Origin of the sequence: Pseudarthrobacter cremeus, assembly GCF_051857465.1 — a bacterium.
Classification (GTDB): Bacteria; Actinomycetota; Actinomycetes; order Actinomycetales; family Micrococcaceae; genus Arthrobacter.
Window position 1 is genome coordinate 1 of record NZ_JBPZHC010000003.1, and the last position, 112290, is coordinate 112290.

The 112290-nt window shown below is 65.4% G+C and carries 102 protein-coding genes and 2 pseudogenes (1 of these 104 only partly in view); 49 read left to right on the forward strand and 55 right to left on the reverse strand.

From position 1 onward, the window contains the following. Nucleotides 1–208 precede the first annotated feature (208 nt). Nucleotides 209–1146 (forward strand): annotated as a pseudogene (locus ACS5PJ_RS06605) (GTP 3',8-cyclase MoaA). A gap of 40 nt (nt 1147–1186) precedes the next feature. Here ACS5PJ_RS06605 and ACS5PJ_RS06610 read toward each other — a convergent pair. Then, nucleotides 1187–2761: a PucR family transcriptional regulator gene (locus ACS5PJ_RS06610; RefSeq protein WP_439434131.1), complete on the reverse strand. Its 1575-nt coding sequence runs from the start codon at nt 2759–2761 to the stop codon at nt 1187–1189. Between the two features lie 108 nt (nt 2762–2869). Between ACS5PJ_RS06610 and ACS5PJ_RS06615 the strand changes: the two genes are divergently transcribed. From ACS5PJ_RS06615 to ACS5PJ_RS06630, 4 genes are all read left to right on the forward strand, one after another. After that, the gene (locus ACS5PJ_RS06615; protein ID WP_439434132.1) at nt 2870–4399 is read left to right on the forward strand and encodes a purine-cytosine permease family protein; all 1530 of its coding nucleotides are present in this window, start codon (nt 2870–2872) and stop codon (nt 4397–4399) included. Nucleotides 4400–4430: 31 nt separating this feature from the next. After that, a complete protein-coding gene (locus ACS5PJ_RS06620) occupies nt 4431–5390 on the forward strand; it encodes a polysaccharide deacetylase family protein (protein ID WP_439434133.1) in 960 nt (319 codons plus the stop codon). A gap of 103 nt (nt 5391–5493) precedes the next feature. Next, nucleotides 5494–7074 carry a succinic semialdehyde dehydrogenase gene (locus ACS5PJ_RS06625; protein WP_439434134.1) on the forward strand — a complete coding sequence of 527 codons (1581 nt, stop codon included), beginning with the start codon at nt 5494–5496 and terminating at the stop codon, nt 7072–7074. Between the two features lie 64 nt (nt 7075–7138). Then, nucleotides 7139–7981: an SDR family oxidoreductase gene (locus ACS5PJ_RS06630; RefSeq protein ID WP_439434135.1), complete on the forward strand. Its 843-nt coding sequence runs from the start codon at nt 7139–7141 to the stop codon at nt 7979–7981. Between the two features lie 6 nt (nt 7982–7987). On the opposite strand, the gene ACS5PJ_RS06635 is transcribed toward ACS5PJ_RS06630, so the two are convergent. Together ACS5PJ_RS06635 and ACS5PJ_RS06640 are read right to left on the reverse strand one after the other, a co-directional pair. Then, complete coding sequence (locus ACS5PJ_RS06635) at nt 7988–8617, reverse strand: cation efflux transmembrane domain-containing protein (protein ID WP_439434136.1); 630 nt, start codon at nt 8615–8617, stop codon at nt 7988–7990. Further along, nucleotides 8614–9636 carry a ribokinase gene (locus ACS5PJ_RS06640; protein WP_439434137.1) on the reverse strand — a complete coding sequence of 341 codons (1023 nt, stop codon included), beginning with the start codon at nt 9634–9636 and terminating at the stop codon, nt 8614–8616. The genes ACS5PJ_RS06635 and ACS5PJ_RS06640 overlap by 4 nt, the downstream gene beginning before the upstream one ends. Before the next feature lie 118 nt (nt 9637–9754). On the opposite strand from ACS5PJ_RS06640, the gene ACS5PJ_RS06645 reads away from it, so the two are divergent. From ACS5PJ_RS06645 to ACS5PJ_RS06655, 3 genes are all read left to right on the forward strand, one after another. Next, nucleotides 9755–10864 carry a GTP pyrophosphokinase gene (locus ACS5PJ_RS06645; RefSeq protein ID WP_439434138.1) on the forward strand — a complete coding sequence of 370 codons (1110 nt, stop codon included), beginning with the start codon at nt 9755–9757 and terminating at the stop codon, nt 10862–10864. Between the two features lie 182 nt (nt 10865–11046). Next, nucleotides 11047–12336, forward strand: a complete 1290-nt coding sequence (locus tag ACS5PJ_RS06650) for a glycosyltransferase family 87 protein (protein WP_439434482.1) — start codon at nt 11047–11049, stop codon at nt 12334–12336. 61 nt (nt 12337–12397) lie between these two features. After that, nucleotides 12398–13624 (forward strand): glycosyltransferase 87 family protein, encoded by a 1227-nt coding sequence (locus ACS5PJ_RS06655; RefSeq protein ID WP_439434139.1) that lies wholly within the window; start codon nt 12398–12400, stop codon nt 13622–13624. A 3-nt stretch (nt 13625–13627) separates the two neighbouring features. Here ACS5PJ_RS06655 and ACS5PJ_RS06660 read toward each other — a convergent pair whose 3' ends face one another. After that, nucleotides 13628–13930, reverse strand: coding sequence for a DUF4193 domain-containing protein (locus ACS5PJ_RS06660; protein WP_354149032.1), 303 nt, complete (start codon nt 13928–13930; stop codon nt 13628–13630). Between the two features lie 178 nt (nt 13931–14108). On the opposite strand from ACS5PJ_RS06660, the gene ACS5PJ_RS06665 reads away from it, so the two are divergent. After that, a complete protein-coding gene (locus ACS5PJ_RS06665; RefSeq protein WP_439434140.1) occupies nt 14109–14858 on the forward strand; it encodes an SDR family NAD(P)-dependent oxidoreductase in 750 nt (249 codons plus the stop codon). An 18-nt stretch (nt 14859–14876) separates the two neighbouring features. Here ACS5PJ_RS06665 and ACS5PJ_RS06670 read toward each other — a convergent pair whose 3' ends face one another. The 8 genes from ACS5PJ_RS06670 to ACS5PJ_RS06705 form a co-directional block, all read right to left on the reverse strand. Continuing rightward, nucleotides 14877–15860, reverse strand: coding sequence for a cyclase family protein (locus ACS5PJ_RS06670; protein WP_439434141.1), 984 nt, complete (start codon nt 15858–15860; stop codon nt 14877–14879). Then, complete coding sequence (locus tag ACS5PJ_RS06675; protein ID WP_439434142.1) at nt 15857–16111, reverse strand: hypothetical protein; 255 nt, start codon at nt 16109–16111, stop codon at nt 15857–15859. The genes ACS5PJ_RS06670 and ACS5PJ_RS06675 overlap by 4 nt, the downstream gene beginning before the upstream one ends. 13 nt (nt 16112–16124) lie before the next feature. Beyond that, entirely contained in the window at nt 16125–17462 is a 1338-nt protein-coding gene (locus ACS5PJ_RS06680; RefSeq protein ID WP_439434143.1) for a TRAP transporter large permease subunit, read from the reverse strand. A gap of 79 nt (nt 17463–17541) precedes the next feature. Further along, a complete protein-coding gene (locus ACS5PJ_RS06685) occupies nt 17542–18321 on the reverse strand; it encodes an NAD(P)-dependent oxidoreductase (RefSeq protein WP_439434144.1) in 780 nt (259 codons plus the stop codon). 19 nt (nt 18322–18340) lie between these two features. Continuing rightward, nucleotides 18341–18970: an RraA family protein gene (locus ACS5PJ_RS06690; protein ID WP_439434145.1), complete on the reverse strand. Its 630-nt coding sequence runs from the start codon at nt 18968–18970 to the stop codon at nt 18341–18343. 36 nt (nt 18971–19006) lie between these two features. After that, nucleotides 19007–20014 (reverse strand): tripartite tricarboxylate transporter substrate binding protein, encoded by a 1008-nt coding sequence (locus ACS5PJ_RS06695; protein WP_439434146.1) that lies wholly within the window; start codon nt 20012–20014, stop codon nt 19007–19009. A 52-nt stretch (nt 20015–20066) separates the two neighbouring features. Beyond that, nucleotides 20067–21569 carry a tripartite tricarboxylate transporter permease gene (locus ACS5PJ_RS06700; RefSeq protein ID WP_439434147.1) on the reverse strand — a complete coding sequence of 501 codons (1503 nt, stop codon included), beginning with the start codon at nt 21567–21569 and terminating at the stop codon, nt 20067–20069. 2 nt (nt 21570–21571) lie between these two features. Next, nucleotides 21572–22075, reverse strand: coding sequence for a tripartite tricarboxylate transporter TctB family protein (locus ACS5PJ_RS06705; protein WP_439434148.1), 504 nt, complete (start codon nt 22073–22075; stop codon nt 21572–21574). Between the two features lie 119 nt (nt 22076–22194). Here ACS5PJ_RS06705 and ACS5PJ_RS06710 point away from each other — a divergent pair, with 119 nt between their 5' ends. Continuing rightward, nucleotides 22195–22998, forward strand: a complete 804-nt coding sequence (locus ACS5PJ_RS06710; RefSeq protein WP_439434149.1) for an IclR family transcriptional regulator — start codon at nt 22195–22197, stop codon at nt 22996–22998. Between the two features lie 33 nt (nt 22999–23031). Here ACS5PJ_RS06710 and mptB read toward each other — a convergent pair whose 3' ends face one another. Beyond that, the gene (gene mptB / locus ACS5PJ_RS06715; protein WP_439434150.1) at nt 23032–24660 is read right to left on the reverse strand and encodes a polyprenol phosphomannose-dependent alpha 1,6 mannosyltransferase MptB; all 1629 of its coding nucleotides are present in this window, start codon (nt 24658–24660) and stop codon (nt 23032–23034) included. A 213-nt stretch (nt 24661–24873) separates the two neighbouring features. On the opposite strand from mptB, the gene ACS5PJ_RS06720 reads away from it, so the two are divergent. Then, entirely contained in the window at nt 24874–26409 is a 1536-nt protein-coding gene (locus ACS5PJ_RS06720; protein WP_439434151.1) for a SulP family inorganic anion transporter, read from the forward strand. Between the two features lie 172 nt (nt 26410–26581). Then, nucleotides 26582–28027, forward strand: coding sequence for an aldehyde dehydrogenase family protein (locus ACS5PJ_RS06725; protein WP_439434152.1), 1446 nt, complete (start codon nt 26582–26584; stop codon nt 28025–28027). Between the two features lie 110 nt (nt 28028–28137). Here ACS5PJ_RS06725 and ACS5PJ_RS06730 read toward each other — a convergent pair whose 3' ends face one another. From ACS5PJ_RS06730 to ACS5PJ_RS06740, 3 genes are all read right to left on the reverse strand, one after another. Beyond that, entirely contained in the window at nt 28138–29280 is a 1143-nt protein-coding gene (locus tag ACS5PJ_RS06730) for a GGDEF domain-containing protein (protein WP_439434153.1), read from the reverse strand. Nucleotides 29281–29343: 63 nt separating this feature from the next. Continuing rightward, nucleotides 29344–29997 carry a response regulator gene (locus ACS5PJ_RS06735; RefSeq protein ID WP_439434154.1) on the reverse strand — a complete coding sequence of 218 codons (654 nt, stop codon included), beginning with the start codon at nt 29995–29997 and terminating at the stop codon, nt 29344–29346. Continuing rightward, a complete protein-coding gene (locus ACS5PJ_RS06740; protein WP_439434155.1) occupies nt 29997–31310 on the reverse strand; it encodes a sensor histidine kinase in 1314 nt (437 codons plus the stop codon). The genes ACS5PJ_RS06735 and ACS5PJ_RS06740 overlap by 1 nt, the downstream gene beginning before the upstream one ends. 163 nt (nt 31311–31473) lie before the next feature. Here ACS5PJ_RS06740 and ACS5PJ_RS06745 point away from each other — a divergent pair, with 163 nt between their 5' ends. The 3 genes from ACS5PJ_RS06745 to ACS5PJ_RS06755 are packed head-to-tail and all read left to right on the forward strand — an operon-like array spanning nt 31474 to nt 34584. After that, nucleotides 31474–32655, forward strand: coding sequence for an ABC transporter permease (locus tag ACS5PJ_RS06745; RefSeq protein ID WP_439434156.1), 1182 nt, complete (start codon nt 31474–31476; stop codon nt 32653–32655). 38 nt (nt 32656–32693) lie between these two features. Next, nucleotides 32694–33461 carry an ABC transporter ATP-binding protein gene (locus ACS5PJ_RS06750; RefSeq protein ID WP_439434157.1) on the forward strand — a complete coding sequence of 256 codons (768 nt, stop codon included), beginning with the start codon at nt 32694–32696 and terminating at the stop codon, nt 33459–33461. A gap of 31 nt (nt 33462–33492) precedes the next feature. Further along, nucleotides 33493–34584: an SDR family oxidoreductase gene (locus ACS5PJ_RS06755; protein WP_439434158.1), complete on the forward strand. Its 1092-nt coding sequence runs from the start codon at nt 33493–33495 to the stop codon at nt 34582–34584. Nucleotides 34585–34634: 50 nt separating this feature from the next. On the opposite strand, the gene ACS5PJ_RS06760 is transcribed toward ACS5PJ_RS06755, so the two are convergent. The 3 genes from ACS5PJ_RS06760 to ACS5PJ_RS06770 all read right to left on the reverse strand — a co-directional run bounded on the left by ACS5PJ_RS06760 (nt 34635) and on the right by ACS5PJ_RS06770 (nt 37909). Next, on the reverse strand, nt 34635–36059 hold the full coding sequence (locus ACS5PJ_RS06760) for an MFS transporter (protein WP_439434159.1): 1425 nt from the start codon (nt 36057–36059) through the stop codon (nt 34635–34637). A gap of 93 nt (nt 36060–36152) precedes the next feature. Next, a complete protein-coding gene (locus ACS5PJ_RS06765; protein ID WP_439434160.1) occupies nt 36153–37454 on the reverse strand; it encodes an MFS transporter in 1302 nt (433 codons plus the stop codon). Beyond that, the gene (locus ACS5PJ_RS06770; protein WP_439434161.1) at nt 37451–37909 is read right to left on the reverse strand and encodes a MarR family winged helix-turn-helix transcriptional regulator; all 459 of its coding nucleotides are present in this window, start codon (nt 37907–37909) and stop codon (nt 37451–37453) included. The genes ACS5PJ_RS06765 and ACS5PJ_RS06770 overlap by 4 nt, the downstream gene beginning before the upstream one ends. 173 nt (nt 37910–38082) lie before the next feature. On the opposite strand from ACS5PJ_RS06770, the gene ACS5PJ_RS06775 reads away from it, so the two are divergent. Beyond that, nucleotides 38083–38787 carry an alpha/beta fold hydrolase gene (locus ACS5PJ_RS06775; RefSeq protein WP_439434162.1) on the forward strand — a complete coding sequence of 235 codons (705 nt, stop codon included), beginning with the start codon at nt 38083–38085 and terminating at the stop codon, nt 38785–38787. Between the two features lies 1 nt (nt 38788). Next, nucleotides 38789–39394 (forward strand): hypothetical protein, encoded by a 606-nt coding sequence (locus tag ACS5PJ_RS06780; RefSeq protein ID WP_439434163.1) that lies wholly within the window; start codon nt 38789–38791, stop codon nt 39392–39394. Here ACS5PJ_RS06780 and ACS5PJ_RS06785 read toward each other — a convergent pair. Next, entirely contained in the window at nt 39354–40601 is a 1248-nt protein-coding gene (locus ACS5PJ_RS06785) for a multidrug effflux MFS transporter (RefSeq protein ID WP_439434164.1), read from the reverse strand. The two genes, ACS5PJ_RS06780 and ACS5PJ_RS06785, sit on opposite strands and share 41 nt — an antisense overlap. Nucleotides 40602–40721: 120 nt before the next feature. Here ACS5PJ_RS06785 and ACS5PJ_RS06790 point away from each other — a divergent pair, with 120 nt between their 5' ends. The 3 genes from ACS5PJ_RS06790 (at nt 40722) to ACS5PJ_RS06800 (ending at nt 43198) form a co-directional block, all read left to right on the forward strand. Further along, nucleotides 40722–41636 (forward strand): helix-turn-helix transcriptional regulator, encoded by a 915-nt coding sequence (locus ACS5PJ_RS06790; protein WP_439434165.1) that lies wholly within the window; start codon nt 40722–40724, stop codon nt 41634–41636. A gap of 139 nt (nt 41637–41775) precedes the next feature. Next, nucleotides 41776–41997 (forward strand): hypothetical protein, encoded by a 222-nt coding sequence (locus tag ACS5PJ_RS06795; protein WP_108597682.1) that lies wholly within the window; start codon nt 41776–41778, stop codon nt 41995–41997. Nucleotides 41998–42211: 214 nt separating this feature from the next. Next, nucleotides 42212–43198 carry a trypsin-like serine peptidase gene (locus ACS5PJ_RS06800; RefSeq protein WP_439434166.1) on the forward strand — a complete coding sequence of 329 codons (987 nt, stop codon included), beginning with the start codon at nt 42212–42214 and terminating at the stop codon, nt 43196–43198. A 265-nt stretch (nt 43199–43463) separates the two neighbouring features. On the opposite strand, the gene ACS5PJ_RS06805 is transcribed toward ACS5PJ_RS06800, so the two are convergent. The 8 genes from ACS5PJ_RS06805 to ACS5PJ_RS06840 form a co-directional block, all read right to left on the reverse strand. Beyond that, nucleotides 43464–44984: an aldehyde dehydrogenase family protein gene (locus ACS5PJ_RS06805; RefSeq protein WP_439434167.1), complete on the reverse strand. Its 1521-nt coding sequence runs from the start codon at nt 44982–44984 to the stop codon at nt 43464–43466. Then, complete coding sequence (locus ACS5PJ_RS06810) at nt 44981–45742, reverse strand: HD domain-containing protein (protein WP_439434168.1); 762 nt, start codon at nt 45740–45742, stop codon at nt 44981–44983. The genes ACS5PJ_RS06805 and ACS5PJ_RS06810 overlap by 4 nt, the downstream gene beginning before the upstream one ends. A gap of 39 nt (nt 45743–45781) precedes the next feature. Continuing rightward, the gene (locus ACS5PJ_RS06815) at nt 45782–47113 is read right to left on the reverse strand and encodes an NAD(P)/FAD-dependent oxidoreductase (protein ID WP_439434169.1); all 1332 of its coding nucleotides are present in this window, start codon (nt 47111–47113) and stop codon (nt 45782–45784) included. Between the two features lie 2 nt (nt 47114–47115). Next, nucleotides 47116–47436 carry a 2Fe-2S iron-sulfur cluster-binding protein gene (locus tag ACS5PJ_RS06820; protein WP_439434170.1) on the reverse strand — a complete coding sequence of 107 codons (321 nt, stop codon included), beginning with the start codon at nt 47434–47436 and terminating at the stop codon, nt 47116–47118. Between the two features lie 48 nt (nt 47437–47484). Next, nucleotides 47485–48282: an SDR family NAD(P)-dependent oxidoreductase gene (locus tag ACS5PJ_RS06825; RefSeq protein ID WP_439434171.1), complete on the reverse strand. Its 798-nt coding sequence runs from the start codon at nt 48280–48282 to the stop codon at nt 47485–47487. Then, entirely contained in the window at nt 48275–50143 is a 1869-nt protein-coding gene (locus ACS5PJ_RS06830; RefSeq protein ID WP_439434172.1) for a PEP-utilizing enzyme, read from the reverse strand. The genes ACS5PJ_RS06825 and ACS5PJ_RS06830 overlap by 8 nt, the downstream gene beginning before the upstream one ends. 69 nt (nt 50144–50212) lie before the next feature. After that, complete coding sequence (locus ACS5PJ_RS06835; RefSeq protein ID WP_439434173.1) at nt 50213–51292, reverse strand: PEP/pyruvate-binding domain-containing protein; 1080 nt, start codon at nt 51290–51292, stop codon at nt 50213–50215. Nucleotides 51293–51297: 5 nt separating this feature from the next. Further along, complete coding sequence (locus ACS5PJ_RS06840) at nt 51298–52575, reverse strand: cytochrome P450 (RefSeq protein ID WP_439434174.1); 1278 nt, start codon at nt 52573–52575, stop codon at nt 51298–51300. Nucleotides 52576–52752: 177 nt separating this feature from the next. Here ACS5PJ_RS06840 and ACS5PJ_RS06845 point away from each other — a divergent pair, with 177 nt between their 5' ends. Next, entirely contained in the window at nt 52753–52971 is a 219-nt protein-coding gene (locus ACS5PJ_RS06845) for a three-helix bundle dimerization domain-containing protein (RefSeq protein ID WP_439434175.1), read from the forward strand. A 118-nt stretch (nt 52972–53089) separates the two neighbouring features. Next, a complete protein-coding gene (locus ACS5PJ_RS06850; RefSeq protein ID WP_439434176.1) occupies nt 53090–54604 on the forward strand; it encodes a CYTH and CHAD domain-containing protein in 1515 nt (504 codons plus the stop codon). 90 nt (nt 54605–54694) lie between these two features. Here the strand turns inward: ACS5PJ_RS06850 and ACS5PJ_RS06855 are convergent, their stop codons facing one another. The 6 genes from ACS5PJ_RS06855 to ACS5PJ_RS06880 form a co-directional block, all read right to left on the reverse strand. Then, nucleotides 54695–55489 carry an IclR family transcriptional regulator gene (locus ACS5PJ_RS06855; protein WP_439434177.1) on the reverse strand — a complete coding sequence of 265 codons (795 nt, stop codon included), beginning with the start codon at nt 55487–55489 and terminating at the stop codon, nt 54695–54697. A 60-nt stretch (nt 55490–55549) separates the two neighbouring features. Then, on the reverse strand, nt 55550–56269 hold the full coding sequence (locus ACS5PJ_RS06860) for an HD domain-containing protein (protein ID WP_439434178.1): 720 nt from the start codon (nt 56267–56269) through the stop codon (nt 55550–55552). A 147-nt stretch (nt 56270–56416) separates the two neighbouring features. After that, nucleotides 56417–58177 carry an acetyl/propionyl/methylcrotonyl-CoA carboxylase subunit alpha gene (locus tag ACS5PJ_RS06865; RefSeq protein WP_439434179.1) on the reverse strand — a complete coding sequence of 587 codons (1761 nt, stop codon included), beginning with the start codon at nt 58175–58177 and terminating at the stop codon, nt 56417–56419. Continuing rightward, the gene (locus ACS5PJ_RS06870; protein ID WP_439434180.1) at nt 58177–59889 is read right to left on the reverse strand and encodes a 5-oxoprolinase subunit B/C family protein; all 1713 of its coding nucleotides are present in this window, start codon (nt 59887–59889) and stop codon (nt 58177–58179) included. The genes ACS5PJ_RS06865 and ACS5PJ_RS06870 overlap by 1 nt, the downstream gene beginning before the upstream one ends. A gap of 5 nt (nt 59890–59894) precedes the next feature. Then, on the reverse strand, nt 59895–61247 hold the full coding sequence (locus ACS5PJ_RS06875; protein ID WP_439434181.1) for an MFS transporter: 1353 nt from the start codon (nt 61245–61247) through the stop codon (nt 59895–59897). A 72-nt stretch (nt 61248–61319) separates the two neighbouring features. Continuing rightward, nucleotides 61320–62078, reverse strand: coding sequence for a LamB/YcsF family protein (locus tag ACS5PJ_RS06880; RefSeq protein WP_439434182.1), 759 nt, complete (start codon nt 62076–62078; stop codon nt 61320–61322). Between the two features lie 106 nt (nt 62079–62184). On the opposite strand from ACS5PJ_RS06880, the gene ACS5PJ_RS06885 reads away from it, so the two are divergent. The 3 genes from ACS5PJ_RS06885 to ACS5PJ_RS06895 all read left to right on the forward strand — a co-directional run bounded on the left by ACS5PJ_RS06885 (nt 62185) and on the right by ACS5PJ_RS06895 (nt 64356). Further along, nucleotides 62185–62877, forward strand: a complete 693-nt coding sequence (locus tag ACS5PJ_RS06885; protein ID WP_439434183.1) for a GntR family transcriptional regulator — start codon at nt 62185–62187, stop codon at nt 62875–62877. A 17-nt stretch (nt 62878–62894) separates the two neighbouring features. Then, entirely contained in the window at nt 62895–63230 is a 336-nt protein-coding gene (locus ACS5PJ_RS06890; RefSeq protein WP_439434184.1) for a hypothetical protein, read from the forward strand. A gap of 319 nt (nt 63231–63549) precedes the next feature. Then, nucleotides 63550–64356, forward strand: a complete 807-nt coding sequence (locus ACS5PJ_RS06895) for an IclR family transcriptional regulator (protein ID WP_439434483.1) — start codon at nt 63550–63552, stop codon at nt 64354–64356. 187 nt (nt 64357–64543) lie between these two features. On the opposite strand, the gene ACS5PJ_RS06900 is transcribed toward ACS5PJ_RS06895, so the two are convergent. From ACS5PJ_RS06900 to ACS5PJ_RS06915, 4 genes are all read right to left on the reverse strand, one after another. Then, nucleotides 64544–65980, reverse strand: a complete 1437-nt coding sequence (locus ACS5PJ_RS06900) for an MFS transporter (protein ID WP_439434185.1) — start codon at nt 65978–65980, stop codon at nt 64544–64546. A 909-nt stretch (nt 65981–66889) separates the two neighbouring features. After that, nucleotides 66890–67117 (reverse strand): helix-turn-helix domain-containing protein, encoded by a 228-nt coding sequence (locus ACS5PJ_RS06905; protein ID WP_439434186.1) that lies wholly within the window; start codon nt 67115–67117, stop codon nt 66890–66892. A gap of 58 nt (nt 67118–67175) precedes the next feature. Continuing rightward, on the reverse strand, nt 67176–69761 hold the full coding sequence (locus ACS5PJ_RS06910; RefSeq protein ID WP_439434187.1) for a DEAD/DEAH box helicase: 2586 nt from the start codon (nt 69759–69761) through the stop codon (nt 67176–67178). Beyond that, a complete protein-coding gene (locus ACS5PJ_RS06915; protein WP_439434188.1) occupies nt 69758–70738 on the reverse strand; it encodes a HamA C-terminal domain-containing protein in 981 nt (326 codons plus the stop codon). Before ACS5PJ_RS06915 ends, ACS5PJ_RS06910 begins: the two co-directional genes overlap by 4 nt. 389 nt (nt 70739–71127) lie before the next feature. Between ACS5PJ_RS06915 and ACS5PJ_RS06920 the strand changes: the two genes are divergently transcribed. From ACS5PJ_RS06920 to ACS5PJ_RS06945, 6 genes and pseudogenes are all read left to right on the forward strand, one after another. After that, nucleotides 71128–71475, forward strand: coding sequence for a GNAT family N-acetyltransferase (locus ACS5PJ_RS06920; protein WP_439434189.1), 348 nt, complete (start codon nt 71128–71130; stop codon nt 71473–71475). A gap of 440 nt (nt 71476–71915) precedes the next feature. Continuing rightward, nucleotides 71916–72044 (forward strand): annotated as a pseudogene (locus tag ACS5PJ_RS06925) (recombinase family protein); the annotation flags it as partial. Nucleotides 72045–72251: 207 nt separating this feature from the next. Next, complete coding sequence (locus ACS5PJ_RS06930; RefSeq protein WP_439434190.1) at nt 72252–73028, forward strand: SDR family oxidoreductase; 777 nt, start codon at nt 72252–72254, stop codon at nt 73026–73028. Beyond that, on the forward strand, nt 73029–74087 hold the full coding sequence (locus ACS5PJ_RS06935) for an L-idonate 5-dehydrogenase (protein ID WP_439434191.1): 1059 nt from the start codon (nt 73029–73031) through the stop codon (nt 74085–74087). Nucleotides 74088–74113: 26 nt separating this feature from the next. Continuing rightward, nucleotides 74114–74323 carry a hypothetical protein gene (locus ACS5PJ_RS06940; protein WP_439434192.1) on the forward strand — a complete coding sequence of 70 codons (210 nt, stop codon included), beginning with the start codon at nt 74114–74116 and terminating at the stop codon, nt 74321–74323. Nucleotide 74324: 1 nt separating this feature from the next. Next, a complete protein-coding gene (locus ACS5PJ_RS06945; protein WP_439434193.1) occupies nt 74325–74831 on the forward strand; it encodes a hypothetical protein in 507 nt (168 codons plus the stop codon). Nucleotides 74832–74878: 47 nt separating this feature from the next. Here ACS5PJ_RS06945 and ACS5PJ_RS06950 read toward each other — a convergent pair whose 3' ends face one another. The 9 genes from ACS5PJ_RS06950 to ACS5PJ_RS06990 all read right to left on the reverse strand — a co-directional run bounded on the left by ACS5PJ_RS06950 (nt 74879) and on the right by ACS5PJ_RS06990 (nt 83108). After that, complete coding sequence (locus ACS5PJ_RS06950; protein ID WP_439434194.1) at nt 74879–75487, reverse strand: TetR/AcrR family transcriptional regulator; 609 nt, start codon at nt 75485–75487, stop codon at nt 74879–74881. Nucleotides 75488–75497: 10 nt separating this feature from the next. Further along, the gene (locus ACS5PJ_RS06955) at nt 75498–76112 is read right to left on the reverse strand and encodes a TetR/AcrR family transcriptional regulator (RefSeq protein WP_439434195.1); all 615 of its coding nucleotides are present in this window, start codon (nt 76110–76112) and stop codon (nt 75498–75500) included. A 5-nt stretch (nt 76113–76117) separates the two neighbouring features. Then, nucleotides 76118–77287 carry a pyridoxal phosphate-dependent aminotransferase gene (locus ACS5PJ_RS06960; protein ID WP_439434196.1) on the reverse strand — a complete coding sequence of 390 codons (1170 nt, stop codon included), beginning with the start codon at nt 77285–77287 and terminating at the stop codon, nt 76118–76120. A 78-nt stretch (nt 77288–77365) separates the two neighbouring features. Further along, nucleotides 77366–78169 carry an SDR family oxidoreductase gene (locus ACS5PJ_RS06965; protein WP_439434197.1) on the reverse strand — a complete coding sequence of 268 codons (804 nt, stop codon included), beginning with the start codon at nt 78167–78169 and terminating at the stop codon, nt 77366–77368. 127 nt (nt 78170–78296) lie between these two features. Then, complete coding sequence (locus ACS5PJ_RS06970; RefSeq protein ID WP_439434198.1) at nt 78297–79340, reverse strand: 5-oxoprolinase subunit C family protein; 1044 nt, start codon at nt 79338–79340, stop codon at nt 78297–78299. Then, nucleotides 79324–80124 (reverse strand): carboxyltransferase domain-containing protein, encoded by an 801-nt coding sequence (locus tag ACS5PJ_RS06975; protein WP_439434199.1) that lies wholly within the window; start codon nt 80122–80124, stop codon nt 79324–79326. Before ACS5PJ_RS06975 ends, ACS5PJ_RS06970 begins: the two co-directional genes overlap by 17 nt. Nucleotides 80125–80180: 56 nt before the next feature. Next, nucleotides 80181–80987, reverse strand: a complete 807-nt coding sequence (locus ACS5PJ_RS06980) for a LamB/YcsF family protein (RefSeq protein ID WP_439434200.1) — start codon at nt 80985–80987, stop codon at nt 80181–80183. A 90-nt stretch (nt 80988–81077) separates the two neighbouring features. Continuing rightward, nucleotides 81078–82427 carry an MFS transporter gene (locus ACS5PJ_RS06985; protein ID WP_439434201.1) on the reverse strand — a complete coding sequence of 450 codons (1350 nt, stop codon included), beginning with the start codon at nt 82425–82427 and terminating at the stop codon, nt 81078–81080. Nucleotides 82428–82475: 48 nt separating this feature from the next. Then, nucleotides 82476–83108: an RraA family protein gene (locus ACS5PJ_RS06990; protein ID WP_439434202.1), complete on the reverse strand. Its 633-nt coding sequence runs from the start codon at nt 83106–83108 to the stop codon at nt 82476–82478. A 291-nt stretch (nt 83109–83399) separates the two neighbouring features. On the opposite strand from ACS5PJ_RS06990, the gene ACS5PJ_RS06995 reads away from it, so the two are divergent. The 4 genes from ACS5PJ_RS06995 to ACS5PJ_RS07010 are packed head-to-tail and all read left to right on the forward strand — an operon-like array spanning nt 83400 to nt 88623. Then, nucleotides 83400–84980 (forward strand): ABC transporter substrate-binding protein, encoded by a 1581-nt coding sequence (locus ACS5PJ_RS06995; RefSeq protein ID WP_439434203.1) that lies wholly within the window; start codon nt 83400–83402, stop codon nt 84978–84980. Between the two features lie 16 nt (nt 84981–84996). Beyond that, nucleotides 84997–86046 carry an ABC transporter permease gene (locus ACS5PJ_RS07000; RefSeq protein WP_439434204.1) on the forward strand — a complete coding sequence of 350 codons (1050 nt, stop codon included), beginning with the start codon at nt 84997–84999 and terminating at the stop codon, nt 86044–86046. After that, entirely contained in the window at nt 86039–87805 is a 1767-nt protein-coding gene (locus ACS5PJ_RS07005) for a dipeptide/oligopeptide/nickel ABC transporter permease/ATP-binding protein (RefSeq protein WP_439434205.1), read from the forward strand. Before ACS5PJ_RS07000 ends, ACS5PJ_RS07005 begins: the two co-directional genes overlap by 8 nt. Continuing rightward, nucleotides 87802–88623, forward strand: a complete 822-nt coding sequence (locus ACS5PJ_RS07010; protein ID WP_439434206.1) for an ABC transporter ATP-binding protein — start codon at nt 87802–87804, stop codon at nt 88621–88623. Before ACS5PJ_RS07005 ends, ACS5PJ_RS07010 begins: the two co-directional genes overlap by 4 nt. 112 nt (nt 88624–88735) lie before the next feature. Here the strand turns inward: ACS5PJ_RS07010 and ACS5PJ_RS07015 are convergent, their stop codons facing one another. Then, nucleotides 88736–89269, reverse strand: coding sequence for a gluconokinase (locus tag ACS5PJ_RS07015; protein ID WP_439434207.1), 534 nt, complete (start codon nt 89267–89269; stop codon nt 88736–88738). Nucleotides 89270–89430: 161 nt separating this feature from the next. On the opposite strand from ACS5PJ_RS07015, the gene ACS5PJ_RS07020 reads away from it, so the two are divergent. From ACS5PJ_RS07020 to ACS5PJ_RS07030, 3 genes are all read left to right on the forward strand, one after another. Continuing rightward, nucleotides 89431–90372, forward strand: a complete 942-nt coding sequence (locus tag ACS5PJ_RS07020) for a 2-hydroxyacid dehydrogenase (RefSeq protein WP_439434208.1) — start codon at nt 89431–89433, stop codon at nt 90370–90372. 76 nt (nt 90373–90448) lie between these two features. Then, nucleotides 90449–90649 carry a hypothetical protein gene (locus tag ACS5PJ_RS07025; protein WP_439434209.1) on the forward strand — a complete coding sequence of 67 codons (201 nt, stop codon included), beginning with the start codon at nt 90449–90451 and terminating at the stop codon, nt 90647–90649. Nucleotides 90650–90811: 162 nt separating this feature from the next. Further along, a complete protein-coding gene (locus tag ACS5PJ_RS07030; protein ID WP_439434210.1) occupies nt 90812–92989 on the forward strand; it encodes an amylo-alpha-1,6-glucosidase in 2178 nt (725 codons plus the stop codon). Nucleotides 92990–93468: 479 nt separating this feature from the next. Here the strand turns inward: ACS5PJ_RS07030 and ACS5PJ_RS07035 are convergent, their stop codons facing one another. The 3 genes from ACS5PJ_RS07035 to ACS5PJ_RS07045 form a co-directional block, all read right to left on the reverse strand. Continuing rightward, the gene (locus ACS5PJ_RS07035; RefSeq protein ID WP_419095447.1) at nt 93469–93717 is read right to left on the reverse strand and encodes a helix-turn-helix domain-containing protein; all 249 of its coding nucleotides are present in this window, start codon (nt 93715–93717) and stop codon (nt 93469–93471) included. A gap of 26 nt (nt 93718–93743) precedes the next feature. Then, entirely contained in the window at nt 93744–94013 is a 270-nt protein-coding gene (locus tag ACS5PJ_RS07040) for a hypothetical protein (protein WP_439434211.1), read from the reverse strand. A gap of 392 nt (nt 94014–94405) precedes the next feature. After that, the gene (locus ACS5PJ_RS07045; protein ID WP_275212863.1) at nt 94406–95437 is read right to left on the reverse strand and encodes an Lrp/AsnC family transcriptional regulator; all 1032 of its coding nucleotides are present in this window, start codon (nt 95435–95437) and stop codon (nt 94406–94408) included. A 203-nt stretch (nt 95438–95640) separates the two neighbouring features. Between ACS5PJ_RS07045 and ACS5PJ_RS07050 the strand changes: the two genes are divergently transcribed. Continuing rightward, on the forward strand, nt 95641–97203 hold the full coding sequence (locus ACS5PJ_RS07050; RefSeq protein ID WP_275212864.1) for an AbgT family transporter: 1563 nt from the start codon (nt 95641–95643) through the stop codon (nt 97201–97203). Between the two features lie 71 nt (nt 97204–97274). Beyond that, a complete protein-coding gene (locus ACS5PJ_RS07055; protein ID WP_275212865.1) occupies nt 97275–98573 on the forward strand; it encodes an amidohydrolase family protein in 1299 nt (432 codons plus the stop codon). Nucleotides 98574–98814: 241 nt separating this feature from the next. Here the strand turns inward: ACS5PJ_RS07055 and ACS5PJ_RS07060 are convergent, their stop codons facing one another. Then, nucleotides 98815–99849 carry an Lrp/AsnC family transcriptional regulator gene (locus ACS5PJ_RS07060; RefSeq protein ID WP_439434212.1) on the reverse strand — a complete coding sequence of 345 codons (1035 nt, stop codon included), beginning with the start codon at nt 99847–99849 and terminating at the stop codon, nt 98815–98817. Between the two features lie 147 nt (nt 99850–99996). Between ACS5PJ_RS07060 and ACS5PJ_RS07065 the strand changes: the two genes are divergently transcribed. The 5 genes from ACS5PJ_RS07065 (at nt 99997) to ACS5PJ_RS07085 (ending at nt 106555) form a co-directional block, all read left to right on the forward strand. Further along, complete coding sequence (locus ACS5PJ_RS07065) at nt 99997–101211, forward strand: M20 metallopeptidase family protein (protein WP_439434484.1); 1215 nt, start codon at nt 99997–99999, stop codon at nt 101209–101211. 90 nt (nt 101212–101301) lie between these two features. Beyond that, entirely contained in the window at nt 101302–102612 is a 1311-nt protein-coding gene (locus ACS5PJ_RS07070; protein ID WP_260323357.1) for an MFS transporter, read from the forward strand. A gap of 1178 nt (nt 102613–103790) precedes the next feature. Next, nucleotides 103791–104183, forward strand: coding sequence for a hypothetical protein (locus ACS5PJ_RS07075; protein ID WP_439434213.1), 393 nt, complete (start codon nt 103791–103793; stop codon nt 104181–104183). 3 nt (nt 104184–104186) lie between these two features. Further along, nucleotides 104187–104894, forward strand: coding sequence for an RES domain-containing protein (locus tag ACS5PJ_RS07080; RefSeq protein ID WP_439434214.1), 708 nt, complete (start codon nt 104187–104189; stop codon nt 104892–104894). A gap of 542 nt (nt 104895–105436) precedes the next feature. Beyond that, nucleotides 105437–106555 carry an ISL3 family transposase gene (locus ACS5PJ_RS07085; protein ID WP_439434215.1) on the forward strand — a complete coding sequence of 373 codons (1119 nt, stop codon included), beginning with the start codon at nt 105437–105439 and terminating at the stop codon, nt 106553–106555. 467 nt (nt 106556–107022) lie between these two features. Here the strand turns inward: ACS5PJ_RS07085 and ACS5PJ_RS07090 are convergent, their stop codons facing one another. The 3 genes from ACS5PJ_RS07090 to ACS5PJ_RS07100 form a co-directional block, all read right to left on the reverse strand. Then, nucleotides 107023–107400, reverse strand: coding sequence for an ArsR/SmtB family transcription factor (locus ACS5PJ_RS07090; RefSeq protein WP_439434216.1), 378 nt, complete (start codon nt 107398–107400; stop codon nt 107023–107025). 181 nt (nt 107401–107581) lie between these two features. Then, the gene (locus tag ACS5PJ_RS07095; RefSeq protein WP_439434217.1) at nt 107582–108334 is read right to left on the reverse strand and encodes an SDR family NAD(P)-dependent oxidoreductase; all 753 of its coding nucleotides are present in this window, start codon (nt 108332–108334) and stop codon (nt 107582–107584) included. Beyond that, nucleotides 108331–109227: a fumarylacetoacetate hydrolase family protein gene (locus tag ACS5PJ_RS07100; RefSeq protein ID WP_439434218.1), complete on the reverse strand. Its 897-nt coding sequence runs from the start codon at nt 109225–109227 to the stop codon at nt 108331–108333. Before ACS5PJ_RS07100 ends, ACS5PJ_RS07095 begins: the two co-directional genes overlap by 4 nt. Nucleotides 109228–109363: 136 nt before the next feature. On the opposite strand from ACS5PJ_RS07100, the gene ACS5PJ_RS07105 reads away from it, so the two are divergent. The 4 genes in view from ACS5PJ_RS07105 to ACS5PJ_RS07120 are tightly spaced (at most 1 nt apart) and all read left to right on the forward strand, a layout consistent with a single transcriptional unit that may run on beyond the window. Next, nucleotides 109364–110725: an L-fuconate dehydratase gene (locus ACS5PJ_RS07105; RefSeq protein ID WP_439434219.1), complete on the forward strand. Its 1362-nt coding sequence runs from the start codon at nt 109364–109366 to the stop codon at nt 110723–110725. A 1-nt stretch (nt 110726) separates the two neighbouring features. Further along, nucleotides 110727–111038, forward strand: a complete 312-nt coding sequence (locus tag ACS5PJ_RS07110; protein ID WP_439434220.1) for an L-rhamnose mutarotase — start codon at nt 110727–110729, stop codon at nt 111036–111038. Beyond that, a complete protein-coding gene (locus tag ACS5PJ_RS07115) occupies nt 111035–112057 on the forward strand; it encodes an aldo/keto reductase (RefSeq protein WP_439434221.1) in 1023 nt (340 codons plus the stop codon). The genes ACS5PJ_RS07110 and ACS5PJ_RS07115 overlap by 4 nt, the downstream gene beginning before the upstream one ends. Next, nucleotides 112054–112290, forward strand: the 5' end (the start) of a protein-coding gene (locus ACS5PJ_RS07120) for an amidohydrolase family protein (protein WP_439434222.1). 609 nt of this gene lie beyond the right edge of the window; only the first 237 of its 846 coding nucleotides appear in the window; it begins with the start codon at nt 112054–112056; its stop codon lies off the right edge, out of view. Before ACS5PJ_RS07115 ends, ACS5PJ_RS07120 begins: the two co-directional genes overlap by 4 nt.

Consider the following 112290-nt stretch of genomic DNA (forward strand, 5'->3'; position numbering starts at 1 on the left):
TCCCCACCATCACACCCACCCCAACAAACCAAAACACAAACTAAAACCACCACCACCAACAACCACCGCCCCGGCGGCACACGGCCCCCAGCCCGTGCCACCGGGGCACACCCACACCCCCACCCAGCAGCAGCAAAGGTCACTACATGCCCCATCGCCACGACCACGACGGCGGCTGCACCGGCCGCACCGCATCAGCCGCTAAACCATGACCGTTCAACTGGGCATCCCGGTACTGCGCATGGCCAGAAACAACAATCAGGGGCCCGCACCAGTTTCACTCCCGGCCGGATTGCCTTCGAGGTTGCTGGACCGTTTTGGCCGCCAGGCAACCGACCTGCGGCTGTCAGTCACAGACAAATGCAACCTTCGCTGCACCTACTGCATGCCGGCAGACGGAATGCAGTGGCTACCGAAGGAAGCAGTCATGACGTCAGCTGAGATCCAGAGAATCGTGGGCATCGGTGTCGACGTACTGGGTGTGAGGGAACTCCGGCTCACCGGTGGCGAACCTTTGATCCGGCCGGACCTCGTGGACATCATCGCCGCGGTGCGGGAACGCCACCCCCGGCTGCCCATCTCCATGACCACCAACGGCGTCGGGCTCGAGAAGAAGGCCCGGGCGTTCAAAGAGGCCGGCCTTACCAGGGTCAACGTTTCCCTGGACTCCCTGCACGACAAATGCCGCTTGATGCCGAACGCGGCTGGACTGCGAGCAACATGATCACGGCCGCAGAAATCCACACGCTGCTGTCGACGGACTATGTACTCGAGCGGGACCGCCGCCAGCGGGACGGAGCACCGGCCGAACGCGTTGACGTACGACGACGACATGTGGCTACCGGCGAAGCGTCCGGAATGATTCTGGGAACCGTAGGGATCATCGCTTCCGTGAGTGAACCCTTCTGTTCAGACTGCCGTCGGACCCGCATTACCGCTGAGGGAAAGATCATGAGCTGCCTGTTCTCGCGGGACGAGTTCGACCTCCTGGGACTACTGCGGACCGGCGCGGACGACGACGACCTGGTGCGCCTGTGGAGGGAGGCCATGTGGGCGAAGCCCCGGGCACACGGCATGGACCACACAGGCCTGGGCGCTGAAGATTTTGTTCAGCCGGACCGCAGCATGAGCGCCATCGGCGGATAGGACCAGTCCTCGTACGGCACTACCGCCAACAAATCCAGGTTCACCCCCGGGCCGCGCGGGGCAGCTGCGCAAGCCTCGTCGCGAGGTGCAGCGCGGCCAGCCTGCCTGTTCCGCGGGGGTCGCCGCCGCAGAGTGAGAAGATCCGCTGCAGGCGCTGGTGCATCGACTGGCGCTCCAGATGCAGTTCCCGCGCAGTCTGGGCGGTGTTGCAGCCTGAGTCCAGCCAGACCTTCAGCGTCTCCACCAGCAGGGACCGGCGCTGGTCATCGTAGTCAAGGACCGCACCCAGCTGCTGGCGGACGAAGTCGGTCCGGAGTCCTTCATCCAGGGAGTGGAAGGCGAACCGTTCCACGGCGAAGGCCTCGGCGTCGATGGCCGCGCCGGACTGTCCCTGCCCGGCGCGGCCAGGCCCGCCGTCGGCAGCAAGCTCCAAGGTGAGCCGGGCCTCGGTCAGGGACCACGGTGCGGTGGAGATTCCCGATGCCACCGGCCCCACCGCACTGACAATCCCTTCCGCCGCGGCAATCGACTGCAGCCCGGCCACGATGGCGTTCCGGTCGTCCTGGACGTTGTCCGGGTGCAGGACAACCAGCGCAAGCAACTCGGCATTGTCCGCATAACTGACGCTGTGCTGCCCCACACGGTCCAGCAGGTGTTCCACGTTCGTGCGGATCTGACGGGACCCGGCGGAACGGACAACAACTGCCACAAGGTGGGCGTACACCGCGATGCCCGCGGCCGGTGCGAGCTGCTGGAGCCGCCAGTTCTGGGTTCCGGAATCGACGGCTCGGATCAGTGCCGCACCCGCCATCTCCTTGAGGCCGGGCGGCATCCGCTGCAGCAGGGCCAGCGCCAGGATGTCCACCGAGCGCGATCCCGCGATCCTGGCCAGGTTCACGTCGGCCCCACCGCGGACGAACAGGGTGAGGCGCGCGGAAGGTATGCCCCGAACAGAGACGTCAACATGGATGTCGCGGACGTGATCCTGCCCGGCCCCGGCAGGTGAGCCGTTTGGGGGCTGCCCGGGTTGGGGCTCATCAGCATGATCGGCGGGCAGTGCGCTGGCAAGGGTGACCCCGGCGTTGGACGTCAGGACCACTTCGGAACCGGTCGCGTCCGCGAGCACGGCCAGGACCCGGTCAAGGCTGCCGCCGTGCGCCAACTCCACCGCCATCGCATGGCTGGTCTGGTCCGCCTGCTGCAACTGGCCGGCGGATTCGCTCACCAGCAGTGAGTTGATGGCTTCCATGACACCGACAAAGGGCACCTGCCTGCGAAGCTCCACGAGCGGAAGGCCAGCGGCCTGCGCTGCCGAAACCATCGACGACGGGATGGAGGGCAACGCCGCCCCCGTCTCTATCGCGAGCGCGGCCACCCCGCGTTCCGCCAGCTCCCAGATGTAGCCGGTCCGCCTTTTATCGGTTGCCGAGGCCAGCGCCTGGCCGCCGGTGAGAAGCAGTTCCCCGCCGCCAAGTAACGGGGCGATGTCCAGAACCTCACTGGAGTGGATCCACCGGAGCTGGGTGTCGGCTGCCTCCACCGCCCCCGCGCGGATCACGGGATCGGCAGGGGTGAGGGTGGAATGTTTCAAAACATCCAGCAACCGTATCGACATGACACTCCGTAAGGTGGAAACATAGATTTTAATACACATTGTATATGGTGGTTGTGGCGGGGGCCACATAATCTGGATCTATCCCTTATTTCTCATGGAGGCTCCCCCATGCAAGACAACCTCTCCACCACACAGTCCGGGTCGACAATGACGCCGACCGAAGACTGTGAAGCCTGGCTTCAGCCCATTCCCGAGTCCCAGCGCACGCACAAAGTTTCAGGTCAGTTCTGGATCTGGGCCGGCGCGAACCTTGCACCCATTAACTGGGTCCTCGGTGCACTCGGCATCCATCTCGGCCTCGGCTTTGCCGACACGGTCACCGTTCTGGTTTTGGGGAACCTGATCGGCATGCTGCTGTTCGGCTGCTTCGTTTTGCTCGGCCAGAAGACCGGTGCCACCGGCATGGTCCTTGCCCGCGCCGCCTTCGGACGCCGCGGCAACTACCTCCCGGCAGCCATTCAGGCGCTCCTGGTGATCGGCTGGTGCGCGGTCAACACCTGGATCATCCTGGACCTGGTCATGGCCCTCTTCGGAACACTGGGCTGGGTTGATCCCGAAGCCCACAACTACGCCTGGAAGATCGGTGTGGCCACCGCCATCATGGCCGCACAGGTAGCCATCGCCTGGTTCGGCTACAAGGCCATCGCGGCCTTCGAAAAGTGGACCGTGCCGCCCACCATCATCATCCTGGCCGTGATGTCCGCAGTGGCATGGTTCGGCATGAAGATCGATTGGGGCTACGCCGGCCCTGCCGGTCAGATCCTCGAAGGCTCAGACCGGATCGCGGCCATGAGCGCCGTGATGACCGCCATCGGCATCGGCTGGGGCATCACCTGGTTCACCTACGCCGCCGACTACTCCCGTTTTGTCAGCACCGAAGTTCCCAGGCGCAAGGTCTACCTGGCCTCAGTGCTGGGCCAGTTCATCCCCGTCGTCTGGCTCGGAGTCCTCGGCGCCAGCCTGGCCACCAACAGCGGTGAGATCGACCCCGGAAAACTCATCGTCCAGAACTTCGGAGTCATGGCGCTGCCCGTACTGCTGATGGTGCTGCACGGACCCATCGCCACCAACATCCTGAACATCTACACCTTCTCGGTGGCCACCCAGGCGCTGGATATCACCATCAGCCGCCGCAAACTCAACCTGTTCGTCGGCGTCTTCTCGCTCGCCGCCGTCGTGTTTTTCATCTTCCAGGAAGACTTCGCCGCCGTCCTGGACGCCTGGCTCATCGGGCTCGTGGCCTGGGTGGCAGCCTGGGGCGGAGTCATGCTGGTCCACTACTTCTGGCTCGACAAGCGCTGGCCGGGCAACCCCGAAAGGCTCTTCGACGCAGTGGGCACGAAGCGGCTCCCGGTGGTCAACTGGGCCGGCGTGGTCTCCCTCCTGGTGGGCATCTTCGCCACCTGGCTGTTCATGTACGGACTGGTTCCCGCCATGCAGGGCCCCATCGCCGTAGCCCTGGGCGGCTGGGACCTCTCCTGGCTCGCAGGCGGACTGGCCAGCGCCGCCAGCTACGCCCTCCTGGGCCCGGCGTACCACCGCCGGCACCTGGACTCCGCACTGCCGGCGGCCACCGTTGCCAAGGCGACCGCCGACCTGGGCTTCGCCACCCGGTCCAGCGCACCCGCCGAAATCTGAACCACCGGACCCTGACACGAGGACCCACACCATGACCTTTGACGCATTCGCGGACTCCGCCCACCCCATCACCTGGCCCGAAGGAAAACAGGCAGCCGCTTCCTTCACCTTCGACGTCGACGCCGAATCCTGCACCATCGCGCACGATCCGAAGAGCACGCGCCGGATGTCCCTGATGACCCACCAGTCCTACGGGCCCAAGGTGGCGGTCCCGCGGCTGCTGCAGATCCTGCAGCGCCAGGACATCCGTGCCACGTTCTTCGTCCCCGGCTTCACCGCAGAGTGCTACCCGGACACCGTCCGCCGCATTGTGGACGCCGGGCACGAGGTGGCGCACCACGGCTACCTGCACGAACCGATGCAGGGCATCGACGCCGGGACGGAGGCCCGGTACATCGACCGAGGGCTGGAGGCACTCGCCAAGGCCGCCGGCGTCGAGCCCGTCGGCTACCGGGCACCGTGGTGGGAACTGAACTGGCATTCCCCCGCGCTGCTCGCGGACCGCGGCTTCCTTTACGATTCGAGCCTGCTCGACGGCGACGCACCGTACCGCTTCAGCGTCGCCCCGGGCGACAGCAGGGACATCGTGGAAATCCCGGTCGACTGGGCCCTGGACGACTGGGAGCAGTACGCGTTCTACCCGGGGGTGACCGGCAGCGGCGTCATCGAGAGCCCTGCGAAGGTCCTGGAAATGTGGACCCTTGAGGCCGAGGCCCACCACGCCCAGGGAAGCTGCTTCGTCCTGACCAACCATCCGTTCATCTCGGGGCGGCCCTCCAAGGCAGTGGCACTGGAGAAGCTGATTGAACGGGTCAAGTCCATGGACGGCATGTGGGTGACCACCATGGAGGAGATCGCCGAGCACACCCGGCGCACTGTCCAGGAGGTCCACGAGCACGCCCGGATTGAGGTCCCGTCCTTCCCGGATACGGGTGCCAGGTTCACGCCGTCCACCCTCCGCCAGACAAACCCGACAGCCAGCCTCGGCTGAACAGCAGCAGACCGGAAAACTTCCGCCGGATTCTTTCCGGCGGAAGTTTTTCTGTGCCGGGGCTAGGCTCAGAAGTGTTATTTCCGGATGAGGGGAAAGCACCATGACCAGCAGGACGGAGCCCGGCCCGGCGTCGGCTGTCAAGAGCAATGAGCGCGGCATTCCAGCAGCCGCGGTGCGTCTTTCAGCCCTCGTGTCCGCCGCCCCGGGCCGGCCAACCCAGCCATCGCACGCTCCGTTCGACGGCAGCCTGCTGGGCGGGGTTCCGGTCTGCACAACGGACGACGTCGATGCCGCCGTCGTGAGTGCCCGAACGGCGCAGCGCATGTGGGCCGCCGTTCCACTCAACGAGCGGCGCGCAGTGATCCGGCGGTTCCGGGGCCTGCTCCTGCAGCGGGAGACGGAGGTTCTGGACATGGTCCAGGCCGAAAGCGGAAAGTCACGTCTCAGTGCATTCGAGGAACTCGCCGATGTCGCCCTGACGGCCAGCTACTACGCACGGACTGCAGCGCGGTACCTCCGGCCCGCCCGCCGCAGGGGTGCTGCGCCCCTCCTGACCAGCACGGTGGAGTACCGGCTGCCCAAGGGCGTGGTCGGCATCATCAGCCCCTGGAACTACCCGCTGACCCTCGCCGTTTCGGACGCCCTTCCCGCCCTCCTGGCAGGTAACGCGGTTGTCGTCAAACCGGATTCGCAGACCCCGTTCACGGCGCTGGTCACGCTGGAGCTGTTGCGGGAGGCCGGGCTCCCCCACGACCTCTTCCAGATAGTGACCGGGCCAGGGCCGCTGCTGGGTTCGGCCATCATCGAACGCGTCGACTTCCTCATGTTCACGGGCTCCTCTGCCACGGGAAAGCTGGTGGCCACGCAGTGCGCCGGGCGGCTCATCGGGTTCTCCGCGGAGCTTGGCGGGAAGAATCCCATGCTGGTCCTCGCCGACGCGGACATTGCCAAGGCAGCCCGGGGCGCCGTGCATGCGTGTTTTTCCAACTCCGGCCAGCTGTGCGTCAGCATCGAGCGGATTTACGTCCACCGCGACATCTTCGAGCCGTTCCTGGCCGCCTTCACGGCCGAGACCCGGCGTGTGCGCCTGGGCCCGGGGCGGGATTGGGACATCGGGATGGGGTCCCTGATCAGCACCAAGCAGCTGGAGACGGTCACTGCCCATGTCCAGGACGCGGTTGCCAAGGGGGCGCGGCTCGTCGCCGGCGGCCGCGGGCGGCCGGATCTCGGTCCGTTGTTCTACGAGCCCACCATCCTCACCGGCGTGACCGACGAAATGCTCCTGGCGCGGGAGGAGACCTTCGGGCCTGTGGTTGCGGTCTACCGCGTGGAGGACGACGCCGAAGCCGTGGCCTTGGCCAACGACTCCGAGTACGGGCTCAATGCCAGCGTCTGGTCTGCCCGGCACGGCGCATCGACGGGCCGGCGCCTGCTGGCCGGGACGGTCAATGTCAATGACGGGTACGCCGCCACCTGGGCCTCCCATGATGCCCCGATAGGCGGCATGAAGGAATCCGGAACCGGGCGGCGCCACGGCCGCGAAGGCATCCTCAAATACACGGAGGCGCAGACCGTCTCCCTGCAGCGGCTGCTCCCGGTGGGCCCACCTCCGGGGATGAAGAACGAGAAATATGCCCGGATCATGAAGGCAGCGGTCAAGGTCATGGGCCGGTTCCCCTGAACGGCCTGAGTTCCCGCGGCAACGCCCGTCTTACCCCGCCAAATCGACCACCAGGAGATCTGACATGACCAGAGGCACCAAGCTGTCCGGCACCACCGTACTCATCACCGGCGGCGGGAGCGGACTGGGCCGCCGCATGGCGCTGCTGGCCGCACGCCGCGGTGCCCGCGTGCTGATCTGGGACCTCGCGGCCGACGGCGGCAGGAATGTCCGCGATGAAATCCGCGCCGGGGGCGGGACCGCGGAATCACAGACGGTCAATATTGCGGATCAGGAGGCCGTGAAAGCCGCGGCCGCCGAAGCGGGGCCCGTTGATGTGCTGATCAACAATGCCGGCGTTGTCAGCGGTCACCTCCTTCTTGACGCTGCCGACGAGGACATCGAACGGACCTTCAACGTCAACGTGCTGGCCCTCTACTGGGTGACGCGGGCGTTCCTGCCAGGGATGACCAGCCGGGGCCGCGGCACCGTGGTCACCGTCGCGAGCGCGGCGGGCCTGGTGGGCGTGGCCAGGCAGACCGACTACTCCGCCAGCAAGTTCGCCGCGTTCGGGTTCAACGAGTCGCTGCGCGCGGAACTGCGAAGCGGCGGGAGCGGGGTCAAGACTCTGGTGGTGTGCCCGTACTACATCGATACGGGTATGTTCGACGGCGTACGGACACGCTTCCCGCTCCTGCTGCCCATCCTCAGGGAGGAAGAGGTGGCGGCAAAGATCCTTGACGGGATTGAGGCCGGCCGCGAAAAGCTGGTCCTGCCGCCGCTGGTCAACCTGGTTCCGGCGGCCCGGATCCTTCCTGTCGCAGCCTTCGACCGGCTGATGGATTTCCTGGGCATCAACCGGACCATGGACCACTTCACCGGCCGAGCAGACACGCAGCCGGCCGAAAGCGGACCGAAAGCGGAGTAGGCCCGTTCAGTCGATTTCCTCCCCGGCCAGCGCCTTCGCGGCCAGCCGTTCCTCCTCCGCTGCCTCCCAGACCTCTTTTGCCGCGCGGATGTTGAGGAGGACGATGATGGTGCCCAGCACCAGATCGGGCCATCCGGAGTCTGTCCAGATGGTCAGGACACCCATGGCGATGATGGCCAGATTGATCAGGACGTCATTGCGGGCGGAGAGGAATGCCGCCTTGGACATGGAACTGCCGTGGTGGCGGAACCGGGCCAGGATCAGGGAACATGCCAGGTTCACGATCACCGCACCGCCGGCCGTCACCACCAGCGATAAGGGGTCCGGGGGCTCCGGATTGGTGAACTTGATGACGGCCTGCCAGGCCGCCGCCAACGCCGGTACGAGGATGAAGACGGCCATCGCCTTCCCTGCAAGTGCTTGGCGGTGCAGTGACCAGCCCAGCGCCAGGAAGATCAGCAGGTTGATAGCGGTGTCTTCGAGGAAGTCCACGCTGTCGGCAAAGAGGGAAACCGAGCCGATCGCCAACGCCACCGTGAACTCGACGAAGAAATACGCGAGGTTCAGCCCGGCGACGAGCAGAACCGCGCGTTTGAGCCGCCGGCTCATACCGTGGGCGTCCTGGTCAGTGGTCATCGTGGCCCTTTCTTGAAGAACGTTTGTACATCAGCCGCCTCCGGATACGCCGTCTGTGTCCCTTTGCGTGTGGTGGCGAGGGCCGCCGCCACGGAGGCGAAGGCAGCAGCATGGGCCAGCGCCGCGCCGGCCGCCAGCCGGAAGGCAACAGCTCCGGTGAAGGCGTCACCGGCGCCCGTGGTATCGACGGTGTTCACCTGGGGGGAGGACACCCGGAGCAAACGCCTGTCCCCCGTCGCCAGGGAGTCAAGCACCACCGATCCCCGGGAGCCCAACGTCACCACGGCCTGCCTGATCCCCCGTTCAGCGAACCGCGCCCGCACGCTGTCCCACTCGGCACCGGAGGCATCAGGCCCAGGGAAGGCGCCGTCCCCGAGGAAGAGTGCGGCCTCGTGGGCGTTGACCAGCAGGACGTCGGTCAGTTCCATCAGGGCTGCCGGAACCCCTGCGTAAGGCGAAAGATTCAGCAGCACAGTTGCGCCGGCGTCGTGCCCTGCCTGTGCGGCGGCCAGGACCGTGGCCATGCTGACCTCCAGGCAGAGGCAGACGACGGCGGCGCCGTCCAGGACGTCCGCTGCCGCTGCCACATCCGCAGGCGAAAGGGTGCCATTGGCACCGGCTGAAATGATGATGCTGTTTTCTCCGTGGGCGTCAACAGAGATCAGCGCGACGCCCGTCTCCGTGCCGGCTCTGCGGACGTGCCCGACGTCGACTCCCGCACCGGCGGCGGAGGACAGCAGCAGGTCAGCGTTGGCGTCGTGGCCCACGGCACCGACCAGGCTCACGGCGCCGCCCAGCAGGCTGGCGGCCACTGCCTGGTTGGCGCTCTTGCCGCCGGGACTGAGCGCGAATCCGCTGCCATGGACCGTCTCCCCCGGATGCGGAAGCCGCTCGCAGTAAACAGTCAGGTCCGCATTCAGGGATCCGACCACAACGATGCGCCCGGCACCATCTGTGGCGGCGTGTCCGGCTGAGGGGTGGACGGCCGGGGCGGGGGCGGGGCCGTGTCCGTTGCGCATGAAGTCGACCGTACCGCACCGCGGGCAGGCGGCACGGTCCGCACCTTCCCTGAGGCACCTCCCCTGTCACGCGTCGCGGTCACACGTCACTGTCACACCCCCGCCGTAAGCTGGGAACATGCCGAGTAACTGGGACAGCCTGGACATCAGCCTCCGGGAATCCGTGGAGGAGAACGTTGCCGTCTACGAGCGCGTCCGCCCTGCCCTGAAGCTGGTCACCCGCGACGTCCTGCACATCCTCCGGGGCATGCTGAAGGACACAGAGGTTACGCCGCTGTTCGTCACCGGCCGCACCAAATCCGTGGAGTCGTTCCGGGAGAAGATCTCAAGGATCGAGGAACCGCTGGAGCCCGGCGGCCCGCCGGTGCTGAAGTTCCCGGACCCGTTCCGGACCCTGAACGACATGGTGGGTGTCCGCGTCATCACCAAGCTGCCCACGGAGAACGCCCTGGTGGCAAACATCATTAAACGCCAGCGCCAGGTGTTCGACTGCCGCGGGGACCGGGAAAAGGACATCGGCTCCATCGAGTCCGGCACGTACGGCTACTCCAGCCGCCACCTGATCCTGCGCACCATCCAGAATGAGGCCGTCAAGGAGTACCAGTCGGTCTTCAACCCGGACGTCCAGCCCAACGGCAGCTACTTCTTCGAGTGCCAGATCCGCACGGTCTTCGCGCATGCCTGGAGTGAGATCGAGCACGACATCCGCTTCAAAGCCGAGGACCCCCGCGCCTGGACACCGCACTTCGACCGCCAGTTCACCGCCACCGCGGCCATGCTGGAAACGGTGGAAAGTGCCTTTGCGGACCTGCACGAACGCTACGAGGAAGTCCGCAGCTACTGGGACATGGAAGGCGAGGGCGCCGCGCAGCTCACCCCCAACCGGATCCGCGACGTCTGGCGCACGCTGCTGCCGCACGTGGACCGCAAAGTGGATGACGACTGGGGCTGGGCGGCCGAACTGATGGCGGCCCACGGCCTGAACCAGACGGTGCAGTTGGCCGGCCTGCTCAGCGCCCAGCGGATCACGGAGGTCCGCAAGGCGCTGGACCACCGCTACTCCCCCGGCCCGGACCGCCTGCTGGATGATCTGCTGCTCTGGCAGTACGGCACCAAGCACATCGACCTCACCGCGGAAGCGCCGGGCGTCGTCCCGCACCCGCGGCGTGACAGCCTCCTGCGGCGGCTCAAACAGATCGAGCGGTACCGTCACTCCAAGTCCGCCTAAGGCCGCAGGATTATTCGGCACCGGCGACATTCAACTACCCTTGACCTATAGCGGAGGCGGCTGTACGCGTACCCTTCCGGCTCCCGGTTCCAGCCCAGCGGCAGGATCCGGCACCTGTTCTGCCCCTCTTTGACAAGGATTCCGCCATTTCCACGGACGCATTCTTCGGCACGCTCACCCGGATCCGCAACGTCATCCTCCCGGCGTCCGCACGGTCCTGGCTTAACACGCCGCGGGGGCTGCTGGTGGGCTACATCGCCGTGCACCTGGGGTTCCTGATCTTTGGAGCGCTGCTGTCTTTGCGGGGCGAAGCCTTCAGCGATACCTTCATCTACCGCGAATGGGCGCTGGCCGGTTTCAACGAGGCAAACCTCAGCGGCGGGCCCAGTCCGTGGGTCTACCCCATCCTTGCCCTGATCCCCATGGCCATTGCCGGCCTGGCCGGGCCCGGCCCGTTCTTCTTCCTCTGGGTGCTGATGACCAGCCTGCTCAACGGCTGGGGCCTGCTCAAGCTCACGGATCGCGGCCGAAACCAGGACGCCATTCCCGCCGGCTGGTGGTGGCTGGTCTTCACCCTGCTCCTGGGCTGGCTCGGCTTCGCCCGCGTTGACGGCCTGACAGCTCCGATTGTGCTGGTGGCCCTGGCCTACGGTGTGCAGCGCCCCTTCATCGCCTCCATCCTCCTCAGCATCGGCACCTGGATGAAGGTCTGGCCGGCCGCCGTCATGCTCGCGCTCTTCGCCGTCGTCAAGAACCGGCTGCTGGTGGTCCTCGCCGGAGTGGTCACCTCGGCCGCCGTCGTCGGCCTGGCCGCAGTCCTTGGCACGGTGCCCAGGCTCCTTAACTTCCTCACCCAGCAGGGTGACAGGGGCATGCAGCTCGAGGCCACCTTCACCACCCCGTGGCTGTGGCTTGCCGTGCTGAATATCGGCGATTCCCGGATGTACATGAACACGGACATCAACTCCATGCAGGTGGACGGGCCCGGGACGGCAGTCATGTCCTTCCTGATGCAGCCGCTCCTCATCCTGGCCGCGCTCCTGGTGGCCGGCCTGACGTTCTGGGCGCTGCACAACGGCAAGATCAACGGCAGCAGCCAGCCTGACGGCGGCGTTGACCGCACCGAACTGCTGCTGGCCGGGGCCCTGACGCTTGCCACCGCTTTTGTGGTGTTCAACAAGGTGGGCTCACCGCAGTTCATGGTGTGGCTGGCACCTGCCGTGGCGGTCGGTCTCGCGCACAGCTGGCGCGAATGGCGGGTCCCTGCGGCGATGCTGATCGCCATCGCCGTGGCCACGTTCTTCATCTACCCGCTGTTCTATGACGCCCTGAGCCACAACAACCCGCTGATGGCCGGGGTCCTGACCATCCGGAATGTCCTGCTGGTGGTCCTGTTCCTGTGGTCGGTACGGCGCCTGTATTCACTGGGCAAAAAGACTTCCGTGCCGGTCCCCGCGCTCAAGGAGTCCTGACATTTCCACGAAGTTCTTTGACCGGCTGGTCAGCGTCCGCAGCACCGTCCTGCCCGCACGCATGGTGGACTGGTTCGCCCGTCCGTCCAGTGTCTGGTGGGGCTTCGCGGTGGTCCACCTGTACTTCCTGGGCTGGATGGCGTCCTTCTTCCTCAGCGGCAACACGTTCAGCGACACCGAGCAATACCGCCAGTGGGCCATGGACGGCTACAACCCCGACAGCCTGGACGGCAAGATCAGCCCCTGGGTCTACCCCGTGCTGGCACAGATCCCGATCTTCCTCGCCGGCATCGCAGGTCCTGACCTGTACCTCCTGGCCTGGTTCCTGATCATCACAGCGCTCAACGCCGTCGGCCTCGCGTTCCTGACCCGCGGACCGCGGAAGGTGCGGGGCATTGCCCCGGCCTGGTGGTGGCTGTTTTTCACGGTCTTCATGGGTTACCTCAGCTTCGCGCGCGTGGAGGGCATCACGGCGCCCATCGTACTGATTGCCCTGCTCTACGCCGCCGAACGCCCCGTGGTGGCCGGCGTCCTGCTGAGTATCGCCACGTGGATCAAGGTGGCGCCCGCGGCCGTCCTGGTGCCCATCATCATTGCCAGCCGGAAGCGCCTGCAGGTGCTTGCCTCCGGGGTGGCGGTGACCGCCGTCGTCGCTCTGGGTACCTGGCTGACCGGCGGCCTGCCGCACATCCTGGACTTCCTCACCAACCAGGGCGAGCGGGGCATGCAGCTCGAAGCCACGTTCTCCACGCCGTGGGTGTGGCTGAGCGTGTTCCATATTGCGGGCTCCAAGATGGCGGACAACACGGCAATCAACTCCACCGAGGTCTATGGCCCCGGCGCATCTGTGGCGGCTTTCCTGATGCAGCCGCTGCTGATCCTCGCGGCGGTGGTGGCCGCGGTGCTGCTGATCCGCGCGCTGAACCGCGGCGCCGAGCGGGAGGAACTGTTCCTTGAGGGTGCGCTCATGATGACCACCGCCTTCATTGTGTTCAACAAGGTCGGCTCACCGCAGTTCATCATCTGGCTGGCGCCGGTGATCATCGCGGGCCTGACGCACGACTGGGACCGCTGGAAGGTACCGGCCGCCCTGCTGATGGGCATAGCGGTCACCACCTTTGTGATCTACCCGCTGTTCTACACGCCGCTCATCCACGCGCACCCCGTGATGGCTGCCATCCTGACCACCCGCAATGTGCTCCTGGTGGTGCTGCTGTGGTGGTCGGTGAAGCGCACGGCGGAGCTGGGGCGGAAAACCCGGGTTGCGCCGGAGGCCAAGGCGGCCTGAGCCTCAGCCCTCACACTCGATGCAGTACTTGTGGCCGTTGCTCTCCCTCGCGAGCTGGGACCTGTGCCGGACCAGGAAGCAGGAATAGCAGGTGAACTCGTCGGCGGCCTGGGGAATGACCTGAACGATGAGCTCTTCGTTGACAATCTCTCCACCGGGGGTCATGCCTTCATCGAGCGCATCGGCCTGGTCCAGTTCGCTGACGACGCTGCGGGCATCCGGAGCGTTCGCGGACTGCAATGCCTCCAGGGAACGGTCCTGGGATTCCTTGACGTCGGAACGGACTTCGTCGTAATCGGTTGCCACTTGGGTGATTCTCATTTCTGACGTAATTGATTTTCTTTTCTGACGAGACTGCAACGTACACCACCCCGCCGTTGTTCCCGTACTGGAGAACCGGATTGGTCCGGGTTGCGACGCGGGCGGTGTCGGTGGATTGTCCAGGAAGGCGTGGTGCGAAACTGGCTGGGGAGAAGGAGGAGAGATGGCGCGCGTTTTCATCACAGGCTCCGCCGACGGACTCGGCCGGGCTACCGCACTGACCCTCATCGACGACGGCCATGAGGTCCTTGTGCATGCCCGCAGTACGGCGCGGCTGGCTGCGGTGCAGGATCTTCTTGACCGGGGCGCGTTGGGCGTGGCCGGTGACCTGCAGGACATGGAGCAAACGCGCGACGTCGCAGGCCAGGTTAACCGGCACGGCCCCGTGGACGCGGTGATCCACAACGCCGGCGTGTTTGACGGCCCCCATATCTTCGAGGTCAACGTCGTCGCGCCCTACCTGCTGACCGCCCTCATCAGGCGCCCCCGCCGGCTGATCTACGTCAGCAGCGGCATGCACCGCGGCGGCCGCACCGCCCTGCCCGGCAGGGATCAGGGCAGCACTGGGCAGAGCGGCCAGCCACAACGAACTACTACCTACTCCGACAGCAAGCTCCACGTCACTGCCCTCAGCGCCGCCGTCGCGCGTTTATGGCCTGAGGTTCTCAGCAACGCTGTGGATCCCGGCTGGGTGCCCACCAAAATGGGCGGCCCCGGAGCTCCGGACGACCTGCGGCTCGGCCACCTCACCCAGGAATGGCTCGCCACAAGCGATGACCCGGAGGCGCTCACGAGCGGCGGCTACTGGTACCACCAGCACCGGCGGAACGCGCACCCTGCGGTTCACGAGCGGAAGTTCCAGGACACGCTGCTGGACCACCTGGCCGGTGTGACCGGCGAGCGCCTCGCCTGAGCCGGTTTTCCCGCCGGATCAGGTCAGTGCCGTGGCGTTGGCGGGTGAGCCGGTGCCTCCGGTGATATTCAGCGGTTTGATGGTGACGAAGGCATCCCAGGTGCCGGTGCCCCGCAGGCGGCGCGCCAATGGTCCCAGCCGCCACAGTTCGCCCAGGGGCATGCCCAGTTTGGCGAGGAGCTGCTGGTGCATCATCCCATGGTCGTTGACGGCGCTCTCAATGAAAGGGCTTCCCGGCACCACGGGAAGGCACTCGACGGCGAAGGTATCGGCCGCGATGACGGACAGGCGGTTGTCCCAGGCCCAGGCGATGAATTCCTGCGACTGGGCGACACCTGTGGCGCGGCGATGGTCCCGGGCCTCCTGCTTTTCCGCGGTGGCCAGGGCCAGGAACCACTCGGCCCAGCCGGTGTGAAGCATCAGGATGTCGCCCTGCCGGAGGCTAACGGACTGGGCTTCAATGGCCGCCTTGATCAGGTTGAGGTCCAGCGGTTCACCGGCCCCGTGGTCGATGGGGCTGCCCTGGCCGGTTCGGTAGCCATCGAGGTCGATCAGCACTCCCCGTCCGGCGATGGGACGGTCCGCCCATTCCTGGATGCCCAGGTCCGGCGTGCCTTCCCGGATCCGGTCATCCGGGGTGCCGTCGTAGAAGCCGATGTCGTCGGCCCGGCGGTGCCTGAGCCCGTCGATCTGGCTGGATCCCTGGAGGTAGTAGCCGTCCAGGAAGTCGTCGCGGTGGGCGGGATGGGAGGAGTAGATGGTGTGGCGGGGCGCACTGCGTTTCAGCGACATTCCGGGGTCAAAGGCGTCGGCCGGATAGTCCAGGCCCACGACGTCGCCGGTCCTGATGCAGTTCTTGGCTTCGAGCACCGTCTCCGCGGTGATGAACGACGGCGTCCCGCGGTCCGGTTCGGGGAAGAGTCCCCAGGACGTTCCCGCCAGCACGCCCTCACGTTCAAGCAGCCCGGCGAAGGTCGGGTAGGTTCCCGGTTGCGATGTCAAAGGGTCCTGGCTTCCTGTGGCTGTTCCTGGTCCTGCCGGCGTTTGTAGCTGAGGAGGAAGCCGGCCACTGCGCAGACGGAGGCGGCGATGCACATGGGGATCTTGACGGTTTCGTTGAAGAACGCCAGCCAGCTCCCCTGCCCAAGAATCAGGGCGACGGCCTGCCCCAGCACAAAGACGACGCCGCCCGCGAGGAGGGCTGCCAGGGTCAGGACGAAGAGGACTTCGATGGCTCTTCGGGTCTTATGCATGATTGTGGGTTCCTTAGATCGGCAGGATGCCGAGGATGATCAGGACGCCGATGCCGAGCAGCGGCAGGGCGTAGTGCGTGAGCAGCCGGGCGAAGGTTTTGATGGGGTCCACGTCGGCGATGCCGCAGGCCACATACAGGGGTGCGCCACCGGGCGGGACCGCGGCCTCACAGGAGGAGAAGACCAGGACCGCCACCGCGGCCGTGGTTGCAGGCACTCCAGCGGCCACGAGCGTTGCGACGCCGACAGTGCCGACGGCGGCCATCGTCGCCGTTGCGGAGAGCGGGGCCGCGACGGCGATGACGATCAGGCCGATCAGGATCGCGAGCAGCCACAAAGGAAGGTTCATTCCGTTCAGCAGTGCAGTCATCTGCTTCGGCAGCCCCGTGGCGGCGAGGGCGTTAGCCCCGGCAAAGGCGAAGACCACTGTGACCCCGACGACGCCAAAGCGCGGTGCGGAATTCTGGAGCAGCGCCCACCAGGCGCGTCCCGCTGTCGGGAGCTTCTTCCTGCCCAGCAGTGCCCCTGTGATGATCAGGACCACCGGGATCCAGACGATGACGCTGACCGCCCGGGTGACGTCCGCCCCGGTCCAGCCGGACAGGGCGTCGGCAAGGGCGCCGGTGGTGATGACCAGCGGGATGGCCACCACGACGAACAGCAGCATGGTGGCCCACCCGCGCCCGAACGCTGTCCGGACGGACAACCGGTGGGCAGCGTCCAGCGGGGTCATTCCGCTTTTGCGGACCAGCAGCCACGTCACGATCAGGCGGTGCAGGAAGCACCACAGCCCGCCAAAAAGCAGCGGCAGGACCAAGGCGTTGATGTCCAGCAGCGGCCCGACGGTGGCGGATCCGACGAGGACGAACATCGAGGCGCTGAACGGGAAGGTGATCCCCATTCCCGCGTTGCCTGCGACGAGCGTCGCAGCCGAAGGCTTGTCCAGCCGGGACTTCTCCATCCACGGAATGGTGACTGAACCGACGGTCGCGGCGATGGCGGCCTGGTTGTGGACCACGCCGCCCAGGCCGGCCGATGCCACGGTGGAGACCCAGGCCGGTCCGCCTTTGACACCGCCGATCAGGGAGTTCAGCAGGTCGATCATCCGGTCAAGCACCCCGGTCCGGTCCAGCAGGTACCCCATAAAGACGAAGGCCATAGTGGCGTAGACGATCTCGTCCGTGATGGCCGAATACAGTGCCGTCCAGCCGATCTGGCCCGCTGCGGCGCCGGTGAACGGGAGCACCACCAGGAACCCGAGGATCATTGCCTCCCCGACGCTGCGCTTGATCACTGTGGTCCACAGCAGGATGACCGTCAGGTAGGCCCCGAGCGCCCAGATGCCGATCATGCTGCTGCTCCTGTCGGCGGAATGCCGTTCGTGTGGTTGGTCAAGTGACCCCTGTCCATGATTGTGCCCGACCCCGGGGTCAGCGCAAGGCGGGTGCCGGTTCCCGGGCAATCCGGGTCAGTGCTGTTGCGGATGCGGTGGTCATCTCTGCCGGAACTCCGAGATCGGAAAGGTAGCTCGCGGTGTCCTGCATTTCCTTGGAGCGGCGCAAGGCATGCTTGGCCGTGCCGGTGAGGAACCTGTCGATGACCGCCTGGCCGTCTCCGGCCAGTTGGCTGGCGATCTGTCCACGGATCCACGGCTCGAGCCCCGCGGCCCTGCCTGCCTGGACCGCCTCGACAACCACCGAGGCCATGCCTTTCATCAGGACGCTGCGGAGGAGTTTATGGGCCATGGCTGCCCCGGGCTCCCCCTCGGCGATCTCCACGTCCATACCCAGAGGCGCCAGCAGGCCGGCGACCGCCCGGGCGCCCGGTCCACTCACCATCAGGGGCGTCTTTTCCCCGAGCGCGGAGACCGGTCCAAGGATGGCGACGTCGGCGAAGTGGGCCTTGCTGGGCAGCTGGCCCAGCTCTTGCATCACACCCGGGGAGGATGAGGTGAAGTCTGCGTAGCAGCTTCCTTCCGACAGGACCGGCAGGCACTCCCGGGCTACGCTTCGCGCCGCGGCCGCTCCGGTCAGGACCAGGACGATCTCGGCCCCGGCACAGGCTTCTGCGGCGGTTGCTGCCCGGGTGACACCTGCAGGAGTGGACGGCGCCACGGGATCAAACCCGGCGACCGTATGGCCTGCGGCAACAAGGGCCGCGGCGTAGGTGGCCCCGGCTTCACCCAGGCCAATGATGGTGCACGCTGTCATCTGTTCGCGTCCTTCTTGCTCAGTGACGGGCCGCGACGATGGCGGCCCGGCGGTTGGTTTCATCGGCGAACACTGCTTCGCCGGCGTCGGCTACTGCTTCTGCCTGTTCCCGGGGGATGACCACGACGCCGTCCGGATCACCGATGATGACATCACCCGGGAGGACGGGGACGCCGCCGAAGGAGATCGGCGTGCCCAGGCGGAAGGGCCCGTTCTTGTAGGGGCCGGCGGGAGTGGTGGCGCGGGCGAAGACCGGCATCCCGATCTCAGCGAGGGCTTCGGCGTCGCGGGCTGCCCCGTCGAGGGCGAAGCCGGCGATGCCGAGGTTGATGGCCCGCTCGCCGATCAGTTCCCCCAGGAGGGCGCGGGATTCGTCTCCGGCGCCGGCGACAACAATGACGTCCCCGGGGCGGGCGCACTCCAAGGCCTTGTGGATGCCCTGGTTGTCACCAGGCCTGGTCCAGACCGTGAAAGCCGGCCCGGCAAGCCGGGCTCCTGGCCAGATGGCCTGGATCGCGGAGTGTGCGACGCCAAGCCGGTCCATGGCATCGCCGATGTTGGCGGCAGGGAGCTTCGCGAGCCGTTCGACGACGTCCCTGGTGGGCCGGGGAAAGTCAGCGTCCATGGTGTCGATTGTGGGGGTTGTCATGAGGGTGCCTTTTCGTCGGTGGCGTTGAGGGGAGGGCTAGTCTTTTTTCTGGACCAGCGGGAGGACTTTCTTGAAGTCGTCTTCCTGGCCGGCCCAGAACTGCTCGTAGTCGGCGCCGGAAAGGTAGCTGGTCTGCAGGCCGAGGTCGCTCATCTTCTTCACGACGGCGGCGTCCTCGATGGCCTTCTGGATGGCGGCTTCAAGTTTCTTGGCCACGGCTTCGGGCAGGCCGGCCGGGGCGGAGTAGCCGCGGGCCGTGCCGGCTTCGACCTCGTAGCCTGATTCCTTGAACGTGGGGACGTCAGGCAGCGACGGGGACCGCTCCGAGGTCATGACGCCCAGGACGCGGGCTTTGCCCTGTTTGGCCAGGTCGTTCACGTCGCTGACGTTGGCCACGAGGACGTCCACGTGTTTGCCGAGGAATGCGGTGGTGGCCTGTGAGGCGCCTTCGGAGAAGTGGACCGGGGCGAATTCGGCGCCGGTGGTTTCCTGGATCTGGGCCAGTGCGAAGTGTTCGCCGGTCTGCAGGCCGGTGGTGCTGGCGGTCATGGACTTCGGGTTGGCCTTGGCCGCGTCGAGGAGGTCCTTCAGCGTCTGGTACGGGCTGTCAGGCTGTACGGCGATGACGGCCGGGTCGATGACCTGCCGGCCGAGGGGCTGGAAGCTGCTGCGCGTGTACTTGGCGCCGCGGGCCGGATCCAAGGGTGAGACCACCACCGATGGCGAACCGGTCGCACCGATGGTGTAGCCGTCGGCCTTGGCGCTGGTGAGCTGGGTGTAGCCGATCTGTCCACCTGCACCGGGCTTGTTGATGACCTCGACGTTGGTGCCGAGTTCTTTCTCCAGAATCGGCTGGATGAGCCGGGCGGCAGTGTCCACCGCACCACCTGAGGAAAAGGAAACGACGAGGTCAATGGACTTCCCCTTTTTCGGGAAGTCGCCGGCCGGGGCGGAGTTCGTGGCTCCGGCGTTGGCGCCGCAGCCGGTGAGGGCGATAAGGGTTGCGGCTGCGAGGGCAGCCGCGATACGGGAACGGGTCATCATGGTTCTTCTCCTTTGAAGGGCGTTTGGGTGCAGTAGGGGTGGATGCCGGGCTTTAGGTTTCGGGGTCTTCGTTGAGCGCTTTGGGTTTCCGGAGTTTGAGCAGCGGGCTGAAGACAATCAGGATTCCGATGCCGATCAGGACTGCGGAGATGGGGCGGCCGGTGAAGATGCTGAAGTCTCCCTGTGAGATTTCGAGGGACTCCCGCAGGGAACGCTCCATGAGCGGGCCGAGGACCAGGGTCAGCACCATGGGTGCCAACGGGATCTCCAGGTGCCGCAGGGCCAGGCCGAGAAGTCCGAAGCCGATCATCACGAAGACGTCGAAGACGCTGAAGTTGATGGTGTAGGCGCCGATCACCATGAACAGCAGGATGAGGGCGGTCAGGATCGTGGACGGCACGCGCAGGATGGAGACCCACAGTCCCACCAGCGGGACGTTCAGCAGGAGCAGCAGGAGGTTTCCGATGAAGAGGCTGGCGATGATCGCCCAGGCAATCTCGGAATGTTCGGTGAACAGTGTGGGGCCCGGGGTGAGGCCCTGCTGGAGGAACGCTCCCATCAAAACGGCGATCGTTGGTGAAGCAGGGATGCCGAGCGTAAAGAGCGGAATCAGCGCGGCATTGGCATGGGCGTTGTTGGCTGTTTCCGGGCCGGCCACTCCTTCGATGGCGCCCTTGCCCAGCTGGCTGCGGAAGCGCGAGAATTTCTTTTCCGCACCGTACGCCAGCAGGGATGACACGGATCCGGTCATGCCCGGGATGAGGCCCAGGCCGAAGCCGATGCCGGTGCCGCGTGCCATCGCCGGCGCGCTCCGGCGCCATTCCGTGCCGGTGGGGAGCAGTGACCGCAGGTTCGGGGCGTGCACCGTGGGGGCGGCAGTGTCTTTGCGGTAGGAAAGGAGTTCCGAGAGTCCGAAGACACCCACGATCACCGCGACGAAGCTGACGCCGTCGAGGAGCCGGTCCATGCCGAAGGTGAACCGCGGGGCACCGGCGACGGGGTCGATGCCGACCATGGCGATCAGCAGGCCGAGCGCGCCGGAGATGACTGCCTTGACCATGGACTTGCCGGCGAGCGCGACGAGCAGGGAGATGCCGACGACCATCAGGGCGAAGAATTCGGGCGGCCCCACGAGCAGGCCCAGCTCCCCCAGGGGTTTGGCGGCGGCCACCAGGCCGATGGTTGCGATGGTTCCGCCGACAAAGGATCCGACGGCGGCGATGGTCAGCGCAGCCCCGGCCTTGCCGATTTTCGTCATGGCATAGCCGTCGATCGTGGTGATCGCCGAAGCAGCTTCGCCCGGGGTGTTCAGCAGGACGCTGGTGATGGTTCCGCCGTACGCGGTGCCGTAGAAGATGGCACAGAGCATGATGATCGCGCCGGTTGCATCGAGGTTCAGCGTGAGCGGTATAAGCAGTGCGACGCCGGCGACGGGGCCGATTCCGGGCAGGACACCGATGATGGTGCCCAGGAGGCAGCCGAGGAAGGCGAAGAGCAGGTTCTGCCAGGTCATGGCGGCAGCGAAGCCGCCCATAAGTTCGTTGAGGGTATCCACGTCTAGAGTCCGATCGTGTTCAGCACGGGAAAGGCGGAAACTGGCAGCGACACGTTCAGGCCGTAGTAGAAGGCGTAATAGGCCCCGACGCTTCCGGCGAGGGCCGTGATCAGCGAAGAGACCCACGTTCTGCGGCCGCGCAGTTTCAGGTGGTACAGCAGGAACAGGAACATGCTCAGCTGGAACCCGAGGAGGTCCATCACCGCCGCGAGGATGGTCAGGCTCAGCACGACCGCGATCACCAGCCCCCGGTCAACGCCTTCGGCGGTCTCGCTGGGGCGGCGGAGTTCCTGGCTCAGCCAGAGGACTGACATGGCGGCAAGGACTGCCCCCATGGCAAACGGGAACAAACCCGGGCCGGGGCCCAGGGACGTCCAGAGGCCCAGTTCCACCGAGCTGACCAGGACGTAGACGCCGACGGCGGCAAACGCACCAATGCCCGTCAGCACAGAGGGAGCAACCCGTATCTTGCGCCCGGGTTTCGTCAACAGTGACTCCGTTGTCATCGGTTCCTTCTAACTGTCCGTTGATTCATTTCATACAGTGGAACTATATTGCGTACAGAGAAATAGTGACACCAGACACAGGTACTGTCAAGCGCAAGGGACTTACATAGAATGAAAGGATGACGACGGCGACCTCCACCCACTCGGGCGGCTCTGCGGAAGACGGCCCGAAGGCCTCAAACATGCGGTCCCTCTCCCGGGCCCTGGAAGTATTCGCAGAGCTCCAGCGGGCCGAGCGCCCCCAGCGGCTCAGCGACCTGGCCAGGACGTGCGGCATGAGCCTGCCCACCACGCTGCGGATCCTGCGGGTGCTCCAGGACTTCGGGATGGTCAGCCAGACCGACAAGTCCTACCGGATCGGGCCGGCCGTCCTTCCGGCAGCCCGGAGTTTCCTGGAGAACGATCCCCTTGTTGTGGCCGCCCGTCCCGTCCTGCAGCAGGTGGCATCGCAGACCGGGCTCACGGCATCGCTGTACACACGGCTTGGGTTTGAGCGGATCCTGGTGGCCCGCGTCGACGGCGAGGCCCCCCTGAGGTACGACCTGCCGCTAGGCAAGCGGCTTCCTCTTTCAGCAGGCGCTGCCGGCAAGATCCTGCTCACCTCAGCCTCTGACGACGAACTCCGGCAGGTAGTCGCGGCAGCCATCGCCGCCGGTCAGGAAAAGTCCACGTTCACCCCGGAAATACTGCGCTCCCGGCTGCCCGAGCCCGGCGCCGACTATGCCTACTCCGCCGACGAACGGGCCACGGGGGTCCTTTCGGTGGCCGTCGCCGTGCCGAACAGGACAGGGCGCCCCAGCGAATCCATTTCCCTCACCAGTCCGGTCGAGGCCGCCAGCGAGGCAAGCCTGAAGGCGGGCGTCCCTGAACTGCGGCGGGCGGCCGGCAGGCTCTCCGAGCTGCTCGAAGGCTCCGTTTACTAGCATTCCCCGCCACCAGGCAGCCGCTCTGTCGGGTCAGCGGGTGCGGAGGCCCTGCCACTGGGCCAGTACCCAGCGCCAAACCCGCCGCGCAGAGTCCGAGGGCTTGGCCTCGATCAGCAGCTTCCGCGTGTGGACATCGAGGAACAGCAGGTAGAAGGTGAACAGCAGCGCCGTCACGAACGCCAGCGACGACGCGTCAATGGGCAGCTCCACGAAGGACCAGACGGAGAGCTGGTCCTGCGCACCGAACACCACAAAGAACGTGACGCCGACGTAGAGGCTCCGGATCTGCCAGTCGTTGCGGATGCCTGTGACGGCCAGGAACGGCAGGAACCAGAGGATGTACCAGGGCTGGATGATGGGCGAAAGCATCACGACGGCGGTGAACGCCAATGCCATGCGGCGCACCGCACGCGAATAGTCGCCGCGGAACATCAGCAGCAGGACCAACGCAATGGCCGTCCATTTCATGCCGGTGCGCAGCAGGTCGGCGAACGTTCCGCCGGGCAGCCCCAGCACGTTGCCGAGGAACTCCACCTGCTGCCCCAGGAAGCCTGACGGCGAATAGCCGGTGTAACCCGGCGTCGGGTCCATGATCGCCCAGACCCAGCCCATCCCGAGGTTGTACGGCAGCCCGCTGACGGCCAGCACGCCAAAACTCATTCCCGCCGTCGCGCCCCAAATGAGGAACTTGCGGGTCCAGGAGGCACCCGGCCCGGCCCACATGACCCCGATGAACGGGAGCAGCAGAACGGTGATCGGCTTGATTCCGATGGACGCCGTGACCAGCAGGATGCCCATGAGGTAGCGCTTGGTCGCCGCGAAGTAGACGCCGGCGACGGCGAGGCCAACCATCAGTGCGTCGTTGTGGGCGCTGGCGACGAAGCTGATGAGGAACAGCGGGTTGGCGACCGCGATCCAGAGTGCGCGGGCGCCGTTGATGCCGTGGAGTTCGGCCAGTTTGGGCACGTAGATGATGCAGAGGACCACCCCGCCGCCCGCGAGCAGGCGGAACAGCAGGACGGAGACGTCCGGTTGCGCCCCGGTCAGTTCAACCACGCCGCGGGCAAGCCACAGGAAGTACGGTCCGTAGGGCGTCCGGGCTTCGGCCCAGGCCGGGTCGGCGCCGAGCGAGAACCAGTTGTTGAGGGTGGAAATGCCGGCGGCGTAGGGGTTCTGGCCTTCCAGGACCAGGCGGCCCTGGCCGGTATAGGCGTAGACGTCGCGGGAGAAGATGGGCACGGCCAGCAGGAGGGGCAAGGACCAGGCGGAGATGGCTATCACCACCGAGCGCAGGGACGATCCGCTCCAGTCACCCAGCCTCTGCCCCAGCCGAAGCCAGGAGCGCATCAGGAGCATTGCCCCCACCGTCAGCAGGACCGTGGACAGGGTGACGCCCCAGCCTTCGGTCCGCAGCGCGATGACCACGGGCTGCCGGATCATGGGTGAACCGTTGGCGATCCAGCCTGTTCCGATCGAGCCCACGAACATCATCAGCGCGCCGAGGAACCCCTGCCAGATGGCGATGTAGGCCCGGCGCTTGGCCAGCGAGTGGGTGGAGTCAGGCGCTACTGAGCGCGGGAGTTCCGCCGCGGCCGCCGTCTTTTTGGACGGGCCAGGGGAACTCTCCGAAGTGCTCAGGTGTGAACCGCCTGCCGTCATGTTTATGTGTGGTCCCCTACTTGCGTTACGGCGCCGGCTGGACCAGCTATAGGCCGCCTTCAACCACGCCATTTTAGCAGTTGGCCTGCGGCATGCCCCAGAATGTTAGGGGCAGCCGCGCCCCCTCATTTCCCGGTGTGACGCCGCGCCGCCCATCCCGGACGAAAACCGAAGCAGCCGCCGCGCACTTCGACAGCACGATTGGACCACGCAATGGCCGCACGAACCGTCCCGGACGCCCGGACCGGCACTCCGCAGCAGCTCCAGTCGGTCCGCGCCACCCTCCGCTCTGCCCGCCGGCTCAAGACCGAAGCACTGGCAGGCCTCGTGGTGGCGCTGGCCCTGATTCCGGAGGCCATCGCCTTCTCGGTGATCGCCGGCGTCGATCCCCGGATCGGGCTGTTCGCCTCCTTCACCATGGCGGTGACCATCTCCTTTGTGGGCGGCCGGCCAGCCATGATTTCGGCAGCCACGGGCGCCGTCGCACTCGTGATTGCGCCGCTGATGCGCAGCCACGGCCTCGACTACCTGATCTCTGCGGTGATCCTGGCCGGGGTTTTCCAGATCCTGCTGGCGGTCCTGGGCGTCACCCGGCTCATGCGCTTCATCCCGCGCTCGGTGATGGTGGGCTTCGTCAACGCCCTGGCGCTCCTGGTGTTCATGGCCCAGCTCCCCGAGCTGATCGGCGTGCCGTGGATGGTGTACCCGCTCGTGGCCGTGGGCCTGGTCATTGTGGTGGGACTGCCCAGAATTACGACGGCGGTGCCGTCACCTTTGGTGGCGATCGTGGTGCTCACCCTGTTCGCCGTGCTTGCCGGCGTCGATGTGCCCACCGTCCAGAACAAGGGACAGCTGCCTGAGAGCCTGCCCTCGCTCTTTGTCCCCAGCGTGCCGCTGACCTGGGAAACACTCCAGATCATCGCCCCGTTCTCGCTGTCCATGGCGCTGGTGGGGCTGCTGGAATCGCTGATGACCGCCAAGCTGGTGGACGACATCACGGACACCCGCTCCAACAAAACCCGTGAATCCTGGGGCCAGGGCGTGGCGAACATCGTCACCGGCTTCTTCGGCGGGATGGGCGGCTGCGCCGTGATTGGCCAGACCATGATCAACGTCAAGGGCGCCGGAGCCCGGAGCAGGGTGTCCACGTTCCTGGCCGGCGTTTTCCTGCTGATCCTGGTGGTGGTCCTTGGTGATGTGGTGGGCCTCATCCCCATGGCCGCCCTGGTGGCTGTGATGATCTTCGTTTCAGCCATCACCTTCGACTGGCACTCCATTGCGCCACGGACCCTGCGCCGGATGCCCAGGTCCGAGACCGCCGTTATGTTGATCACCGTCGCCGTGGTGTCGGTGACGCACAACCTGGCCATCGGCGTCGGGGCCGGTGTCCTCGCGGCCATGGCCCTGTTCGCCCGGCGGGTGGCGCATTTCGCCACTGTGGAGCGCACCGTCATCGAACTTAACGGCGAGAACGTGGCCACCTACACCGTGGACGGCGAACTGTTCTTCGCGTCCTCCAATGACCTCTACACGCAGTTCGAGTACGCCCTGGACGCCGGGCCGGACATCAGCCGCGTGGTGGTGGACCTGCACGCCTCGCACCTGTGGGACGCCTCCACGATTGCCGTGCTCGACGCCGTCACGGAAAAGTACCGCCGGCACGGCCGCGAAGTGGAACTGATCGGGCTGAACGCCGCCAGCATCCAGATGCGCGAACGGCTGGCGGGGAAGCTCAACACCGACGGGTAGTTGGGCCCCATCCGACTATCTGCCGGACGGATACTTGATATCAAAAACTCCGCCTTCCTCGAATACACGCGCTGCGTCACAGTAGTCCTAAGACCTGCAGCAAAGAAGCAGCCAGTATTCGAAAAGGAACTTCAACGTGGTGTGCAGGTGCGCGACAACGTGAGGAGACCGCATGAACATCGGGATGCACGGGGCAGAAGCGGGGAACTTCGTCAACGGCGAACTTATCATCCATCCCGAGGGGAGCGTTTCGCGGTCGCCGGCAGACGGATCCGTTCTGGGAGCGTACACGGAGGCAGATGCGGCGCAGGTGCAGGCAGCACTCGCGGCCGCTGGGAGGGCGTTTGATGAGACCGGCTGGGCTGCCGACAGGCATCTCCGGCACAAGGTGCTCAATCAACTCGCCGACCGTATTGAAGCTCGCGGCCCGGACCTGATGAAGATGCTCTCGCGGGAGAACGGAAAACTCGTCGGGGAGGCCCGCGGCGAGGTGGGAGGTGCGCCCGCGACGCTCCGATACTGTGCCGCACTCGCCCTGACCTCATCCGGGCGCGCGGCAGAGGTCCGCGCGGGCGTACACATGTCCTCGGTGCCTGAACCGATCGGTGTCGCAGGGGTTATCGTCCCGTGGAATTCGCCGGTTATCCTCTCGGTCCGTTCATTTGCCCCGGCGCTGGCCGCCGGCTGCACTGCTGTGGTGAAGATGCCCGCCCAGACAGGGCTCGTGAACGGCATCCTCCACGAGATCTATGCGGACACGCCCGGCCTCCCGCCCGGTGTCCTCAGCTCGCTCACCGAATCCGGAGACCTGCTGGCACGAGAGCTTGGCACGTCACCGCTCGTGGCGGCACTCTCATACACCGGAAGCACCCGCGTGGGCCGCGAAATCATGGCGGGCGCTGCGCCCACGCTCAAGCGGATCCTGCTTGAGCTGGGCGGAAAGACACCCATGATCGTCTTTGACGACGCCGATCTCGACACCGCCGTGACCGTTCTGACAAAAGGCGTAACGGTCTTTGCCGGACAGTTTTGCATGACGGGGAGCCGGGTCCTCGCGCAACGCGGCATCAGCGGCAAGCTTCGGGACCGGCTCGCGGCGGCTCTCGAGGCCGTGGTGGTGGGCCCGGGAGACGATCCCGCCAGCGACATGGGCCCGCTGATCGACGCGGCCAGTGCGCGCCGTGTCGACGGCTTCGTACGCAGAGCCATCGACGCCGGTGCCAAGCCGTTGGTCCGAGGCGGAATCGTCGCCGCCGGCAGCGCCTTCTACCGCCCGAGCCTCCTCCAGGTCGACAAGGTGGAGAGCGAGCTCGTCCAAGAGGAGATCTTTGGCCCCGTCGCGACGTTTGAGGTCTTCGATAGCGAGGACGAGGCCGTCGCGTTGGCCAATGGCACGCGCTACGGACTCTCCGCGGCGATCTGGAGCCGGGACGTCGACCGGCCCCTCCGGGTGGCCCGACGCCTCAAGGCCGGAACGGTGTGGACCAACTCCTGGGTGGTGATGGCCGATCAGTTCGAGGAGGGCGGGTTCAAGCAAAGCGGCCTTGGCCGTCTCAGGGGACTGCGAGCCCTCGAGGAGTTCCAGGAGTACAAGACTTATGTCCACACAGTCGGTTAGTGCAGGGGCGAAACTTTCGATTCAGCCTCTGTTCAATGAGCCAGCCACCCGCACCCCATCCGCCCCTTCAGTCGGACACGGTGCTGCCAAAGCCGCCGGGCCGGGCCGCTTCACTCGCTGTGGACAGTCCGGTTCCGGCCCTGCGACTTGGCCATGTAGAGTGCCCGGTCGGCGGAGGCAATGAGGTCCTCCACACCGGAGGTCCCGGCGTCGTACAGGGCCACCCCGTAACTGACAGTGGGCATTTCCAAGCCGTCGGCGGTGGGGACCTGGGCGAGGTGGCGGCTGATCTCGCCGGCTATCATTTCCGCCCTCGATGCGGAGGCGCCTGGGAGCAGGAGGACAAACTCTTCCCCGCCGTACCTGCCCACCAGATCCGTGGACCGGACGGTGTTCAGGCACGCGCCGGCGAATGACTGCAGGGCAACGTCGCCGGCGGCGTGGCCGTGGGTGTCGTTGACCGACTTGAAGTGGTCCAGATCCGCAAGGACCAGCGCGCCGGCCCGCCACGCCACGCCGGGGTCTGCCACCTCTTTCGCCGCCAGCTCAAGAAACGTTTTGCGGTTAAGCAAACCCGTGAGGTCGTCGCGGGTAGCCACCATGCGCAGGGCGCGGGTCTGCTGCTCGCTGGTGAGTCCTGACATGCTGAAGGACACCACCACCAGCAGCACCATGGTGATGATGGTGGTGACTGAAGAGCCGAAGAACAACTCGAATGTGGCGCCGTGCGGCCCATCCGCAAGGAAAGCGATCATGCGGCCCAGGTAAAAGACGGACACCAGTCCGGACGACGCCGCCATGGGGAACCGGACGCGCGCCTCAGCAGGTTCCGCCGGCCATATCTCTCTAGTGGCCAGCCCGAACATCACGCTCATCGAGGCCAGAAACACCGGTCCGCCGGGCCAGGTATTCGTTGCCGGATTATCAAAGATGGCGGCCAGCAAAGTCACAGCCGGCGCTGCAGCGAACATCCATGGCGAGGGCGCCAGCCGTCGCAGTGAACGCGCACTGGCCCAAACGCTCACCGCCCCCGCCACCAGCAGGACATTCCCCAGCGGATTGGCCCACACCTGGTGGGGCGTCCCATCCAGCAGGAAGGCAAGGGCTCCGGTCAGAAAGAGGGCCAGGGCCACGCACCACCAGCCGCTGTACGGGGACCGTGCGGGGCGGTAAGAGAAGAAGTAGAACAGCGTACCGAGCACCAAGGACATCAGGCCGAATGTGACCCTCAAGGTGATTGTTTCCAGAACCATTTCCGACGCTCCCCCATACTGCAGGCCGATGCACCCCTCAGTATGGCACCGCCCTCGGACAATTCAGTGGCCAGGAGTGCGGATGATCCTTCGCTGCGCGGCCAGGGCGATGGCGGAGGTGCGGTTGTCCACGCCGAGCTTGCCGTAGATGTGCACCAGGTGGGTCTTGACGGTGGCCTCGGAGATGAACAGTTTCCGGGCGATGGCGCGGTTGGTCAGTCCGGTGGCGAGCAGTTCGAGCAGCTGCACTTCGCGGGCAGTCAGGGCCGTTTGCGGGCTGCTGATCCGCGACATCAGCAGTGCCGCAACCTTCGGGGCCAGCGCCGTCTCACCGGCAGCGGCGGACAGCACAGCCTGGCGGACCTGTTCCGGCGGCGCGTCCTTGAGCATGTACCCGCTCGCGCCGGCCTCCACCGCCGCCAGGATGTCCGATTCGGTGTCGTATGTGGTCAGGATCAGGACCGGCGGCGGGGAATCCAGCTGCCGGATCGCTGCCGTGGCCGTAACCCCGTCCATCCCGGCGCCCATCTGCAGATCCATCAGCACCACATCCACCCGCTCCCCCAGGGCCCGGAGCCGGGCGAGCTCACGCAGCGCGGCGTCCCCGTCCGGGGCTTCGGCCGCCACGCTGAAGTCGTCAAATTCAGTAAGCATGGCACGCAGCCCGGCCCGGACCACGGGGTGGTCGTCCACCAGCAGAATGCGCAGGCTCCCCATCAGGACCGCTCCCCCGGAGCGGACAACGCATCCCCGGTGAGGGGCAGCCGGACGGCGACGACGGTCCCCTCGCCGGGTGCCGCCTCCACCTCCAGCGAGCCATCCAGCTCGCCCACGCGCGCAGCCAGCGAGCGCAGCCCGAATCCGCTGCCGTCCGGCCGGCCGGCCACGCCGGAACCCGCCGCTCCCGGCGAAAAGCCCGTGCCGTCGTCGTATACGTCAAGGGTGACCTCGTCACCGAGGAACGCCAGGGTGACGACGGCGGTGCTTGCCTTTGCGTGCTGCCTGACGTTGGCGAGGCTGGCCTGGGCGGCCCGCAGCAGGGTGACGCTGTACTGCGGCGGCAGCTCCGCGGGATCGCCCACCAGCTCGAACCGGCAGCGGAGCCCATCGCCCCGGGCAGCCGCCAGGGTTTCGGTTTCCCCGCAGAGCCGCTGCAGGCTTTCGGCGAGCGAGGACTCCTGCAGCTGTGGGGAAGTGAGCCCGCGGACAAAGCTGCGGGCCTCGGCCAGGTTTCCGGATGCCGTCTGCTGCACCAGCGCCAACCGCTCCGCGGCGGTGGCAAGATCGCCGGCGGAAAGGGACTTCTCGGCGGCGCGTGCCACGAGGACGATGCTGGACAGGCCCTGTGCCAGGGTGTCGTGGATTTCGCGGGCCAGGCGCTCCCGCTCGGCCGCCACACCGGCCTCGTGCTGGGTTCTGGCCAGCTCGGCGCGGGTCCGCCGGAGCTCGTCCGCGGCCAGCCGCTGCGACTCGCCTTCCAGGAACAATGCCCGGTATCCGAGGCCGGTGACGACGGCGAACCCGGCACCCAGCAGCGGGCCCAGAACCACGGGCAGGGTGGGCGCCGGCAGCCCGCTGGCCAGCCACTGCGAGGCAATCACGGCCGCTGTCATCACGGTGATGGTGAGCAGGGCAATCCGGCGCGGCAGCACATGCAGGTGCAGGAAGAACAGCGGAAAAGCCAGCCAGGAAAAATCGGAGCTGCCCGCCAGGAGCACGGCCCAGAGTGCCGTCACCAGGGCCAGCCACAGGACAGCGTAGGGGTGCGGGTTGAAGCCGGAACGGCCCGCGGCGTACCGCTTCTCCAGCACGGTGCCGGCGAGATACGCGCCTGCGAGGGCCAGGGCGAGCGCCGACCAAACGTAACGTTGCGCTCCCACTGGAGCGCCGCCGTCGGCCGTGCCGTCCCCCCAGTGCAGGCGCAGGACGGCCACGAGCAGCAACACTGCGAACCCGATATGCAGCGTCACCCGCAGGAACCGCAGGATGGCGGCACCCGACGGCGTGGTCTGTGGGTCCGCGGCAAGCATTTCATCAGCTTATGCGCCTCCGGGGGCGGGCGGATCAACCAAAAGGTTGACCGCAGGCTCAGCCTTTCCTCCCGCCCGGATCAACCAGGTCCCCGATGTGGGCCGGGGCTCCGGAAAGGACAGTGGATAGAGAAGGAATTCCCCCGATCGAAGGAAGTACAACGTGTTTCTCGCAATCCGCGATATCCGGTTCGCCAAAGGACGGTTCGCCCTTATGGGCGGCGTCGTGGCCCTGGTGACGGTACTGCTGGTGCTGCTCTCCGGGCTCACCGCCGGGCTGGGCGACCAGTCCACCTCCGCCATCGGAAAGCTGGGCGCCGTGTCCGGTTCCGGCGCCGGGACCGGCACCGCGTCCCGGCCGGTGGACAGCATCGTGTTCGGCGCGCCGGGCACCAACGAGCCCACAGCGTCCTTCACCGAAAGTGAAGTGACGGCCGCGCAGGTGGACAGCTGGCAGCACGTCGCCGGGGTGGACCGGGCCGAAGCCCTGGGAATCAGCCAGTCCCGCCTCCAGGGCGGCGACGGCGGCACCACCAATGTGGCGGTGTTCGGCGTGGCCGACGGCGGTCAGCTGGCTCCGGCGCCGGTCCAGGCTGGGGCGGTGGTGATCGGATCGACCGTGGCGGCCGATCTGTCGCTCGAGGTCGGGGACACGGCCACAGTGGGCGGCACCGGCCTGACGGTCACCGCCGTCGTGGCTGACCAGTGGTATTCCCACACCGGCGTGGTGTGGACGGCCCTGCCAACGTGGGCCGAGGTGGCGCACCTTGCCCCGGCGGGCAGCACACAGGGCAGCGCGGCGGGCGGCGCACGGCGGACCGCCCCGGGCAACCCACCGGTGGCCACCGTGGTCGCGGTCACGTACAAGGATGGCGCCGTGGTGGATGAGACGGCGGCGAATGCGCTGGCGCGCACGGTCAGCACCAGCCGCACGGGTTCGTTCCAGGCGCTGGGCTCCTACAAGAGCGAGAACGGTTCGCTGATGCTGATGCAGGCGTTCCTCTACGGCATTTCGGCCCTGGTGATTGTTGCTTTCCTGACCGTGTGGACGGTGCAGCGGACCCGCGACATCGCCGTGCTCAAGGCATTGGGTGCTTCCGGCGGCTACGTGCTGCGCGATGCCATCGCCCAGGCCGCCCTGGTGCTGCTGGCGGGCGCGGGCCTGGGCGGGGCAATCGGCCTGCTCGGCGGATTCGCCGCAGCCCAGGCCGCGCCGTTCCTGATCACGCCGGCCACCACCCTGCTTCCGGTGCTGGGGATTGTGGCTCTGGGCCTGGCCGGGGCCGCACTGGCGGTCCGCCGCGTCACCGCCGTCGATCCCCTGATTGCCCTCGGCGGCAACTAACCCTTCTTCCTCCACTTCTTCCCGAAAGGAACTCCCCCATGTCTGTCACCTCACCCCTGGCTGCCTCAACCACCGGCTCAACCCTCACCCACCCGCTGACCCTCAGCAACGTTACCCTCGAATACCCGGACGGGGGCGGCACCGTCAAGGCACTGGACAACGTCAGCCTCAGCGTCGGGGCGGGCCGGATGGTCTCGCTCGTGGGGCCGTCCGGCTCGGGCAAGTCCAGCCTGCTGGCCGTTGCCGCCACCCTGGTCCGCCCCACCCGCGGGGTCGTGATCATTGACGGCACCAGCACGGCCGGCCTCAAGGACAAGGAACTCACCGCGCTGCGCAGGGACACGGTGGGCATCATCTTCCAGCAGCCCAATCTCCTGGCCTCCCTGACCGCCGTCGAGCAGCTGATGATCGGCGACCACCTGCGCGGCAACGCCCTGAAGGCAGCGCGTTCCCGGGCTGCCGGGCTCCTGGACCTCGTGGGCCTGGCGGCCTCAGCGGACAAGCGGCCGCACCAGCTTTCGGGCGGCCAGCGGCAGCGGGTAAACATCGCCCGTGCCCTGATGGGCAGCCCGAAGGTCCTCCTGGTGGATGAGCCGACGGCGGCGCTGGACCATGCGCGGAGCGCCTCGATTGTGGGGCTGCTGCGCCGGGTGACGGACGAATTCCAGGTGGCCACGGTGATGGTCACCCACGACACGGAGTTCGTCCCGCTGACCGACGCCGTCGCGGTGATGCGCGACGGCCTGCTGGCCGCGCCGGTATTGCCGGTTGGAATATCTGCCGGGAGCGGTCGCTTGTCGCTCTAGGGACACGGGCAACAACACCAGGAGGAGCTCCATGACCATCGGCGCAGGTACAACAGCGGGCACAGGGCGAACGGCTCTCGTGGTGGGGGCCACCGGCATCGCCGGATCCGCCCTCGTCGGGAACTTGGCGGCCGAAGGGTGGGCCGTCCTTGCCCTGTCCCGCCGGCCCGGGGCCGAACGCCCCGGCGTTCGGTGGCTGTCCGCTGACCTGACCTCGGCTGCGTCATTGACCAAGGTGCTCGGGCCGGAGAATCCTTCGCATGTCTTCTTCACGGCATGGTCCCGGCAGGAGACGGAAGAGGAGAACATCGCCGTCAATGCCGGCATGCTGCGCGATCTCCTCGCCGCGCTCCGGGGCAAAGACGTGGCCCACGTTGCCCTGATGACCGGCCTCAAGCACTACCTCGGACCCTTCGAGGCGTACGCAGCCGGAAAGATGGCCGATACGCCCTTCCACGAGGAGGAACCGCGCCTGCCGGTACCGAACTTCTACTACGCCCAGGAAGACGAACTCTGGGCCGCTGCCGCGGAGCAAGGCTTCACCTGGTCCGTGCACCGCGCCCACACGGTGATCGGGCACGCGGTGGGCAACGCCATGAACATGGGCCTCACGCTGGCCGCCCAAGCCACCCTCTGTAGGGAGAGCGGGGAGCCGTTCGTCTTCCCCGGCTCCGAAACGCAGTGGAACGGACTGACCGACATGACCGAGGCCGGCCTCCTCGCCGAGCACATGATCTGGGCCTCCACCACACCGCAGGCCGCCAACGAGGCGTTCAATATCGTCAACGGCGACATCTTCCGCTGGCGCTGGATGTGGCCAAAGCTCGCAGCCTACTTCGGCGTGGAGTGGGAGGGCTACAAAGGGCAGCCCCGCCCCCTCGAGGAGTCCATGACCGGGCGGGAGAACCAGTGGAGGGAACTTGCCGGACGCCATAACCTTCGCGAGCCGGACCTGGACCGCGTGGCCTCCTGGTGGCACACGGACAGCGACCTTGGGCGCGGCATCGAGGTCGTGACAGACATGGGCAAGAGCCGGGATGCAGGGTTCACCGGTTACCGGCGGACCCTTGACGCCTTCACCGCGCTCTTCGACCGCTACCGGGCCGAGAACCTCATTCCCTGACCGTGGCGGCGCGCCGGAGGTACGTACCGGAGCGTCCCGCCGCGCGCTGACTACGGTTCCGCTGAAGTGCCGGAAGTCGCCGCCTCCGCCGCCTCTGCAGCGGCCCGCGCATAGGACTCCGAGACCCGGCGGTAGACGGGGGTGAGGAAAGCCAGCAGCGCGGCGATGATCATGATGATTCCGGCCACCAGGAACACGAGGGCGATGCCGCGGGAGGTGCCTTCGCCCAGCAGCGGGGCGAGCTGCGCGGCGCCGCCGACTGACCGGGCGTACGGGATGATCCAGAACTGGGCAATCGGTGCGATGAGGAACGCGGTGACCGGCGCCGCCGCGGATTCGAACGCCATGGCGAATCCGAACACGCGGCCTTGCCGGGGCAAGGGCACCACCTGCTGGATGACCGTCTGCTCGGCAGCCTCCACGAAAGGCACCAGGACCAGATACAACCAGATGCCCGCGACGTACAGCCAGGCCCACTCCCGCAGCGTGAACACCGCCCCCAGTGCCCCCATCGCGATGACCGCGATGAGCATGGTGCGCAACGGGTTGGACCCCAGCCCGAACTTGCCGATCAGTGCGCCGCCGATGATGAACCCTGTGCAGCCGAGCGCAAAAACGGCCCCCCACACCTCCACCGGGAACATCTCCAGGCCATACGGATCCATCAGTGCCATGTAGACGCCGCCGATGAAGTTGTTGAACGTGGAGAACAGGATCAGTGCGAACAGGCCGGAAATGGCCAGCACTGCGGCGAGGGAGCCGCGAAGGTCGAACCCGCCCTGCGCGTCCGTGGCGGCGGCGCGCACCTCTTCGGGCATCCGCAGGGTCAGCAGGTGGGCGAAGGCCAGTGCCGTGAGCACCAACGAGACGACGATCGTCCAGCCCATCCCCAGCAACCCGACGGACAGCCCGGACAGCACTGAGGTGATGATGAACATCAATCCCTGGACCATGCCCACCAGACCATTGGCTTTGTCCCGCCGGTCCGGCTCGATGAGGATGGTGACCGTGGTGGACAGGGCGATGTTGCGCATGTTTTCCACCACCGCCCCGATCAGGATGATCATGGTGAGGAACCAGAACCACGGCTGGGTGAGGTCCAGCATCAGCGCAGCAGGTGTCAGCAGGAACAAGACCCCGGACAGCACGAACATCACCAGGGTGAAACCGGCGGCGAAGCGCATCACGGCCAGCTTGCGGTAGCGGTCCACGAAGGTGCCGAAGCTGATGCTTGAAAGGGCGATCAGCAGCATGTACGCACCACCGATCACTCCGGTGGCGATCACGTTGCGCGTCTCCAGATACACCCAGAAGGTCAGGGCGAACCACAGGTAGCTGGTGGTGATGTTGGCGACGCCGGTGTTTATCAGGATGCCGGCGAACGTGCGGGACCGCTGCGCCGGGCTGCGCACGGAAGTGTCGACGACGGCGGGAGCCTCCGCGGCCTGGGAAGGGACCGGTTGGTGCTCGGTCATGCGCTCCAGTTTACTAAGCACGATGTGGCTCGGACAGGTTTTGGCGGGTAAAGAGGCGTACGACGGCGGGAGGTTCCCGCCGTCGTACGTTCATTAAATGCCCTCAGCCTGGCCGGCACCCTCAGGGCCCTGGATGCGCCGGTTGGGTGCGCGCTTCCGCACGATCACAGTCCGAAGTTGCTGCGGAAAAGTCAGGGCACTCCTCCTGCTGACAATGATTACCGAGATCAGGCCGGTCAGCAGCACCACCGAGCCGCCGGCGGCCACCGACCAGCGCGCGCCGAACTCCGTGCCGATCCACCCCATCAGCGGCGCGCCCAAGGCGGTGCCGCCCTGCAGGACTGCAAGGTAGAGCGCGAGAACCCGGCCCCTGAATTGGGGATCCACCGAGAGCTGGATGCTGATGTTGCAGCTGTTCAGGAAGGTCATGGCGGCCAGCCCTACCGGGATAAGGACGGCGGCATAGAGCCAGAAGAACGGCGATACGCTGGCTATCAGCGTGAACAGTCCCAGGCCCAGGGCCCCGCCGAGCATGAACCGCAGCCGCGGGCCGGACCTGCGTGCAGCAAGAAGTGCTCCAGCCAACGTCCCGACGGCCATGACGGAGCCCAGGAGACCGAATTCGCCCGCGCCCATCCCGAATTCCGCGGTGGACATCAGCGCGTTGATGATGGGGAAATTCATGCCGAAGGCACCGAGGATCCCCACCATGGCGAGGATGAGCACCAGGTCCGGCCGCTGACGGACGTAGCGCAGGCCCTCTGCTACCTGATGCTTGCCGCGGACCGCCGGGTCTGAAGGGGCCAGCTCTGAGGTCCGGATCCGCCACAGGGAAAGGAGGACGGCGGCGAAGCTCGCCGCATTGAGCAGGAACACTGGACCTGTGCCGATCCACGCGATGAGCAGGCCGGCTAGGGCTGGTCCGGTGAGCCGTGCCGTGTTGAACGACGCCGAGTTCAGTGCCACCGCGTTGGCGACGTGTTTCTGACCGACCAGTTCGGAGACGAACGCCTGGCGCGCCGGTCCATCAGTCGCGCTGGCCAGTCCGAGGCAGAGAGCCGCCAGGTACGCCTGCCACAGCTGCGCGGTGCCGGTCAGCACCAGGATTCCCACCAGGAGGCCCACCACGCCCATGGCTGTCTGCGTCCACAGCAGGATCACGCGTTTGCGGTAGCGGTCAGCGAGCACTCCCGCATACGGACCAAGCAGGAGCATGGGGAGGAACTGAAGTCCCGTGGTGATGCCGACGGCGGTGCCTGAATTCTCCGTGAGAACGGTCAGCACAAGCCAGTCCTGGGCGATCCGCTGCATCCAGGTGCCGATGTTGGACACGAGCGCCCCGCCCGCCCACAGCCGGTAGTTGCGGTTTTCGAGTGCCTGGAACATTGCACTCATCTGGCGCTCAGCTCCTGCATGATGTGGGCGGCGCGGCTGAGGGTTCGGCGGTCCTCTTCGCTGAGCCCCGCGACGCGTTGGGCCAACCATGCCGTCCGTTGGCTGCGGGCCTCGGCCAGCACGGCCTCACCGGCGGGAGTGATGCTCACCTTCACCTGACGGCCGTCCTCCGGATGGGGTGACCGTGACGCGAAGCCCTGATCCGTGAGCGCATTGACGATCCGGGTCATCGACGGCGCCTGGACGTGCTCCTGGTCTGCCAGTTCGCGGAGGGTCTGGGATTTGGCGCGGAGGTGGGCGAGGACCGTGTACTGGCCCGGCGTGATGACATCCCCGGTTGCCTCAATGCGGAGCCGGCGGGAGGTGCGCATCACGGCAGTCCGAAGGTCGATGGCCAGGACGTCCGGCTGGAGGCTGAGGCGCAATTCGGGGTTCATCTGGCTGTTCGTGGTCATGATGGCCTTGGGTCTCCGTAGAACATTGTTAGCAGTGCTAATTAGTCTTGCTAACAATTATTGTCCTTCCTGGCCGAGATGACCAGCCCGCCGGTCGTGCGGTCTCCTTGAGCCAAGCCTGAACCGGTCGACCGGCCCTACCCGCTGTCAGCGCCCCGGAGTAGGGTGCCGTCATGGACATCATCCTGGTACCCGGTTTCTGGTTGGACGCCTCGTCGTGGGAGAAGGTAACGCCCGCCCTGGAGGCGGCGGGGCACACGTCCCATCCGCTCACCCTCCCCGGCCTTGAATCGAAAGACGCAAAGCGGGCCGGCATCACGCTCAAGGACCACATCAACGCCGTCGTCAAAGCAGTGGATGCCCTGGAGGGCAAAGTGGTCCTGGTGGGGCACTCCGGTGGCGGTGCGGTCATCCACGGGGTGGCGGACGCACGGCCTGACCGCGTGGCACGGAATATTTACGTGGACAGCGGTCCCCTGGGTGAGGGGGGCGTGATCAATGACCAACTGCCGGCACGCGGCGACGACGTCCCGTTTCCGCCGTGGGACGGCTTCGAGGACGCTGATCTGGTGGATCTCACCGACGACCTCCGCGAAGCTTTCCGTGCCCGCGCCATCCCGGAACCCAAGGGGGTTGCCTACGGCAGACAGCGCCTGCACGATGTCCGCCGGTACGAGGTTCCCGCCACGGTGATCACCTGCCAGTTCCCGTCCTCGCTGCTGCAGGAATGGATTGACGCCGGCCACCCCTTCACCGCCGAACTGGCCCGCATCCGCGACGTCGAATTCGTTGACCTGCCTACCGGCCACTGGCCCCAGTTCACCAAACCGGCCGAGCTTGCCCGGGCCATCCTGGCGGCAGTGGACCGCGCCACCTGACGTGGCCGCAGACGCCTTCCTCCGCCGCTGGTTCGCGTCCGTGACCCTTGCGGAAGCCGCGGGGTTTGCCATCCCCGCCACAGCGCTCGGCATCCTGGCCCTCCTCGCCGCGCCGGCCGGCGTCGTTTATCCCTCCATGGTGCTGGCCGGCGCATGCGAGGGCTGCCTCCTGGGATTCGGCCAGTCTGTCGGATTCGGACCGACGGTTCCCCGGGCGCGCTGGATACTCGCGACGACGGCGGGGGCAGCCGTCGCCTGGTCGATCGGGATGCTCCCCAGCACTCTGGGCGGCATCGATTTCGCCTCGCCCGGAGTGCTCGTCCTTGTCGCCGTGCTTGGGTCCGCCCTGCTGCTGTCGATCCCGACGCTCCAGTGGCTGGTCCTGCGCCGACTCGTCCCACCGAGGCGCACGGCGTTCTGGATCCCGGTCAACGCCGGCGCCTGGGCCCTCGGCCTCCTGTGGACCTTCGCGCCGTCCCCCTTCATTGACGAAGGCACCCCGGTACCGGTCCTGTTCGCCGTCTACCCGCTGGCGGGACTGCTGATGGCGGCCACCGTGGCTGTGCTCACGGGATTTGCGGCCCGGCGTGTGGTTGCCGCCCCCTGACGAGCCCCAGGCAAAGAGCCGCAGCCGCTGCTGCAACGCAGCAGACCGTCCCGAAGGGAACCGCATCGTTGGCGCCGCCGATGCCGACCAGGGGCGCGGCGAGGCCGCCGAAGGCGAACCGGGCCAGCCCAAGCAGCGAGGAGGCCGTGCCGGCGATGTCCGGATATTCCTTCAGCGCAAGCGACGTCGCCGGCGGGCTGGTGACGGCCACGCCGCTGACCATCGTGAACAGGGACAGGACGATGGCGGTCAGGGGCAGGTGCAGGAGTGCGGTCGCGAGCAAACCCAGGGCGCCGGACGCAGTCAGGATCAGGCCCACGGTGAGGGTTCCCTGTTCGGACCACCGCTCCGCCAGATGCCCGGCGATAAAGCCAAAGACCATGAAGCCGAGCGAATTCAGGCCAAACGCGAGCGAGTAGCCCTGCGGGGAGAGTCCGTACATGCCTTGCAGGATGTAGGTGGCTCCGCTTAGGTACGCGAAGATTGCCGAGTAGGTGAAGCCGGTGATCAGCACCGCACCAACGAACACCCGGTCGGCGAGCAGCCGGCGGAAGTCGTTCAGCGTGTGCACGAATCCACCGGCCACCCGCCGGTCAGCGGGCAGGGTCTCCTTGAAAATCACCGCCGAGGCCAGGAGTATGGCCACACCCACGGCGGCAAGGAACAGGAAGACTCCGCGCCAATCCGCCACGGTTGCGAGTTGCCCGCCAATGACGGGGCCGATGATCGCCGCAAGTCCGCCCAGCACAGTCAGGCGCCCGTAGTAGCGAAGCAGCTTGCCGCCCGAGTAGACGTCCCGCCCGGCAGCCTGCGCGATCACAATGCCGACGGCGCCTGCCAGCCCCTGGACGAACCTGGCAATGATAAGGGTTTCGATGGTCGGGCTGACCGCGCAAAGTACAGATGTGAGCGTGTAGGCAAGGACGCCGATGAGCAGCGGTGTCCGTCGGCCCAAGCGGTCCGAAAGCGGCCCGGCTATCACTTGGCCGATGGCCAGGCCGAGCAGACAGGCCGTGATGGTTAACTGGGCCACCGACGTCGTGCTTTGAAAGCCGGCGGTGAGCGCCGGAAGGACAGGCAGGTACAGGTCCATGGAGATCGGACCGAAAATTGTCAGCAGGCCCAGGACGATCGCCAGGGGACGGCCGACGGTCTGCTGCCGGACGGGCGTCGGAGTGTCGACGGCGGTCATAAGGGCTCCGTTCATGGGTCAGGTGTGGTTTCGCTTTCCATGCAACACGGTCCCGACAGTTCCAGCGAGGGCTCTGCTTATCCGGGTTCTGGCAGTACCTCCCTCAGCCCAGGCACTCCGGGGTAGCGTGGATGAGTGGATAACAGGACGGAAATCCGCGAGTTTCTCGCATCGCGACGGGCCAAAATCACTCCGGAAGTGGCGGGGCTGACGCTCTTTGGCGGACGACGGCGGGTCCCCGGCTTGCGCCGCGAAGAGGTCGCCATGCTCGCGGGCGTCAGCGTGGATTACTACACCAAGCTTGAGCGCGGAAACCTGGCCGGCACCTCGGAAAGCGTCCTCGACGCCATCGCCAGGGCATTGAACCTCGATGAGGCCGAGCGGGATCACCTCTACAACCTCACCCGCGCCTCCGGCCCGGCAAGCAAAACCCAGCGGCGTCCCCTCCAGAGCGGGGCCGTCCGCCCTGCCCTGCAGTTCATGCTTGATTCCATTACGGGAGCCCCGGCATTCATAGGCAACCATCACATGGATATCGTGGCGGCGAACCAGCTGGCCTACGCCCTCTACTCGGAGATGTACCGCGGACCGGCACGCCCGGCCAATCATTCCCGCTTCATCTTCCTGGACCCCAAAGCCCGGGAGTTCTATCCCAACTGGGAGCTGGCTGCCGACACCAACGTCGCCATCTTGCGCACGCAGAGCGGGCGGAACCCCTTGGATAAGCGGCTGTCCGACCTCGTGGCCGAGCTGTCGATGCGGAGCGAGGAATTCCGGTCCCGCTGGGCTGCCCACAACGTTAGGCGCCACTATGCAGGCACCAAAGTTTTTCGCCACCCTGTGGTGGGGCAACTCGAGCTCTCTTACGAGGCTATGGAGCTCGCCGAAGACCCCGGATTCACCTTGACGGTCTACCCCGCCATCCCCGGTTCCCCGTCCGATGAACGCCTCCGCCTGCTCGCCAGCTGGGCCGCTACTGAGCGGATCCAGGACATCGCCCGGGCACCCCAAGGACAAGCCGTGCCGGGACGCCAGGAGTCACGTCCCTGAGAAAATTCCTGGAAATCCTGTCCCGCCCGCAAACCCTGGGCTAGCCTTGCCAACAACGGCCCGGGGAAGATCCCGGACCCTGACGACCAGGCAAAGCTGCCGGGTTATGACTGTTGGTTTGTTCGAGCAAAGGATGATCATGGCCGTTTCAATTGAGCTGGGCAAGAAACTCGACAAGAGCTTTGAGAACTTGAGCCTGGAGGAAGTTCTCGACGCTCCGCCGTCGGCCCTGGCCGGCCTCACGGAAAAGCACGCCGAACTTCTCGCTGGACTGGGGATCAAGACGGTCCGCGATCTCGGCAGCAACAAGTACTTTGCACTTGCCGGCGTCCTGGTTGCGCTGTCCAACCACGTGGACTAATCCAGGAAAAATCTTAAAGGGGTCCGGCCGGTGGCAACACCGGCCGGACCTTCCCCGGTTAAGCATCGCTGTTTCGGTCGGCAAATATTCCCGGTGGCAATGATAAACGACTCGCTTTGTATTACTGTTTACAAACTTGTCATAGCCGACTAAATTCTTACCATCCCCTAGCGGATCACATCTAGATCCGCTGCTTGCGCCCGAAGAGGAAACTATGACAATTACCAGGACTCTGGCCACAAGCCTCATGAGCCTCTCAACAGCCGCGTTGCTCGCCCTTTGCTCGGCAGGAGGAGCCACGGCTGCGCCTCCGGCGCCGGAGAACGATGAATCCCGCGGCGTTAGCAGCTCAAAAGTCGCCGACTCCGCGGAAGCGGGATACTGGACGCCGGAGCGAATGCGCGCGGCGATCCCCGGGGATGTCCTGGCGAAGAAGGCACTGGACCGGCAAAAAGCCAACAAGGCAGATGTCGAAGAACGCCAGGCCCCTGCAGCAGAGAGCAAGGTCCAGGGTTCGGCCCCGAAAGTCGAGCAGAAAGCCAACGCCAGCGAAAGTCCCGTGCCGCACATCGGCAAGGTCTTCTTCACCCTGGGCGGAACAAACTACGTCTGCTCGGGAAACTCGGTCGCCTCCACCAACAAAAACACCGTCTCCACCGCCGGTCACTGCCTTAATGAAGGCCCCGGCGCCTTCGCAACACGGTTCACGTTTGTTCCCGCCTACCTCAACGGCACGGCACCCTACGGCCAGTGGACGGCCAAAGCCCTCTACGCCCCCACACAGTGGAGCTCTTCGGGCAACATGCAGTATGACACCGGGTTCGCCGTGGTTTCCCAGCTGAACGGCCGCAACCTCGCCGACGTCGTCGGGGCCTCCGGCGTACAGTTCAACGCGGCCCGCGGCCTCGCCTACAAGGCATTCGGCTATCCCGCAGCGCCGCCGTTCAACGGGGAATCCCTGAAGAGCTGCACCGGCACAGCCACCAACGATCCCTACAACCCCCAGTTCAACTCCCAGGGCATCCCCTGCAACATGACCGGCGGCTCTTCAGGCGGCCCTTGGTTCATCGGCACCAGCTCCAGCGGGTACCAGAACTCGATCAACAGCTACGGCTACGGCAGCAAATCCACCAAAATGTACGGTCCGTACTGGGGTTCCGTGATCCAGCAGGCCTACACCACCGCATCCTCTGCACCGTAGGAAGCGGAACGCGAGCGCTTTACGGCTCGCCCAGCAGTTGAATGAACGACGGCGGCCGGCCATGGGGGGCCGCCGTCGTTCATTTTGCGTCCGGGTCGTCCGGGCCCGGGTCGCGGCGCCCACCCCAACGGACTGAGACCCGCACCGGCCTGAGCGCCGCCCCACCAAAGCAACGCGGGGTCACTCCGCGCCCGATGTGGGCCCCGGATTGGGCGAGAAGTGACCCCGCGTTGCTGTTTCTGGAACGTGCAGTGGGGTCTGCTGGCTAGGCCTTGCGGTGGATGGACTTGTAGCTGAGGTAGGCGTTCAGGCCTTCAATCCCGTATTCCGTGCCGAGGCCGGAGTCGTGCCGGCCGCCGAACGGTGCGGCGTGGTTGGAGGCGAAGAAGTTCAGGCCCACAGAGCCGGTGTCCATCCGGTCCGCCACAGCCAGAGCCGCGTCAGGATCGGAGCCGAACACCAGGCCGCCCAGCCCGAACTCCGTGTTGTTGGCGAGGGCCACAGCCTCATCGACAGTGTCGTATTTGAGGATGGTGATCACCGGCCCGAAGATCTCCTCGCGTGAGATCCGCATGTCCGGCGTGACGTCGGCGAACACCGTGGGCTCCACGAAATAGCCCTGCTCCAGTCCGCCGCCCAGTGAGGCAGCACGGCCGCCGGTGGTTGCCCGGGCCCCCTCGGCCAGCCCCGATTCCACATACTCCAGCACGGTCCGGTACTGGGACTCCGTGGCGCAGGGGCCAAAGACGGTATCGGGCTCCAGGGGATCACCCTGCTTCCCGGCGGCGATGGTGGCCGTGACCATGTCCACCACCTCGTCGTAGCGGCTCGCCGGGGCGAGGATCCGCGTGGAGATGTAGCAGGTCTGGCCGGTGTTGCGCATGGAGGACCGGATCAGCACCTCGGACATGGCGTCCAGATCCGCGTCGGGCAGCACGATCGCACTGGACTTCCCTCCCAGTTCCAGGGTGACCGGGCGCAGCAGCTCACCGCAGGCCGCGGCAATCTTCCGGCCCACCGGCGTCGAACCCGTGAACGCCACCTTGGCGACGCCGGGGTGCTTCACCAGCACATCCCCCAGCCTGCCGGAGCCGGTGACCAGGTTGACCACGCCTGCGGGTACACCGGCCGCAGCGACGGCGTCGATGATCACCCGGATGGACAGCGGCGTGGGCGACGCCGGTTTGATCACCACGGTGCAGCCGGCCAGCAATGCCGGAGCCAGCTTGATGACAACGAGGTTGATGGGGAAGTTCCACGGTGCGATCAGAGCGCAGACACCCAGCGGGTCGCGCCGGACCACGGATTCCCCGCCGCCGCGCGGGAAGGGGCGGACGTCTTCACGTTCCAGATACTCGGCGAGCGTCGCGAAGTAGCGGAAAATACCGGCCGCGTTGGCGGCCGCGCCGCCGGATTCGGACACCGGCGAGCCGTTTTCCCGCGAGTTGGTCAGCGACAGCTCCTCCGCCCGCCTTTCCACTTCCTCGGCAATCCGGATCAGGTAGGCGGCACGCCCAGACGGGGTCAGCCGTGGCCACTCCCCCTGGAACGCCCGCTGGGCGGAGCCGACGGCGGCGTCCACGTCTTCCGGAGTCCCGTCCGGAACAGAGCCCCAGACTTCGCCCGTAGCGGGGTCGGTGACAGGGTTCCGGCCAGTGCCCCGCGAGGGCAGCCAGGCTCCGTCGACAAAGATCGTGTCCACGTGGGTGTGCGGCAGCGAGAGTGCGGTCCGGGCAGTCAGGGCCGGGGCGTCATGGGTGGGGACGTCATGCGTGGCGGAGGTCATCGGATCACCGCCGTCTTCAGCAGGGCGTTGGAACGGCCAAGGTCGGCGGTAGCCATGTCGACGGCCGCCTGGGTGATGAGTTCGGGCACGATTTCGGTGGCGAGCCTGTCGGTGTAGGTGGCCGGGTCCATGGCGAACCACGAGGACGCCAGGGCGATCCCTGCACGGTCGAACCGCCATAGCCTGTCGGCGTCGCGCATCAGGGCGTCCTCCAGGGAACGGGCCACCAGGCGGGTGTCATGGCCGTCGATGATTTCGCAGACGCGCTCCACGAATTCCGTTCCATAGCCCAGGCCGGGCAGCACCCGCCGCGCCACCTCACAGCCCTGCTGCTCGTGCTCATAGCGGATGGCCGCCTTGCGCCAGTCCCCGGAGAAGCCTTCGGAGATGATCCGGGATTCGTCCACGTGGGCCCAGCCGGTGTCGTGCAGCAGGGTGGAGACCCGCACCAGTTCGGCGTCGGCGTCGGGGTAGGCGCGGCAGAGCCGTTCGGCGAAGGCGAGGGAGATGGGCAGGTGGATATCGTTGCCGCGCGTGCGGGTTTCGTGGACAACGGCGCTCCACAGCGCGTCGAGCTCCTCAAGGGCCGCGGGGGTGTTGCAGATGGCGGAGGTGTCCACCGGTCCTGCAGCCGGAACAGGCCGGATGCTGTACTCGGCGGCGAAGGCCTCGGCCAGCGCGTCAGCGCTCGGCGCGTCAGCGGCCGGATCGGCAGCGCCGGTCTGCGCCTCGGCGACCGGAGTCTTGGGGGTGCTCATAATGCTCCTTCGGGTGGGCCAACCTGCATCTGAGTGCAGTCAGCTGTCCGTGGTGATGGTCTTGAGTTGGGTGGCAGGATCCGCTGCGGCGTCTGCCGGGATGTTCTGTCCCTTGGCCAGCGCGTTTTTGACGGCCATGAAGTCCAGCGGCGCATTGACGCAGTCCGCGGCGATGATCCGGCCCTGGCGGTAGTAAAGGACGCTGAACTTCCCGCGTTCCTCATCGCGCCGGAGCACTGTCTGGTCGAAGGCGTTGCAGAGGCCCGCGATCTGCAGCTTGAGGTCGGCCTGGTTGGACCAGAACCACGGGATGCCGGCGTATTCCTCGCGGCGCCCAGTCAGTGAATAGGCGGCCACCTTGGCGTGTTCGATGGCATTGTTGACACTTTCCAGCCGGATCCGCTCCCCCGGTTCGGAGCCGGGGACAGGGTTGGGCATGTTGGCAACGTCCCCCACCGCAACGGTGGTGCCGTCCGAGGCCAGGGCGAAGCGGTCCACCACCACGCCGTTGTCCACGGCGAGCCCCAGCTGTTCGGCGAGCTGGGTGTTGGGGATAACGCCGATGCCGATCAGCACGATCTGCGCGGGCAGCACCGTGCCATCCTGAAGCTCGACGGCGGCGACGGAAGTCTGTTTTTCACCTGCGGCGGCATCCGCGGTAAAACGAGCCGCACTCGTGTTCAGACGAATATCCAAACCGCGGGAGCGGTGCGCCTGCAGGAAGTACTCTGCGGTCTCCTCCCCCACTGCCCGGCCAACCAGTCGCGGACCGAACTCGAGCACGGTGACGTTCTTGCCCATTTTCTGCAGGCTGGAGGCGGCTTCGAGGCCGATGAACCCGCCGCCGATCACCACCACATCCGTGGCATCGCCCACCCGGGCCTTGAGCGCCAGGGCGTCGTCGGCGTTGCGCAGGTACAGCACACCGTCCAAATCCCCGCCCTGGATGTCCAGCTTCCGGGCACGGGCGCCGACCGTGAGGGCCAGCCGCTTGAAGGGGAACTCGCGGCCGGAGGACGCATGCGCCACCCCGGAACCGTCCGCTTCCTTGTCGATCCGGACGATGTATTCGCCCTTGACCAGCTCCACGTTGTGCTCGGCCCAGTACTGGTTGGAGCGGAAGATCAGGGATTCGCTCTGCACCGTGCCCTGCAGGAACTCCTTGGACAGGGCCGGCCGCTGGTACGGGCGGTGGTCCTCGTCGCCGAGCAGCGTGATGTGCTCGTCGAAGCCCAGGGCCCGCAGCGAGACCGCGAGCTGCACCCCGGACTGGCTCGCGCCGATGATGAGGAGGCCGGTGCGGGTGGGGACGGAACCGGTTGTGGCGCTGGTTGTGTCAGTAGCCGGCTGCGCCGCTGTCTGCGTGCCCACGGCTACACCTGGGTTTCCGGGGTGGTGACGAACAGTTCGATCTCATCCGTCAGGCGCAGCTGGCAGGACAGCCGGGAGTTGTCCTGCCGGTCCACTGCGGTGCCGTACAGCATTTCGTCCTCCATGTCCTCCATCGGCGGGAGCTGGGAAACGCAGTCCTCCCGGACGAAGACGTGGCAGGTGGCACAGGACAGCGAGCCGCCGCACTCGGCCACGATCCCGGGGACGCCGTTGCGCACCGCGGTTTCCATGACCGAGTCGCCCACGTTGCCCTGGACGTCGCGTACGGCGCCTTCGGCGTCGGTGAAGTGAACCGTTGGCATTGGTCCTCCTTGTGATTGAAGTTCGTTGGGGTGAAAGGAGCAGGCTGGTCAGATGAACTGCCGGCCGCCGTCCACCACCATGGTCTGGCCGGTGTAGTAGGAGCTGTCCGGTCCGGCGAGGAACAGGGCGGCGCCCACAATGTCCTCGGGCTGGCTGGCCCGCTTGATGGCGCCGCGGTCCACGCCGTAGTTCTCGGCGTTTTCCATCAGCCCGTAGCTGGCCTCGGTGAGGGTGAAGCCGGGGGCGATCGCGTTGACCGTGATCCCCCGGCGGCCCAGTTCCTTGGCCATCACCCGGGTCAGGGCCACCACGCCGCCCTTGGAGGCAACGTAGTGCAGCCACTGCTCGGAGCCGCTGTAGATGGTGGCGCTGGAGAGGTTGATGACGCGGCCTCCCTCGGGCAGGTACGGGCTCGCGGCGCGGGTCACCAGCCAGGGGCCCTTGAGGTTCACGTTCATCACCAGGTCCCACTCGGCCGGATCAATGTCCTCGAACGGGCTGCGGGTCACCCCCGCGTACACCGCGGCGTTGTTAAGGACGACGTCGATGCTCCCGTTGCCGAACTCCGCGCAGCTTTTCGCGAGGTCTTCGGTGGATTCGACGCTGGTGACGTCTGCGGAGAAGGCGGATGCTTCGCCGCCCACTTCGCGGACGAGTTTCGCTGTCTGCTCGGCGCCTTCGAGGTTGATGTCCGCCACGGCCACCCGGTAGCCGCGGCCGGCGAAGCCGAGCGCGAACGCCCGGCCCAGGCCGCCGGCGGCACCGGTGATGAGGACGGTGCGGACAGGCTGCCCGCCCTGGCCTGTTCCGCTATATTCCGCACTGGGCATATTCAGCTCAGACATGGCTGTGGCTGTGGGCGCCCGGTCCGGTGGCAACCAGCTCGTCGTCGGCGTCGAGGATCTGGACGGTGCCCTTCGTCCCGTCCACCCGGAGGCGCTGGCCGGTCTTGATGGTGGTGGACGCGGAACCCGTACCGGTCACGGCGGGCAGTCCGTACTCCCGGCAGACGATGGCGGCGTGGCTCATCATGCCGCCGATGTCCGTGACGGTGGCCTTGATCTTGCCGAAGATCGGTCCCCAGGACGGTGCCGTCACGGTGGCCACCAGGATCTCGCCCTGCTGGACCTCGGAGAGCTGGTCGGCGTCGGTGACCACGCGGGCCAGGCCTTCCACCACACCGGGCGAGGCTGCCATGCCGCGCAGCCCGCCGCCTGCCACCGCTTCGCCGGCACCCAGCCACTGCTGGACCTGCTCGGTGGTGATGCCCCAGAGCATCCGGGTGAACGGTTCGGTGATGGACTCCGGCGGAGTGTTCAGTGCCGGGGCGGGACGGGCGGTCTTCAGCGCGTCCACGATGCCGCGGCGGCGTTCGATCTCCTCCGGCCAGTAGTCCGGGCCGATCGGCTTGGCGCCGACGCCCCAGCCGGTGACCAGGTCAAAGAGTGCGTCGCGGACCTCGTTGCGGCCCAGGTACAGCAGGTCATCCGGTTCGGTCCAGAAGCCCTCGGCGTGCATCATGCGGGAGAGTTCGCGGATCTTGCGCCAGAAGACGCCCATGGTCCAGTGCTCGATGTAGAAGTTGTGGTTCTCCACGTACGGGTAGGCGGTGGCTGCCAGGCCGCGCTTGGCGTCGAAAATGGCCTGGTTGTCGCCTTCGAGCAGGTCGCGGTACTCCTCGATGATGCGGTCGCGTTCCACGATCAGGGCCTCGACGGGGCGCATGATTTCCTGGCCCTCGTCCACGCGGCGGATGTAGTCCGCGATGTAGCCGAGCGGAATTTCCTGGTGCTCGTTCCAGTACTTGTCGTGGCCGTAGAAGCCGTTGCCCACGGTGAAGTTGAACCACGGGTCCTTCGCGCCTTTGTACTGGGCGATCCACCGGTCCCCGCCGGAAGCGGAAGCGATGGCACGCAGGGTGGCATCGACGTCGTCCGTGTTCCCGAAGTGGGACTGCAGCCCGAGCTCGACCGCGAGCTTGGCGAGGCCCTTGAGCTCGTCATCCGGGCGGAAAAGTTCCATGTCCACGCCCTGCACCATGGTGGCGATGGACTGGTCCGGGACGTTGGGGAAGACCTGCTTGCAGAAGTTGAAAAAGTCCAGGTAGGCGATGTAGCCCAGGTTCAGGAACTCGAAGTGGTACTGCCAGTTCTGGTAGGCCAGCTGGATCAGGCGGTCGTAGCTTTCCAGCAGCTTCTCGGAGCCGTCCTTGCCCTTGCCTGAGGTGATGTCCTCGATGGGGACCATGTCCGGGAGCTTGGGGAAGGAGATGGTTTCCATCTCCGAGATGGTGCCCTTGACCTTGACGTGCCACTCCTTGAGCAGCCGCTCCCAGTTCTGGAAGTAGTGGCCCACCCGCTGCTCGAACAGGGGAACACGCGCCGCAATCTGCTCCTCGGGCACCGGGATGGGTGACATGTAGAGGTAGCCCAGGTGGATGCGGAATTCGATGCCGTTGGCGTTGGGGATCATCAGGTGCCGGGCGTTGTATTGGCCCAGGCACTTGACCGCGAATTCGCCGCCGATGGTCTCAAACGGCTTGAAGACGGTGGGCCAGTGCTGGCTGTCGCAGAACCAGAACTTGGCGTCCTCCTGCTCCTTGAGCTTGTCCTGGAAGACCAGATAGTAGGGGTAGATCTTTTCCCAGCCCTCGGCGCCCGCGGGGACCGTGAGCTCGGAGGGTTTGGGGAAGGACTTCAGGGACATGGCGGTCCTTTCATCGGGCTCAGCGGTGAGCCTTGGTGTGTGGAACGGGACTGGCAGGGACTGCGGAAGCTAAACGGACTGCTTGGGTACGATGGCGCTGAAGCCGCTGAAGAAGCCGCCGGAGACAACCGGCAGCGGGGCTGTTTGCGGAGCCGGTTTGGAGGAGTGCACGGTCTCCGGGCGGGACTGGAGCAGGAGCAGGTTTTCGCCGTCCGGCAGGTCGGCGTCAAGCGCCCATTCGATATCCTGCGGGCATTTGTAGTGCTTCTCGGCCCGTTTGGCCATTTGGGCGACGGCGGTGAGTTCGGCATCGGTGAGGCTGCGGCGGCCGCGGCGTTCGTCGTCGACCTCGCGTTCCACCAGGCGCTTGGCGCCGGCGTCCGGGACGAGTTCGGCGTGCTTGTCGCCGAGGTGTTCATTGACGACGGCGAGCGTGACCTTGTCCAGCAGGATGTTGTCCGGCGTGACCTGGCCGGAGACCACCATTTCGCCCACGCCATAGGAGGAGTCGATGGTGATCTTGGAGCGGTCCCCGTTGGTGGGGTCCATGGTGATGGCGACGCCGGAAACCCGGGAGTTGACCATCTTCTGCACCACGACGGCCATGGAGAGGCCCTCGTTGGGGATGTTGTTCTTCAGGCGGTAGATGATGGCCCGGGAAGTGTAGAGCGAGGCCCAGCACTGGCGGATGTGCTCGGTGACCGCTTTGACGCCGTCGAGCCAGAGGTAGGTGTCCTGCTGGCCGGCGAAGGAGGCGTCCGGCAGGTCTTCTGCGGTGGCGCTGGAGCGGACGGCCACCGGGACGGGCGCGTCGAATCGGGCCATCAGCGATTCGTAGGCGGTGATGGTCAGTTCTCGCATGGCCTGCGGGACCGGTCGGGAGCAGATGTCCTCGCGGATGGCGGCGGAGACCTTGTCCACCTGGTTCATGTCCTCCACGTCCAGATCGGCCAGGAGCTGGTGGATGTGCCGGGTGATGCCGGCTTCCTCCATGAACGTATCGAACTGGGCGGTGGTGACCACGAATCCCGGCGGGACGGGCATTCCCGCGGAGGTCATGGTGACCAGGGATGCACCCTTGCCGCCAAGGTTTTCGAGCTTCGGTTCGATGCCGCCGTCGAAGAACTGGATATATTCGTTGCTTTGCATATTTCTCAGGCCTTCCAGCTGACGGGAACGGTCTCGGGGACACGGAAGGAAAGGTTTTCGCGGAAGGCGATGCCTTCCGGGTCCTCGAGCTGCAGCTCCGGAGCGAGCCGGGCAACTTCCTCGAGCGCGATTTTGGCCTGGAGCTTGGCGAGCATGTTGCCCAGGCAGTAGTGGATTCCGAAGCCGAAGGAGAGGTGCTCGCGGGCGTTCGGGCGCGTGATGTCGAAGTCCTCGCCGGCTTCGAATTTGCTTTCGTCGCGGTTTGCGGAACCCATCAGCAGCAGCAGCTGCGAGCCCTCCTCGAGGGGGACCCCGCCCACTTCGGTGTCTTTGAGGGCCTTGCGGCGCCAGCCGACGATCGACCCTGCATAGCGGAGGACCTCGTCGATGGCTGCGGGGATCTTCTTGGGGTCCGCTACCAGCTGCTGCCACTGCTCGGGGCGGGCAAGGAGCTCGCGCAGGGCGTTGGAGATCAGCGTGGTGGTGGTTTCGTGGCCGGCGAAGAGCAGGCTGTAGAGGACGGAGGCGATCTCGTGGTCTGAGATCTCCGCGCCGTCCTGCTGGGCTTTGACGAGGTCTGCGGTGAGGTTGTCGCCGCCCTGCTCGTGGGCTACCCGGACCAGGCGCAGGCATTCCTGCCAGTACTCCACCAGATTGTGGGCGTGCGGGATCTGTTCCTCGTCGCTGAGGTCGCCCCAGGTCATCGCAGCCCGGGAATCGGACCAGCGTTTGAAGGTATCCACCTGGGAGACGTCGGCGCCGATCAGGGTCAGGATGGTGATGGTGGGGACGTCATAGGCGAGGTCCTTGACCAGGTCGCCACGGCACTCTTCCCGTGAGAGCATTTTCTCAAGCAGTTTGACGACGTTTTCCCTGATGAAGGGCTCCAGCGCCTTGTAGCGGCGGGGCGTGAAGGCCTTCTGGACCACGGCGCGGATGCGGGTGTGCTCCGGCGGGCGGCGGGCTGAGAGGCCGGAGTAGGCGGTGAAGCCGCCGTCTTCCATGATCTTCTTCGCGGCGGCCCCGCGTTCGCGGACGGGCGCCTGGGCGTTTTCGCTCGAGAAGGTCTCCCAGTCCTCGAACACGGCCTTGATGTCGTCGTAGCGGGAGACAACGTACAGGCCCACGCGCTCATCAAACATGACGGGCTGCTCGGCCCGGAGTTCGGCGTAGGCGGTGAAGGGGTCCTTCATCTGGAAGGGCTCGTAGCCGTGGTGCCCGGCGGGGGCTTCGGCGCCGTACCCGAAGGGACAGCGGCCGGCCGTATCTGTCGACGATGACATCTGGACTCCTGGTCTCTTGGTTCCGCCCGGCACTCCCTGAGGGTGGCGGGCTTTCTAAGCACCAGTGTGGTCCACATCACCGGCGGGTGGATAGGCCGGCCTTCCACTGAGCGGAAGGGAATCTGCGTGCGGTTGAGCCTTCTTGACGGCGTCGGCGGCCGGACTCACACTGGGCTGATGGATGACGAAACTGAAGAACACCTCGTCAATCGCGTCGTGGAGCGGCTTGCGGTCCGTTACCCAGAGGCGCCCCGGACACTGATCACCGAGATTGTCGGCCAGGAATACCACGGCCTGGACAGCGGACGCATTCGCACCTACGTACCAACCCTGGTGGAGAACGGTGCCCGCACCCGTCTGCACCGGGCACTCAAGGACCCTTCCCCCGACCAGTAATCCCCGGCGGGCCACCAGCTCGAGCAGGACAGGTCCACCAAGCGCGGGTGAATTCCGCGGGCACCTCGGCCTAACAGCTTCTTCTGTCCTGCCGGTTGCCCCGGACGTAGACTTTGCTATGGCCGCGACGGATGCACTTGAGATTGAACGCAAGTTTGACGTCAAGGATTCGGCCCTCCTCCCGCCTCTGCAGGGCCTGCCCGGGGTTCACCGGCTCGATAACCCCGTAGAGCATCGGCTGGAGGCCGAGTACTTCGACACCAAGGACCTTCGCCTGACGTCAGGGCAGATCACACTCCGCCGACGAACAGGCGGTAACGACGCCGGATGGCATCTGAAACTGCCCTCGGCCAAGGACGAGCGGACAGAATTCCGCGAACCGCTCGGAGAGGCTTCGGACGGCGTCCCCGAATCCCTGCTGAGGCTTGTTCAGGTGCACACCAGGGAGCACGCTGTTGGTCCGGTTGCAAAGCTGGAGACCAGACGCATCGAGCGCCGTCTCCTGGATGCTCAAGGTGCCGTTCTTGCCAACGTCAGCGATGACCAGGTGAAGGCCGAGACGCTGGCGCCCAAACGGGCCGTGCGTCACTGGCGTGAGTGGGAGATCGAACTCGTCGAGGGCTCCCGGGAACTGCTCGATGCCGGCCAGAACTGGCTGGCAGCCGCCGGCGTCCAGCCCTCCGCCCATCACTCCAAACTGGCGCGCGCCCTCGGCCTGGATCCGAATGAGTCCCGGGATATCACCCTGGAGCCAAAACCCAAGGGCCCCGCGGGGGATGTCATGCTCGCCTACCTCGGAGAACAGGTCCGCGAGCTCAAGGCACAGGACCCCTTGGTCAGGCTGGACACCCCCGACGCGGTCCATAAAATGCGCGTCGCCACCCGCAGGATGCGCTCGGTGCTGGCGACCTACCGGAAACTGATGGGCGACCCGGACTCCGTGAACGCTCTCCGGGATGAACTGAAATGGCTCGCCGGCGTGCTCGGTGAGGCCCGCGACGCCGAAGTCATGCACGCCCGCCTCAAGGACATAATCGGCGAGGAACCGGGACGGCTCGTCATGGGACCCGTTATCCGCCGCATCGGTATTGAGCTCGGAGCCAACTACCAGAAGGCCCACACCAAGGTCTTGAAGTCGCTGGACAGGCCACGCTATTTCCGCCTCCTCGACGCGCTCGAGTCGCTGCTGGCCTCCCCGGAGCTGGCCCCGCTCGCGTCCAAACCCGCACGGAAAGTGGTCCCCCGGCTGGTCAACCGCGATATCAAGCGCCTGCGCACTGCTGTCCGGGAGGCCAAGAGGCATCCGGCCGGCACCGGCGACGATCCTGCCCTGCACGAAGCGCGGAAAGACGGCAAAAGGCTGCGGTATGCCGCCGAGACCGCCATGCCCATCAGCCCTAAGAAGGCCGGCCGCCTGGCCGAAGCCGCCCATGGCGTGCAGAAAATCCTGGGCGATCACCACGACAGCGTCGTCACCCGCGACCTGCTTCGCCGGCTCGCGGCCAGGGCGTTCAAGCAGGGCGAAAACGGATTCAGCTACGGCCGCCTGCACGCGCTGGAACAAGTCATCGCCGTGGAATCGGAAGCCCGCTTCCACCGCCAATGGAAAAAGTTCCCGTCCGTTTCACTCTAGTAACGGTTCCCGTCATCCCTGATTGCGGATGACGACCGAACGCAGATAAACCAGCAACCACACTTCCGACCGGAGAAACGGGAGCCGCGGTCATTCCTTCCCTGTACGGTGCACCCCGATCAGCGTCTCCAACGGGATCCGCGCGGTGGCCCGCTCGATCTGCGCGGATATGCCCTTCAGGACAGGGAGGTGCCGGGTCATCGTGGCAGCCTGGGAGGTCGGCAGCACCAGGCCGATGGACGCCCCGATCCTGCCCGTGTGGAACACCGGGACGGCGATGGAACACGAGCCCAGCCGGACCTCCTCCAACGTGGTGGCGTAGCCCTGCTCGCGGATCTGGACCAGCTCCTCGGCAAAACGGCGCGGGTCGATGTGGGTGTGGGCGGTGGGCCGTTCGAGGTCGCGGTTGAGGTAGGCGTCGCGGACCCAGTCGTCCTCAAACGCGAGGATCACCTTTCCGACGGCGGTGGCGTGCATCGGCAGGCGGCCTCCAACACGGGAAGCCCGGGGCACCCGCTTGGAACCGTAGACCCGGTCGATGTAGAGGACTTCATGCCCCGCCCGGATGGCCAGGTGCGCGGTCTCGCCGGTCAGCGAGAACAGGTCCTGGATGTATGGACGGGCCGCATCGCGGAGTTGGCGTCCGGTGTTCTGGGCCAGTTCCCAGAGCCGGATGCCCAGCTGGTAGCGGCCGTTCGGCTCGCGTGAGAGGAAGCCCCAGTCGGTCAGTTCGTTCACCAGCCGATGCGTTGTGCTGAGCGGCAAACCAGACGTGGACGCGATATCGCTGAGGCTCAGGGCGCCTCGTGACTTCTCGAAGGCCTCCAGGATGGCCAGCACCTTGGACGTCACGGTGCGTCCGGGTTCGCGGCTGCCGCCGGCCATGGTGCCCTCCTCGTTCCGGACGCTCTGCTTCGGAGCGCCCCGCGGCGCCCGAATCCGAGTCTAGACGGCAGCCCCGCCGTCGCCCCGGCTTCCAGTGAGGAGGTGCTGCCGCTGCGGCCACAGGGTCACCGATTCCAGCGCGGACAGCGCCCGCGCCATGGCCTGCGCCTCGGCGGTGAAAAGGTGGCCATGGACGCGCTGGCTGCACAGCCGCAGGGCCTGTCCCCGGTCGAGCCCGAACCAGTCCATCACGGTGTCGATGCCGTGCGGGCTGAGCCGCCAGGTCTTGTCCGCGTCCTTGACGATGGCGTCCTCGATGGACAGCGCCTCGCGCCGGGAATCGTGCCCGTCGATAATCTCCAGAATGGCTGGAATCTTTGCCGGGTCGTAGCCGCACTTCGCCAGGATTCCGGCGGCGACCCGCGCACCTTCCTTCTCGTGCAGCAGCACCAGGTCCGGTCTGCCGCCGCCGGGCGCGATCGCCGCCAGGACGCCGTCGGCCGGCACCTGGGACCAGCCGATATCGTGCAGCATGATCGCGGGAAGCACGACGGCGGCATCGGCTTCCGGGTGCGCGTCCAGCAGTGCGCTGGCGAGCCCAAGGGCGTAAAGCGTGTGGGCATCGTTGTCCCGGACCTTGAGGTGGGGCTTCGCCAGTTCCCAGATCGCGGCGAGACCGGGCTCGAGCCCGATCACGCCAGCCGGGTCCGGCTCGATCGCTGCAGCCAGTTCCGCGGGGTCCAGGCCCGAGTGGTTGGCGGCAGGCTGCAGCTTTGTCATCCACCCAGCGTGCCCGTGAAGCGGTCCCGTGGCAACGGCACACTCCCACTCAGCGGAAGCACGCCGGGGCGTCGGCAGAAGCAACGCGGGGTCACATCACGCCCGATTCTGTCCCCGGATTGAGCGTAATGTGACCCCGCGTTGCAGTTAACTGATCAGGGCGAGCACGGACCCGGCGTTGACAACCCCGCCGGCCTCCGCACGGACGTCAGTAACCGTCCCGGCACGGTGGGCGGCCACCTGGGTTTCCATCTTCATCGCCTCAAGCACGACGACGGGGTCCCCCGCCGCCACTTCGGCGCCCGGTTCCACGAGCCACTTCACCACTGTCCCGGCCATGTCCGCGCGCAGCTCACCGGGATTGGCGGCACCCACCACAGCGCCGCCGTCGAACTCCCCTTCCAGGGAAACGCCGGACGGAACCCCCGCACCGGAGCGCGCCCAGCCATCCAGCAAGGCAGCAGGAAGCCCGACGGCGAGGCGCCGGCCATCGACGTCAACGGTGATGGTGCGCCGCGCACCGTCCGGAACGGCCGTGCCGAACTCCGGATCGGCTGCGATGGAATCGGCGAAGTCCGTCTCGATCCAGCGCGTGTGGATCCCCAATGCGGTTTCGGAGGTGAAGTCCGGAGCGGCCACCACGGCACGGTGGAACGGCAGGACCGTGGCCACACCGGTGATTTCCATTTCGGCGAGCGCACGCCGGGCGCGGCGGAGCGCCTGCTGCCGATCGGCGCCGGTCACGATCAGCTTGGCCAGAAGCGAATCGAACTGCGGCGCCACGATGGACCCCGAGCGGACGCCGGAGTCCAGCCGGATGCCCGGCCCGGTGGGGCCGCTGAACCTGGCGATAATCCCGGGCGATGGCAGGAAGCCCCGGCCCACATCTTCGGCGTTGAGCCGGAACTCGAACGAGTGGCCGCGCGGTGCGGGATCCGAGGTGAGCCGGAGAGGCTCGCCGGCCGCGATCCGGAACTGCTCCTGGACCAGGTCCACCCCGGTGGTTTCCTCCGTGATGGGGTGCTCCACCTGCAGGCGCGTGTTTACCTCGAGGAATGCGACGGTGCCGTCGGCGGCCACCAGGAACTCCACCGTCCCGGCCCCTGAATAGGAGGCCTCGCGGCACACTGCCTTGGCGGCGTCGTAAATCTGCCGGGTCTGCTCTTCGGTGAGGAACGGCGCGGGCGCCTCCTCCACCAGTTTCTGGTGCCGGCGCTGCAGCGAGCAGTCGCGCGTTCCCACCACCACCACGTTGCCGTGCTGGTCCGCCAGGACCTGCGCCTCCACGTGCCGGGGCCGGTCCAGGTACTGCTCCACAAAGCACTCGCCGCGGCCGAAGGCCACCACTGCTTCGCGGACCGCGGAGTCGAAGGATTCCTCGATCTGGTCCATCTCGCGGACCACTTTGAGTCCGCGTCCGCCGCCGCCGAAGGCCGCCTTGATGGCAATGGGGAGGCCGTGCTCTTCGGCGAAGGCTCGCGCCTCGGCGGCTGATGCCACCGGACCGTCGCTGCCGGCCACCAAGGGGGCACCGGCGCGGACGGCGATCTCGCGGGCGGTGATCTTGTTGCCCAGCTGCCGGATGGCCTCCGGCGTGGGGCCGATCCAGGTCAGGCCGGCGTCGAGGACCGCCTGGGCGAAGTCAGCGTTCTCGGACAGGAAGCCGTAGCCCGGGTGCACCGCGTCGGCGCCGGATTCAGCGGCCACGCGCAGGAGGTTGGGGATGTTCAGGTACGTGTCCGACGGCGCGTTGCCGCCCAGGCTGTACGCCTCACTGGCGGCGCCCACATGCATGGCATCGGCGTCCACGTCCGCGTACACCGCGACTGATTCGAGCCCGGCGTCCTCGCAGGCCCGGGCAATGCGGACAGCGATTTCTCCGCGGTTGGCGATCAGAACCTTACGCATCAGTTGCTCACTTTGTCTGGGAATCTTTTGTCTGGGGAAGAAATATCAGGGGAAGCATTGGCGGGCAGCCCGTAGCCGGGAGCCCAGCGGAACCGGATGGACCCGCCGATGGGAATCTGCGCGGCGAGATCCAGCTGGTGGTCAACCACCACGCCGATCACGGGATAGCCGCCGGTGATGGGGTGGTCGGCCAGGAACAGCACGGGCTGGCCCTCGGGCGGAATCTGGAGTGCACCGGCCATGGTGCCCTCGCTGGCCAGTTCCCCGTCCCGGCTCCGGCGCAGCGGCTCGCCGGCCAGGCGCATGCCCACCCGGTTGGAGCGGGGAGTGACCGCCCAGTCCTGGCTGCACAGCGATTCGAGGGCGGCGGCGTCGACCCAGTCATCGCGCGGTCCGGGGACAATGTCCAGGACCGTCACCCCGTTATCAGGGAAGTCGGGCTGCAGCTCGGGATTGCCCACCACATTGGAGGCGGTGGCCACGCCGGCGCCCAGCAGTTGCCCGGCGGCCAGCGGCGCAGGCCCGATTCCGGACATGGTGTCCGTGGAGCGGCTGCCCAGCACGGCCTCGGCTTCCACGCCGCCGCGGATGGCCAGGTAGCTGCGGAAGCCGCGCTCCGGCGCACCGATGGTCAGGATCTCGCCGTCGAGCAGGGCGAACGCGGTGGCCATGGGCACCTCGCGCACCCGCTCCGGCAGGCCGCCGTCGGCGTCCGCTGAGTCCGGAACGTCCGACGGCGTCACCACAGTGAGTGCCGACGGCGCGCCGGCCACTGCCAGCACCTGGTCGCCCACGGCCTGCACGCGCAGCCCGCCGGCAACGGTTTCGACGACGGCGGCCGAGGGCTGGTTGCCCACGATCCGGTTCGCGCGGCGCACTGAGGAACGGTCCAGGGCACCTGCGGAGGAGACGCCCAGGCCTGCGTGGCCGGAGCGGCCCAGGTCCTGGATCAGGCTCTGGAGTCCCGGCGAGAGGATCCGCAGCCCGGACCGGACGTCAGGGCTCTTTGCCAGCGGGATTTCGGAGCCCGGCGCGGCAACCTCCACGAGCTCCCGCACGGCCCGGAACTGTACCCGGTCGCCGGGCGCGGCCAGGGCCGGCTGCTCCCGGCTGAGGTCCCACATGCGGGCGGCGGTGCGGCCGATCAGCTGCCACCCGCCCGGGGATTTCCGGGGATAGACGGCGGAGTAGTTGCCGGCCAGGGCCACGGAACCGGCGGGCACCGCGGTCCGGGGCGAACTCCGGCGCGGGACTTCCAGCGCCTGGTTCTCCCCCACCATGTAGCCGAAGCCGGGGGCGAAGCCGCCGAAAGCCACTGTCCAGATCTGTCCCGTGTGGGCGGCCACCACTCCCTCGGCCCCCAGGCCGGTGAGCCGCCCCACCTCGGCGAGGTCTTCGCCGTCGTACACGGTCTCAATGGTGACCAGCTTGCCCTCGGCGTGGGACTGGACCGCCAGGTCCATCTCCAGCAGCCGTGCGACCATACGCCGCGCAGATGCCGGCGAGTCCGCCTTGACCATCACGGTTTCGGCGGCGGCCAGGACGTCCACCTGGCCCGGCAGCGGCTGCTCCAGCAGGAGGGCCTGCAGGGCCAGCACATCGTGGAGCCCGGAGAGTTGGGCGAGCACCGCCGTCGTACCCACCGGCTTGACGGACAGCACGCGGACGGCGAGCACCCGGGCCGCAGTGGCGGGATTGCTGACTGTTTCCATGGGAATCAGGCGTGGCTCGCCTGGGCGTTGCCGTTGTGGAGCAGGCGGAGGTCCTCTTCCGGCTGCGGGTCCCGGCCCAGGCGCATGCCCACGATGGTGATGACGGCGGTGAGGGCGATGTAGCCGGCGATCAGGTACCAGCCGCCGGATGCCGCGCCGTAGAGGGCGGTGAAGATCAGCGGGGCCACGGCGCCGCCGATGACGCCGGCCAGCGTGTAGGCCAGTGAGCTGCCGGCGTAGCGGAGGCGGGCCGGGAACTGCTCGGTGATGAACGCGGCCTGCGGGCCGTACATAAAGGCATGGAGGGCCAGTCCGATCACCACACCAATGGTCAGCATCACCACTGACTTGCCCTGGATCATCAGGAAGAACAGCGGAATGTAGAGGGCGGTTGCGGCGGCGGCAATGCCGTAGACCCAGCGGCGGTTGAAGCGGTCAGTCAGGGCGCCGGCGAGCGGGATCAGGAAGAGCTGGAACGCGGAGCCGATGAGGATGGCGGCCAGCACGTTGCCCGTGGTCATGCCCAGTTCCTTGGTGGCGTACACGGCCACGAACACGGTGAACAGTGCGTAGAGGACATCGGGGCAGAGGCGGGAAAGGGCTGCCGAAATCAGGGCCCTGGGCTCGGTGGTGAAGACTTCCTTGATGGGGGCTTTGGGACGGTCACCGTGGGCCTGGATGGCCTTGAAGACCGGGGTTTCCTCGAGCTTGAGCCGGATCAGCAGGCCGAAGACCACCAGGATCGCCGAAGCCAGGAACGCCACACGCCAGCCCCAGGAGAGGAACGCCTCGGTGCTGAGGGATGCGGCCAGGACAGCCAGGACGCCGTTGGCCATGAGGTTGCCGGCAGGCGGGCCGATCTGGGCGGCGGAGGACCAGAAACCGCGCTTGTTGGGGTCGCCGAATTCGCTGGAGAGCAGCACCGCGCCGCCCCATTCGCCGCCGACGCCGATGCCCTGGGCCAGGCGCAGCAGCACCAGGATGACGGGGGCCGCGATGCCGATAGCCGAGTAGTCGGGCAGCGCGCCGATGAGGACGGTGGCGGCGCCGATCAGCATGAGGGTGAAGACCAGGACGTACTTGCGGCCCACCTTGTCGCCCAGCCTGCCAAAGATCACGCCGCCGATGGGGCGGGCCAGGTAGCCCACCGCGAAGGCCGAGAAGGACAGGAGGAGCCCGACGAACTCGTCGTTGGAGGGGAAGAAAATCTTGGGGAAGACGAGGGCAGAGGCCACCGAGTAGATGGCGAAATCGTAGTACTCGAGCGAGGTGCCGGTGAGGCTGGCGACGTACGCCTTAAGGGCGCCGGCGGGCGGCTTCCTTGCCGCCGTCTTGGCTGCCTTGTTGGTGCTGGTCATGTTTCCTCCGAAGGGTGAGGGATGGTGCGGGGGGCCTGGATGCGGCCGTGGAATGGGGCGGGGCGCCTCAGGCTAGACGAACGAGCCGATGCTGACGCCGGCCTCGCCGAGTACGGACTTCACTGCAGTGGCCATGGCTACGGCCCCCGGTGAGTCACCATGCACGCAGATGCTTTCTGCGCGGATCTTCAGAACGGAACCATCAATGGCGCGGACGGCGGATTCGGTGGCCATCCGTAGGACATGTTCCGCCACTTGTTGCGGATCCTCAAGGACTGCTCCCGGGAGGGAGCGCGACACCAGGGTGCCGTCCGGGTTGTAGGCGCGGTCCGCGAAGGCTTCGGACACGGCGCGCAGGCCGGCCCGTTCCGCGAGCCGCAGGACTTCCGAGCCGGGCAGGCCCATGATCGGCAGGCTAGGGTCCACGGATTTCACGGCGTCGACGACGGCCTGCGCCTGGGCGGTGTGCTTGACGATGGCGTTGTAAAGGCCGCCGTGCGGCTTCACGTACCGGACCCGGGCTCCCTCAACGGCGGCGAGGGCCTGCAGCGCACCAATCTGGTACACCACGTCGTCGGCCAGTTCACCGGGGCTGATGTCCAGGAAGCGGCGGCCGAAGCCGGCGAGATCGCGGTAGCCCACATGGGCGCCAATGACGACGCCAGCCTCTGCTGCCTCGCGGCAGGTCCGGCGGATCACGCTGGGATCACCGGCATGGAACCCGCAGGCCACGTTAGCGCTGGACACCGAGGCGAACATCGCGTTGTCATCGCCCAGGGTCCAGCGGCCGAAGGATTCGCCGACGTCGCTGTTGAGGTCGATCGCTGTCATTTGTGATCCCCGTCTCATTGAGTGGTCTTACTAGGATGCACTAAATTTAGCGATTGTTCAACAATCCTTCGATTCAACGATGTGACGATCGTGTAAATTCTCGAGTATGGCCACAACAGATCCCACCGTCCGCCCCGCCGCAGGCCGCCTTCGCGTGGCCGTTCCTTCGGTGGCCGAGCGGGTGGCTTCTGAACTTCGACTGCAGTTGGCCGAAGGGGCCCTGCTTCCGGGGGCGCGGCTCACCGAATCCACCATCGCCGAGGACCTGGGCGTCTCGCGCAACACCGTCCGCGAGGCCTTTGCCGAACTGGCGAGTGAGCGGCTGGTGGTCCGCCACCCCAACCGCGGCGTTTTTGTGGCCAGCCTGGGCGCGGGCGATGTCCATGACGTATATACGGTCCGCCGCGCCATTGAAGTCAGCGCGCTGCGGGGCGGCGGCAGCCCCGAGGACGTCGCCGCCGTCCGGGCCGCCGTCGAGGAAGGCAAACGTGCTGCGGCGGCCGGGGATGAGGAGGCGCTGGGCACAGCCAACCAGCATTTCCACGGCGCCATTGTAGGTCTGGCGCGGAGCCGGCGGCTGAACAGCATGATGGCCCAGATGCTGGCCGAGATGCGCTTGTTTTTCCACAAAGCGACCGTGGATGCGCACTTCTACCAACACTATCTGCGGGACAACGAGGAGATTTGCGAGGCACTGGAAGCCGGCGAACTGGACCGCGCGGCAGACCTCATGCTGGCGTACCTGGACCGCTCCGAGGACAAGATGGCGGATGTGCACGGGGACGCCGGACCCGCCTGAGCCGGTAGGCTAGACCGATGAAACGTCGCCTCGCCGCCCTGTCCGCCGTCCCGCTGTTCCTCCTGCTGACCGCCTGCGGGGAAGTACAGCAGGCCGCAGAAAGCGCCGCCGGCCAGGCCGCTTCCAAGGTGGCCACCGCCGCCGCATCCGAGGTCAAAAAGCAGGTCTGCGCCGTGGTTGAAGACGGCCTGGTCAGCGCCTCTGATAAGGCCGCGCTCAGCGGACTGGTCGACACCGCTAAGACTGCTGGCGTGTCTTCGGAAATCACGACGCCGCTGGGCCAGATCGCCGCGTCCGGCGACAAAGTTCCGGCTGACTCAGTCGATGCGCTGAAGGATGCCTGCGCAGCTTAGCCCGGACCATACAGATCACCCGACGGCGAGGCCTGCCGGGGCTGTCTCACTAGTTTCAGACACCAGGTCACTAGAGTCACCCACCCACCCGAGATCCGTGGGTGGGTGACTTGTTTCAGCTCCGTGTTCCGGCGAACAGACCCGACACTCTCGGAAGAATCGCACCACACCGTGGCGGGGTGTCCTGCATTGCCGCGCCTGGCGCCGATTGAGGGCCTTGCGGCAGTGTCGGTCTAGGATGAACCAAGATGAGCCGGAAGGTTGGCTGGAACCTCCCTCCGGGCCAGCCCACCCTGCATGGACGACGACACGAGGCATGATGGCCGCACGCAATGACCCGGACATGGGCAAGGACCCGGATGCGCAGGCTGGAGGCGTCCAATCGGTGGACCGCGCCCTTCAGATCCTGGAAATCCTGGCCCGCGAAGGCGACGCCGGCGTCAGTGAAATCGCCGAGGAGATGGGCATACACAAGTCCACTGTGTCCAGGCTGGTGGGATCCTTGGTCGGGCGCGAGCTGGTCCGGCAGAACAGCGAACGTGGAAAGTACCAGCTGGGATTTGGCATCCTGCGCCTGGCATCGTCCATCCCGGGCCGGTTGAGCGTTGTTCGGGAAGCCAGGGAGGTCCTTGAGAGCCTCGCAGCGGCATATAAGGAAACGGTCAACCTCGCCGTGCTGCGATCGAATTTTGCCGTCAACGTGGACCAGGCCATGGGACCCTCCACGCTGGCAACGTATGACTGGGTGGGCAGCCTGACACCACTGCATGCCACGTCCAGTGGAAAAGTGCTCCTCGCGGCCCTGACTGCCGACGAAAGGGACGCCATCTTCAAGACGGTCGGCCTGCCTGCCCGCACGCCACGTACGATCACCAACCGTTCGGAGCTGGAGAAGCAGCTGCTGGAGGTCGCCCGCAAGGGCTATGCCGTAGTTCACGAGGAGTTTGAGATCGGGCTGACGGCCGTTGCGGTACCGATCTACAACCACCTGGGACAGGTCATCGCCGCGGTGAGTATTTCAGGCCCCGCCTTCCGGTTCACGCCGGAAGAGCAGCCCGGGCTTATTGACGGCCTCAAGGATGCCGGCCTGGCCATCAGCACAAAGATGGGTTACAGACGCCGGTAGGCCCCGACCCATCCTGCCACACAACCAAACCAACCGTACCGACGCCCAGGATCCCCTCTGCCTGCCCGGCGAAGCAACGCAGCGTTACGCCGCCGGGCGGCGCCGGGTCACCCGAGCGCCGCCGCGGCAGCATGTTTTCGGAGTTGGCCAGCACCTCCGCCCGATTTTGCACCGTGCAGTGCCGGTGTCAGTGGGAGAAGTTTGCTGAGATTTCGGCGAGGGTGCGCCCCTTCGTCTCAGGCGCAAGCCATTGCGAGAGGAGTGCGCCAAGTAATGCGACGGCGGCGGCTACGACCATGCTCGGGCCCAGGCCGATGTTGCTGATCGCCCATGGCAGGGCGAAGGTGCCGAGTGCGGCTCCGATGCGGCTGAAGGCCGCGGCGAAGCCCATGCCGATGCCGCGCAGGTGACCGGGGAATACCTCGGCCGGATAGACCTGGGTCATCGTGGTGTAGCCGGCATTGAAGAAGGAGAAGGCGAGAAACAGTACGAGCACGAGGATTGCTGGTGCGTTCGTCCAGACTCCGATGATCAGCAGGATGCCTGCGCAGAGCCACTGCCCGGGAACGGTGAGGATTCGGCGGCCGAGCTTGTCAATCAGAAGAACGGTGGTGACAACACCCGCGGCCGCAAGTGCGGATAGGCCGACTCCACCGGTCCAGCCGCCGAAGCCGAATTGGTTGAGCACGTCGTCGGCGAAGGTCGCGATCGCGAAGTACGGAGTGACCGCGCAGAACCAAAAACCTGAGGTGAAGAGGGTGGTGCGCCAGTACTGCCTCGAGAACAGCATTCCGAAGGAGGCGCCCTTGATTCTAGTCCTACTTTGCGCGGCTTCGGCCTCCTGGATCATCCTCAGATCCATCTCTCCGGTGATGCTGTCGTGCATCTGTGGCGATTCGACATATCTGCGTGCGATCGCGAGTGCTTCCTCATGCCGCCCCTTCGTAATGAGCCAGCTCGGCGATTCAGGGAGGCCCACGCGGGCGAGGAACAGGACGAATGCGAGTATCGTGCTCGTGCCTATTACGAGGCGCCATGGGGTGCCGGCGTCGTGCAGGAGCGTGCCGACGATGAACGCCATCATGAAACCGACATACCAGGCGATCAGTGTCAGCCCGAGCAATCGCCCGCGGAGCTTTGGAGGGGAGAACTCTGATAGCAATGGCCCACCGATTGAGTACTCGCCGCCGATCGCGACGCCCATGAGGAACCGGATGGCGGCCAGTTGGAGCACGGCCCCGTCCCCGGAGGTTACGAAGAACTGGGCCCCAGAGGCGACCAGGAACAGGCCCATGTCCACGAGAAACATGGGCTTGCGTCCGAATTTGTCAGTAGCCCAGCCGGCCAGCGGGGAACCGACGAAGATCCCAACCAGCGGGCCAGCAGCGATCATGCCCAGAGATAGTGCGTCGAGCTGGAGCTCTGACCGCATGAGTCCGCTGACGGGGCCGATAATTCCGAGGATGTAACCGTCGAGGAACATCCCACCGATGAAGACAGCGACAAGCCGCACCATGAAGCGGCGTTTGAACTTGGAGCTGGTCTCGTTTGATATGGAGGTGTCGACGGTCTGCTTGGGTCTTTCGCTACGTTTATCAGCGCTGACGTCACGTGTGCTTGTCATGAAAGTGTTCCCTTACCGAGTGTTGCGGATGCCTCAGTTTTTGCCTCCACTGACCGGGCCTGGGCTGGCAGGTTCGATCCGTCGAGACAGGTAGTGCAGTTCCCTGGGAGCGAGGTTCAAAGAGTGGCATTGGTACATAAAGCACTCTTCGAAGGTTCAGGGACTGGTCGCGAAACCGCTGGGGCACCGCATCGAGTTGTTCCGAATGGAGCAATGAGTTTCGCACTAAGCAACAGAGTGAGGCACGTCACGGAGATTGTCAAGGACTCCATCCGCTGCCCGCTCCACCCTTGACTTTCGCGCCTGAACGCGCTTCTGCCTTCCCGGCCTACTACAAGGTTTGAACGGGCTTCTCTCAACGCATGAAGTGCCGGATAGTCTCCAGAGTCCACAATCCATGGCCGTCGCATCCCATAGACGTCGAGGACCCTGAGTCCGAGAACTAGGTGCACCCATGGGATGGCCGGATGGAGTTTGCACTGCAGGAAACTTTAACCAGCTTTGCCCTGACGAGCTGAGGTGCGCATGCGTTCCCTTCATGAGCCACACCACCGGACAGTGTTGGGTTCGGGGAAAAACGGCACGAACATTGATGTCGGAAGCAACAGCCCCTTTTGCGGGCGTTTCCCCGGCAATTACGAGAGCCGATAACGGACGTTATGTAAGGCTGTACTCTGCGTATCTCACCAGATGAATCACGCAGCCGCTCCCCTTGGCCTACACAGGACGGCGAGTTGCGGCGCAGGGAGCCGATACTCCGTCCAGCTTTGCCGCTATTTAGTCGGGGCCTCGCTAATTAGTGGGATACCCGATCCCAATCTTCAGGCCGCGTCCCCCGGACAGGCAGCAGGCAATAGAACGAGCGGGCATTAACCTGTGCGACGGGAATTCCTCCACAGGCATTGCCATCTATTTGCTCAACTCAATTAAATCATTCGGTGAGCAGTCGAATATCGCACAGAGTGCGGCGAGTACCCTGAGGTTAAGCCTTTGAGGCGTTCCGGTGACGAGACGATAGACCTGCTCTTTCGAGAGCTTAATGCCATGTGATGCCAGAAGAGGCACAAGTTCGGTGGTTTGAAACATATTCTTCTCAGCCATCAGCTTGCGCAGGTTCCAATTAATGGATACCTCCATCTTGAGTCCTTTCCTTCTTCTCTCGCGGCAGGCAGGTGACATAACGCGGAGACTACGTCTAGCCGGCCTTGCTTCCGAGTGATGTTGCCGCTTCACCTTGCAGTCGCTCGATCAATGCTCGGATCTCCTTCCGCACAAAGGCGGGAAGACTCTCGCTCTCAAAGTCGTAGGTCAAGAGCAAGTCGTGGACAGCGGATTCATTCAAATCTGGTTCGGTAAATAGTTGCCCGATCTGGACCGCCGACGCCCGCGATAACCCGTTGGCAATCAACGACATGTCCGTACGGCGGGTGACACCGAGTTCAAGCATTAGCCTGATATCCTCCATCAGATCTGGTACCTCTGCCCCGCGTCGAATTGCTTCGGATTTCAGAACGTCGGTGTAGCAGGACAAGAACTTCGGAGCTTCGAACCGAGCTACCCTTTCAACTTGGCCGAGGACTTCCCGGATCAACGACGGATAGTCCACTTCTTGTTTACGGTCGCGACGATATTTGGCTTTGTTTTCAATGATCATCCTCAGAGGTCGCCCTGTCATCCAGTTGATCAACAAGTTCGCAATCATGAGCCTGTACTGGCCACTGCCGAAGGGCCCACCAAGATGCTCGTCGATGACTGCCAAGGCATCTTTGAAGGAGTCAAAGGCGTCAACGGCGCGGGGATCGACAAGCTGGATACTGTTGAGATCGACCTCAGCGATGGCTGATCTTAAGCGCTCCATTGAGAGCGGACTTACACCAAAGTGACGCGCCACAACCTCATGATCGACGGCGATGCTTTCTAGCATCGACGCAACCTTCGCATCGAGCTCTTGGGCGGCGCTTGAAGTGGTGGCAAGCCCTGGGATGGTTCCGACTGTTCGTCCGCGGATGGATTCCGCCGCAATAAAGCTCAGGGCTGACTCGGTCTCAGGAGAGTGCTTTGTTGTTTTACCGGTCTTTGGGGCGCCGTCTTCGATGTAATCAAGGAGAGCGCCTGGAGAATCCAGTGCGGATTTGGCAGAAATTGTGATCGGCATGCGTACACGATCAGTGGGGATGTTCTTCCAAGCGTTCACTCTGTCTGTGTCGATACAGAAGATGTTGCCTTCGAACTCTGTGCCCCAACGGCCCGCGCGGCCGGCGAGGTTCCAGAAGTCGGAGATAGTCATGTCATTCGTATTTCCCTTTTTTGGATTGCGAATGAAAATATTCCGACATGGCAGATTTACACCTTCGAGTAAAGTAGAAGTACACGCCAAATACTTGATATTACCCCTCTTGAATTCAGCCTCAATGCGAAGTTTAAGGCTCAGTGGGATATCACCGTAATGGAACGCAACCCCTCTAAGTACATACGAAGCCAACAAGTACTTTTCGTGGACAGTCTCGCGTATGAACTCACTGAGGTCAGCGAGTTCGGTCGACCCATTCTCAACTTGAGATCCGAGAAGATTGTAGATCTCTCGAGCGTACGATTCAGCGTCCGCTGCCCCGTTTGCATAGATTAGGTTACCGCCTTCACCTCCGAGGGCGTGCGCGAGACGTGGCAGTCGTTTTCCCGTCGACGGAACATCGCCCAGCTCCACTACTCCAATGGCCTGCTCCTCGCCTCTGTATCGATTGCGCAAGCTGTACTGACGAGGTTTTCTGGGGACCTGGTTCACATAGATCAGGTTCTGACTGACGGTTACGGACTCACCAACGATGTGACGACCAGGCGCACCGCCGGTCGCAGACTGGACCAAAATCTCCGGATTATCCGAAAGTGGGCTTGCAAAAATGATCTGGGCTGAGGAATTCCTACTTGCACACTCGGAGATCACTTGAGACATCAGAATTCCGCGCGAACTACTTCCGATATTTTGTGCTTCGTCAACAAAAATAAAGTCTGGAATGAACGCAGGATTGCTCGTCAGATGGATATGCAGTCGCTCCTGTGTAAAAACATAGACAGAAGAGGACGGTGCGTTCTCTTGCTTGAGACTCCACGGAAGGGTTTGGATGAGAATGTCAGACTCTAACTCTGCACGCAGACCGGCGCTGACTTCTTCAATTAGTGCGCGAGTGGGAGCAAGATATATTATCTTGGTTTCCGGAATCTGGGCTAGACGCTCTTTAATCCATGCTCGAACAATGAAGGACTTGCCCGCCGATGTCGGTGCCGAGATACTTAGCCACCCAAGGTTCTGTGCTGCATCCCAAAAATCTTTCTGGAATGTGTTCAAGACGAAGGACGCCCCGGCTGAGTTTATTGTCAACTCGGATACTCTGGTCCTCGCGTCCAGTCGTAACTCAGCGGGTGCTTTCTGAAGAGCGGTCAGACTTATGATGCCTTTGTCGCTTGCCAGGCTGGTAGCTCTGACATTCCCTTCACGTTGAAGAAGAAGCAATGCGGCAGCCTTTTGCTCGCTGGTGGTTACATGCCCTGCTAGGAGGCATGATTGAGCTATACGCAGGACCGCCTCGTTGGCCGCCTCCTTATCGTAGGCTGTGAGTGCACTGGCGCACATCAGGGCAAAGTTCCAGTTCACAGCCGGTACTTCCGGTCCTGCAGCGACCATTCCAAGTTCCCGCCGAAGGGTTATTACGGTCGCGCTGGATAGAGACTTCTTGAAGCCAGGAAGAGCTAGAACCTCATCAACGAAATCAATCTTGGTAGTCATGCCTTCTTAGCTTTCTTGGGGGGAATCTCAGGGATGGGAATATCTAGGATCGCCATAACCGCATTTCTGAAATCCTGAGCAGATGGAACCGGCACCAGAAAGATCTCAATTTCTATCTCGTGAAGGTTCCTTGACTTCAAGCGTCTATTCACCTTCTTGATCCAGCCGTCGAGACTGGCTTCGATCTCCTCCTGCACCTTGTGGAGGTCGTGCGGAAGTTTGGGATAGTTCTTGAGGTCGAACCCAATCACGCAAGCCCCTCTAGCCTCGACGTTCACTGAATCCTTGCTGTCTTGGTCGAAGAATCGGAGCAATCGGAGTTTTACCTCTTCGTCTGCGGTGTCAAGGTAGTGCATCACAAGCCACTGGTCTCTCCGGATTACGTCCCAGTCCATTCTGAGGAAGGGTTCCAAGCTCTTAAAGCAGGCGCTTAGGGCATCTCCAACGTCCTCGTACATCTTTGCTTCGCCCCAGTAGAGGGCAAGGTTGCCGGTGTCCTCGTCGAGTACGGCATGTACGGCATCCGCCCCGTGGACGTGAACATTTTCGGAGGTTTTCAGTGACATCTTCGTCATGAGCTGGGGAACTTCGAGGACATTCTCAAGGAGAGCGAAGAGAAGGAGTTCCGAACCTTCGCCGGTCATGGGTTGGGCTTCGGCGAAGGTATCCTTAGCGCGACGATACAGTCTGTTGTTGGCTGTCACCCGCTGGTGTTCCGGAAGGGCAAGGAGCGCCTTGATGTCGGAACGTGGAATGCAAAAGAAGACGATTTGATCGGCAAGGACCTCAGCCAGCTGCGCCAGCCGGACGTTTCCAGTTGCGTCACTGAGGATGTAGTGCGTTCGCACCGTTGTCTTTGTTCCTGAAAGTAAAGTGGGCGCTCCATGGTGCAGGGTTGATTCGAATAGCCCTGGATTGTTGCGTGCCATGTTCTTAAGCGCGCGCGCGAGGTCGTCGTCGGAGAGTGAAGCGACCATCAGAATCTGTTCATGAATGTAGTCATGCGCGCGGTGTAGGTTTCCGCGCTCGCTCCGTGGGCTGAAACTAGCATTCTCAAAGTCCCCTCGATTTCCCGTGAAGGCGATAGATCACCCCATCGGATTCCTCTAACGAATGATACTTGCATCAGATGCCACCGACAAATTGCCGCTTGAATGGATTCGCGCCCTGTCGTGACGCTTAGCTCGGCGGAGGCGTTCGTCCAAACCCCCACAACGGCCAGTCGCACCAAGGCTCCGTTATTCGGACGGTAGCCCTACGGCGTGGCGAGCACACCTGCAAGGCCAGCTCTACCGACCGCCGCTGTGCTGGCGCGTCCAGGCCACCTCGCCCACGGTGGCCCGGCCTTGTGAATAGGATCAGTGCCGTGAAGATCCGCATCGCTACCCACCATGACGCACCCCAACTCGCAGAACTGCTCAAGCACTGGGATAGGCACGAGTTCGAATTCCAGCGCTATGTCAACCGCCGGGGACCGAACGGCCAAGGCACCCACGTTGCCGAGCGCGACGGCAGCATCGTTGGGTGGATCACCGGCAGCCACGCCAACGAAAACGCGAACGAGATGGGGGATTACGCGAATCGGCCAAAATGGAGGTGCTCCGTGCTGCTCGCGATGTACGTCGACGTCGCCCACCAGGACGACGGTATTGGTACGGACCTCGTGGAAGCCTTCCTCAAGGAGAGCGGGGAGCACGGCAACAACATGACCTAGGTCCACCCTGATGCCAACGCGAACCTCGAACGGCTGTGGCGCTTCTACGAGCGATTAGGCTTCACGTTGCGGCGGCCGGCTTACCCACGTATCAGCATGGAGCACTGGCCCATGGCCAGGGACAGTGCGGGCTGACGATACGATCACGGCATGGAGATCGCACCACCACCGCCTCCGACGTTGCCCAGTTCACGAATCTCCTTCAGACGTGGAGCGGAGCCCGGAGTATGCCCGAGGTTACCGGTAGGACGGGCCCCAAGCGGGCCGGACGACGTCACGTCGCGCACGAGAATGGATCCGTCATCGGGGAGAAATGAAAGCCAATGCGAACCGACCGGGTTGCGGTACACCCAAAGCTGACGGATGGGGCCCGTATGTCTTGACTTTCTTCTGGAAGGGGCCTAGAACTCAACCTGACATGATCAGGGTTGGAGGCACCAGTGACTGGACAGCGAATCGGGTACGTGCGCGTGAGCACGCTGGACCAGAACGAGAAACGCCAGCTCGAAGGCCAGGTCCTGGACCGGGTCTTCACAGACAAGGCCTCGGGCAGGGACACGGCCAGGCCACTGCATGTTCCCGCCGATGGGGGAGCAGCATCAGAATGAGGGGGCCAGTCATCGGCGATCAGAATCGTTAAAACCCATCTCGGCAAAACAATAATGATCTCGCAAATGAGAAATAGTTCTTGACTCTGCCGGAGCGCGGCCGTAGGCTCGAAGTGTGCCCTGAAGCACGCCAAGATCCCGCAGTGAACGTCGAGAAGAGGCACTTCCATGGACCATCCGTCACCCTTTGATCTGACCGGGCGGACAGCCCTGATCACAGGATCAAGCCGGGGCATCGGGAAGGCCTTGGCCGGCGGCCTGGCCCGCGCCGGAGCGGCCGTGGTGATCCACGGTTTGGACCCGGCCCGGCTGGAGGCGACCAGGAAGGAACTGGCCGCCACGTTCGGGGAAGACACGGTGGGCGCGGTCTCGTTCGACATCACCGATGAGGAAGCTGTGGCCGCGGGCATGGCCGAGGCCGAGGCCACCTACGGTCCGCTGGACATTCTTGTGAACAATGCCGGCATCCAGCACCGCGTGCCGCTGCTGGAGCTGGACGTCGCAGATTGGAACAGGGTGCTTGCCACCGACCTCACCAGTGCGTTCCTGGTGGGCCGTGAAGCTGCCCGGCGGATGCTGGAGCGCAAGCGGGGCAAGATCATCAACATCGGTTCCGTCCAGTCGGACCTTGCCCGCCCCACCATCGGCGCGTACACCGCAGCGAAGGGTGGACTGCGCAACCTCACCCGGGCCATGACCGCGGAATGGGCCGGCCAGGGCCTGCAGATCAACGGAATCGCCCCCGGCTACATCCACACCGAAATGACCCAGGCCCTCGTGGACGATGACGCCTTCAACTCGTGGATTCTCGGCAGGACCCCGGCGGGACGCTGGGGAACCGTGGATGACCTGTCCGGGCCGGTCACCTGGCTCGCCTCGGATGCGTCCAATTACGTAAACGGGCAAACAATCTTCATCGACGGCGGAATGACAGTGGTGGTCTGAATGGCAACAACAACAGCGAACTCGATAGCAGGCACAGCCGTGGTGGTTCACGGGGTAGGTGACCTCCGCATCGAAAGCGTAGAACACGGGGCACCCGAACCGCACGAAGCCGTGGTGGATATCGCCTACGGCGGGATCTGCGGCTCAGACCTGCACTATTGGCTTCACGGCGCCGCTGGCGAATCCATTCTGCGGGCGCCGCTGGTGCTTGGGCACGAAGTGGTGGGCACGGTGGTCCAGGCGGCTGCTGACGGTTCCGGCCCCGCCGTCGGCACGGACGTTGCCGTCCACCCCGCAACCCCCGGCGGAGACGGCGTCCGCTACCCCGCCGACAGGCCCAACCTCTCACCCGGCTGCACCTACCTGGGCAGCGCCGCCCGCATCCCGCACACCCAAGGGGCCTTCAGCCGGTATTCCGTGCTGCCCGCCCGGATGCTCCGGCCGCTCCCCGCAGGGCTCAGCCTCCGGGCGGCCGCCCTCGCCGAACCCGCCAGCGTCGCCTGGCACGCCGTCGCCCAGGCCGGTGACCTTCGGGGCAAGCGCGTCCTGGTCATCGGCAGCGGCCCGATCGGCAGCCTCATCGTGGCGGTGGCAAAGCGGGCAGGCGCCGCGGAAATCATCGCCGTGGACATGCACGAAGCGCCTCTCAAAATTGCCCGGGCGGTGGGCGCCACCGGCACCATCCTCGCCACCGACGCCGGCTCCATCGAGGCCGTCCAGGCCGACGTCGTGCTGGAATCCTCCGGCAACCACCGCGGCCTTGCCTCCGCCCTCCGCGGCGCCATGCGCGGCGGCAAAGTGGTCATGGTGGGGCTCCTCCCCAGCGGCGACCAACCCGTCCCGATTTCCTTGGCCATTACCCGTGAGCTTCAACTCAGCGGCTCGTTCCGCTTCAACGACGAGATCGACGACGTCCTGGCCGCCCTCGCTGACGGGTCGCTCTACGTGGATCCCATAGTGACCCACGAATTCCCCTCCACCCAGGCTCTCGAGGCCTTCGACCTCGCCAAAGACCCCACCCGGTCCGGCAAGGTGCTCATCTCTTTCCGCAACGACTGACGCCCACCCGCTACCAGGAGCACTCCATGATCCAGACCCTCAAGTCGCCCGTTCCGCTCTGCCGTTCATCCCGCACCATGACCGCGGGAACCGGCACACACTGCCCGGCCAGCGGCCCGTGGAGCCCGGACGGAAACCTGCGGCACAGCCAGGTGTTCTTCGAAGGCAGCGTCATGCCCACCTTCGACGGCGCCCCCGTTGAGTGGGTGCTGGGGCCGGTCCCGGACAGGCACTAAGGTGGCCGCCCAGCCGCTGCAAGCGGGCCGGCGCCGGCGCTTTGAGCCGATTGATCATGACACACTGCGCCGGGAACTCTCACTGAACCGCCAGCACATGGCCCATGCGGACAGCACCATCCGCAGTGCCCTGCGGCTACGGAACGACAGTGTCGCCCGGGCCATGGCGGACGGGGTCCCGGTCGCGGCAATCGCGGAAGCAGCAGGGGTCAAAAAGCTGGAGATCCGACGGCGGATAGCAGCCGGCTACACGGAACTTCAACCGGCAGGGTGGCCGGCTCAGGCTCACCTGCGTGCGGTCCGCGGCCATGCGCAGGACCTCGCCGCCGCTGTCGGGCAGAAGACCGGGCTGGAAGCCCGGCGCCGGTCCCTGACGGTCATGGCCCTCAAAACCGGGCAGCTGGACCTCTTTGAAGTCGCATCCCTGGCCGCGGTTCCGCCCGAGAGGATCCGTAAGGAGATGCGCGGGATCACACTGCGGAGCGTACTGGTGGAAGAACGTGCCTGAGCCCCGGCGCCCGGCGGACGCAGTTCGGGCACGATCGGGACGGGCGCTTACTTCCCCGTGGCAGCCTTGTTTTCGTCCCAGCCAACAAGGGCTCCGCGGAGCGCTGAAACGAGCCTCTCGCTTGCCTGCTGCTTGGTCAGGCCCACGGTGTTGATGAGGTCCAGGATTTCGCGGGGATCAAAAAGGATGTTCCAGAGAAACAGTGCCTCGTCCCCCAACGGGCTCAAACCGAGCTCCGCGCAGGCTTCCTCCAGCGGGCGCTGGAGGGCCTCTGCCTGGACGGTGAGGTAGAAGGCGCCGGTCCTCAGCCGGGCGAGGTAGCCCTCACCGGAACGTGTGTACAGCATGGCCCCGCCGTGCTTAACCACCAGGTCAACCCACTTGCGGCTGACGGCTTCAAGCAGCTCCAGGCCGCCGGTGGTCTGCTTCAGGCTGTAGTCCCTCAGCTTCTGGCCCACATTGAAGCGGTACTCGGCCAGGACGTCCTCAACGGAGGCGAAGTGCCGGTAGGCCGTCGCCGTGGAAATCTCGGCATGCCTGGCGATGTCGGTCATGTTGATGGGTCCACGCCGGGCGGCAAACAGGGCACCGGCAGCGTTGACCAGTTCCCTGCGGTTACGTTGCGTGTCGCTTCGCATGCTCGTGCCCTTTTCCATGCCTTCCAGCTTATGGCCTGGGCCTGCCGATCGGGCCGCACCAGCCCCTCAGGGCCCCTACCAGCGTGGCTACGAGCCGTTGGGCGGCCTCGTCGGGAGCCAGCCCGAGTGACTCAATCAGGTCAAAGATTTCGCGCGGGTCGAACAGGATGTTCCACAGGAACATGGCTTCATCACCGGGATCCTCCACGCCGAGTTCCAGGCAGGTCTGCCTGAGGGCATCCTGCAGCGCGTCGGCCTGGACGGTCAGGTGCGTGGTGCCCGTGCGCAGCCGGGCAAGGTAGCCTTCGCCGGATCTGGTGTGGACCATCGCCCGGCCGTGCGCCACCACCAGGGCGACCCACTTGGTGCTGACCAGGCGCAGCAGCTCCAGTCCGGTGGCCTGTTGGTCCTTGCTGAACTCCAGGAGTTCGCTGCCCACGTCGAACCGGAACCGGGCCAGGACCTCGTCCACGGAGGCGAAATGGCGGTACGCGGTGGCCGTGGAGACCTCGGCGGCCCGCGCGATATCGGCCATGGTGGCCTGCCGGCCCTCTGCGAAGAGCCTGCCGGCGGAGCGGATGATGTGCTTCCGGTTGCGCAGCGTATCGCTGCGCAACCCGGGAGCTGCGCTGGTGCTTGCCATCGGCGCTACCTCAACGCCGCGAGGCCGGCTGCCAGCCGTTGGACGCCGGCGGTGATGGACGCGGCACTTGCAGCGTAGGAGAGCCGCAGATGGAACTCGCCGTTGCGGCCGAACTCGCTGCCGGGACGCACTGCCACACCGTGGCTGCGCAAATGCGCCACCATCCCGGCGGCCGGCAGGTCGGCGTCATACTTCGGGAAAAGGTAGAACGCGCCCTCCGGCGAGCTGACCGTCAGGCCCGGGACGTCCTTCAGGCCGTTGTACATCAGCTCCCGGCGGAGCTGGTAGGAGGCATGCATCCGCTCGATGTCCGGCCCGCAGGTCTGCAGCGCGGTGAGGGCTGCAAGCTGCACGGCAGTGTTCATGGAGCCGTTGAAGGTGTTATGCACCCTCGCCGCGGCGGCGATGACGTCGGCGGGGCCCCAGAGGTAGCCCACCCGCCAGCCGGTCATGGCGTAGCTTTTGGAGAAGGTCTGGCAGTAGATGGTCCGGCCGGCCAGACCCGGGATCTCCAGTGCGGAGGTGAACGGCTCCGGGGTGTAGACGAGGTCGCTGTACGCCTCATCGGAGAGCACCAGGATGTTGGTTCCGGCCACGAGGTCCGCCAGGGCTTCGAGCTCGGCGCGGGAGTGCACGATGCCGGTGGGGTTGGACGGGTTGCAGAAGACGAACATCTTCGCGCCCACGAGCGCGCCCGCCAGCGCCTCCAGGTCCCAGTGCAGGTCCTCGGCGAGCGGTACCGGGACGATCGTGCCGCCGGCCATGCTGACCAGGTCCGCGTACAGGGAGTAGGTGGGATCCGGGATGACCACCTTGTCCCCGGGGTTGACCGTGCCGAGGATCGCGGCGGCCAGGCCGGCCGTGCCGCCCTGGGTGATCAGCACATCATTCGTGCTGACGGACGAGCCCAGCAGGGCGCCGATCTTCCCGGCCAGCGCGTCCCGCAGGACGGGCTCGCCGAGCAACGGTGAGTAGTGGGTGTGGCCGTCCTGCAGCGCCTTGGCCGCGGCGTCGCGGACCTGCTGCGGAGTGTCAAAGTCGGGTTCGCCCATGGCCAGGGACACCAGGTCGCCGCTGGACTGCGGCTGCTGGACGCGCAGGGAGGTCTCGAGCACGCGCTGGACCGCGTCGGAAGGACGGAAGCTGAGGATGCTGGGTGCTGCAGGAGTGGTCACAACGGTGTCCTTTCAGACGGGAAGGCAGAGGGTAGTCGGGGCGGTGGGAGGATCCGGCCGCCGTGGTGCAGGGCTGGGTTACTTCTGGTTCTGCGGAAGGTCGGAGTCGGGGGCGCCGGCCCAGCGGCTGATCTCGATGTCCCCGGAGGTGTCCCGCTGCACGGTGGGGGCGATGACCAGCTCCTGGACCACCGTCCGCTGGGGCAGTGTCACCACCAGGTGGATGGCGCGGGCCACGTCCTCCGGCTGGACCATGGCGTCCCGCTCCTCCTGGTGCGGCGGGCGGGCCCGGTTATCCAGGATGGGCGTGGCCGTCTCCCCCGGCAGGATGGTCACGGCACGGAGCCCCTCGTTGCGGAACGTGGTGTGAAGGTACGTCATAAAGTTCCGGACCGCGGCCTTTGCTGCACCGTACGCGGCACCGCCGAGCAGGTTAGGGGTGACTGCTGCGAGGGAAGAGACAGTGATGATGGAGCCGGTGTTGCGGCTGAGCATGTCCGGCAGCACGGCCTGGGTCAGCAGGAAGACGGCGTTGAGGTTCACGTCCAGGACCTGGTTCCATTCCTCTTCGGCGATCCAGCGCACGTTCAGGACCTTGCTGGCGCTGCCGGCGTTGTTGATCAGGATGTCCACCAGGCCCACATTCTCGTGGATCCAGCCCACCAGCTGGTCCACTTCGGCTTTGCTGGCGATATCGGCCGTGCGGACGTGGGACTTGCCGCCCGCGGCAGCGATCTCGGCGGACAACTCATCCAGGACGTCCTGCCGGCGGCCCACGAGCACCAGGGCCGCACCTTCGGCCGCGAGCAGCCTGGCCGTTTCGCGGCCCATGCCGGTGCCGGCGCCGGTGATGATGGCAACCTTGCCATTCAGAAGCTCCATAGTTCGTCTCTTTCGTCCGGCACGCTGCGGGAGGCTGCGCGGCAATGATGACCGGGGATCCGGCTAAAACAAGAACCAAATTAGATTTGAGAATAGTTTCTCATTTGAAGCTGATGCCGTCAACCGTTCAGGCTGCGCGTGTGCCGGGCGGCGTCACGGGGTCCGCCTCGTGGGCGAGGGGGAGTCCGACGGCGGCGAAGAGGTTGTGCACGCGGTCCTCCAGTTGGCCGAGCAGCCGCTGCTGTTCGCGCAAATGCTCGACGGCGGCCGCGTGGCTGATCCAGCGGAAGGTCATCTTCCGGCCCGGGCTGGCCTGGCCCAGCAGCGGCAGTGATGCCTTCGTGGCCACCGCCACGATGGGGTAGCCGGCCGTCAGGGTGCGGGAGCGGCCCAGGATGATCAGTTCGTCGCCGTGCGGAATCTCGAAGGCTCCGATGGGGACGCCGTGCGAGACGATCTCGCCGAGGCCCGTCGGGTGGATGACGGGGCCGTCCAGGCGGAGGCCCACGTGGTTGGACTTGCCGCCCACGGTGTAGATGCTGCTGCTCAGGAGCTCGCGGATCCCGGGGGTCCGCTCCGTTTCCGGGCCCTCCACCACGTCAATGGTCCAGACCTCGGGGCTGAGGTCCGGTACGGGAACCGGCAGCCGGAAAAGTGGCTGGCCCAGGTAGGGCTGGCTGAAGCCCCGGTAGCGGCTGGCGAGGCCCACCTGCTGGCCCGTGGTCAGCTGCTGGGGGAACCCCATCCGGGATTCCGGCGCCGCGCTGCCCATGAAACGTGGTGTGTCGAGCTCGCCGCTGAACGCCAGGTAGTTGCGCATGCCCTGGGTGGCCTTGGAAATGACCACCCGGGTCCGCGCCGGCACACAGACCGGCTGCCACAACGGCACCGGGATCCCCCCGACCGTCACCTCGGCAGGGGTGCCGGTGACCGCGATGAAGATCTCCTGCGAGGGCGTGAAGGCGAACCGGCCGCCCATGATTTCCAGCAGGGCCGCGCCGCGGCTGTTGCCCACCAGGATGTTGGCGACCGCGGCCGAATGCTGGTCCGCTGCCCCGCCGCAGGGGACGCCCATATGCTCGGAGTCCTCGCGGCCCAGGTCCTGGAAGGTGGACAGCCAGCCGGCCTCGCTGATGGCGAGGGTGACCGCCTGGTCAGGCTTCGCTGCCATGGGTGCCGCCTTCGGGGTGTCGTGCCTGCTGGCGGCCTGCGGGCCGGAGGAACCGGCCCGCCAGCTCCGCCCACTTGCTGTCGGGGATGACGGTGAACCGGACCCGGTCGCCGGGCCGGTAGGAGGTGGCGGGGTCCTCGCGGATGTCGCAGATGGTCAGCGGGGTGCGGCCGATGACCTTCCAGCCGCTGGGTCCGGGGAACGGCTGGATGATGGCGCTTGTTCCGGCCACCATTATTGAGCCCGGTGCAACGTCCGTCCGGGGCTCGGCGCACCGGCTCACCTGCCCGGGGAACTGCACCCCGGCCATCATGGGCGCCATCGCCGCCGCCAGCAGGTTGATGCTCAGCACCGAGGAGGTGAACGCCTCGAGCGTGGCTTCGGTGCTGAGCCCCAGCTCTTCGGCGACGGCGGGCAGGTCCGGGGAGAACCCGTCACTGACCACCATCGGGATCACGAAGTCCTTGGCGCCCGGAACCGGCCCGGTGTCCTGCAGCCCGAGGCCCGCCACGGCCAGGTTGACCGTCTGGGCGAGCTGGCCGTGGCTGACGGCCAGGCAGTCGAACTCCACCAGCAGGGATTCCGCCCCCGCCACGAGGTTCAGCACCCCGTAGGGGCGGACTTCAAGCAGTACATCGCGCAGCCTTCTGGCGCCCGCGCGCCTGGCCTCGGCGTCGGCGTCGGCGTCGGCGATGCTCAGCATCAGGGCGGAATCCCCGAAGGGCACTGCCTGGACGCCTGGCGGCCGGCGGAGGGTCGCAGCTGGCGGTGGTTGCGTGGTCATGTCTCCTGCTCGGTGGTGCGGGCGGCGGTGCGGACGGGGACTGTGGCGGAAGTGGCTCAGGCCGCGGCCGCCGCCTTGGCTTTCTCGGCAAGGACTTCCTGCAGCCCGGTTGCTTTGATGCCGGCCTTCTCCAAAGCCGCGCGGAGGGCGGTGCCGTTCTCGAGGACCTGCGGGTGGTCCCCGTGGAGGAGGACAACGTCGGCGTCGTGGCCCAGGGGTACCACCTTGCCGGTGACGGCGCGGACCGTTCCCTCGGTCACCACCTGGACAACGCGGCGGCCGATCTCTTCCGGATCGTGGAGCAGCGCGCCTTCGGTGTTGCGGGAGACGGGCATGCCGTCCTCGCCGTAGCCGCGGTCCGCCAGGAAGACGTAGCCCACTTCGAGGCCGCGTTTGCGGGATTCGTCGGCCAGCAGGCCGTTCTGGCAGATGACGATGTAGGACGGGTCGTAGGCCTTGATGGCGTCCGTGATGGCCCGGGCATGCTTGGCGTCGGTCTGGGCGATGCTGCCCATCCGGCCGTGCGGGGCCACGTGGCTGATCTTGCCGCCGTGGATGCGGGCAAAAGCGTCCAGGGCGCCGATCTGGTACAGGACGTCGGTGCGGATTTCCTCTTCGCTGGCCTCGATCAGGCGGCGGCCGAAGCCCACCAGGTCGGGGTAGCCGGGGTGGGCGCCCAGTTCGATGCCGCGCTCCACGCAGGACTTCACGGTGGCGTCCATGACGCGCGGGTCCCCGGCGTGGAAGCCGCAGGCGATGTTGGAGGCAGTAACCAGGCCCAGGAGGGCCTCGTCGTCGCCGATGCTGTAATTTCCGTAGCTCTCGCCGAGGTCTGCAACGACAGCGACTGAATTGATGCCCAAAGTGACTCCCAATGGTTTTTGTTTGTTGTGCCGATGGTCCGACGCCGGCGGCCTGCCCGTCATGGCGGCAGGCCGCCGTCGTCCGTGTATTTAGTGGGTCTGGAGCGGTTGGCCCTTGGTTTCCTTCAGGAAGTAGACCGATGTCAGCGTGATGATGGCGGTGCCGATCGCGGCGTAGGCAGGGACCATGCTGTTGCCCGTGGCCTTGATGATTTCGGTCATCACCAGCGGGGCGCTGCCGCCGAAGATGATGGTGCTGATGCTGAAGCCGATGCTGTAGGCGCTGTAGCGGACCGTGGTGGGGAACATTTCGGTCAGCACGGTGTGCACGACGGCGGCGTGGCCGGAGAAGGAGAGGGCCATCACCACGGTGGCGATGCAGGCCAGCAGCATGTTGCCCGTGGTGATCATCGCGAACATCGGGTAGGACACCAGGGCCATCAGGACGGCGGAGCCGGCGAGGACCGGCTTGCGGCCGATCCGGTCGGAGAGCCGGGCCATCAGCGGGATGCTGATGATGATGGCCACCAGGCTGAAGGCGGTAACGGTCAGGGCCTGGACCATGGTGAAGTTGTTGCCGGTGCCCAGCTGGGTCTTCAGGTAGGTGGGCATGTAGGCGAACAGCAGGTAGTAGCCGGGGCCGTTCAGGGCCGGCAGGAAGATGGTCAGGGCGATGGCCTTCAGGTGGCGCTTGGAGGTGAAGGCAGTCTTCAGCGGGTTGCGTTCGACTTCGTTGCGGTCGCGCAGGGCGGCGAAGTGCGGGGTGTCCTCCATCTTGGAGCGGATGTAGTAGCCCACGTAGCCCAGCGGAAGGGCGAACAGGAACGGGATACGCCAGGCCCAGGATTCCATGGTGGCATCGCCCAGGGTGGTGATGAGGGTGGCGGAGAGTGCGCTGCCGAACAGGAGGGCGCAGAAGGAACCCACGGCGATGAAGCTCATGGAGAAGTTGCGGTGCTTGTTGTGGGCGTACTCGCCCACGAATGCCATGGCGCCGGCCACTTCGCCGCCGGCGGAGAAGCCCTGCAGGATGCGGAACAGGATGAGCAGGGCCGGGGCCACCCAGCCGATCACCGAGGAGGAGGGGATCAGGCCGATGCACGCCGTGGCACCGGAGATCAGGAGCAGCAGGACGGCCAGGAGGTTCTTGCGGCCCAGCTTATCGCCAAGGAAGCCGCAGATCACGCTGCCGAACGGCCGGGCGAGGAAGCTGACCAGGAAGCCGACGTTGGTCAGCAGCAGGGATCCGAGGTCCTTGGATCCCATGATGTTGATGGCCAGGTAGGTGGTCAGCAGGCCGTAAATGCCGTAGTCATACCACTCCACGAAGGAGCCCATGGTCCCGGCAACGGTGGCTTTGCGCACCATCTTGCCGTCGGCGGTGACAACCTTGATTTGTGCGGTGTTCAGTTCCACTGAGTCCGTCGATGCAGTAGTCATTGGGTCTCTCTTAGTCTAGGGCTGGGCCGAGTCGCCGGATAGCGGACGTCAGCTGTATTCGCGGGTGATTTCGGCCGTCATTTCGGCCTCGTGGGCGGCGACGGCGATGACGCGTTCCAGGATTTCGGCCGCGCGGGCCTGCGGGATGATCACGACGCCGTCATCATCTGCGGCGACGATGTCACCGGCGGCGCACACAATGCCGCCGATGGCCACCGGCTCGCCGATGACGCCGGGGCCGTTCTTGAACGGACCGGCGGGGGTGACGCCCCGGGCGAAGACGGGGAACCTGATCTCGCTGATCGTGTGCCGGTCGCGGATGTAGCCGTCAATGACGGCGCCGGTGGCTCCGGCGGCCTCGAAACGCTGCGAGAGCTGCTCGCCGACCAGGGCCCGGTGTTCGTGGCCGAAGCCGTTGATGACCACCACGTCCCCGGGCTGGATGTAGTTCAGGGCCTCGATCACTGCCGCGTTGTCGCCGGCGGCGCCGAGGACCGGAAGGGCCGAACCCACGCAGTGCGCGCCCGACCAGATGGCGCTGATGCCGCCATCGACAATGCCGAGGCGCTCCATCGCGTCGCCGATGTTGGCTACCGGGAAAGCCTCGAAGGCCTTCACCAGCTCCCGGGGCGGACGCGTCCAGGAAGCCTTGCGGACTGTGAGCTCAAGAGTTGTTGCCATGGGTTGTCACCTTTGTTGGTTCAGCGGACGACGCCGGCCCCCGACCTTGAGTCAATTGAGGCGGCAATCACATATGAGAAAAGTTTCGCGTTTCAAATCCAATCCGTCAAGGGGTAGCCGGTGGATTGGCGGAAATAAGTCGGGCGGTTGTTGCGAGTGTGTAAATTCCCGGCCGCCAAAGTAACGGCTGTGCGTCAGCTCACAAATTTCCGTTGACTTGATCGGTTCAATAAGAGAAACTCTTCTCATTCGCGAACTTTCTCGCAGATCCCGTTGTATCGAGGAGACACCATGCACGGACGAATCACTTCCCTGGCCGCGGCCGCAGCAGCGGCAGCGTTGCTGCTGACCGGCTGCACCACGGGCACCGCAGGCAGCACCGGCGGAGGCGGCGGCAGCGCCGGTCCCTCCACGGACACCATCCGGACCGCTCTCAACGCGGACCCCACAACTTTCAATGCGGCCAAGGCGAACGCCAAGGACGACTACGAAGTGGCCCGCTTCCTGTTCGACACCGTGGTGCGCCGCGATGCCGACGGCAAGTTCATCGGCGGCCTCGCCACCGAGTGGACCTCGACGGCGACCGACGCGAAGCTGACCATCCGCAAGGACGCCGCCTGCGCCGACGGTACTGCCATCACACCCACCATCGTGGCCAAGTCCCTCACCTACTTCGCGGATCCGGCCACCAAGAACAACTTCGCCAAGCTCGTCTTCGGCCCGGGCCAGCCCACCATCGCCGCCGACGACGCCGCAGGCACTGTATCGATCAAGCTGGCGCAGCCCTGGTCCGAACTCGTGGGCGGCCTGACCCTGGCCCAGACCGGCATCATCTGCCCCGCCGGACTCGCCGACCTCGACGGCCTCGCGAAGGGCTCGGTGCAGGGTGCATTCTCAGGCCCCTACACCCTGACCAAGGCCAGCCACGGCGTCAGCTACGACATGACCCTGCGCGAGGACTACAAGGCCTGGCCCAAGTGGTCCAAGGAACCTGAGGGTACCCCGGCCAAGACGGTGCGGTTCTTCCCCGGCGTGAACAAGACCACGGTGGCCAACCAGCTCCTGACCGGTGAGATGGACATCTCCGACATCGCACCCGCGGACACTGCCCGCTTCGAGGGCAACAAAGACTACGCGGTGACCACCGTTCCCTTCGCCGGCATCTTCCTGCTCTTCAACCAGCGCGAAGGCAGCCCCTTCACCGATCCGGCCCTGCGCAAGGCAGTGGCCCAGCTGATGAACCAGCAGGCCTTCAACGCCGCCGCCTACGCCAACAAGGGCATCCCCTACACCTCCATCGTGGCTCCCACCGTGGCCTGCGCCCTCAAGGACAACTCGCACTTCACCAAGGAAGACGCGGAGGCCGCAAAGGCAGTCCTGGCCGGCAAAACCTTCAAGATGGTCGGCACCACCAGCATCGGGCCCAACGGCGCGGGCAGCACCTACGTCCAGGAGGCACTGCGTGCCGCCGGGGCCACCGTCAACCTGAACCTTGTGGACAACGGAACCTGGGCAACCATGACCCAGACCAAACCGGAAACCTGGGACCTCACCATCCAGGGCGACGCGAACTTTGTGGGCACCGTGGCAGCGTCCCTGACCCGTATCGCCGGTGTTCCGACCGAGAAGGGCGGCCGCAACATCGGCGGCGGTGAAAACGCGGACATCCTCGCCGACATCGCGAAGGCCCAGCAGGCGACCGACCAGACCGAGCGCTGCGCAGCCTACGAACACGCCCAGATCAGCATCCTCGAAGACAACGACATTGTCCCGTTCGTGGGTGAACCCCAGATCGTTGCCCAGCGGGCAGGATTCTCCATCCAGGCGCCGTCGGGCATCGTCGACTACGCCACCATGCGCATCACCAAATAAGAAAAGGTTCCTCGCGATGACCGAACCCACGATGCTCTCCAAGGAAGCAGTCATCCTTCAGGAGAGCCACACCCCGGGGGCAGCCCGCCCCCGGGGCGCCCCCCGGGGGCTCTCCCCCTGGGGCAGCTATGCCCTTCGCCGCGCCGGCGGTGTGCTGCTCTCCGTGGCGCTTCTCGTCGTCGTGACCTTCTTCATGGTGCCGCTGATCCCCGGCGACCCGGCCGTGGCCGTGGCGGGCGCCGACGCCACCACCGAGCAGATCGAGGCCATCAGGGAAAGCCTCGGCCTGAACCAGCCGCTGCACCTGCAGTTCCTCCAGTACGTGGGGCACCTTTTCGCCGGCAACCTCGGGGAATCCTTCGCCTACAGCACCTCGGTGTCCTCGATCATCGCCACCAAGCTGCCCTTCACCGCGGAACTCGCCCTCCTGGGCATCCTGGTGACCCTGCTGGTCTCCATCCCCGCAGGAATGGTCGTGGGGATCCTCACCCGCGGCGGACGCCGGAAGTGGCTCGATGTGTCCTTCGGGATGCTGACAGGGTTCTTCCAGGCCGTGCCGCAGTACGTCATCGCCACCATGCTGGTGGTGGTCTTCGCGATCATCCTCAAAGTCCTCCCGGCCGCCGGCGCGGCCACCCTCAGTTCCCTCATCCTTCCGGTGGCGGGCCTCTCGGTTGCCCCCATCTGCTCCATCGCCCGCGTGGTGCGGCGGGAAACCTCAACAGTCCTGGAACAGGACTACCTGCGGACGGCCCGGGGCTGGCGCCTGCCTGCCCTGCGGCTGTACGCCCGCCACGCCCTGCCCAACCTGATGACCACCACCCTCACCCTCGCCGGCCTCATCCTGGCCGGCATGCTCGGCGGCGCGATCATCATCGAAAACGTCTTCAACTGGCCCGGACTGGGCAAGGAAATCGTCACGGCCATCATCAACAAGGACTACCCGGTGATCCAGGGCATCATCCTGGTCCTGGGCTTCCTCGCCATCATCCTCAACCTGCTCGTGGACGTCATCCTCGGCATCATCGATCCGCGCACCCTCGGAGGAGGAAAATCCCATGGCTGAAAAGCGCCGCACCAAAGGCCGTTTCCGGTGGACCACCGGCCTCATCCTGGGTATCGCCCTGATGAACGTCATGGTGCTGACCGGCATCCTGGCGCCGCTGTTCCTCTCCGATGCCGCCGAAAAGCTTACCGCCAACGCATCCCAGGGGCCCGGCCCCGCCCACTGGCTCGGAACGGACGACTTCGGCCGTGACGTCCTCGCCCGCTCGCTCGTGGCCACCCGGCTCACGCTGGTGATGACCGCGGCCACCACGGTGATCTCCGTCATCGGCGGTGTCCTGATCGGTACGTTCATCTGGCTGGCCCCACCAAAGATCCGCAATGCCGTCCTCCGGGTCATCGATGCCGCCGTCGCCTATCCCAGCCTCATCTTCGCGCTGCTCATCGCCGCGATCCTGGGACAGGGAGCCTGGTCCGCCGTGCTGGCCATCGCCATCGCCAGCATCCCGGCGTTCGCCCGGCTCACGGCCAACATGGCCGCCTCGATCTCGCAGCGGAACTATGTGTCCACTGCCCGGCTCCTGGGCGTCCCCGGACCGCGGATCATCACCCGGCACCTGCTCCCGAACATGGCAGAGCCGCTGCTGGTGCTGACCGCCACGGTCTTCGCCACCACGCTCATCGAGCTGTCCAGCCTTTCCTTCATCGGACTCGGTGTCCAGAACCCGGAGTACGACTTCGGGCGGCTGCTCAACGAGGCCCTCGTCAACATCTACTCCCAGCCGCTGCAGGCCGTCATGCCCTCGATCATGATCACCGTGGCCGGACTCAGCGCCATGCTGATAGGCGACGGGTTGGCCGCCGCCACCGACCCCCGCGGCGGCCGGAAGTTCGGCAGCGTCAAGAAGGCCTCCGAGGTTCCGGCTTCGCTCCGGGCCGACCAGGAGGCGCTGGTGGAGGTCGATAACCTCACCGTCCTCACCCCCAACGGCGTGCCCCTGGTCAAGGGCGTGTCCCTGAGCATCCACGCCGGCGAGGTAGTGGGGCTTGTCGGTGAATCCGGCTCCGGAAAGTCCCTGACCGCCATGTCCATCGCCGGGCTGCTGCCCGAGGAACTGACCGTCACGGCGCACTCCATGCGCCTTGGCGAGCTGGACCTGCTCAAGAAGAACGATCCACGCACCATGGCCACCTCCATCGGGCTCGTCTACCAGGACCCCGGCACCAGCTTCAACCCGGCCCTGCGCATCGGCGCGCAGCTCACCGAAGTAAGCACCGTGCACCTGAAACAATCCAAAAAGACCGCCTACAACAGGATGGTCAAGGCACTGGCAGACATCCGGATCACGCAGCCGGAGACCCGGATGAAGCAGCACCCGCACGAACTCTCCGGCGGCATGCTCCAGCGCGCCATGATCGCCTCCACCCTGGTCACGGACCCGCGGCTGATCATCGCCGACGAACCCACCACGGCGCTGGATGTCACCGTCCAGGCCGATGTACTGCGGCAGTTCCGCACCATCAACCGCGAAATGGGCACGGCGATGCTGTTCATCTCCCACGACATCGGAGTGGTGCAGGCTCTGTGCGACAAAGTCATCGTGATGAACGGCGGAAAGATCCTGGAGCGGCTCACCGGTGCCCAACTGGCCGCCGGCGACGTCAAGCACCCCTACACAAAAGCACTGCTCGCCGCGACGCCCAGCATCGCAGAGCGCAAGGCCGAACTCGTCTCCGTCCGTGCCGAGGACTTCACCTATGACGAGGTTCCCGAAGACATTCCCGGCCACGTACCGACGCAAGGAAAGAAGCAGCCATGACAACCACACCAACCTCCGCTGTTCCGGTGCTGGAAGTACGCGACCTCGAGGTCACCTTCGGCTCCGGACACTCCGCCGCCAAGGTCCTCAAGGGTGTTTCGACGGCCATCCAGCGGGGCAAGACCCTGGGCATCGTGGGCGAATCCGGGTCCGGCAAATCCACGCTGGCCAAAGCCATCGTGGGCCTGAACCCGGCCAGCGCAGGCAGCATCCTGATCAACGGCCAGGACGTGGCCGGAATGACCGGGGCGCAGCGCCGGGCCATGCGCCGGGAAGTCCAGATGATCCCGCAGGACCCCTACTCGTCGCTGAACCCGCGCCGCACCATCGGGCAGACGCTGGCCGAGGCGATCGATCCGGTGAAGTCCAATCCGCGTGCCCACCGGGAGAAGATTTCGTACTGGCTTTCCACCATCCGCCTGGATGCCGACGTTGCCGGGCGGTACCCGCACGAGTTCTCCGGCGGCCAGCGGCAGCGCATCGCCATTGCACGGGCGCTGGCCGTAGGGCCGAAGCTGATCATCGCCGATGAAATCACCTCGGCCCTGGACTTGTCCGTCCAGGCCGAAATCCTGAACCTCATCAGCCGCCTGCGGACCGAACTGGACCTGACCATGGCCTTCATTTCCCACGACCTGGACGTGGTGCACCACGTCAGCGACGAGATCATGGTTCTATTCCACGGGGAGGTGGTGGAGCGCGGCGACGTGGACAGCGTCTACGGCAACCCCAAGCACCCCTACACGCGCAAGCTGATCGACTCCGTGCCGGGCGGCCCGGGCTTCGACATCGGCGAACGCCGGGCAGCCGTCGCCTGACGAACAAACTACGTGCCACACAGGAAAGCCGGCCGGGCATGTGCCCGGCCGGCTTTCATATGCTTTGATGTGCGGCGCTGAACGGAGCCCGCCCCGCCTACCCCACGGCCGGCTATGCCCCCGGCGGCGTTGTGCTCTTCATCACCGCCCCGCGGGCCACGTCGGCAAGCTCGGCCGGTGACCGGAGGACGTCGAGCAGCACATGGCGTTCGTCCGCTTCGAGCGGTTCCAGCGCCGCCAGCTGGGAGGCCAGGAGCGCTGCGGGCATGAACTCGTGGTTCCGGGCGGCCATCCGCGCAGCGAGGGTGTCCGCGGCCCCTTGCAGGTGGAGGAACAGCACATCCGGGGCGTGCTCCCGGAGAAGGTCGCGGTAGCGGCGCTTCAGGGCGGAGCAGGCAACAATCACGACTTCCCCGTCCAGCTGGTGCGCTGCCAGTGTGCGGCCGATTTCCTGCAGCCACGGGCGGCGGTCCTCGTCGTTCAGCGGAGTACCGGTCCGCATCTTCGCCTTGTTCGCGGCCGGATGCAGGTCATCGCCGTCGATGAACGGCACCCCCAGCCGCTGTCCCAGCAGCTCCCCGACCGTCGATTTTCCTGACCCTGACACGCCCATGATGACCATGGGCGGAAGCCCGTTGCTACTCATTCGAATTGCCTCCACGAAGCTCTTGCCTGACGCTTTCTGAAGTGCGATGATAATCACACATGAGAAAAGTTTCTCAGATTGGAGCTGGGTCGTCAACGGTTCCCCCCGGGGACTGAGACCCGAACACCACTGAGTGCCGCTACTACCGAACAGGCTTTCCGATGAAGACCGTCCGCACCGTCACCTTCCCCGACCGCGACCTCCTCGCCAAAGTCCAGCCGCTGCCCGCCGGCCTTGAGGCATCGGTCTGGGACCTCCGCTCCGAGCCGGAGGGCATTGCCCTGGACGCCATCGACGCCGTCATCCTGCCCTACATTGATGCGTCCGCCGTCCTTGGCTCGCTGTCGAAGGCTCCGAACCTGAAATTCGTGCAGACACAGTCCACGGGTTTCGACGGCGTCCCCGAAGCCGCCGGTCCCTCGGCCGCGGTGGCCAGCGCTTCGGGTGTCCACGCGGCGGCCACCGCCGAACTCGCGATCGGCCTGATCATCGCCAAACTCCGCGGCATCGACCAGGCAGTCCGTGACCAGCAGACCGGCACCTGGCGGCCGCAGCGCCGTTCTTCGCTGGCTGACCGGCGCGTCCTGCTGGTGGGTGTAGGCGGCATCGGCCACGAAATCGCGAGGCGCCTGGAGCCGTTCGAGGTGGAACTTACCCGCGTGGGCAGCAGCGCCCGCGAGGACAGCGCCGGCCACGTGCACGCTTCCTCCGACCTGGCGGCCCTGGCTGAAACCCACGACGTTCTTGTTGCCGTTACTCCCCTGAATGAGCACACGCACAAGCTGGTAGACGCGACGGTCCTCGCGGCCCTGCCGGACGGGGCGCTGGTGGTCAACGTCGGACGCGGGCCCGTCGTTGACACCGATGCCCTCACAGCGGAAGTACTGTCCGGCCGGCTCCACTGCGCGCTCGACGTCGTGGATCCGGAACCGCTCCCGGCGGACCACCCGCTGTGGTCCTCCCCCAATGCCCTGATCACCCCGCACATCGGCGGCAACGCCTCAGCCTTCGAGCCGAGGATCGTCAAGTTCATCGCCAGCCAGCTCAAGGCGCTGGCCGGCGGCGACCGGCCCGCGAACCTGGTCCAGGCCGGGCCCTTCTGACCCCGGATGCTTTGCCGGGTCCGCACGCTCATGCACCATCCCCCGTTGAATCCCCTCGAGAGAAAACGCAGCCGTCATGAAAAGCAGAGCCATCGTCCACAGCAAGTTTGAAGACCGCCTCTTGGGCGCCGGCCCCAAAGGCAGGCAGGTGCCGGCTGAGGTTCCGGTACACCAGCAGGCGAACGGCGCCCAGCCACGGCTGGGCCCAGGGCAGTTACGCGCCCAGTCCATGGCGGCCGGGCCACAGCCCCAGCAGAGCCGCGTGAACATCGCCTGAGCCGTTCACGGCACGAGGCACTCCCCGGCACTGCCGCAAACCGTGGACGTCGCGGGCCCTAGCCCGGAGAAGCTGGCAAGCGTAGCGTCGTATCGAAGAAAGACGGTGCCGGCAGCGGGGGAACTCACACGACGCTCCGGCGGTTTGGTGGAGGAGGCCGCGATGGCGGGGTGGAACGCAGAGACTGCGGCCGGGCCGCTCGGGGCCGGGACGGTCACCCTGGTCGAGGGATCCTCCTTCTGCATATCCCTGCCGAACGGCGACATCCACGCCGATAATCCGCATGGCCTTTTTGTGCGCGACGCCCGGATCCTCTCGGGCTGGCGCCTGACAGTAAATGGCCAGCCGATCGAGCCGCTGGCGGCAGAGACGAAGGAGCCATACCGGGCCCTGTTCGTCGGTAGGGTTCCCCGGTCCGACGGCTACGCCGACAGCCCGCTGATCGTGGAGCGCCTGCGCGAGGTAGGGGCAGGAATCCAGGAGCAGGTCACCGTCCGGAACTACTCCCTGAAGCCAGCCGAATGCGTGCTCAGCTTAATGGTCGAGGCGGACTTCGCCGATCTTTTCGAGGTGAAAGAGGCCCGGATTCAGCGGCGCTGGGATGAGACCCGCGAGACCGACGGCGGCGCGCTAACCATTCGTGCCAGCTGGCAGGACATCGCGAAAGGCATGAGCGTCCAGGCCCCTGGTGCGGAGATCACGCCGGCCGCAGTGACGTTCCGGGCCTCTGTCCCTGCGCACGGCCACTGGAGCACAGTCCTGACTGTTTTGCCCAGCTCAGAGAAAGCGGGTTCGGCGGCTTTCGTCCATCCCGACGGGGAAGTCCTGTCTCCGCGGGACCGGCGCCGTCGGGACTGGGTGGCGAAGATCCCCGTGCTGCAGATGGGCAACCGGTCCATCGAACGTACCCTGCGCCGCAGCTACGATGACCTGGGCGCTCTTCGGATCGAGGACCCCGAACATCCGGAGCGCGTGGTGGTGGCCGCCGGCGCGCCGTGGTTTATGACGCTCTTCGGCCGGGATTCGCTGTGGGCGTCTGTCATGGCGATGCCGGTCGATCCGTCACTCGCCTTGGGCACTCTGCAGACGCTGGCAGACCGGCAGGGCACGGTGGTGGATCCGGTCTCCGAAGAGGAGCCCGGCAAAATCCTCCACGAGGTCCGGCTCGACGTAAGCAGCGGCCTGTCACTGGGAGGCAAGTCAAACTACTATGGCAGCGTCGATGCCACACCGCTGTTCCTGATGGTGCTCGGCGCGGTCAGCCGCTGGGGATTCGCCGCGGACACCATCGCGGCCCTGCTGCCCCACGCGGACCGTGCGCTGGACTGGATCGTGAACTACGGGGACAAGGACGGCGACGGGTTCGTCGAGTACCAGCGCCTCAACCCTCAGGGGCTGATCAACCAGGGCTGGAAGGACTCCTGGGACGGCATCAACTTTGCCGATGGCACGTTGGCCGAGCCGCCGATCGCACTCAGCGAGGTTCAGGCCTACGTCTACGTCGCCTACCTGTCGCGGGCGTGGCTAGCGTACGAGGCTGGAGACACGGCTTTCGGGAACGAGCTCGCGGATCGGGCGGCACGGCTGAAGAAGCAGTTCAACGAACAATTCTGGATCCCTGAACGCGGGTACTACGCCATCGCCCTCGACGGTAAGAAGCGGCAGGTGGACGCCTGCGCTTCGAATATGGGGCACTGCCTGCTGCATGGCCTCATCGATGAAGACAAAGCCCCGCAGGTGGCCGAGCGCCTGATGTCACCGGAAATGTTCAGCGGCTGGGGCGTGCGTACCCTGGCCAGCGACATGGGTGCCTACAACCCCGCCAGCTACCACAACGGCTCGGTCTGGCCCCACGACAACGCAATTGTCGCGGCCGGGCTCCTCCGCTATGGCTTCGTGGCTGAAGCGCAAAGAATCGCACAGGGCATGATGGACGCGGCCGAGTCCTCCGAAGGCCGGCTCCCGGAACTGCTCTGCGGCTTCAGCCGGGATCAGCTCGCAACCCCCGTTCCCTACCCCACCGCGTGCTCGTCGCAGGCCTGGGCATCCACTGCGCCTATCCAGCTCGTGACGAGCCTGATGCGCTACGACCCGGTTGTTTCTGCCGGCGCAGTATGGATGGATCCCGTCCTTCCGGAGTCCTTTGGGGACCTGCACATCACCAATGCCCCACTGGGCGGCGGCCGGATCACCATCGACATTGCCGGTTCCGTCCCTTCCGTCCACGGACTGCCTGAGGGAATGGTGTTCCACCGGGGGCACCGTCCGTGGATGGGTGAACTGGCCGCGCAGGCCGCCCAACGCCGGAAGGAAGCGCGGCGCCCGGAGTCCGAGGGCTGACTGGACGTCCAGCAGGCGACAAGCACCTCAGAAGCTCCAGCTCACGCAGCAGCAGGCGGAACCGCAGCGAACTCGCTGAGGTGGCGCCCCAATACAGAACTGCTTCGCTTCAATTGCTTTACGAAATCTCCATTATCGGCGTTAGGACACCCTGGTAGGCACTGTTCGTAGCATTTCTGACCGTGCCAGTGGAAATTGGCACCCGATCGCCGTACGTCTTCTGTGACTAGAAAAGCTCCGTAGCGAGGGATAGCTTCTGGACAACAGCCAGCGGGCTGCGGTGAACGTCTGATGCGAACGCGGGGGCGAACTTGCCAGAGCAAAGGCGACTGGCAATGAATGTACTGAGGAACAGAAAGTGGAACCTGATATTGGACTAGGACAGCTGTTGCAAAGCACTGAGACCGTCCTAGCTTTGCCTGATCGGTTATTTCCTCTGCGCCCCGGGGCATGTGGCTGCCAAGAGCCTGATCGTGTGGCTAAGCTTCTGGTGCCACGTCCGCGAGTAAGACCGTTGCCAGCGCCGCGTCCCGCGGTACGTGAAGATCCAGTCCAGTTGCTGCGCGAAGACTCGCCAACCGATTGACCACCGTATTCCGATGGCAATAGAGGGACTCCGCCGCAGCCTTGATGGATCCGCTCTCTAGAAACAGGGTTGCGGTCTCAATGACTCTTGTCCTCTCCTGGAAGGGATGGTCTTCAATCCCTGCGTAAATCGTTCCGCCCATCCCGGGAGCAGGCTCGACAGGTGGTCCTAAGCAAGTCTCGGCCAAGCGATCCGCGCGTCGACCAGACAGCGGTCTTTTCTCCCCATCCGAGCGAGAGCCACGGCAGCGGCGTAGTGCGCCGGTACGCTCGACAGCCCCTTGATGGCCCCGATGTACCCTCCATGGACACCGGTATAGAAGGCGATGTCGCCTTCGGCATACTGGCGTCGGAAGATCACGAATACGCCTCCCGATTCGTAGTCGAAGATCGCATCCCTCTCTCGCTGACGCTCGAGGAAACTTTGCAGCAGAGGCATCTCGTCTCCGATCGCCGACACGAGCTCGAAGGTGGCGTCGAGGGGTACCTGAAGGGTACCGGCGATTCCCTCCAGCAGCCCGGGCTGGGGTTCCCCGGTCGGGGATACATGCCGGTCAGGGTCTGGCGGGTGATCCCGAGTTCGGTGCAGAGGGTGCTGACTTGGTTCCGGGCTTGCCCATGGACGCCAAAGCGAGCCGGAGTTTCGCCGCGGTCATTTTGTCGGGCCTTCCCCATTCCGGCCACGGGCGCAGGCTGACGCGAGGCCGGCGATGGTGCGTTCGGAGATGAGCTCGCGTGCGAACTCCAATGGTCGCCGGCGGACATCCGCTTGTTCATCAGGGTGTTCGTTCCAAGCAAGTCCTGAGCGGGCCAGCATTCTCGTTTTCATGGCTAGTAGGCCATGGGGACTATCTGGCCAAATGTTCCGTCGTCGTTGAGTCTTACGCCGTTGTATTTAAAGGTGCGGAGCACTATACGGCGGTCCTCGATCGCCAGGCCGTCAACGGACTGGAGGAGCTGCCGCTCGACGTGGAGTAGGTCCATGGGGTTGTTTAGCCAGACGACCATGTGGATGTTGTTGGCCCCGGTGACCGATGACATTAGGCGCAGGGCCGGTACCCGGTCGGGGAGTCCTTCACCCAGGGTCGGGACCCGGTCAGGCGGTATTGAGCCCCACAGGATGGCGCTGTAGCTGCGTCCTGATCCTCGTCGGGCGACGTCGCAGCGCACGGTGATGTATTTTCCACCGACCAGGCGGGTAACGCGCCGTGCGGCGGCCACCGGGGATATGCCGGCGACGGCAGCGAGTTCGCGAAGACTGGCGCGGCCATCAGCACTGAGCTCACGCATCAGAGCCTGGTTGGCGGTATCCATTTTTACCGCGGCTCCTTCGCCGGCATTAAATGCTTGCTTATGGAGTTGGGACAGGCTGCGCAGTTTTGCTGCCGGCAGTGCGTGGAAGTGCCACCGGCCGGCGTCGAGGATCTGGCTGGTGACGGAACGCACCGAGTAGTGCAGCACCCCGTCAAGACTGCCGATGGTAGTGAGCAGGAAAGTGGAGAGGCTGTGCTCTGCCGCAGCGATCGTCAACAAAAGATGTGCCGGGCCGGCGATGAACTGGATGGACATGAGCCGCTGGTCCGGAATGAGTTTCTCGACAACGTCCAGGACGCGGTTGTTCTGGCAGGTCAGTTCGACGAACGCCACGTCCATGACCCGCAAAAGTTCTGGCCCCGGTGTGATCGAGACACGGGCGAGTCCAGCACCGGTCAACCGCGCCCATCGTCGCGAAAGCGTCGTGGGGTGAACGTTCAGGACCTCAGCCAGGTCTTCCCATGGCGCACGCGGTGCCACTTGGAGGGCGTTGACTAACTCAATGTCCCGTTCCGCCAAGGGAGAACTATGCTGCACTATTTCTTCCATGGGATTATTTTCCTGCATTTTGGGACGCATTTTCTCGTGGACCGTAGAGTTTGCCTTCGTCCATATGACCCACGCCACATCGGAGAACCAATGGGATCCCCCTCATCATTCCAGTCCGTCGCAAAAGCGGACAAGCAGGTTGCAGTGATACGCCGGGCAGGCCAGGTCGCCTTTTGCCTCCCGAATGTAGGGTCAGCGTTGTGATGGCTCTGAAGACTCCCACGGAGCCGCGCCGCAGACTTGGGGCCCGGATTATCGACGGTGTAGAACGCGCCGGCAACAAGCTGCCTGAGCCTTTCGCCTTGTTCCTCTACTTGCTGTTGGGGGTCGGCATTGTCTCTACGGTTGTGTCATGGTTCGGCGTCAACACGCAGGTTCCCGGCAGCAGCAAGTTGACTCCCGTCAAGGGACTGTTCACCGGCGAGGGCATCGCCTGGCTGATGACCACAGCGGTCGATAACTTCATCTCCTTTCCCCCTCTCGGCGTAGTGGTCACCCTGCTGCTTGCCGTCGGCGTGGCAGAACGCACGGGCCTGCTGCTCACTCTCGTGAAATCGACGCTGGGCCGGGCACCGCGATGGGCCCTGCCGTACGTGATTGCGCTCGTGGCGCTGTGCGCACACATCATGTCTGACGCCTCGATCCTGGTAATTCCGCCGATCGCGGCGCTGGTGTTCAAAGCTGCAGGACGCAACCCGGTCGCCGGGCTGCTGGGATCCTACGCGATCGGCATTGCCGCGTTCAGCTGCACGCCTTTCGTCACGTCGACCGACGCCTTGCTGGCCGGCATCTCGAACGCTGCTGCCGTACCAGTGGCCGGGGCGGTCCTTCCCGTGACGGCGGTGTCCAACCTGGCACTGAACGTGGTGCTATCGGTCGTTCTGACAGTGGCCGGCGGCCTTGTCATTGACAAGATCCTTGAGCCACGCCTGAACCGGATGGGCGTCGGTACCGGCAAGGCAGCCGAGCACGACAGTGATGCAGCGGCATCCGCAGCAGTCACCGCACCCGAACGCAGCGCCCTGCGCTGGGCCGGGCTGGCGCTGGTGCTCGTAGTCGCCGGCGTGCTGGCACTGACCCTGCCCGAAGGCTCACCGCTGCGCAACGAGCAAGGCGGGTTCCTGCCGAAATCCCCCCTGCTGAGTTCAGTCATCTTCCTCGTGTTCACCGTCCTGATCGTTCCCTCCATCGTGTACGGGGCCCGATTGCGCAAGATCACGGGGATCCAATCCGTGGTTGAGATGATGGGCCAGTCCGTCAAGGACGCCGTTTCCTTCATCGTGGTGGCTTTCGTCATGGCTCAGTTCCTGGCCCTGTTTACCTGGAGCGGTCTGGCCTCCTGGGTCGCTGTCAACGGCGCCCGCACTCTGCAGGACGTCAACTTCACCGGCTTCGGTGCCGTGATCGCATTCATTGTGGTGGTCTCGTTGCTGAACCTGCTCATCGCGTCGGGTTCCTCGCTGTGGACCCTCATCGCCGCAGTATTCATTCCGATGTTCGCCCTGATCGGCTATGAAGCCGGGTTTATCCAGGCCGCCTTCCGCGTCGGGGACTCCGCCACCCAGGCCCTCACTCCCCTGAACCCCTACCTCGTCATCATCCTCGCGTTCCTCCGAAAATATGAGCCCGACGCCGGCATTGGTTCGATAATCGGCCGGATGCTCCCCTTCACCATCGTGTTCTGGATCCTCTGGGTACTCGTGCTCAGCGCATTCTTCTTCACCGGCACCGGAACCGGGCCGGGCATGGGAATCCTGGTCCGCTGACCGAAACAAAAGACTGCGCCCCTGACGCCAAGAACACCAACCATAATGATGCGACGTAAGGCAGTACTGTGATGCACGAAGCACGACTTCCCCTGACCCCCTCCCCCACCGGGGCCGTTCTGAGGCTCACGGGAGCCAGACTGATCGACGGCACCGGCGCAGCACCTGTCGATGACGCAGAAGTTATTATCGACGGTGACCGCATCCTCTATGCCGGCCCACGGCGCGGCCCCGATGACCATCCTGAAGCAACGACCGTGGACCTCAAAGGAAAAACGCTCCTGCCCGGGTTCATCGATACTCACGTCCACCTGTCGCTATCGTTGGAAACGCCCCCGGCACAGCGCGCCGCACGGTTCGAGTCCGAACACGTCCTGGCCGCCGCAGGGATCATCCACGACACCCTCATGGCCGGCATCACCACAGCCAGGGACCTCGGCGGTCTCGACGCTGGCTACCGCAGGGCAATAGCGGGCGGCGCCATCCTCGGCCCGCGACTTCATTTGGCGGTTGCTGTGCTCTCCCCCACCGGGGGACACGCCGACACGTGCATGCCCAACGGCGAAAGGAGCATGTCACTGACGGCCTTGATGACCGTAGATTCTGACGACGAAATGCGACGCGCCGTTCGGACGCTGATTCGCTCCGAGGCCGACGTCATCAAGATCTGCACCACAGGCGGCGTATCCAGCCCTTCGGACACACCCCACGATCTTGGCGTTCCTGAACACCAGATCCGGCTGATAAAGAACGAGACCGCCCGCCGCAGCGGCCAGCCTGTCGCGGCACACGCCCAGGGTGCCGCCGGCATCCTCGAAGCACTGCGTGGAGGGGTTACGAGCATCGAACACGGATATGAGATCGATGCTGAAGCTATCGCGCTCCTGCAGGAGCAGGACGCTTTCCTGGTCCCGACCCTAAGCTCCGCCCTGCGCGTCCCGGACCCCGCGAAGGTCCCGGCCTACCTGTACGAGAAAAAAGTGCTGTGGTCCGGGATCGCCCGCGAACATCTCGGCGCGGCTCTCAAAGCAGGGGTGAAGGTCGCCATGGGCACAGACGCCGGCGTTTGTCCCCACGGCGAGAATTTGAAAGAGCTCGCGTACATGGTTGAACTGGGCCTGTCCCCCATGGACGCCATTGTCGCAGCCACCAAAAACGCGGCGGAACTGATGAGATTGGACGACCACCTTGGCACCCTGCAGGCCGGCAAGCTCGCCGACCTGGTCATAACAGAGATTGACCCGCTAACGGACATCAGCCTGCTCTCAGACCCGACCACCATCGGCGCCATCATCCAAGGCGGACGATGCGTGAAGGACCTCAAAGGATGGCTCCCCATGCCCGCCGCCTCGACGTTCAACGCCTCCTGAAACTCAGGGAACCACCTCGACGGACTGGACAGGCCCTCATCGAAACACTTATAGACCAACTCCATGGATCGACGACAATCACCGCAGGGACCGGACACCGGGCTCCCACGAGGCGCACTTACTGCGCCCCTCGGCCGGTCACCGGACCGGCCCCGTTACTGGCCGCGGCGGTCTTTGCTGCGGCAAAAACGTCCCGCCACTAGTCGGGGTGGTGCTCCGTCTAATGGTGGGGCCGCGCCTCTCAGTGGCGGCGGTGGTCGTGCAGCGGTGGTGCTGGGGGCAGGACCGGGGTGACAATTACTTCGCCGGTGGCGGTGGAATCCTCGTTCAGCATCCATCCCGTACGTTTGTGCGTTCTGACCCCGACGTCGGACTCGATGACCTGGACTGCAGGTGCAGCCTGTTGGAGGCCGGCTTCCACGTCGGCGATGGCACCTGGTGTGCGTAGCCAGAGATAGAACGTCAGATTGGCGTCTCCGGTTGTGGCGGCACAAAGCCTTAAGGTTCGGTAGGAGCGAAGATAACTTACTGCCGCCTCCAGCTGGGCGGGCGGTACGCGCACGTACCATTGGCAACCTATGGGGTAACCGGACCAGTCCTGGGCTAGTTCACAACGCAACGCCAGCAGGCCGGTCTCACATGCCTGGCGCAAGTGTCTTGTTACGGTGGTCGGATGGGTGCCCGTTTCGGCTGCGATCTCGACCGCGGAGGTTCGCCCGTCCCGTGCCAGTACGGTCATTAATTGCGGCAAGGTTGGAGGAGTGGCGCCGGGCGGACGTGTCACGCCGGGATGCAGGGCAGCTATGCGTCGTTGCTGCTCAGGGGACAGCACGTCCAGGCGCCAGTTGTTTCCGGCCGAGTAGAGCCTGGTCGCGAGCGTCACTTGGCTGCGCATAATGTCGGGATCGGTGCGCACTATTGGCAGCACGCCCCTGGCCACCTGTTCCCAATTGCGGGTGAGGACGGTCAGCCGGAGGTCCCAGGCCCGGGCCGCTTCCTCCACGGTTCCGATCTCGGGGACAGCGCACAGGCGTTCGAGTACTTCCGCCCGGTGCCCGGAACGGCATTCGAGGCCGATGAAAGTGACACACCCCTGGCCGTCGGCGGTGCCGATATGACCGGTGATCCAGGCCTGTCCGTCCGCGCGGAGCCGTTCCCAGCGGGCGGCAAGGGTTGCCGGATGCCGGCGGAGCACGGATCCGAGCTGGGTCCACGTGGCGCGGGGAGCGAGCTGAAGAGCGTGAATCAGTTCGAGGTCATCAGGAGGAAGCTCCATGCAGGATCCTTCGGTTTTCAGATGGTTGGCTGCAATTTTCTCACGATATCGAGCGTGTGTACGGGTGAGACCTTCACACTCAAGGGATCCAATTTTCCTGCGAAAGGGCCCGCCGTGGCACGTCCCGCTTCCTCCGCCGACCTGACCATCGCCCTGCGCGATGATGCTGCCGCCCTGGCCGGCGAGATTGCCGACTTTCGCCACCGCCTGCACCGCGAGCCGGAGGTCGGGCTGGACCTTCCGCGCAGCCAGGAAAAAATCCTCGCCGCCCTCGATGGGCTGGGCTATGAGATCACCACGGGCACGGACACCACGTCTGTGACGGCCGTGCTGCGGGGAGCAGCGGGATCGAACGCCGGAGAATCGGTGCGTCCGGTGGTGTTGCTGCGTGGTGATATGGACGCCTTGCCGGTACAGGAGAAGACAGGTCTTGCGTATGCCTCCGAGGTTCCCGGCGCAATGCACGGCTGTGGCCACGACCTGCACACAGCGATGCTGGTGGGCGCGGCGAACCTGCTCGCGTCCCGGCGGGACCACCTCTCCGGCGACGTCGTCCTGATGTTCCAGCCCGGCGAAGAAGGCTTCGACGGCGCTGGAGTCATGATCCGCGAGGGCGTCCTGGATGCCGCCGGACACCGCCCGGACGCCGCCTACGCACTGCACGTCATGAGCGCCCTCGGCGACAGCGGGGCCTTCCTTTCCCGTCCGGGCCCGGTAATGAGCTCCTCGGACGGGCTGGTCGTGACCGTCCACGGGGCAGGCGGGCACGGCTCGGCACCGTTCGCTGCCAAAGACCCGGTCACGGTCGCCGCCGAAATGGTGCTGGCGCTGCAGTCCATGGTCACCCGCCAGTTCGACGTGTTCGACCCGGTCGTGATTTCCGTCGGCATGCTGCAGGCCGGCACCAAGCGCAATGTCATCCCTGACACGGCCCGCTTCGAAGCCACCATCCGTTCCTTCTCCGCCCAAGCCAAGACACGGCTAAAAACCTCAATTCCGCGGCTGCTGGGAGCCATCGCAGCAGGCCACGGGCTGGAGGTCTCGGTCGACTACATCGAGGAGTACCCGGTGACCCTCAACGACGGAGCCGAGTCCGCCTTCGCGCGACACACTGTCGAGGAACTGTTCGGCCCCGGGCGCTACAGCGAGCTGGCCCACCCGCTGGCAGGTTCCGAGGACTTCTCCCGCGTCCTGGCCGAAGTGCCGGGCGCATTCCTGTTCCTCTCCGCCGTCCCCGAAGGCACCGACGCCGCCACAGCGGCCTACAATCACTCACCGTTTGCCGTCTTCGACGACGCCGTACTGGCCGACGGAGCCGCACTTTACGCACGTCTTGCCCTCGATCGCCTCGCCTCCGCCTGAGCCTGGCTTACCTTCCCCGCCCCTTCCCAGGAGACTTCCATGTCCACTCCCCGCCCCAAGATGGCCACGCAGGCCGATGGGTCCACCCGCATGAGCCCGCCCCAGCGGTCCCGAATCCTCAAGACGCTGATTGGCACCGGCGCCGGGAACGCCGTCGAATGGTACGACTGGGCCATCTACGCCACGTTCGCCTCCTTCATTGCCTCCCAACTGTTCAGCAAGCAGGACACTTCAAGCGCCTTCCTCGCAACCCTCGCGATCTTCGCCGTCGGGTTTGTCGCGCGCCCGCTCGGAGGTTTTATCTTCGGCTGGATCGGCGACAAGGTAGGCCGCAAGGCCTCACTGACGCTCTGCGTCGGTCTGGCCTCGCTCGGCTCCCTGGCGATCGGACTGACCCCCACCTACGACTCGATTGGCGCGGGCGCGTCGGTCATGCTGCTTATCGCACGGCTGATCCAGGGCCTCGCGCATGGCGGGGAGCTTCCGAGCGCCCAAACCTACCTCTCGGAAATGGCACCACCGTCCCGCCGCGGCTACTGGGCATCGCTGATCTACGCTTCGGGCACAGTCGGCATCCTGTTCGGGACCCTGCTGGGCGCAGTCCTCTCCACTGCCATGCCGGAATCGACCATGGCCGCCTACGGCTGGCGCATCCCCTTCCTCCTCGGCGCAGTCTTCGGGCTGGTCGCTCTGGTCATGCGAGCCCGCATGGAAGAGTCCGAACTCTTCGAATCCGGGACCGCCACCCATGACGCTGTCGTCCCCGGCAACCCCACCCCACCCCACAGCAGCCTGTTCACCGATCTGGCCCGGCACTGGCGCCAGGCCCTGCAGGTCATCGGCCTTACCGTGGGCCTGACTGTCGCCTACTATGTCTGGGGCGTCTCAACCCCGGCCTACGCGATCAACGTCCTGAAGATCGACGCAACGGAAGCCCTCTGGGCCGGCGTGGCAGCCAACCTGGTCTTCATCGTGGCCCTGCCCTTGTGGGGCCGGCTCTCAGACCGGATAGGCCGGAAACCGGTCCTCCTGATCAGCGGCATAGGCAGCGCGCTGACCTTCTTCCCCGCCACCTGGTTCGTCCAAAACTCGGCCATGCAACTGGGACTCGCCATGTCTGCCATGCTGGTCTTCATCGCCGCATCCGCCTCCATCATGCCAGCCGTCTACTCGGAACTCTTTCCCACTGCCGTCCGCACCATCGGAGTGGCAATCCCGTACGCACTCTGCGTGGCAGCCTTCGGCGGCACCGCCGCATACCTCCAGGCCGGGTTCAGCATCTGGTTCGGCCCCGGCGGCCCCACCGTTTTCGGGGTGTACACGATCGTCCTGCTGCTGATCGGCGCTGCCACAGCGCTCTCGCTACGCGAAAGCCGCGGCATCGACCTCAGCACCCGCTAGCCAGCGGCCCACACCATTGCCCCTGCGACGATGGCGAGGCGGCACTGCAAGGCATGTCTTAGGGAGGGGAAGGGTTTTCTGAGCTGCGAAACAGTGATTGGCCGGGACCGCCGCTCCCCCGTCCGCCGGGTAGGTTCCGCGCCGGACTCCCGCGGGATAAGTGACTTTCAGCCCCCGAGTGCCGAAGTGCTTGCCTGCCTGTCCACCGTTCAAGGTTCCGTCCGCAGTGGGCTTGCCCGGGGGGATTTCTGAACTGCGCGCGGCTGCTTGATGCATTCCAACTTATGAGGGGAGGTTTTCAACCATCGTCGCAACAGACTCCTTTTTCGAACGCTACAGCTCTCCCCCACCTATTCTTGAACGGTGACTCTCATGTCAGCTGTTCTTTCCTTCGCGCTTGTTGCCTGACTTCTGACACTGGTCCCCGGCCCGGCCTGGACACAGCGTTAGTCCTGCGGTCATCCATTTCCCGGTCGCGAAGCTTCGCCTTCGCCACCGCCCTGGGAATCAGCACCGGCGCGATGATCTGGGGCGTAGCCGTGGGCGTATCAGCGCTGCTCGCCGCTTCGGAGTAGGCCTACCGTGTGCTTCCGCTCGCCGGAGCGGCCTACATGGTCTGGCTGGGAGCGACTCTCCTGCGGAAGAGTCTGCGAAAAGACAAAGTTCCTGCCAAGCCGGCAGGTAAAGCGGCTGAATTCACCTCCGGAAGCAATCATTTGTTCAAAGGCTGGCTGACCGGTACCGGAACAAACCGGAACAAAACCTGCTCAATCCCTAGGTGGGTGTCTTTTACATCGCCACCTTCCCCCAGTTCATACCCGCAGGCACGTCACCACTGCTGATGGGCGTGCTGCTCGCCGGCGTCCACTGCCTGCTGTCCATGGCCTGGTTCACATTGCTAATCCGGCACGGGCTGCGCCGCCCGCTGGCTCGAGGTCGCCCGAAACATCCGCATCATCAACAGCATCACGGATCTGTCCTCGTAGGTTTCGGCGTGAAACTGGCCCTCGGACCCGCCCACTAGCTTTTCCTCGCTGTCCTCAAATACCTACAGGACTAAGGCTTGGGCAGTTTGACGAATTCTCCATTATCGGCGTTCTGCCGCCTGTTATTTCGGGTGTGATTAGTTGTGTGTTCTAACCGTTGAAACAATGTGTCATCCGTGGCAGCATGGAGACATGCCAGCAGTTGCAGGAGCCCGCGGAGGGCTGAAGGCCCACCAGGATTCCATCAGGTTGCCCGAGGCCGAGCTGGTCCGCGACCTCAGGGACATCCTGGGAGCGAAACTGGTCGCCTACATCGGCTCGGTGAAAGAAACCCGCGCGGTACGCCAGTGGGCAGACGGTGAGCGGAAGCCCTCCGTGGAAGTCATGACCCGGCTGCGGCACGCGTATCATGTCGCGGCGTTGCTGGCCGAGCGTGACTCCAGGGCCGTGGTTCAGGCCTGGTTCCAGGGCATGAACCCGCAGCTGGACGACGTACCGCCAGCCAGGCTCTTGCGTGAAGGCCTTATCGACGAAGCGGCACAATCTGTCCTTGCCGCTGCCCGGTCCTTCGCGGCCGCCGGCTGACGGATGGAGCGGAACGAACTAGCCATCATTCCGGCGGCCGGCACTGTATGGCGCATCGGGTTCCGCCCCGAACCCTGGGCGTGGAGCGGCTGGGAATGGGCCACGGACGGCCGTTTCCCCGGCCGCTGGGATGACCTGCACGGCAACTTCCGCACTGTCTACGCCGGCTCCAGCCTGAAAGCATGCCTCCTGGAGGTTCTGGCCGGTTTCCGGCGCGATGCCCGGCTCGCCGCGGAAGTGGACGAAATCGTCGATGACGCCGAAGACCAGGTGCTGTACCCGACCATCCCACCAGGCGAAGTTCCGCGTGAATGGCTGGAGGCACGCGCCGCGACCCGCGCCGAGCTCTCCGGGCGTTACTGCGCCGTCACCGCCTCGCAAACCGTGGCCGCCCTGTATCCGCATTTCATTGCCACGGCTTTGAGTCTCGGGCTGGCTGACTTTGATACCGCGGCGTTGAAGGATGCCAGACCTCGGCAGCTGACCCAGGCCATCGCAGCATGGCTCTACGAAACAACTGCGGTCGACGGGGTTACCTTCGCCTCCCGGCACGGCGATGACCTTCGCTTGTGGGCCGTTTTTGAGCGGCCAGGGGATCCCCCCGTCAGCCCCAAACTGGGCCGAACCCAGATAGTCGACGTCCACCATGACGCAGCAGCTATCACGGAGGCATTCGAAATTCTCAAGCTCAAGTGGCGGCGTGAAGAGTAGGGCACGCCTCAACAGCCTCTGCAGTCAGGCCCAGCTGTCAGTTAGCTGACGAAAGGCCGGTTATCGGCGTTTAAAGCGCGGGAGTAGAAGTAGCTGCGAGAACTCCCAGTCCGACTCGTGTCCGTTTCCATCTAAGTTGACGCACGGTCACCCGTCTTAACGCATTCTGATGCCCGCGTCATTACAGTTGACGCAGATTCAAGTCCGGGGGTGAACAGACGCAGGTCAGCCAAGGTCCGCCGGCTGTCCCCACTGCCTGATCCCGGTAATCAACGACACGATTCGTTGCCGTGCGACCACTGAAATGAACAATTCCATGACCTCCGGTTCCACCACAGTTGTCGCGCCGCAGGTCAGGGCCCATGGCTGCGTCGAGATAGATGAAAAAGGGGCCCTTCGCAGATGAGCGTGGTTAGGGCGGTCTGAGACTCCGCCGCGGTTTGCGTTGCGGCGTGGTGCGGCGGGAAAGAGGTCAGGGCCTCTTTGAATTGGTAGCGACCAAGCAAACCAATACCAAAAGAGACCCTGACATGAATAACTCTATGTCTTGTACTGGCGGCCGCTGGTGCACGCGCGCGGATGTGCTGCTCGGTGTCGAGGGCGTCCACGTCAGCAGTGTAACGGCAACTGTCACTGGGCTGGTTCTGGGCGTTGAGACCGGTGAGGAACTCGCAGGTTGCCCGGACTGCGGTGTTGTCGCGGTCGGCCATGGACGCCGCCAAGTCCGACTCCAAGACATTCCCTGTTTCGGCCGGCCCGTTCGGTTGCAGTGGGCCAAGCGTGTCTGGCGCTGCCCGGACCCGGACTGCCCGAGAACCTCTTTCAGCGAAGAACATCCTCTGGACGGGCCACGGGCGAAACTGACCGCCCGCGCAGTCGCCTGGGCGACCGACGCGCTGCAGGCTTTCGATACCTCGGTCTCGGCCCTGGCCCACCAGCTCGGGGTCTCGTGGCACACAGTATGGGATGCCATCAAGGCGGAAGCCACCCGCAGTATCAGGAGTTCCGATCGGCTCGCCGGCGTTGACGCGCTCGGTGTTGATGAGCATGTCTGGTCACACACCGGCCCGCCGGGATCCGGCATGGTCACCGGTATCGTGGACCACACCCGCGACGACCACGGCGTGGTGCACGCCCGGCTGCTTGACTTGGTTCCGGGCCGGTCCGGGAAGGCCTACGCCGACTGGCTCAAAGAGCGCGGTCCCGGGTTCACCGCCGGGATCAAGACCGCGGCGCTGGATCCCTTCCGCGGCTACGCGAACGCGATCCGTGACGAACTGCCCGAGGCCATCACGGTCCTGGACGCTTTCCACGTCGTGAAGCTCGGATCAGCCATGGTCGACGAAGTCCGCCGCCGGGTCCAGCAAGACACTCTCGGGCATCGCCGACGCAAGGGCGACCCGCTCTACGGGATCCGCCGGACCCTGCAGATCGGAGCTGAACACCTCACCGACAAGCAGTCCGCCCGGCTCGATGCAAAACTCAATGCCGGGGACCCGGACGACGAAGTCACGCTGGCGTGGCAGTGCTACCAGAAGCTCCGCAACATCTATCACGCCAGGCCGGAGCGGGGCAGGGCCGAAAAAGGACAGTTCTCATTCCAGATGTCAGTTTTCGCATTGAACGTGTCAGTGTACGGATTCTGGGAGATTCTGAGTTAAGTTGTCAGCGTGGTTTCGTGTGAGGCTTGAGGTCCCTGCCGTCGAATGTGACTGACTCGGCGAGGGTTCTCGCACGTTTGGATGGCGCATGCTGGATGAGCCGGTGTTCTCGGCTTTGGCGTGTCGCTGCGGTTGGAGTCGGCGCTGGCTGCCCGTTCCTTCTTCTCCTGGCCTGGCAAGCGGAGTTATGAGGTTCGTGGTGGTTCACCACGACGTGCTCGCGTGTGGGCTTTGAGATTCTGCTCGAGCGGGATTTCCGTATGTACGCGTCACCCCAACCCAAATCCGTGATCGGCTGGCCCTTTACGGTAAACCAATGACGGCGCGGTCCGGCGCACGCCGAGGGTCCGGCGCACGCCGAGGGTCCGGCGCCCCGGGCCTCAACACCAATCGTCCCCAAGGCGGCACCACGACGCCGATGGTTCGGCTCCTCTGCGACGGACCTGCGCTCTACGTCCAGGACGTCGTCAAGCCGTGGCACCAGGAATGCGTGAAGTCCGGATCTCCCCTGAAGAACAGCCGCATGCGGGACAAGTATTGCCGACGTGGTCCGGTCTGGTTGGGTTGGGGTGGGCCCCGGAGGCTGGCTCCTCACGTGCGTGACGCAACGCGGCAGCCACCTTGGCGCGGGCGCTCGTTTCAAGGGTGTAGACCATGTGGCGCCCTTGCCGGTAAGACCGGGCGATTTTATGCCCCTTGAGTGCTGCCAGCTGGTTGGACACGTGTGCCTGGGACAGGCCGAGACTGTCTGCGATTTCCTTAGGGCAGCTCGGCCCGTCGTGAAGAATTGCGGCGATGCGGAGCCGAGTTTGTCCACTGAGCGCGGGGGATGTCCGGGGTTTCATGGATGCCTCTTTTGGTCCAGTTCGAAAGTTTCGGCGCGCTTCCCCGCGTCGGGACCAGCGTGCTGCTTCGATGACCGTCGCCCGCGCATCTGGTAAAGGGCCTATGACGCGTTCAAGCGGTAGGACGCCTATCCGGCGAGGACGATCCACCCGAAAACTTAGGGCTAAGCAATTACAAGCCCTAACTAACGGGGCGCAGCCGCAAGGCCTGCATGCCGCCGTCAACGGCTATTGCGGTCCCTGTGGTGGACCCGGACAGTGGGCTGGCCAAGTACACAACTGCTCCGGCAACCTCGTCCGAGGACACCAGACGACCGTGCGGCTGGCGCGCGTTCAGGGCGGCACGTTCGGCGGCCGGATCGGGAGCGGAGTCCAGCAGCCGTCCGACCCAGGGCGTGTCCGCCGTGCCGGGATTGACGCAGTTGACGCGGATTCCCTCACGGATATGATCCGCGGCCATTGCCTGGGTCAGCGACAGTACAGCTCCCTTTGTGGCCGAGTACAGTGCGCGTTGGGGCAGCCCGGCCGTCGCAGCGATCGAGCAGGTGTTTACAATAGCGGCCGACGGCGACTTCCGCAGGAACGGCAGGGCGGCGCGGCTCACCCGGACCATGCCCAGGACGTTGATGTCCCAGACGCGGTGCCATTCGTCGTCCTCGTTGTCCTCCACGGTGCCCTGTGCGCCGATGCCAGCGTTGTTCACCACGATGTCCAACCGGCCGAACTTCACTGTCACGGCAGCTATCGCGGCCCGCACCGAGGCGTCATCCGAGACGTCGCACTTCACGCCGAGAGTGCCCTCGGCTGCTTCGCTCGGGTCCAGATCCAGCACGGCAACCTGCGCGCCGCGGGCTTGGAAGTGGCGGGCGATGGAATCACCGATGCCCGAGGCGCCGCCGGTGACTAGAGCTACCAGGCCCTTAAAATCGCTCATGCTGATGCTCCTGCCGTAGTGGAGGCCGTACCTGCGCGGAAGAATTCCTGGCGCTGGCGGCCGAGGCCTTCAATTTCAACCTCGACGACGTCGCCGGGCTGGATATAGGGGAAACGTCCGGAGAGCGCCACCCCCTCGGGTGTTCCGGTGAGGATGACGTCGCCCGGCTCCAGCAGCATGTATTGGCTGAGGTGATGCACCACGGTGGCGACGTCGAATATCAGGTCAGCTGTGGTGGAATCCTGGCGCAGTTCGTCATTGATCCAGGTGCGAAGGCGCAAGTTGCCCTCAACCACGTCGGCGGCCGGCACCAGCCATGGGCCCAAAGGTGTGGATGCCGGCAGTGATTTGCCCTTGGTCCACTGACCTGCGGCACCGGGCAGCTGGTATTCGCGTTCGGAAAGGTCGTTGGCGGCCACGAACCCGGCGACGTATTCGCGAGCCGCTTCTACGGATGGCAGGTAGCTGGCGGTTTTGCCTATCACGATGCCTAGCTCGACCTCCCAGTCATACTTGGCGGATGACGGGGGGATGGGTGCTGCGTCATTGGGCCCCACCACTGTGTTGGAAGGCTTGAGGAACACCACCGGGATCTCGGGCGGGGCGGCGCCGGACTCGGCCGCGTGCGCGGCGTAGTTCATCCCGATGCAGATGACCGCGCCCGGACGGGCCACCGGCGCTCCGACGCGGAGCTCCGCGGCGCCATCAAGTTCAGGGAGACTGCCGGTTTTCAAGGCAGCACTGGTGCGGGCGACGCCGTCGGCTGCCAAGAAGGCTCCGTCAATATCGGAAGTCAGGGCAAGGAGGCTGTAGTAGCGCTCAGCCCCGGCGGCATCTTCGACGATGACGGCGGGCTGTTCGGCGCCCACCTCGCCAAGTCGGACAAATTTCATCCTTGGAGCTCCTATACATCTGAGGTTTTCCCGCCTATTCAGTATCATAATACGCGAGTTTTCGACATTGACAAGCTATACATCGGATGTTTACGCTCTTGGAAGAGATAGCGCACGAGCAATAAGGAGTCACTCTTTGAGCATCATCACGTCCGTGGAAACACACGACATCCGTTTCCCAACTTCCCAGCATCTGGACGGCTCCGATGCCATGAACCCAGATCCCGACTATTCAGCTGCTTATCTGGTGATCCGGACGGATCACGAAGACGGTCTTGCAGGCCACGGCTTCGTCTTTACGATCGGCCGCGGCAACGACGTCGAAACAGCCGCCGTTGCGGCGCTGGAGGGCCACATTCTGGGTTTGGACGTGGAAGAACTGCTCGGTGACATGGGTGCCACCTGGAAGTTGCTGGCCCATGATTCCCAACTCCGCTGGCTGGGCCCGGAAAAGGGCGTGATGCACATGGCAATCGGTGCCGTCGTCAATGCCCTCTGGGACCTCAAGGCCAAGCGTGCCAAGAAGCCTCTGTGGCAGCTCCTGGCAGAAATGGCCCCGGAAGAACTCGTAGCCCTGGTGGACTTCCGCTATCTCACGGATGCGCTCACCCCTGAGGAAGCGCTGGACATCCTGCGCGCCGCGGAACCGGGCCGGGAAGCGCGCACCCGGCAGTTGCTGGCAGAAGGTTACCCCGGCTACACCACAACCCCAGGCTGGCTGGGGTACAGCGATGCGAAGCTTTCCCGCCTGGCTCGAGAAGCCGTGGCCGATGGTTTCAAGCAGATCAAGCTCAAGGTGGGGGATAACCTCCAGGACGACATCCGCCGGCTCCGCACTGCCCGCGCAACGGTGGGCCCGGACATCAAAATCGCCGTCGACGCCAATCAGCGCTGGGACGTTGAAACGGCGATTGAGTGGATGGGTCACCTGGCGCCCTATGACATCGCCTGGATCGAAGAGCCCACCAGCCCTGATGACGTGCTGGGCCACGCCGCCATCGCCCGCGGCATCGCGCCCATCCCGGTGGCCACCGGTGAGCATGTCCAAAACCGCGTGGTCTTCAAACAGATGCTGCAGGCGAAGTCGCTGGAAGTCCTGCAGATCGATGCCTCCCGCGTGGCCGGCGTGAACGAGAACGTGGCAATCCTTCTGCTTGCCGCCAAGTTCGGTGTCCGGGTCTGTCCGCACGCAGGTGGTGTGGGTCTATGCGAAGCCGTGCAGCACCTGTCCATGTTCGATTTCGTTTCGGTTTCCGGCACGAAGGATGACCGGATGATCGAGTTCGTGGACCATTTGCACGAACACTTCATCACCCCCATCGATGTCCACGACGGATGCTATTGGCCGCCCGCCACACCGGGTGGCGGCAGTGAGATGCTGGCTGAGTCCTTGGCGGAGTACACCTTCCCGGACGGCCCGGTATGGACGGCACTCAACCGCCAGGCGGCCAAGAACGCTGTTGAAGCAGAGCCGACCAAGGAAACGGTAGGGTCCTGAGATGGAACGGATCGCACTGCATACCCGGCTGAAGGCCGGCAAGGAAACCGAGTACGATCGCGTCCACGCTCAGATCCCCGCGGAGCTGAATGTCGCATTGCGCGCTGCCGGCGTCCACGGCTGGAGCATCTGGCGCAGCGGCCGCGAGCTGTTCCACCTCGTGGAGGTAGAGGACTACTCAACCATGCGCAAGCTGCTGGCTGATCACCCGGCCAACATCCCTTGGCAAGCCCGAATGGCCGAACTGCTGGAAGTTCAAGACGACTATTCCGGCGACGATTCGGGCATCCCGCTGGTCTGGACGCTGCCATGAGCGGCGGTCAACGGTCCTCTGACAGCGGCGCGACGTCGTCCACCTTGCAGATCGGAACGCTCGACGCCGGCTGGCTGGGTTTTGGTGCCGCCGGCATCGGCAATCTCTTCCGTGCCATGTCCGACGACGTCGCAGCCGCCACCGTTGAAGCCGCATGGGACGGCGGAATGAGATATTTCGACACTGCACCCCACTACGGCCTTGGGCTCTCCGAGCGCCGCCTGGGTGCCGTGCTGAGAACCAAGCCACGGGCCGAATTCCTGCTGTCCACCAAAGTGGGCCGGCTGCTCACGCCCAACCCCGCCGCAGCGGCCCCTGGCTACAACGGTGTCCAGGATGACGAAGGCTTTGATGTTCCGGCCACGGCGAAGCGCCACTGGGATCCATCCGAGGCAGGCGTCCGTCGCAGCATCGAGGAGTCGCTGGAGCGCCTTGGCCTGGACTACATCGACATCGCCTACCTCCACGATCCGGACGTCTATGACCTTGAGGAGGGCATCACCCAGGCTCTGCCCGCGCTGGAAAAACTCCGCGCAGAGGGCCTGGTGAAGGCAATCGGCGTCGGGGCGAACTCCGCAGAGGCACTGACCGAATGCGTCAACCGCGCCGACCTTGACCTCGTGATGCTGGCCGGGCGCTACACCCTGCTGGAACAGCCCGCTGCCGAGACGCTGCTGCCGGCATGCGTGCGGCGGGGCACCGGCGTCGTGAATGTAGGCATCTACAACTCTGGTTTGCTGGCCAGGCCGCAGGTGCCGGATAACGCGCACTACAACTATGCACCGGCGCCGGCGGAAATTCTCGCCAAGGCACGAGCAACCGCGGCGGTGTGCGACAGCTTCGACGTCGAACTTCCGACGGCGGCCCTGCAGTTCAGCACCCGGCACCCGTGCGTGCGCGCCGTCGTCGTCGGGGCCAGCAACGCAGTCCAGATGGAACAGAGCATCGCCCGCGCCGGCGAGTCTGTACCGGAAGAACTCTGGACCGAGCTGGCACGGCAGGGGCTGACTCCGGCGTGAGTACTGACACTATCGACGCACACCTGCACCTCTGGGATCTTGATCGCGGCGGCTACGGCTGGCTGGGCCCGCAGCACGGTACCCTGTATCGCAGCTTCTCCGCGGAGGATGCCCGCTCGGAGCTTACGGCCGCCGGCGTAGCCGGTGCCATCCTGGTCCAGGCGGACGACACGGCCGCGGACACTGATTTCATGCTTGCCGCAGCACGGGACAACACCTGGATTGCCGGTGTG

Excerpts from the sequence above, each read along its gene's own strand:
- ACS5PJ_RS06610 (WP_439434131.1), bottom strand. The coding sequence starts at position 2,761 with ATGTCGATACGGTTGCTGGATGTTTTGAAACATTCCACCCTCACCCCT.
- ACS5PJ_RS06615 (WP_439434132.1), top strand. The coding sequence starts at position 2,870 with ATGCAAGACAACCTCTCCACCACACAGTCCGGGTCGACAATGACGCCG.
- ACS5PJ_RS06620 (WP_439434133.1), top strand. The coding sequence starts at position 4,431 with ATGACCTTTGACGCATTCGCGGACTCCGCCCACCCCATCACCTGGCCC.
- ACS5PJ_RS06625 (WP_439434134.1), top strand. The coding sequence starts at position 5,494 with ATGACCAGCAGGACGGAGCCCGGCCCGGCGTCGGCTGTCAAGAGCAAT.
- ACS5PJ_RS06630 (WP_439434135.1), top strand. The coding sequence starts at position 7,139 with ATGACCAGAGGCACCAAGCTGTCCGGCACCACCGTACTCATCACCGGC.
- ACS5PJ_RS06635 (WP_439434136.1), bottom strand. The coding sequence starts at position 8,617 with ATGACCACTGACCAGGACGCCCACGGTATGAGCCGGCGGCTCAAACGC.
- ACS5PJ_RS06640 (WP_439434137.1), bottom strand. The coding sequence starts at position 9,636 with ATGCGCAACGGACACGGCCCCGCCCCCGCCCCGGCCGTCCACCCCTCA.
- ACS5PJ_RS06645 (WP_439434138.1), top strand. The coding sequence starts at position 9,755 with ATGCCGAGTAACTGGGACAGCCTGGACATCAGCCTCCGGGAATCCGTG.
- ACS5PJ_RS06655 (WP_439434139.1), top strand. The coding sequence starts at position 12,398 with ATGGTGGACTGGTTCGCCCGTCCGTCCAGTGTCTGGTGGGGCTTCGCG.
- ACS5PJ_RS06665 (WP_439434140.1), top strand. The coding sequence starts at position 14,109 with ATGGCGCGCGTTTTCATCACAGGCTCCGCCGACGGACTCGGCCGGGCT.
- ACS5PJ_RS06675 (WP_439434142.1), bottom strand. The coding sequence starts at position 16,111 with ATGCATAAGACCCGAAGAGCCATCGAAGTCCTCTTCGTCCTGACCCTG.
- ACS5PJ_RS06680 (WP_439434143.1), bottom strand. The coding sequence starts at position 17,462 with ATGATCGGCATCTGGGCGCTCGGGGCCTACCTGACGGTCATCCTGCTG.
- ACS5PJ_RS06685 (WP_439434144.1), bottom strand. The coding sequence starts at position 18,321 with ATGACAGCGTGCACCATCATTGGCCTGGGTGAAGCCGGGGCCACCTAC.
- ACS5PJ_RS06690 (WP_439434145.1), bottom strand. The coding sequence starts at position 18,970 with ATGACAACCCCCACAATCGACACCATGGACGCTGACTTTCCCCGGCCC.
- ACS5PJ_RS06695 (WP_439434146.1), bottom strand. The coding sequence starts at position 20,014 with ATGATGACCCGTTCCCGTATCGCGGCTGCCCTCGCAGCCGCAACCCTT.
- ACS5PJ_RS06705 (WP_439434148.1), bottom strand. The coding sequence starts at position 22,075 with ATGACAACGGAGTCACTGTTGACGAAACCCGGGCGCAAGATACGGGTT.
- ACS5PJ_RS06710 (WP_439434149.1), top strand. The coding sequence starts at position 22,195 with ATGACGACGGCGACCTCCACCCACTCGGGCGGCTCTGCGGAAGACGGC.
- mptB (WP_439434150.1), bottom strand. The coding sequence starts at position 24,660 with ATGACGGCAGGCGGTTCACACCTGAGCACTTCGGAGAGTTCCCCTGGC.
- ACS5PJ_RS06720 (WP_439434151.1), top strand. The coding sequence starts at position 24,874 with ATGGCCGCACGAACCGTCCCGGACGCCCGGACCGGCACTCCGCAGCAG.
- ACS5PJ_RS06725 (WP_439434152.1), top strand. The coding sequence starts at position 26,582 with ATGAACATCGGGATGCACGGGGCAGAAGCGGGGAACTTCGTCAACGGC.
- ACS5PJ_RS06730 (WP_439434153.1), bottom strand. The coding sequence starts at position 29,280 with ATGGTTCTGGAAACAATCACCTTGAGGGTCACATTCGGCCTGATGTCC.
- ACS5PJ_RS06735 (WP_439434154.1), bottom strand. The coding sequence starts at position 29,997 with ATGGGGAGCCTGCGCATTCTGCTGGTGGACGACCACCCCGTGGTCCGG.
- ACS5PJ_RS06740 (WP_439434155.1), bottom strand. The coding sequence starts at position 31,310 with ATGCTTGCCGCGGACCCACAGACCACGCCGTCGGGTGCCGCCATCCTG.
- ACS5PJ_RS06750 (WP_439434157.1), top strand. The coding sequence starts at position 32,694 with ATGTCTGTCACCTCACCCCTGGCTGCCTCAACCACCGGCTCAACCCTC.
- ACS5PJ_RS06755 (WP_439434158.1), top strand. The coding sequence starts at position 33,493 with ATGACCATCGGCGCAGGTACAACAGCGGGCACAGGGCGAACGGCTCTC.
- ACS5PJ_RS06760 (WP_439434159.1), bottom strand. The coding sequence starts at position 36,059 with ATGACCGAGCACCAACCGGTCCCTTCCCAGGCCGCGGAGGCTCCCGCC.
- ACS5PJ_RS06765 (WP_439434160.1), bottom strand. The coding sequence starts at position 37,454 with ATGAGTGCAATGTTCCAGGCACTCGAAAACCGCAACTACCGGCTGTGG.
- ACS5PJ_RS06770 (WP_439434161.1), bottom strand. The coding sequence starts at position 37,909 with ATGACCACGAACAGCCAGATGAACCCCGAATTGCGCCTCAGCCTCCAG.
- ACS5PJ_RS06775 (WP_439434162.1), top strand. The coding sequence starts at position 38,083 with ATGGACATCATCCTGGTACCCGGTTTCTGGTTGGACGCCTCGTCGTGG.
- ACS5PJ_RS06785 (WP_439434164.1), bottom strand. The coding sequence starts at position 40,601 with ATGAACGGAGCCCTTATGACCGCCGTCGACACTCCGACGCCCGTCCGG.
- ACS5PJ_RS06795 (WP_108597682.1), top strand. The coding sequence starts at position 41,776 with ATGGCCGTTTCAATTGAGCTGGGCAAGAAACTCGACAAGAGCTTTGAG.
- ACS5PJ_RS06800 (WP_439434166.1), top strand. The coding sequence starts at position 42,212 with ATGACAATTACCAGGACTCTGGCCACAAGCCTCATGAGCCTCTCAACA.
- ACS5PJ_RS06805 (WP_439434167.1), bottom strand. The coding sequence starts at position 44,984 with ATGACCTCCGCCACGCATGACGTCCCCACCCATGACGCCCCGGCCCTG.
- ACS5PJ_RS06810 (WP_439434168.1), bottom strand. The coding sequence starts at position 45,742 with ATGAGCACCCCCAAGACTCCGGTCGCCGAGGCGCAGACCGGCGCTGCC.
- ACS5PJ_RS06820 (WP_439434170.1), bottom strand. The coding sequence starts at position 47,436 with ATGCCAACGGTTCACTTCACCGACGCCGAAGGCGCCGTACGCGACGTC.
- ACS5PJ_RS06825 (WP_439434171.1), bottom strand. The coding sequence starts at position 48,282 with ATGTCTGAGCTGAATATGCCCAGTGCGGAATATAGCGGAACAGGCCAG.
- ACS5PJ_RS06830 (WP_439434172.1), bottom strand. The coding sequence starts at position 50,143 with ATGTCCCTGAAGTCCTTCCCCAAACCCTCCGAGCTCACGGTCCCCGCG.
- ACS5PJ_RS06835 (WP_439434173.1), bottom strand. The coding sequence starts at position 51,292 with ATGCAAAGCAACGAATATATCCAGTTCTTCGACGGCGGCATCGAACCG.
- ACS5PJ_RS06840 (WP_439434174.1), bottom strand. The coding sequence starts at position 52,575 with ATGTCATCGTCGACAGATACGGCCGGCCGCTGTCCCTTCGGGTACGGC.
- ACS5PJ_RS06845 (WP_439434175.1), top strand. The coding sequence starts at position 52,753 with ATGGATGACGAAACTGAAGAACACCTCGTCAATCGCGTCGTGGAGCGG.
- ACS5PJ_RS06850 (WP_439434176.1), top strand. The coding sequence starts at position 53,090 with ATGGCCGCGACGGATGCACTTGAGATTGAACGCAAGTTTGACGTCAAG.
- ACS5PJ_RS06855 (WP_439434177.1), bottom strand. The coding sequence starts at position 55,489 with ATGGCCGGCGGCAGCCGCGAACCCGGACGCACCGTGACGTCCAAGGTG.
- ACS5PJ_RS06860 (WP_439434178.1), bottom strand. The coding sequence starts at position 56,269 with ATGACAAAGCTGCAGCCTGCCGCCAACCACTCGGGCCTGGACCCCGCG.
- ACS5PJ_RS06865 (WP_439434179.1), bottom strand. The coding sequence starts at position 58,177 with ATGCGTAAGGTTCTGATCGCCAACCGCGGAGAAATCGCTGTCCGCATT.
- ACS5PJ_RS06870 (WP_439434180.1), bottom strand. The coding sequence starts at position 59,889 with ATGGAAACAGTCAGCAATCCCGCCACTGCGGCCCGGGTGCTCGCCGTC.
- ACS5PJ_RS06875 (WP_439434181.1), bottom strand. The coding sequence starts at position 61,247 with ATGACCAGCACCAACAAGGCAGCCAAGACGGCGGCAAGGAAGCCGCCC.
- ACS5PJ_RS06880 (WP_439434182.1), bottom strand. The coding sequence starts at position 62,078 with ATGACAGCGATCGACCTCAACAGCGACGTCGGCGAATCCTTCGGCCGC.
- ACS5PJ_RS06885 (WP_439434183.1), top strand. The coding sequence starts at position 62,185 with ATGGCCACAACAGATCCCACCGTCCGCCCCGCCGCAGGCCGCCTTCGC.
- ACS5PJ_RS06890 (WP_439434184.1), top strand. The coding sequence starts at position 62,895 with ATGAAACGTCGCCTCGCCGCCCTGTCCGCCGTCCCGCTGTTCCTCCTG.
- ACS5PJ_RS06895 (WP_439434483.1), top strand. The coding sequence starts at position 63,550 with ATGGCCGCACGCAATGACCCGGACATGGGCAAGGACCCGGATGCGCAG.
- ACS5PJ_RS06900 (WP_439434185.1), bottom strand. The coding sequence starts at position 65,980 with ATGACAAGCACACGTGACGTCAGCGCTGATAAACGTAGCGAAAGACCC.
- ACS5PJ_RS06905 (WP_439434186.1), bottom strand. The coding sequence starts at position 67,117 with ATGGAGGTATCCATTAATTGGAACCTGCGCAAGCTGATGGCTGAGAAG.
- ACS5PJ_RS06910 (WP_439434187.1), bottom strand. The coding sequence starts at position 69,761 with ATGACTACCAAGATTGATTTCGTTGATGAGGTTCTAGCTCTTCCTGGC.
- ACS5PJ_RS06915 (WP_439434188.1), bottom strand. The coding sequence starts at position 70,738 with ATGGTCGCTTCACTCTCCGACGACGACCTCGCGCGCGCGCTTAAGAAC.
- ACS5PJ_RS06930 (WP_439434190.1), top strand. The coding sequence starts at position 72,252 with ATGGACCATCCGTCACCCTTTGATCTGACCGGGCGGACAGCCCTGATC.
- ACS5PJ_RS06935 (WP_439434191.1), top strand. The coding sequence starts at position 73,029 with ATGGCAACAACAACAGCGAACTCGATAGCAGGCACAGCCGTGGTGGTT.
- ACS5PJ_RS06940 (WP_439434192.1), top strand. The coding sequence starts at position 74,114 with ATGATCCAGACCCTCAAGTCGCCCGTTCCGCTCTGCCGTTCATCCCGC.
- ACS5PJ_RS06950 (WP_439434194.1), bottom strand. The coding sequence starts at position 75,487 with ATGGAAAAGGGCACGAGCATGCGAAGCGACACGCAACGTAACCGCAGG.
- ACS5PJ_RS06955 (WP_439434195.1), bottom strand. The coding sequence starts at position 76,112 with ATGGCAAGCACCAGCGCAGCTCCCGGGTTGCGCAGCGATACGCTGCGC.
- ACS5PJ_RS06965 (WP_439434197.1), bottom strand. The coding sequence starts at position 78,169 with ATGGAGCTTCTGAATGGCAAGGTTGCCATCATCACCGGCGCCGGCACC.
- ACS5PJ_RS06970 (WP_439434198.1), bottom strand. The coding sequence starts at position 79,340 with ATGGCAGCGAAGCCTGACCAGGCGGTCACCCTCGCCATCAGCGAGGCC.
- ACS5PJ_RS06975 (WP_439434199.1), bottom strand. The coding sequence starts at position 80,124 with ATGACCACGCAACCACCGCCAGCTGCGACCCTCCGCCGGCCGCCAGGC.
- ACS5PJ_RS06985 (WP_439434201.1), bottom strand. The coding sequence starts at position 82,427 with ATGACTACTGCATCGACGGACTCAGTGGAACTGAACACCGCACAAATC.
- ACS5PJ_RS06990 (WP_439434202.1), bottom strand. The coding sequence starts at position 83,108 with ATGGCAACAACTCTTGAGCTCACAGTCCGCAAGGCTTCCTGGACGCGT.
- ACS5PJ_RS06995 (WP_439434203.1), top strand. The coding sequence starts at position 83,400 with ATGCACGGACGAATCACTTCCCTGGCCGCGGCCGCAGCAGCGGCAGCG.
- ACS5PJ_RS07000 (WP_439434204.1), top strand. The coding sequence starts at position 84,997 with ATGACCGAACCCACGATGCTCTCCAAGGAAGCAGTCATCCTTCAGGAG.
- ACS5PJ_RS07005 (WP_439434205.1), top strand. The coding sequence starts at position 86,039 with ATGGCTGAAAAGCGCCGCACCAAAGGCCGTTTCCGGTGGACCACCGGC.
- ACS5PJ_RS07010 (WP_439434206.1), top strand. The coding sequence starts at position 87,802 with ATGACAACCACACCAACCTCCGCTGTTCCGGTGCTGGAAGTACGCGAC.
- ACS5PJ_RS07015 (WP_439434207.1), bottom strand. The coding sequence starts at position 89,269 with ATGAGTAGCAACGGGCTTCCGCCCATGGTCATCATGGGCGTGTCAGGG.
- ACS5PJ_RS07020 (WP_439434208.1), top strand. The coding sequence starts at position 89,431 with ATGAAGACCGTCCGCACCGTCACCTTCCCCGACCGCGACCTCCTCGCC.
- ACS5PJ_RS07025 (WP_439434209.1), top strand. The coding sequence starts at position 90,449 with ATGAAAAGCAGAGCCATCGTCCACAGCAAGTTTGAAGACCGCCTCTTG.
- ACS5PJ_RS07030 (WP_439434210.1), top strand. The coding sequence starts at position 90,812 with ATGGCGGGGTGGAACGCAGAGACTGCGGCCGGGCCGCTCGGGGCCGGG.
- ACS5PJ_RS07035 (WP_419095447.1), bottom strand. The coding sequence starts at position 93,717 with ATGGGCGGAACGATTTACGCAGGGATTGAAGACCATCCCTTCCAGGAG.
- ACS5PJ_RS07040 (WP_439434211.1), bottom strand. The coding sequence starts at position 94,013 with ATGCCTCTGCTGCAAAGTTTCCTCGAGCGTCAGCGAGAGAGGGATGCG.
- ACS5PJ_RS07045 (WP_275212863.1), bottom strand. The coding sequence starts at position 95,437 with ATGGAAGAAATAGTGCAGCATAGTTCTCCCTTGGCGGAACGGGACATT.
- ACS5PJ_RS07050 (WP_275212864.1), top strand. The coding sequence starts at position 95,641 with ATGGCTCTGAAGACTCCCACGGAGCCGCGCCGCAGACTTGGGGCCCGG.
- ACS5PJ_RS07055 (WP_275212865.1), top strand. The coding sequence starts at position 97,275 with ATGCACGAAGCACGACTTCCCCTGACCCCCTCCCCCACCGGGGCCGTT.
- ACS5PJ_RS07060 (WP_439434212.1), bottom strand. The coding sequence starts at position 99,849 with ATGGAGCTTCCTCCTGATGACCTCGAACTGATTCACGCTCTTCAGCTC.
- ACS5PJ_RS07070 (WP_260323357.1), top strand. The coding sequence starts at position 101,302 with ATGAGCCCGCCCCAGCGGTCCCGAATCCTCAAGACGCTGATTGGCACC.
- ACS5PJ_RS07075 (WP_439434213.1), top strand. The coding sequence starts at position 103,791 with ATGCCAGCAGTTGCAGGAGCCCGCGGAGGGCTGAAGGCCCACCAGGAT.
- ACS5PJ_RS07080 (WP_439434214.1), top strand. The coding sequence starts at position 104,187 with ATGGAGCGGAACGAACTAGCCATCATTCCGGCGGCCGGCACTGTATGG.
- ACS5PJ_RS07085 (WP_439434215.1), top strand. The coding sequence starts at position 105,437 with ATGTCTTGTACTGGCGGCCGCTGGTGCACGCGCGCGGATGTGCTGCTC.
- ACS5PJ_RS07090 (WP_439434216.1), bottom strand. The coding sequence starts at position 107,400 with ATGAAACCCCGGACATCCCCCGCGCTCAGTGGACAAACTCGGCTCCGC.
- ACS5PJ_RS07095 (WP_439434217.1), bottom strand. The coding sequence starts at position 108,334 with ATGAGCGATTTTAAGGGCCTGGTAGCTCTAGTCACCGGCGGCGCCTCG.
- ACS5PJ_RS07100 (WP_439434218.1), bottom strand. The coding sequence starts at position 109,227 with ATGAAATTTGTCCGACTTGGCGAGGTGGGCGCCGAACAGCCCGCCGTC.
- ACS5PJ_RS07110 (WP_439434220.1), top strand. The coding sequence starts at position 110,727 with ATGGAACGGATCGCACTGCATACCCGGCTGAAGGCCGGCAAGGAAACC.
- ACS5PJ_RS07115 (WP_439434221.1), top strand. The coding sequence starts at position 111,035 with ATGAGCGGCGGTCAACGGTCCTCTGACAGCGGCGCGACGTCGTCCACC.